The 115,343-nt window shown below is 47.5% G+C and carries 115 protein-coding genes and 1 tRNA gene (2 of these 116 cut by a window edge); 78 read left to right on the top strand and 38 right to left on the bottom strand.

What is annotated here, in order from left to right; translation table 11 throughout:
- Nucleotides 1–1,054, bottom strand: partial view of an ABC transporter substrate-binding protein gene (locus tag BM056_RS12780; RefSeq protein WP_092471817.1) — the 5' portion only. 20 nt of this gene lie to the left of the window's left edge; only the first 1,054 of its 1,074 coding nucleotides appear in the window; its start codon is at nt 1,052–1,054; its stop codon lies off the left edge, out of view.
- A 135-nt stretch (nt 1,055–1,189) separates the two neighbouring features.
- Between BM056_RS12780 and BM056_RS12785 the strand changes: the two genes are divergently transcribed.
- Both BM056_RS12785 and BM056_RS12790 read left to right on the top strand, forming a co-directional pair.
- Nucleotides 1,190–1,657 carry a TIGR04086 family membrane protein gene (locus tag BM056_RS12785; protein WP_092471818.1) on the top strand — a complete coding sequence of 156 codons (468 nt, stop codon included), beginning with the start codon at nt 1,190–1,192 and terminating at the stop codon, nt 1,655–1,657.
- A gap of 500 nt (nt 1,658–2,157) precedes the next feature.
- Complete coding sequence (locus BM056_RS12790) at nt 2,158–4,815, top strand: valine--tRNA ligase (protein WP_092471819.1); 2,658 nt, start codon at nt 2,158–2,160, stop codon at nt 4,813–4,815.
- Nucleotides 4,816–5,063: 248 nt separating this feature from the next.
- On the opposite strand, the gene BM056_RS12795 is transcribed toward BM056_RS12790, so the two are convergent.
- The gene (locus BM056_RS12795) at nt 5,064–5,267 is read right to left on the bottom strand and encodes a hypothetical protein (protein WP_092471820.1); all 204 of its coding nucleotides are present in this window, start codon (nt 5,265–5,267) and stop codon (nt 5,064–5,066) included.
- A gap of 184 nt (nt 5,268–5,451) precedes the next feature.
- A complete protein-coding gene (locus BM056_RS12800; protein ID WP_092471821.1) occupies nt 5,452–6,585 on the bottom strand; it encodes a methyl-accepting chemotaxis protein in 1,134 nt (377 codons plus the stop codon).
- Between the two features lie 268 nt (nt 6,586–6,853).
- On the opposite strand from BM056_RS12800, the gene BM056_RS12805 reads away from it, so the two are divergent.
- From BM056_RS12805 to BM056_RS12940, 28 genes are all read left to right on the top strand, one after another.
- The gene (locus BM056_RS12805) at nt 6,854–8,152 is read left to right on the top strand and encodes a bifunctional folylpolyglutamate synthase/dihydrofolate synthase (protein WP_092471822.1); all 1,299 of its coding nucleotides are present in this window, start codon (nt 6,854–6,856) and stop codon (nt 8,150–8,152) included.
- A gap of 80 nt (nt 8,153–8,232) precedes the next feature.
- Nucleotides 8,233–9,240, top strand: coding sequence for a sodium:calcium antiporter (locus BM056_RS12810; protein WP_092471823.1), 1,008 nt, complete (start codon nt 8,233–8,235; stop codon nt 9,238–9,240).
- Between the two features lie 25 nt (nt 9,241–9,265).
- Nucleotides 9,266–9,724, top strand: coding sequence for a RidA family protein (locus tag BM056_RS12815; RefSeq protein ID WP_092471824.1), 459 nt, complete (start codon nt 9,266–9,268; stop codon nt 9,722–9,724).
- 65 nt (nt 9,725–9,789) lie between these two features.
- On the top strand, nt 9,790–10,047 hold the full coding sequence (locus tag BM056_RS12820) for a DUF4321 domain-containing protein (RefSeq protein ID WP_092471825.1): 258 nt from the start codon (nt 9,790–9,792) through the stop codon (nt 10,045–10,047).
- A gap of 19 nt (nt 10,048–10,066) precedes the next feature.
- Entirely contained in the window at nt 10,067–10,654 is a 588-nt protein-coding gene (locus BM056_RS12825; protein WP_092471826.1) for a Maf family protein, read from the top strand.
- A gap of 44 nt (nt 10,655–10,698) precedes the next feature.
- Nucleotides 10,699–11,358 (top strand): RadC family protein, encoded by a 660-nt coding sequence (gene radC, locus BM056_RS12830; RefSeq protein ID WP_114319289.1) that lies wholly within the window; start codon nt 10,699–10,701, stop codon nt 11,356–11,358.
- A 26-nt stretch (nt 11,359–11,384) separates the two neighbouring features.
- Complete coding sequence (locus BM056_RS12835) at nt 11,385–12,416, top strand: rod shape-determining protein (protein ID WP_092471828.1); 1,032 nt, start codon at nt 11,385–11,387, stop codon at nt 12,414–12,416.
- 21 nt (nt 12,417–12,437) lie between these two features.
- Complete coding sequence (gene mreC / locus BM056_RS12840; RefSeq protein WP_165613510.1) at nt 12,438–13,277, top strand: rod shape-determining protein MreC; 840 nt, start codon at nt 12,438–12,440, stop codon at nt 13,275–13,277.
- 19 nt (nt 13,278–13,296) lie between these two features.
- The gene (gene mreD / locus BM056_RS12845) at nt 13,297–13,794 is read left to right on the top strand and encodes a rod shape-determining protein MreD (protein ID WP_092471830.1); all 498 of its coding nucleotides are present in this window, start codon (nt 13,297–13,299) and stop codon (nt 13,792–13,794) included.
- A gap of 32 nt (nt 13,795–13,826) precedes the next feature.
- Complete coding sequence (mrdA, locus tag BM056_RS12850; protein WP_092471831.1) at nt 13,827–16,634, top strand: penicillin-binding protein 2; 2,808 nt, start codon at nt 13,827–13,829, stop codon at nt 16,632–16,634.
- Between the two features lie 126 nt (nt 16,635–16,760).
- Nucleotides 16,761–17,186 (top strand): septum site-determining protein MinC, encoded by a 426-nt coding sequence (gene minC / locus BM056_RS12855; protein ID WP_092471832.1) that lies wholly within the window; start codon nt 16,761–16,763, stop codon nt 17,184–17,186.
- 48 nt (nt 17,187–17,234) lie between these two features.
- Nucleotides 17,235–18,026 (top strand): septum site-determining protein MinD, encoded by a 792-nt coding sequence (gene minD / locus BM056_RS12860; RefSeq protein WP_092471833.1) that lies wholly within the window; start codon nt 17,235–17,237, stop codon nt 18,024–18,026.
- Nucleotides 18,027–18,047: 21 nt separating this feature from the next.
- On the top strand, nt 18,048–18,329 hold the full coding sequence (gene minE / locus BM056_RS12865; protein WP_092471834.1) for a cell division topological specificity factor MinE: 282 nt from the start codon (nt 18,048–18,050) through the stop codon (nt 18,327–18,329).
- 226 nt (nt 18,330–18,555) lie between these two features.
- Nucleotides 18,556–19,749: a rod shape-determining protein RodA gene (gene rodA, locus BM056_RS12870; protein ID WP_092471835.1), complete on the top strand. Its 1,194-nt coding sequence runs from the start codon at nt 18,556–18,558 to the stop codon at nt 19,747–19,749.
- Between the two features lie 293 nt (nt 19,750–20,042).
- Nucleotides 20,043–20,693 (top strand): carboxypeptidase-like regulatory domain-containing protein, encoded by a 651-nt coding sequence (locus BM056_RS12875; protein WP_165613511.1) that lies wholly within the window; start codon nt 20,043–20,045, stop codon nt 20,691–20,693.
- A 72-nt stretch (nt 20,694–20,765) separates the two neighbouring features.
- On the top strand, nt 20,766–21,545 hold the full coding sequence (locus tag BM056_RS12880; protein ID WP_092471837.1) for a M23 family metallopeptidase: 780 nt from the start codon (nt 20,766–20,768) through the stop codon (nt 21,543–21,545).
- Nucleotides 21,546–21,559: 14 nt separating this feature from the next.
- On the top strand, nt 21,560–22,438 hold the full coding sequence (locus tag BM056_RS12885) for a M50 family metallopeptidase (protein ID WP_092471838.1): 879 nt from the start codon (nt 21,560–21,562) through the stop codon (nt 22,436–22,438).
- 117 nt (nt 22,439–22,555) lie between these two features.
- The gene (locus tag BM056_RS12890; protein ID WP_092471839.1) at nt 22,556–24,442 is read left to right on the top strand and encodes a TIGR03960 family B12-binding radical SAM protein; all 1,887 of its coding nucleotides are present in this window, start codon (nt 22,556–22,558) and stop codon (nt 24,440–24,442) included.
- Nucleotides 24,414–25,073, top strand: a complete 660-nt coding sequence (locus tag BM056_RS12895) for a TIGR03936 family radical SAM-associated protein (RefSeq protein ID WP_092471840.1) — start codon at nt 24,414–24,416, stop codon at nt 25,071–25,073. The genes BM056_RS12890 and BM056_RS12895 overlap by 29 nt, the downstream gene beginning before the upstream one ends.
- A gap of 60 nt (nt 25,074–25,133) precedes the next feature.
- The gene (locus tag BM056_RS12900; protein ID WP_092471841.1) at nt 25,134–26,828 is read left to right on the top strand and encodes an Rne/Rng family ribonuclease; all 1,695 of its coding nucleotides are present in this window, start codon (nt 25,134–25,136) and stop codon (nt 26,826–26,828) included.
- Between the two features lie 143 nt (nt 26,829–26,971).
- Nucleotides 26,972–27,283: a 50S ribosomal protein L21 gene (gene rplU, locus BM056_RS12905; protein WP_092471842.1), complete on the top strand. Its 312-nt coding sequence runs from the start codon at nt 26,972–26,974 to the stop codon at nt 27,281–27,283.
- Between the two features lie 20 nt (nt 27,284–27,303).
- Nucleotides 27,304–27,576, top strand: a complete 273-nt coding sequence (rpmA, locus tag BM056_RS12910) for a 50S ribosomal protein L27 (protein WP_092471843.1) — start codon at nt 27,304–27,306, stop codon at nt 27,574–27,576.
- A gap of 287 nt (nt 27,577–27,863) precedes the next feature.
- Complete coding sequence (locus BM056_RS12915; protein ID WP_092471844.1) at nt 27,864–28,043, top strand: hypothetical protein; 180 nt, start codon at nt 27,864–27,866, stop codon at nt 28,041–28,043.
- A 7-nt stretch (nt 28,044–28,050) separates the two neighbouring features.
- The gene (locus BM056_RS12920; protein ID WP_238456463.1) at nt 28,051–28,371 is read left to right on the top strand and encodes a CopD family protein; all 321 of its coding nucleotides are present in this window, start codon (nt 28,051–28,053) and stop codon (nt 28,369–28,371) included.
- A gap of 104 nt (nt 28,372–28,475) precedes the next feature.
- A complete protein-coding gene (locus tag BM056_RS12925) occupies nt 28,476–29,174 on the top strand; it encodes a YetF domain-containing protein (RefSeq protein WP_092471846.1) in 699 nt (232 codons plus the stop codon).
- A 90-nt stretch (nt 29,175–29,264) separates the two neighbouring features.
- On the top strand, nt 29,265–29,987 hold the full coding sequence (locus BM056_RS12930) for a DUF421 domain-containing protein (RefSeq protein ID WP_092471847.1): 723 nt from the start codon (nt 29,265–29,267) through the stop codon (nt 29,985–29,987).
- A gap of 12 nt (nt 29,988–29,999) precedes the next feature.
- Nucleotides 30,000–30,200, top strand: coding sequence for a hypothetical protein (locus tag BM056_RS12935; protein ID WP_092471848.1), 201 nt, complete (start codon nt 30,000–30,002; stop codon nt 30,198–30,200).
- 70 nt (nt 30,201–30,270) lie between these two features.
- Nucleotides 30,271–30,486, top strand: coding sequence for a spore coat protein (locus BM056_RS12940; protein ID WP_238456452.1), 216 nt, complete (start codon nt 30,271–30,273; stop codon nt 30,484–30,486).
- A 53-nt stretch (nt 30,487–30,539) separates the two neighbouring features.
- Here BM056_RS12940 and BM056_RS25610 read toward each other — a convergent pair whose 3' ends face one another.
- Entirely contained in the window at nt 30,540–30,827 is a 288-nt protein-coding gene (locus tag BM056_RS25610; RefSeq protein ID WP_114319288.1) for a putative toxin-antitoxin system toxin component, PIN family, read from the bottom strand.
- A gap of 28 nt (nt 30,828–30,855) precedes the next feature.
- Between BM056_RS25610 and BM056_RS12950 the strand changes: the two genes are divergently transcribed.
- Nucleotides 30,856–33,318 carry a heavy metal translocating P-type ATPase gene (locus tag BM056_RS12950; RefSeq protein ID WP_092471851.1) on the top strand — a complete coding sequence of 821 codons (2,463 nt, stop codon included), beginning with the start codon at nt 30,856–30,858 and terminating at the stop codon, nt 33,316–33,318.
- 56 nt (nt 33,319–33,374) lie between these two features.
- Nucleotides 33,375–33,542, top strand: a complete 168-nt coding sequence (locus tag BM056_RS26245; RefSeq protein ID WP_165613513.1) for a hypothetical protein — start codon at nt 33,375–33,377, stop codon at nt 33,540–33,542.
- Nucleotides 33,543–33,923: 381 nt separating this feature from the next.
- On the opposite strand, the gene BM056_RS12955 is transcribed toward BM056_RS26245, so the two are convergent.
- From BM056_RS12955 to BM056_RS12970, 4 genes are all read right to left on the bottom strand, one after another.
- Complete coding sequence (locus BM056_RS12955; protein WP_092471852.1) at nt 33,924–34,037, bottom strand: DUF1540 domain-containing protein; 114 nt, start codon at nt 34,035–34,037, stop codon at nt 33,924–33,926.
- 94 nt (nt 34,038–34,131) lie between these two features.
- Complete coding sequence (locus BM056_RS12960) at nt 34,132–34,323, bottom strand: hypothetical protein (protein ID WP_131820764.1); 192 nt, start codon at nt 34,321–34,323, stop codon at nt 34,132–34,134.
- 199 nt (nt 34,324–34,522) lie between these two features.
- Nucleotides 34,523–34,858 (bottom strand): hypothetical protein, encoded by a 336-nt coding sequence (locus tag BM056_RS12965; RefSeq protein ID WP_092471854.1) that lies wholly within the window; start codon nt 34,856–34,858, stop codon nt 34,523–34,525.
- 172 nt (nt 34,859–35,030) lie between these two features.
- Nucleotides 35,031–35,279 carry an SHOCT domain-containing protein gene (locus BM056_RS12970; RefSeq protein ID WP_092471855.1) on the bottom strand — a complete coding sequence of 83 codons (249 nt, stop codon included), beginning with the start codon at nt 35,277–35,279 and terminating at the stop codon, nt 35,031–35,033.
- A gap of 312 nt (nt 35,280–35,591) precedes the next feature.
- Between BM056_RS12970 and BM056_RS12975 the strand changes: the two genes are divergently transcribed.
- The 7 genes from BM056_RS12975 (at nt 35,592) to BM056_RS13010 (ending at nt 41,662) form a co-directional block, all read left to right on the top strand.
- Nucleotides 35,592–36,017, top strand: a complete 426-nt coding sequence (locus BM056_RS12975) for a hypothetical protein (protein WP_092471856.1) — start codon at nt 35,592–35,594, stop codon at nt 36,015–36,017.
- A 389-nt stretch (nt 36,018–36,406) separates the two neighbouring features.
- On the top strand, nt 36,407–37,126 hold the full coding sequence (gene sigI, locus BM056_RS12980; RefSeq protein WP_092471857.1) for an RNA polymerase sigma-I factor: 720 nt from the start codon (nt 36,407–36,409) through the stop codon (nt 37,124–37,126).
- Nucleotides 37,127–37,143: 17 nt separating this feature from the next.
- Nucleotides 37,144–38,274 (top strand): anti-sigma factor domain-containing protein, encoded by a 1,131-nt coding sequence (locus BM056_RS12985; RefSeq protein ID WP_092471858.1) that lies wholly within the window; start codon nt 37,144–37,146, stop codon nt 38,272–38,274.
- A 414-nt stretch (nt 38,275–38,688) separates the two neighbouring features.
- Complete coding sequence (locus BM056_RS12995; protein ID WP_092471860.1) at nt 38,689–39,048, top strand: hypothetical protein; 360 nt, start codon at nt 38,689–38,691, stop codon at nt 39,046–39,048.
- A 50-nt stretch (nt 39,049–39,098) separates the two neighbouring features.
- On the top strand, nt 39,099–39,248 hold the full coding sequence (locus BM056_RS13000) for a DUF2933 domain-containing protein (protein ID WP_092471861.1): 150 nt from the start codon (nt 39,099–39,101) through the stop codon (nt 39,246–39,248).
- 248 nt (nt 39,249–39,496) lie between these two features.
- Nucleotides 39,497–40,204 carry a response regulator transcription factor gene (locus BM056_RS13005; RefSeq protein ID WP_092471862.1) on the top strand — a complete coding sequence of 236 codons (708 nt, stop codon included), beginning with the start codon at nt 39,497–39,499 and terminating at the stop codon, nt 40,202–40,204.
- The gene (locus BM056_RS13010) at nt 40,205–41,662 is read left to right on the top strand and encodes a sensor histidine kinase (protein WP_092471863.1); all 1,458 of its coding nucleotides are present in this window, start codon (nt 40,205–40,207) and stop codon (nt 41,660–41,662) included.
- A 109-nt stretch (nt 41,663–41,771) separates the two neighbouring features.
- On the opposite strand, the gene BM056_RS13015 is transcribed toward BM056_RS13010, so the two are convergent.
- The 7 genes from BM056_RS13015 to trxB form a co-directional block, all read right to left on the bottom strand.
- The gene (locus BM056_RS13015) at nt 41,772–42,479 is read right to left on the bottom strand and encodes an NAD(P)/FAD-dependent oxidoreductase (protein ID WP_092471864.1); all 708 of its coding nucleotides are present in this window, start codon (nt 42,477–42,479) and stop codon (nt 41,772–41,774) included.
- Nucleotides 42,476–42,619 carry a hypothetical protein gene (locus tag BM056_RS26250; protein ID WP_165613514.1) on the bottom strand — a complete coding sequence of 48 codons (144 nt, stop codon included), beginning with the start codon at nt 42,617–42,619 and terminating at the stop codon, nt 42,476–42,478. The genes BM056_RS13015 and BM056_RS26250 overlap by 4 nt, the downstream gene beginning before the upstream one ends.
- A 193-nt stretch (nt 42,620–42,812) precedes the next feature.
- Nucleotides 42,813–43,862, bottom strand: a complete 1,050-nt coding sequence (gene selD, locus BM056_RS13020) for a selenide, water dikinase SelD (RefSeq protein ID WP_092471865.1) — start codon at nt 43,860–43,862, stop codon at nt 42,813–42,815.
- 211 nt (nt 43,863–44,073) lie between these two features.
- The gene (gene tsoX / locus BM056_RS13025) at nt 44,074–44,331 is read right to left on the bottom strand and encodes an HSGNPxU motif (seleno)protein TsoX (protein ID WP_337661183.1); all 258 of its coding nucleotides are present in this window, start codon (nt 44,329–44,331) and stop codon (nt 44,074–44,076) included.
- Nucleotides 44,332–44,387: 56 nt separating this feature from the next.
- Complete coding sequence (gene tsoY, locus BM056_RS13030; RefSeq protein WP_376797747.1) at nt 44,388–45,542, bottom strand: selenoprotein TsoY; 1,155 nt, start codon at nt 45,540–45,542, stop codon at nt 44,388–44,390.
- Between the two features lie 208 nt (nt 45,543–45,750).
- Nucleotides 45,751–46,062, bottom strand: a complete 312-nt coding sequence (locus BM056_RS13035; RefSeq protein WP_092471868.1) for a J domain-containing protein — start codon at nt 46,060–46,062, stop codon at nt 45,751–45,753.
- A 182-nt stretch (nt 46,063–46,244) separates the two neighbouring features.
- The gene (trxB, locus tag BM056_RS13040) at nt 46,245–47,159 is read right to left on the bottom strand and encodes a thioredoxin-disulfide reductase (protein WP_092471951.1); all 915 of its coding nucleotides are present in this window, start codon (nt 47,157–47,159) and stop codon (nt 46,245–46,247) included.
- A 309-nt stretch (nt 47,160–47,468) separates the two neighbouring features.
- On the opposite strand from trxB, the gene BM056_RS13045 reads away from it, so the two are divergent.
- A complete protein-coding gene (locus BM056_RS13045) occupies nt 47,469–48,389 on the top strand; it encodes a LysR family transcriptional regulator (protein ID WP_092471869.1) in 921 nt (306 codons plus the stop codon).
- Nucleotides 48,390–48,940: 551 nt separating this feature from the next.
- Nucleotides 48,941–50,125: a M24 family metallopeptidase gene (locus tag BM056_RS13050; protein ID WP_092471870.1), complete on the top strand. Its 1,185-nt coding sequence runs from the start codon at nt 48,941–48,943 to the stop codon at nt 50,123–50,125.
- A gap of 347 nt (nt 50,126–50,472) precedes the next feature.
- Here the strand turns inward: BM056_RS13050 and BM056_RS13055 are convergent, their stop codons facing one another.
- Complete coding sequence (locus BM056_RS13055; protein ID WP_092471871.1) at nt 50,473–51,762, bottom strand: glutamate-5-semialdehyde dehydrogenase; 1,290 nt, start codon at nt 51,760–51,762, stop codon at nt 50,473–50,475.
- Between the two features lie 347 nt (nt 51,763–52,109).
- Here BM056_RS13055 and BM056_RS13060 point away from each other — a divergent pair, with 347 nt between their 5' ends.
- From BM056_RS13060 to leuS, 11 genes are all read left to right on the top strand, one after another.
- The gene (locus BM056_RS13060) at nt 52,110–52,676 is read left to right on the top strand and encodes a Spo0B domain-containing protein (RefSeq protein ID WP_092471872.1); all 567 of its coding nucleotides are present in this window, start codon (nt 52,110–52,112) and stop codon (nt 52,674–52,676) included.
- Nucleotides 52,677–52,809: 133 nt separating this feature from the next.
- The gene (gene obgE / locus BM056_RS13065) at nt 52,810–54,078 is read left to right on the top strand and encodes a GTPase ObgE (RefSeq protein ID WP_092471873.1); all 1,269 of its coding nucleotides are present in this window, start codon (nt 52,810–52,812) and stop codon (nt 54,076–54,078) included.
- A gap of 12 nt (nt 54,079–54,090) precedes the next feature.
- Nucleotides 54,091–55,206: a glutamate 5-kinase gene (proB, locus tag BM056_RS13070; protein WP_092471874.1), complete on the top strand. Its 1,116-nt coding sequence runs from the start codon at nt 54,091–54,093 to the stop codon at nt 55,204–55,206.
- Between the two features lie 87 nt (nt 55,207–55,293).
- On the top strand, nt 55,294–55,923 hold the full coding sequence (gene nadD, locus BM056_RS13075; RefSeq protein ID WP_092471875.1) for a nicotinate-nucleotide adenylyltransferase: 630 nt from the start codon (nt 55,294–55,296) through the stop codon (nt 55,921–55,923).
- A gap of 106 nt (nt 55,924–56,029) precedes the next feature.
- Nucleotides 56,030–56,287: an RNA recognition motif domain-containing protein gene (locus BM056_RS13080; protein ID WP_092471876.1), complete on the top strand. Its 258-nt coding sequence runs from the start codon at nt 56,030–56,032 to the stop codon at nt 56,285–56,287.
- 47 nt (nt 56,288–56,334) lie between these two features.
- Nucleotides 56,335–56,910, top strand: a complete 576-nt coding sequence (yqeK, locus tag BM056_RS13085; RefSeq protein ID WP_092471877.1) for a bis(5'-nucleosyl)-tetraphosphatase (symmetrical) YqeK — start codon at nt 56,335–56,337, stop codon at nt 56,908–56,910.
- Nucleotides 56,911–57,018: 108 nt separating this feature from the next.
- Nucleotides 57,019–57,372: a ribosome silencing factor gene (gene rsfS / locus BM056_RS13090; RefSeq protein ID WP_165613515.1), complete on the top strand. Its 354-nt coding sequence runs from the start codon at nt 57,019–57,021 to the stop codon at nt 57,370–57,372.
- A gap of 190 nt (nt 57,373–57,562) precedes the next feature.
- Complete coding sequence (locus tag BM056_RS27275) at nt 57,563–57,691, top strand: hypothetical protein (RefSeq protein ID WP_274377546.1); 129 nt, start codon at nt 57,563–57,565, stop codon at nt 57,689–57,691.
- Between the two features lie 6 nt (nt 57,692–57,697).
- Nucleotides 57,698–57,773 (top strand) — tRNA-Ala (locus BM056_RS13095).
- Nucleotides 57,774–57,878: 105 nt separating this feature from the next.
- On the top strand, nt 57,879–59,540 hold the full coding sequence (locus BM056_RS13100) for an AMP-binding protein (protein WP_092471879.1): 1,662 nt from the start codon (nt 57,879–57,881) through the stop codon (nt 59,538–59,540).
- A gap of 158 nt (nt 59,541–59,698) precedes the next feature.
- Nucleotides 59,699–62,182, top strand: coding sequence for a leucine--tRNA ligase (gene leuS / locus BM056_RS13105; RefSeq protein ID WP_092471880.1), 2,484 nt, complete (start codon nt 59,699–59,701; stop codon nt 62,180–62,182).
- A 57-nt stretch (nt 62,183–62,239) separates the two neighbouring features.
- Here the strand turns inward: leuS and BM056_RS13110 are convergent, their stop codons facing one another.
- A complete protein-coding gene (locus tag BM056_RS13110; protein ID WP_092471881.1) occupies nt 62,240–62,959 on the bottom strand; it encodes an LCP family protein in 720 nt (239 codons plus the stop codon).
- Between the two features lie 512 nt (nt 62,960–63,471).
- Here BM056_RS13110 and hisG point away from each other — a divergent pair.
- Together hisG and BM056_RS13120 are read left to right on the top strand one after the other, a co-directional pair.
- Nucleotides 63,472–64,350, top strand: coding sequence for an ATP phosphoribosyltransferase (gene hisG, locus BM056_RS13115; protein ID WP_092471882.1), 879 nt, complete (start codon nt 63,472–63,474; stop codon nt 64,348–64,350).
- Between the two features lie 175 nt (nt 64,351–64,525).
- On the top strand, nt 64,526–65,212 hold the full coding sequence (locus BM056_RS13120; RefSeq protein WP_092471883.1) for a rhomboid family intramembrane serine protease: 687 nt from the start codon (nt 64,526–64,528) through the stop codon (nt 65,210–65,212).
- Nucleotides 65,213–65,218: 6 nt separating this feature from the next.
- Here BM056_RS13120 and BM056_RS13125 read toward each other — a convergent pair whose 3' ends face one another.
- From BM056_RS13125 to BM056_RS13150, 6 genes are all read right to left on the bottom strand, one after another.
- On the bottom strand, nt 65,219–66,664 hold the full coding sequence (locus BM056_RS13125) for an NAD-dependent epimerase/dehydratase family protein (protein WP_165613516.1): 1,446 nt from the start codon (nt 66,662–66,664) through the stop codon (nt 65,219–65,221).
- A gap of 30 nt (nt 66,665–66,694) precedes the next feature.
- Nucleotides 66,695–67,843 (bottom strand): SpoIIE family protein phosphatase, encoded by a 1,149-nt coding sequence (locus BM056_RS13130; RefSeq protein WP_092471885.1) that lies wholly within the window; start codon nt 67,841–67,843, stop codon nt 66,695–66,697.
- A 146-nt stretch (nt 67,844–67,989) separates the two neighbouring features.
- On the bottom strand, nt 67,990–69,720 hold the full coding sequence (locus BM056_RS13135) for a [Fe-Fe] hydrogenase large subunit C-terminal domain-containing protein (RefSeq protein WP_092471886.1): 1,731 nt from the start codon (nt 69,718–69,720) through the stop codon (nt 67,990–67,992).
- 12 nt (nt 69,721–69,732) lie between these two features.
- Nucleotides 69,733–71,751: a [FeFe] hydrogenase, group A gene (locus BM056_RS13140; protein ID WP_092471887.1), complete on the bottom strand. Its 2,019-nt coding sequence runs from the start codon at nt 71,749–71,751 to the stop codon at nt 69,733–69,735.
- A 42-nt stretch (nt 71,752–71,793) separates the two neighbouring features.
- Nucleotides 71,794–73,674, bottom strand: a complete 1,881-nt coding sequence (locus BM056_RS13145; RefSeq protein WP_092471888.1) for an NADH-quinone oxidoreductase subunit NuoF — start codon at nt 73,672–73,674, stop codon at nt 71,794–71,796.
- Between the two features lie 19 nt (nt 73,675–73,693).
- A complete protein-coding gene (locus BM056_RS13150; RefSeq protein WP_092471889.1) occupies nt 73,694–74,191 on the bottom strand; it encodes an NADH-quinone oxidoreductase subunit NuoE family protein in 498 nt (165 codons plus the stop codon).
- Nucleotides 74,192–74,638: 447 nt separating this feature from the next.
- Here BM056_RS13150 and BM056_RS13155 point away from each other — a divergent pair, with 447 nt between their 5' ends.
- From BM056_RS13155 to BM056_RS13170, 3 genes are all read left to right on the top strand, one after another.
- Nucleotides 74,639–74,839 (top strand): PspC domain-containing protein, encoded by a 201-nt coding sequence (locus tag BM056_RS13155; RefSeq protein WP_092471890.1) that lies wholly within the window; start codon nt 74,639–74,641, stop codon nt 74,837–74,839.
- Nucleotides 74,840–75,151: 312 nt separating this feature from the next.
- Nucleotides 75,152–77,251, top strand: coding sequence for an acetate--CoA ligase alpha subunit (gene acs / locus BM056_RS13165; protein ID WP_435050965.1), 2,100 nt, complete (start codon nt 75,152–75,154; stop codon nt 77,249–77,251).
- Nucleotide 77,252: 1 nt separating this feature from the next.
- Nucleotides 77,253–78,320, top strand: coding sequence for a phosphotransacetylase family protein (locus BM056_RS13170; RefSeq protein ID WP_337833508.1), 1,068 nt, complete (start codon nt 77,253–77,255; stop codon nt 78,318–78,320).
- Nucleotides 78,321–78,477: 157 nt separating this feature from the next.
- Here the strand turns inward: BM056_RS13170 and BM056_RS13175 are convergent, their stop codons facing one another.
- The gene (locus BM056_RS13175; RefSeq protein WP_092471893.1) at nt 78,478–78,717 is read right to left on the bottom strand and encodes a hypothetical protein; all 240 of its coding nucleotides are present in this window, start codon (nt 78,715–78,717) and stop codon (nt 78,478–78,480) included.
- Nucleotides 78,718–78,940: 223 nt separating this feature from the next.
- Between BM056_RS13175 and BM056_RS13180 the strand changes: the two genes are divergently transcribed.
- Nucleotides 78,941–79,684, top strand: a complete 744-nt coding sequence (locus BM056_RS13180) for an HAD family hydrolase (RefSeq protein ID WP_092471894.1) — start codon at nt 78,941–78,943, stop codon at nt 79,682–79,684.
- An 11-nt stretch (nt 79,685–79,695) separates the two neighbouring features.
- Here the strand turns inward: BM056_RS13180 and BM056_RS13185 are convergent, their stop codons facing one another.
- Nucleotides 79,696–81,030, bottom strand: coding sequence for an ATP-binding protein (locus BM056_RS13185; RefSeq protein WP_238456453.1), 1,335 nt, complete (start codon nt 81,028–81,030; stop codon nt 79,696–79,698).
- 57 nt (nt 81,031–81,087) lie between these two features.
- Nucleotides 81,088–81,480, bottom strand: coding sequence for a hypothetical protein (locus BM056_RS13190; RefSeq protein WP_092471895.1), 393 nt, complete (start codon nt 81,478–81,480; stop codon nt 81,088–81,090).
- Between the two features lie 303 nt (nt 81,481–81,783).
- On the opposite strand from BM056_RS13190, the gene BM056_RS13195 reads away from it, so the two are divergent.
- Complete coding sequence (locus BM056_RS13195) at nt 81,784–82,728, top strand: RluA family pseudouridine synthase (RefSeq protein WP_238456454.1); 945 nt, start codon at nt 81,784–81,786, stop codon at nt 82,726–82,728.
- Between the two features lie 14 nt (nt 82,729–82,742).
- Here BM056_RS13195 and BM056_RS13200 read toward each other — a convergent pair whose 3' ends face one another.
- From BM056_RS13200 to BM056_RS13220, 5 genes are read right to left on the bottom strand one after another with little or no spacing between them, the layout of a single operon-like run.
- Nucleotides 82,743–83,057 carry a hypothetical protein gene (locus BM056_RS13200; protein WP_092471896.1) on the bottom strand — a complete coding sequence of 105 codons (315 nt, stop codon included), beginning with the start codon at nt 83,055–83,057 and terminating at the stop codon, nt 82,743–82,745.
- Between the two features lie 3 nt (nt 83,058–83,060).
- Nucleotides 83,061–83,324: a hypothetical protein gene (locus BM056_RS13205; protein ID WP_092471897.1), complete on the bottom strand. Its 264-nt coding sequence runs from the start codon at nt 83,322–83,324 to the stop codon at nt 83,061–83,063.
- A 17-nt stretch (nt 83,325–83,341) separates the two neighbouring features.
- A complete protein-coding gene (locus BM056_RS13210) occupies nt 83,342–83,524 on the bottom strand; it encodes a hypothetical protein (RefSeq protein ID WP_092471898.1) in 183 nt (60 codons plus the stop codon).
- On the bottom strand, nt 83,499–84,188 hold the full coding sequence (locus BM056_RS13215; protein WP_092471899.1) for a hypothetical protein: 690 nt from the start codon (nt 84,186–84,188) through the stop codon (nt 83,499–83,501). Before BM056_RS13215 ends, BM056_RS13210 begins: the two co-directional genes overlap by 26 nt.
- Nucleotides 84,128–86,275 (bottom strand): dynamin family protein, encoded by a 2,148-nt coding sequence (locus tag BM056_RS13220; protein WP_092471900.1) that lies wholly within the window; start codon nt 86,273–86,275, stop codon nt 84,128–84,130. The genes BM056_RS13215 and BM056_RS13220 overlap by 61 nt, the downstream gene beginning before the upstream one ends.
- A 441-nt stretch (nt 86,276–86,716) precedes the next feature.
- Between BM056_RS13220 and BM056_RS13225 the strand changes: the two genes are divergently transcribed.
- From BM056_RS13225 to BM056_RS13245, 5 genes are all read left to right on the top strand, one after another.
- Nucleotides 86,717–87,526, top strand: a complete 810-nt coding sequence (locus BM056_RS13225) for a class I SAM-dependent methyltransferase (RefSeq protein WP_092471901.1) — start codon at nt 86,717–86,719, stop codon at nt 87,524–87,526.
- 386 nt (nt 87,527–87,912) lie between these two features.
- Nucleotides 87,913–88,140, top strand: a complete 228-nt coding sequence (locus BM056_RS13230) for an AbrB/MazE/SpoVT family DNA-binding domain-containing protein (protein ID WP_092471902.1) — start codon at nt 87,913–87,915, stop codon at nt 88,138–88,140.
- Nucleotides 88,140–88,547, top strand: coding sequence for a type II toxin-antitoxin system death-on-curing family toxin (locus tag BM056_RS13235; RefSeq protein ID WP_092471903.1), 408 nt, complete (start codon nt 88,140–88,142; stop codon nt 88,545–88,547). Before BM056_RS13230 ends, BM056_RS13235 begins: the two co-directional genes overlap by 1 nt.
- Before the next feature lie 7 nt (nt 88,548–88,554).
- The gene (locus BM056_RS13240; protein ID WP_092471904.1) at nt 88,555–89,211 is read left to right on the top strand and encodes a pentapeptide repeat-containing protein; all 657 of its coding nucleotides are present in this window, start codon (nt 88,555–88,557) and stop codon (nt 89,209–89,211) included.
- Between the two features lie 496 nt (nt 89,212–89,707).
- Complete coding sequence (locus BM056_RS13245; RefSeq protein ID WP_092471905.1) at nt 89,708–91,186, top strand: aminotransferase class I/II-fold pyridoxal phosphate-dependent enzyme; 1,479 nt, start codon at nt 89,708–89,710, stop codon at nt 91,184–91,186.
- Between the two features lie 219 nt (nt 91,187–91,405).
- On the opposite strand, the gene ald is transcribed toward BM056_RS13245, so the two are convergent.
- Complete coding sequence (gene ald / locus BM056_RS13250) at nt 91,406–92,536, bottom strand: alanine dehydrogenase (RefSeq protein ID WP_092471906.1); 1,131 nt, start codon at nt 92,534–92,536, stop codon at nt 91,406–91,408.
- A gap of 323 nt (nt 92,537–92,859) precedes the next feature.
- Here ald and BM056_RS13255 point away from each other — a divergent pair, with 323 nt between their 5' ends.
- Together BM056_RS13255 and BM056_RS13260 are read left to right on the top strand one after the other, a co-directional pair.
- Nucleotides 92,860–94,113, top strand: a complete 1,254-nt coding sequence (locus tag BM056_RS13255) for a PocR ligand-binding domain-containing protein (protein WP_092471907.1) — start codon at nt 92,860–92,862, stop codon at nt 94,111–94,113.
- 15 nt (nt 94,114–94,128) lie between these two features.
- A complete protein-coding gene (locus BM056_RS13260; RefSeq protein WP_092471908.1) occupies nt 94,129–95,202 on the top strand; it encodes a response regulator transcription factor in 1,074 nt (357 codons plus the stop codon).
- A 53-nt stretch (nt 95,203–95,255) separates the two neighbouring features.
- Here BM056_RS13260 and BM056_RS13265 read toward each other — a convergent pair whose 3' ends face one another.
- On the bottom strand, nt 95,256–96,209 hold the full coding sequence (locus tag BM056_RS13265) for a putative PEP-binding protein (RefSeq protein ID WP_092471909.1): 954 nt from the start codon (nt 96,207–96,209) through the stop codon (nt 95,256–95,258).
- 51 nt (nt 96,210–96,260) lie between these two features.
- Nucleotides 96,261–96,959, bottom strand: a complete 699-nt coding sequence (locus tag BM056_RS13270) for a hypothetical protein (protein WP_092471910.1) — start codon at nt 96,957–96,959, stop codon at nt 96,261–96,263.
- An 82-nt stretch (nt 96,960–97,041) separates the two neighbouring features.
- Between BM056_RS13270 and murJ the strand changes: the two genes are divergently transcribed.
- Together murJ and BM056_RS13280 are read left to right on the top strand one after the other, a co-directional pair.
- Nucleotides 97,042–98,568 (top strand): murein biosynthesis integral membrane protein MurJ, encoded by a 1,527-nt coding sequence (gene murJ, locus BM056_RS13275; RefSeq protein ID WP_092471911.1) that lies wholly within the window; start codon nt 97,042–97,044, stop codon nt 98,566–98,568.
- A gap of 74 nt (nt 98,569–98,642) precedes the next feature.
- Entirely contained in the window at nt 98,643–98,936 is a 294-nt protein-coding gene (locus BM056_RS13280) for an ArsR/SmtB family transcription factor (RefSeq protein WP_092471912.1), read from the top strand.
- Between the two features lie 50 nt (nt 98,937–98,986).
- Here the strand turns inward: BM056_RS13280 and mnmL are convergent, their stop codons facing one another.
- Nucleotides 98,987–99,955: a tRNA modification radical SAM protein MnmL/YtqA gene (gene mnmL / locus BM056_RS13285; RefSeq protein WP_092471913.1), complete on the bottom strand. Its 969-nt coding sequence runs from the start codon at nt 99,953–99,955 to the stop codon at nt 98,987–98,989.
- A gap of 168 nt (nt 99,956–100,123) precedes the next feature.
- On the opposite strand from mnmL, the gene BM056_RS13290 reads away from it, so the two are divergent.
- Nucleotides 100,124–101,656, top strand: coding sequence for a VanW family protein (locus BM056_RS13290; protein ID WP_092471914.1), 1,533 nt, complete (start codon nt 100,124–100,126; stop codon nt 101,654–101,656).
- A gap of 59 nt (nt 101,657–101,715) precedes the next feature.
- On the opposite strand, the gene gap is transcribed toward BM056_RS13290, so the two are convergent.
- The 3 genes from gap to BM056_RS13305 form a co-directional block, all read right to left on the bottom strand.
- Nucleotides 101,716–102,813: a type I glyceraldehyde-3-phosphate dehydrogenase gene (gene gap, locus BM056_RS13295; RefSeq protein WP_092471915.1), complete on the bottom strand. Its 1,098-nt coding sequence runs from the start codon at nt 102,811–102,813 to the stop codon at nt 101,716–101,718.
- A gap of 171 nt (nt 102,814–102,984) precedes the next feature.
- The gene (locus tag BM056_RS13300) at nt 102,985–103,347 is read right to left on the bottom strand and encodes a Lin0512 family protein (RefSeq protein ID WP_174549958.1); all 363 of its coding nucleotides are present in this window, start codon (nt 103,345–103,347) and stop codon (nt 102,985–102,987) included.
- A gap of 54 nt (nt 103,348–103,401) precedes the next feature.
- Nucleotides 103,402–103,701, bottom strand: a complete 300-nt coding sequence (locus BM056_RS13305; protein WP_092471916.1) for a DUF6506 family protein — start codon at nt 103,699–103,701, stop codon at nt 103,402–103,404.
- A 359-nt stretch (nt 103,702–104,060) separates the two neighbouring features.
- Between BM056_RS13305 and BM056_RS13310 the strand changes: the two genes are divergently transcribed.
- From BM056_RS13310 to BM056_RS13350, 9 genes are all read left to right on the top strand, one after another.
- Nucleotides 104,061–106,163, top strand: coding sequence for a sigma-54-dependent Fis family transcriptional regulator (locus tag BM056_RS13310; RefSeq protein WP_092471917.1), 2,103 nt, complete (start codon nt 104,061–104,063; stop codon nt 106,161–106,163).
- A 361-nt stretch (nt 106,164–106,524) separates the two neighbouring features.
- Nucleotides 106,525–107,577 (top strand): 2,3-butanediol dehydrogenase, encoded by a 1,053-nt coding sequence (locus tag BM056_RS13315; protein WP_174549959.1) that lies wholly within the window; start codon nt 106,525–106,527, stop codon nt 107,575–107,577.
- 183 nt (nt 107,578–107,760) lie between these two features.
- Entirely contained in the window at nt 107,761–108,528 is a 768-nt protein-coding gene (locus BM056_RS13320) for an acetoin reductase (protein ID WP_092471919.1), read from the top strand.
- Between the two features lie 198 nt (nt 108,529–108,726).
- On the top strand, nt 108,727–109,689 hold the full coding sequence (gene pdhA, locus BM056_RS13325; RefSeq protein ID WP_092471920.1) for a pyruvate dehydrogenase (acetyl-transferring) E1 component subunit alpha: 963 nt from the start codon (nt 108,727–108,729) through the stop codon (nt 109,687–109,689).
- 51 nt (nt 109,690–109,740) lie between these two features.
- Complete coding sequence (locus tag BM056_RS13330; protein ID WP_092471921.1) at nt 109,741–110,712, top strand: alpha-ketoacid dehydrogenase subunit beta; 972 nt, start codon at nt 109,741–109,743, stop codon at nt 110,710–110,712.
- A 27-nt stretch (nt 110,713–110,739) separates the two neighbouring features.
- Nucleotides 110,740–111,762, top strand: coding sequence for an NAD(+)/NADH kinase (locus BM056_RS13335; protein WP_092471922.1), 1,023 nt, complete (start codon nt 110,740–110,742; stop codon nt 111,760–111,762).
- 2 nt (nt 111,763–111,764) lie between these two features.
- A complete protein-coding gene (locus BM056_RS13340) occupies nt 111,765–113,357 on the top strand; it encodes a 2-oxo acid dehydrogenase subunit E2 (protein WP_092471923.1) in 1,593 nt (530 codons plus the stop codon).
- A gap of 20 nt (nt 113,358–113,377) precedes the next feature.
- The gene (gene lipA / locus BM056_RS13345) at nt 113,378–115,018 is read left to right on the top strand and encodes a lipoyl synthase (RefSeq protein WP_238456456.1); all 1,641 of its coding nucleotides are present in this window, start codon (nt 113,378–113,380) and stop codon (nt 115,016–115,018) included.
- Between the two features lie 174 nt (nt 115,019–115,192).
- Nucleotides 115,193–115,343, top strand: partial view of a class I SAM-dependent methyltransferase gene (locus tag BM056_RS13350; protein WP_092471924.1) — the 5' portion only. 542 nt of this gene lie beyond the right edge of the window; only the first 151 of its 693 coding nucleotides appear in the window; its start codon is at nt 115,193–115,195; its stop codon lies off the right edge, out of view.

Consider the following 115,343-nt stretch of genomic DNA (forward strand, 5'->3'; position numbering starts at 1 on the left):
TTCTTTTCAGCCAGTTTTGTTCTCGTTCCTCTTTGGGAATATATTTAACCTTTTCTTTGGCGCTGAGCGAGAAGCTGTTGTCCACCGCCTCGGTATATGTTACCGTTGCCGGTATCAAACCTACGGTGTCTAACATCGTTTGGATTTCTTCAAAAAGGTTCTTTTCCAATACAGGATCAGGCTGCCACATTTTGATTTGAATATATTTATCTAATACTTGGCCGCGCACTTTTTTATCAACATTTTTCAAATGACTGTCTGCAGAACCGGTGCATAATTCAGGCTCATGTTCCATCCAGAGCTGGGCTTTATAAATTGCGTTAACAAAGCCTTGAATTGCCTCGGGTTTCTGTTGAATAATTTGAGGCCACGCGGTGCATAACATGGAGGGGTATCTTCCGCCTTCCTCTCCGACAGACGCAGCTATGTACCCGATGCCTTCCGCTTCAGCTAGATATGCTTCAGAACCTTGTAATTGAATAAAGGAGCCGCTGCCGGCTTTGAAGGCTCCCAGCCGCAAATCCGGCGGGATCCGGTTGTACAGGCTGAGATCATGCATTGGCTGAAGTTCCTTTTGGCGCAGAATCTTATCTAACGCAAATCCCGGGCCGGTCTCGGGCGGAAAAGAGATCATGTTTAGATCTTTTAACATTTCCCAGGTAAAGGGCTCTTTTTTTCTGCCCAGGAGGAATGTGTCATCTCTGGCGGCAATAATTGCGACAATTTTAGGTGCTGCCGGGTTTACCGATTGCTGATAAATGTGTTCAACCGGATCAGTCAGGATCAAATCGGCGACGCTTTCAGCGTATGGGTCCGTAGCCGGTTGATCCGTCCGGGAGATTATTTCTAGCTTTATACCTGCTTCGGTAAAGAAACCCTGGTCCATAGCAACATATACAGGAAGATGCTGCAATGATTTTTCACTTTCCCAAACTTTAAGCACGGTAAGCTCTTTTTTATGCCAACTCATTATTTTGCTATAAGTAAAGACACCGCTGCCTAACAAAACCGCTGCTATGGTTAGTAAAACAACAAGTTTATTCCTTTTATACATCTAATCACTCCTCGATAAAACCAGGTTAAACTACTTAATAGCTATTCATTTGGATCAGATTAATGACATAAAAATGGTAATAAATCGGCATCAATTACCATATTATTGAATAAAAGTCTATTTGGAGGTACTTATATGTTAAGGGGTATTACTTTAGTTAAATGGTCCCGCAGCGGTGGACAGGCACATTTAATCAAAATAAGCGCTTTATGGGCGGGAGTTGTTTGGGCTGTGATGACAACTGTTTTTATTTGTGCTGCCCTGGCGCTCTGGGTTTTGATGACGAACGGGATGGTATACCATTTCAGCAGCATTATAACTGCCAGTATTCTGTTGGGGGCGATTATTGGCGGAATAGTTAGCGGTAACAATGCGGGCGGTCTGGGCTTGCTGCATGGTACCGTTGTTGGTTTGCTGTATTTTGTTGCTATTTTTTCCTTTCTAATAGCCTGGAATGGTGGCATGCCTCCGCTTTCAACGGCAATTGTACATCTCCTAATGGTTCTGATTCCTGCCGCTTTAGGCGGTGTTATTGGCATAAACCTGCCTATACGGGGGAAAAACCGGTCGCACACCCGGTTAAACTACACTGCCCACCGCTAAGCCGGTGGTTTTTTTCACTTTAAGAGAGTATATCTTGCCATATATATGGCAAGAGCTAAGGTGTAAAGTATTAAAACGCGCGCGCTAAGGGAACTGATTAAGCGCGCGTTTTTTATTTTTACAAGAGTTTCTGGAGTTAAATTAAAGTTAATAGCGCAAAATATTAAGAGCAAAATATTGACAGTGTTTGATAAAAAAATTAATATTATTGGTAGTTGCAATCAGCTATGAAGGGGAGTTTGACTGATAATCGCGGCCTTAGAGAGGAAATGCCCGTTGGCTGAAAGGCTTTCCGGTTGCGCCGGTCATTGTCGCCCCAAAGCTGCCGGGGTGAACGGTATCAATCGTTAAGCCCGTGCCGGGTAAGCCCGTTAAAGCTGTCAAGCGCCGTGCGAAATTTATTTTTCGCCGGAATTAAGGTGGTACCGCGGAACTCCTTCCGTCCTTAAATACGGAAGGGTTTTTTATTTTTATTGAGATGTTAGGAGGAGAACTAAATTATGGCCGAAAAATTTGACATGCCCACCACATATGATCCCCATGCAGTAGAGGGAAAATGGTATAAATACTGGGAGGACGAAAAATTTTTCCGGTCCACGGTGGACCCGGATAAAAAACCTTTCTGCATTGTGATCCCGCCACCCAATGTTACAGGGCAGCTGCATATGGGGCATGCCCTGGACAACACGTTGCAGGATATATTAATCCGCTGGCGCCGCATGCAGGGCTATAACGCACTCTGGCTGCCCGGCACAGACCATGCCGGAATTGCTACTCAGGCCAAAGTTGAAGAACAATTGCGCAACGAGGGCCTTAGCAAGTACGATGTGGGGCGGGAGAAATTTTTAGAACGGGTCTGGGAGTGGAAAGAACAGTACGGTGGCCGTATCACCACCCAGCTTCGCCGTCTGGGCGCTTCCTGTGACTGGGACAGGGAACGCTTTACCATGGACGAGGGCTGTTCCGAGGCGGTATTGGAGGTTTTTATCCGCCTTTACGAGCAGGGCTTGATTTATCGTGATTACTACATTACCAATTGGTGTCCCCATTGCCAGACCACCATTAGCGACATTGAAGTGGAGCACAAGGATAAGCCGGGCCAGCTGTATTACATCAAATATCCCGTTAAAGACAGTCCCGGTGAATTTATTACCGTGGCTACCACCAGGCCTGAAACTATGCTGGGTGATACGGCGGTGGCGGTGCATCCGGAGGACGACCGTTACCGGCACCTGGTAGGCAAAACTGTGGTTTTGCCGCTGGTGGAACGGGAGATTCCCATCATCCCGGATGAATATGTCGATCCGGAATTCGGCACCGGTGCGGTAAAGATCACCCCTGCCCACGACCCCAATGATTTTGAGGTTGGCCGTCGTCATGACCTGCCCTCGGTTCAGGTAATTGATAAAGAGGCTAAAATGACCCGGGAGGCCGGCCAGAAGTATCTGGGGTTGGACCGGTGGGAATGCCGCAAGCGCATTGTCAAGGACCTGCAGGCAAAGGGTTTGTTAATTAAAATTGATGACCTGTCTCACGCGGTAGGGCATTGCTATCGCTGTTCATCGGTCATTGAGCCCATGCTCTCCAAACAGTGGTTCGTACGCATGAAGCCGCTGGCGGAACCGGCTATTGCCGCGGCCAGGGAAGGCAGGGTACGTTTTGTGCCCGAACGCTTCACCAAAGTTTACCTGAACTGGATGGAGAATATCAGGGACTGGTGTATCAGCCGCCAGCTTTGGTGGGGGCACCGTATTCCCGTTTATTACTGCCGGGATTGCGCTGAGGCAATCGCCAGCAAAACACAGCCGGAAAAATGCGGTAAATGCGGCTCCACCCATTTTGAACAGGACCCCGATGTACTGGACACCTGGTTCAGTTCCGGATTGTGGCCCTTTTCAACCCTGGGCTGGCCCCGCAAAACGTTGGACCTGGCCTATTATTATCCCACATCGGTGCTGGTTACCGGCAGAGACATTATTTTCTTCTGGGTTGCCCGGATGATTTTCGACGGGCTGGCCTTTATGGACGAAGTGCCCTTTAAAGATGTGTTTATCCATGGGTTGGTGCTGGACGCCCTGGGCCGCAAGATGAGCAAGTCCCTGGGCAACGGCGTGGACCCCATCGATGTAATTGAAAGCCACGGGGCGGACAGCCTGAGATTTATGCTGGTTACCGGCAATACCCCGGGTAATGACCTGCGCTTCCATTTTGAGCGGCTGGACGGGGCTAGAAACTTTGCCAACAAGATTTGGAACGCATCCCGCTTTGCTTTGATGAACTTACAGGATTACAGGCCGGAAGCTGTTCCTGCTCCGGAACAATTTACTCTGGCTGACCGCTGGATTATGAGCAGATTCCAGAGGGCGGTTAAGGAAAGCACAGGTTATCTTGAAAAGTATGAATTGGGGGAAGCTGCCAGGATACTGTACGAATTTACGTGGAATGAGCTGTGCGATTGGTATATCGAACTGGTGAAGCCAAGGTTATACGGTAAAACCAGCCCCGCGGACAGGGAAGTTGCCCAGCACGTACTGGCGGCCGTACTACGTGGCGCACTGGAATTGCTGCATCCGGTTATGCCTTTTATTACAGAAGATATCTGGCAGCGCTTGCCGCACCGGGGACGTACGATCATGCGGGCTCCCTGGCCGGTATATAAGGAAAATCAGGTGGATAAAGCAGCTGAGGAGCAGATGGAAATAATAATGGAGGTCATTAGGGGTATCAGGCAGATTCGCAGCGAAATGAACGTGCCCCCGGGCAAGAAGGCGGAAGCACTGATTGTTTCAGGGGTCGAAAAAATACGAAAGATATTAACGGATAATATTTCATACGTGGAAAGCCTGGCTAATTGCAAGGCGGAAGTGCTATCAGTATTGGGGGAAAAGCCCGAACAGGCAGCCACTGCGGTGGCTCAGGATATTCAGGTGTTTGTGCCACTGCGCGGCCTGATTGACGTTGACCGCGAAATAGCCCGTTTAAATAAGGAGCTGCAGACCCTGGAAAAAGATCTGGGACGCGTTCAAGGCAAATTAAAAAACAGCGGCTTTTTAGCTAAAGCCCCTGCCGAAGTGGTGGAGAAGGAGCGGGGCAAGGAAGCCGAGCTTACCTCCAAGATAAACGCCATTAAAGAGCGGTTGGTTATGTTTGGGGTTTAGCAGATTTCAGTTCCAAACTATAAGTGTACTAATGTATATAGCCACACTTTTTAACCAAGAGGTGTGGCTTTAACATTAATGATTAAAGAAAACTGACTTTCCGGCATTGGGGTTACCAGCCAGCACAATTTTTTTTGCTTTGCTCTGGTCGCTAACGCGCCACTGGCAGATAATGAAAAAGTATGGTGGAGAGTTAAAAAATAAAGGGAACCGCAATTCTAATCGGTTCCCTTTAAGCTGCAGCACTTTTATTTTTTGTCCTTTACCCCATAGTACCCACCATACCAGGGGCCAAATTTACCAAAAAACGGGAAAATGAATAGTAAGAGAAAGATCCATGGAAAGAAACCGGGGAAAAATGGAAAAAACGGAAATCCCATAGTTTGAGTATCTTGCTCTACTTTTGGCTTGGCGGGGCTATCCGGTACCCTTCCATTATTGCCATATCCCACAAAACATACCTCCTATCCGTTAGGTTAAATATATAATATATTGGATAACTGCAAAATGTTACAAAATATGTTAATGAAATTGCTAATAAAAAAAGCGTGCTAAGTCAGTTCCTTTAGCGCGCTTTTTAATACTTTAGAAAGTATACCGTGTCAACTTTAATTTCTTGATTAAAAAAGCATCAATTTATTCGTTTCCAAATTTCCAAATGTCAGCTACTTTTTTCAGACTGTCTGCGGTAATAGTTAATTCCTGGGCCACTGCTGCCGTTTCCTCACTGCTGGCCGCCGCTTGTTGGGCTACTGCGGATATTGACTGGGTGCTTGATAACATACCTGATGTTTGAAAGGCTTGGTCCTTGGCAATTTTGGCAATATTGCCAACCAGGAGTTTGGTTTGGTCAAGGGTTTGGCTGATATGTGTAAAAAGTTGTTCAGCTTCCCGGGAATGAGATAATCCTGATTTTACAGCTTGAACCGTATCTGATACTGCGGCTTGAATTTCATTAACAATTTGAGCAACTTCTTTGGTCGCTTTTTCCGAATCCTCGGCCAAGCTCCTTACTTCTTCCGCCACAACAGCAAACCCTCTACCGTGCTCACCGGCCCGGGCAGCTTCAATGGCGGCGTTTAGGGCTAATAGGTTTGTTTGAGCCGCTATATTTTGAATAACATCAAGGAACTGTACAATGCGGTTTGAACTTTGGTTTAAATGATCAAATTTTATTTCTAATGTGTTCATTTCATCAAGCGCTTTTTGAATTGTTGAGCTGCCACGGAAAGTGGTATCTGCGGCGTTCCGGGCTACTTCGTCAGCCTGTCCGGCCTGTCGGGCGCAATCTTCAGACTGCTTGGACAGGTTTTCTATTGCTTCCAATAAACTGCCGACCTGTTCTGCCTGATCCTGGCTTCCCGTACTAACGTGCTCCGTGCTGGCAGTGATCTGACCTGCTGCCCGGTCGAGGGTTACACTGGTATCCTTGACCAGGGAAAACCACTTATGTACTCCTTTTAATATTTTTCGAATATTACCTATTAATAGATTAATCTCACCCCAGCCATAATTTTTGCTTTCAATATAGCCGGTAAGGTCTCCCTTGATAGCCTTTTCGGTATTTTCCAGAACGTGTATTAAATCACGCCGCAATGGTGTTAAAAAGCTATAAATAGCTACCGCTATAATTAATATGCCAGCCAGACCTCCGCCGGCTGCGCCCAAAAATGTTTTTCCGGCCAACCACCAGCCGGCGCAGGCAAACAAAAGGGATACAGTGCTAAAAACTATTGATAATAAAGTCAACTGCGCACGGAAAGTGTTCATATTTGCTCCCCCCGTTGTTTTTTTGGTAATATTCCGCAGAAAATTCAGAAATTCCTGCTTGACAATTAGATTTTTAATACATTAGCTGTACACCCTACTATTTATAGGCAAGGGCTGAGGCTATTTAAGTTATATATGTGGAACAGAGCCGGACGTGAGTTTTAAAATACCGGGTTTATATATAGGAAAAATAATTTTGATGTCGAATTGTTTGATGTCGAATTAATTGAAATGACTTGTAATTTTTTATGCCCCGGAGGTGTTTTATTTGTTGTACCAGGAAGCTATGGACTATTTACAGAACCTAACTAAATTTGGCATGAATTTTGGCCTGGGGAGAATAACCGAATTGCTGCGCAGGTTGAATAATCCTCACCGGCGCATCAGGGTGATCCATGTGGGAGGCACTAACGGCAAAGGCTCCACCACTGCCATGATCGCGCGCGTATTGCAAAGCGCCGGCTATCGGGTGGGAACATTTACATCGCCGCACCTGCATTCTTTTACCGAAAGGTACCTGATTAATAATCAAGAAATTAAACCCGAGCGGGTGGCACAGCTGATCAGTGTTCTACGCCCTCACCTGGAGTCCATGGTTGCAGAGGGGTTTGAGCACCCGACGGAATTTGAAGTCAGCACGGCCATGGCTTTTTGTTACTTCGAAGAAGAAAAAGTTGACTTCCTGGTACTTGAAGTAGGCCTGGGGGGAGCAATAGATTCCACTAATGTGGTTACCCCAATTTTGTCCGTAATTACCAATGTTGCCATGGATCATATGGATTATCTTGGCTATACTATTGCTGAAATTGCCAGCGTAAAAGCAGGGATAATAAAACCGGGAGCACCGGTGGTCACAGCCTCGGACAAACCGGAAGCGCTGGAAATAATAGAGAGTGTCTGTAAGGAGCAAGGCTGCCGCCTGGTGCGGGTTGGGCGTGATGTATCCTGGGCTCGCGGCGGCCATTCACTACAGGGACAGTTCTTTGATTACAATGGCGCGGCATGGAAGATGAAAGACTTATGGATTTCCTTCCTGGGCAGCCATCAGGTTATCAATGCTGCTACTGCTGTTGCTTCATTGGAGGTATTGCAACAGCAGGGGGTAAATATCGAAGAAGACGCTCTGCGGGAAGGCCTTGCGGCAACAATATGGCCGGCCCGTTTGGAGCTTATAGGTACTAATCCGCCGGTGTTGGTGGATGCTGCCCACAATTACGACGGTGCGAGGTGTTTAAGGCAAGCTCTGGATGAATACTTTCCTGAAAAACGGATCATCATGGTGCTTGGTATGCTGGGCGATAAGGAACGCTCCAAGGTGGTGGCGGAATTGGCCCCCAGGGCCGGTCATGTGATTATCACCAAGCCCAACAGTCCCCGGGCGGGGGACTGGATGCAGATGGCCGACGAAGCACGGCGTTACCTGAGCCGGGTCGACACAATTGAAAATATTGCGCAAGCCGTAGCTTTAGCCATAAACCTGGCAGGCGAAGGAGATTTAATTTGTGTAACCGGGTCTTTTTACATGGTGGCTGAAGCACGGGAAGCAGTACTTAAGTTTTATTATTGACGTAGTTTGTTTTTTAAGGTAGACTTTAACGGAAATATGTTCCAGACTTTACTAATATGGCAAACGAAGGATGAATTTCATTGCGGGATATTGCTGTTTTAATTATTAGCCTGGGTATCATTCTTATTAGTGCGGGATTTTTTACTAATGGGGTAGAATGGCTGGGTAAAAAGCTAAATTTGTCTGAAGGAGCGGTGGGCAGCGTGCTGGCCGCTGTGGGAACGGCTTTACCGGAAACAATAATACCTCTAATTGCCATTCTTTTTGGGGGTGGAGCAGCATCCCACGACATAGGCATCGGGGCTATACTTGGAGCGCCGTTTATGCTGGGAACATTGGCCTTGTTTCTCAGCGGGGGAGCTGTTTTAATGTTTCGCAATCGCAGGACGGGCAATTACCCTCGAATTGAGCCCGATCCGGTCGTATTGCAAAGGGATCTTTCTTTTTTCATGGTGGTTTACAGCGTTGCTATTGCCGCATCCTTTTTATACCATACTTTGAAGCTGATAGTGGCAGCAGGATTGGTAGGGGCTTACATTTATTATGTCTATAAGACCTTTACCTGCGATAAGAGTGCAACAAAAGAAGAGTGCCATATTGACCGCCTATATCTGGCCCGCAAGTATGAGGACCCGCCAAGCGGCAGGGTAGTTTTACAGGTTGTATTGGCCTTTGCTGGAATTATTATAGGAGCCAAGTTTTTTGTTGACGGGATTGAGCATCTCTCAGCAAGCCTGGGTGCATCACCATTGGTCATAGCGCTGTTAATTGCACCTATAGCCACTGAGCTTCCCGAAAAGTTAAATAGCGTCATCTGGTTGTCCGGTAATAAGGATACACTTGCTCTGGGCAATATAACCGGCGCCATGGTTTTTCAGAGTTCGGTCATACCTGCGATCGGTATAGCTCTGACCCCCTGGCAATTGACTCCGGTAGCTTTACTTAGTGCAGCCCTGGCGATTATCTCGGCGCTGGTTACCTTTTTGTTGATACGATATCGTGGTTATTTGGATAGCAGGGTTATTGTGTGCACAGGGGGAGCTTTTTACGGAGGATATGTTTTCGCCATATTGATTGGCATAGTATGATTGCCCAAAACGGAGGTGAAGTCAGGTGAAACCAAGTGAAAAACTTGAATCCCTACAGATTAAGCTGCCGCCTGCTCCACGACCGGTAGCCGCTTATGTGCCCGGTGTGCTGGTTGACGGATGGGTTTATATTTCCGGCCAGCTCCCCATGGTAGAAGGAGAGCTGCAGTACCAGGGAAAAGTGGGCTTAGATATCACGGCGGAACAGGGTTTTGCTGCCGCCCGAATATGTGCGCTGAACTGCCTGGCAGTTGCGGCGGATCTGACCGGAAGTATTGATCGCGTTGAACGAGTAGTTAAAGTGACCGGCTTTGTTAACAGCGCCCGGGGTTTTACAGGGCAACCGTCGGTAATCAACGGCGCCTCGGAATTTTTAGGGCATGTTTTTGGGCCGGCAGGTGCCCATGCCAGAGCGGCGGTTGGCGTTAATGAATTACCGCTTAATGCAGCGGTGGAAATTGAAATGGTTCTTAAAATAAGATAATGGAAATGTTATCCCGGTAGCAGAACTGGAACCTCGATTGTGGTACAATATATTGGGGTGTTAGTATGTCCAAAGTATATCGTAGCTCAAAAAGCCCGTGGATATTGTTGTTGCTTTTATTGGCCGGTGGCATGGCAGGAAGTTCCCTGTCCGGTACCCTGGCTGAATGGTTACCATTTTTAGCGGCTACCAGCAACATCGGGTTAAAACCTGCGACACTGGATTTGCATTTTTTATCCATTACATTTGGTTTTAACTTGGCCCTGGGACCGGTTACCGCTTTGGGTTTGGTTTTGGGATACCTGGTTTATCGCAAGGTTTGATCTAACGGAGGTAGTCGAATTGCCCGAAATTTACCTGGCATCATCATCACCGCGACGCAGGGAACTGCTGGGCCAAATAAAACTGCCGCATCAAATATTAACTATGGAGGTAGATGAAACACTGCCACCCGGTATTCCTCCGGCGGAGCAGGTTTTGACTCTTTCACGGCGCAAAGCTCTGGCTGCGGCTGAAAAATTGGACGCGGGTATCGTTATTGCGGCAGATACTGTGGTGGCGCTGGACGAGATAGTATTGGGCAAGCCCCGAAACGCCGCAGAGGCTCTGGATATGCTGGAAAGGCTGCAGGGAAAGGCCCATGAAGTGTTTTCAGGCATTACATTGTTGAAAATACCGGGGAACAGGGTGCTTTCGGATTACGAGCGGACAGAAGTAATCATGCGCCGTGCCGGACGGGCTGAATTGGCAAGGTATATCGCCACAGGCGAGCCGATGGATAAAGCCGGCGCTTATGGGATTCAGGGTCTGGCAGCTGTATTTGTGACTGGAATCAAAGGTTGTTATTATAACGTGGTTGGCTTGCCGGTTGCCAAACTGGTGACGATGCTGAGGGAGTTTGGCATTAATGTAACCGCGTGCTGGGGGTAGGACCGGGTTTGATTACGCAGGATTACCGGGTTACAATTAAGGAAATGCCCGTGGAATTGCGGCCCAGGGAAAGGCTCCTCAAGGAAGGACCGCAATTATTATCAGATATAGAACTTTTGGCAATTATGCTGCGCACGGGCAGTACCGGCCTCAGTGCGGTGGAACTGGCCACAGTATTACTGGGCCGCTTTGGCGGTTTAAAACAGTTGCTTGATGTTTCTACGGAAGAACTCAGCGAATTTAAGGGCATGGGGCCGGCCAAGGTGGCCCAAATCAGGGCTGCTTTGGAATTGGGTCGGCGGGTGGCGATGGCCACAGCCTGGGACAGGCCTACCATTAAATCACCGGAAAATGCTGCCGCCTTGGTGATGGAAGAAATGCGGCATCTTGATCGAGAGCACTTTTGGGCATTGCTGCTTAATACCAAAAATCAAGTTCTTTCCAGAGAAATAGTTTCCATAGGAACGCTTAACTCTTCAGCTATACATCCCAGAGAACTTTATAAAGCTGCCATAAGGCGCAGTGCCGCCGGGGTGATTCTTGTCCATAACCATCCCAGCGGGGACCCGACACCCAGCCAGCAAGATATAGATGTAACCAAACGTTTAATCGAGGCGGGTAATATAATTGGCATCAATGTCTTAGACCACTTGGTTATTGGAGATAATAAGTTCGTTAGCTTCAAAGCCAGGGGCTTAATGTGAATATTGCTTAGAGAGGAGTCCGGCAAATGGCATTGGGAGTTTTTTCAAAAGATATGGGAATTGACCTGGGAACAGCCAATTCCCTGGTTTACGTTAAAAGCAAGGGAATAGTGCTTAGAGAGCCATCTGTTGTAGCAATTCAGCGTGATAATGGCCAGGTGCTGGCGGTGGGTGAGGAAGCTAAACAGATGATTGGCCGAACCCCGGGCAATATCGTAGCCATTAGACCTATGAAGGATGGCGTTATCGCCGATTTCGACGTTACTCAGAGTATGATTAAATACTTTATCAGCAAAGCGCTGCGCAAGCGCACTTTTTTGATCAGGCCCAGGGTTGTCGTTTCGGTACCTTCCGGCGTAACTGCTGTGGAGGAACGGGCTGTCAGGGAAGCCGCCTTACAGGCCGGAGCCCGGGAGGCCTATTTAATTGAGGAACCAATGGCTGCGTCAATTGGCGCCGGTTTGCCGGTGCACGAACCTACCGGCAATATGATCGTGGATATCGGCGGGGGTACAACCGAAGTGGCGGTTATCTCCCTGGGGGGTATTGTGACCAGTCGTTCCATCCGTATAGCCGGGGATGAAATGGATGACGCTATTATCCAGCATGTGAAAAAAACCTATAATTTAATGATCGGGGAGCGTACGTCTGAGGAAATAAAAATCGAGATTGGCACCGCTTACCTGTCCAAAACCGTTGAGAAATATGAGGTGCGGGGCCGTGATCTGGTTAGCGGGCTGCCGAAGACGATAGAAATTACCTCCGAGGAAATTTATAAGGCGCTTTCCGAGCCGGTCTCCAATATTTTAGAGGCGATTAAAAATACTCTGGAACTAACCCCGCCTGAACTGGCTGCCGATATAATGGACCGGGGCATTGTTATGGCCGGAGGAGGCTCTCTGCTGCGGGGACTGGACCGTTTGGTCAGTGAGCAGACAGGGATGCCCGTGCATCTGGCTGACGACCCGCTGTTAGCCGTTGCTTACGGAACAGGCCGGGTTCTCGAAAATATTGATATTTTGCGCAAAGTACTGATTCAACCAAAAAAATTAGCTTAAGATTAAGGTGTGAATGTTGGCGTGTCCCGTATATCAGGCGGAAAAAAACTCATCTTTTTAGGTGTTTTAGTCATAATATTGCTGGCCGGCCTCCATTTTACTGCTGGAAACATGTCCAAGCTAACCCCGCTGGCGTCCGCCACCCGTGATTTCCTGGCGCCGGTCCAGAGGGTGGTTACAATTGCCGGACGCGAAGTAAGCGGTTTTATATCTTTTCCAGTGAAATTAATTAATGTAGCTAAACGAAATCAAGTGCTTGAAGCTAGGGTCAGTGAACTAGAGGGGAAACTTTCCCAGTATCAAGAGGCTCAGCAAGAAAATACACGCCTAAAACAGCTGCTGAATTTTAATGACAGTGCCGCGGCCAATCTGTCAACATTAACGGCTGCAGTAGTCGCCAGGGACAGCGGTAACTGGTTTGGCAGCATAATTGTCAATGCCGGCTCCAAGGAAGGCATAAAAAAGGATATGGCGGTAATTACACCCGCAGGACTGGTGGGCAGAGTAATTAATGTTTCGGCTGATACCGCCGAGGTTCTGCTGGTTACAGATCCCCGGAGTGGGGTGGGCTGCCTGGTTCAGGATAACAGGGCGCCGGGAGTTGTTGAAGGCGTGGCCGGTTCGCGTGGCGAATTGAATATGGTGCACATACCTGCTGATATGGCACCACGCAAAGGTGATAAAATTATAACGTCGGGATTCGGCAGTATTTACCCCAAGGGGATACCTGTTGGAACCGTATTGGAAACTCAAAAGGAAAAATCAGGCCTTTTTAAAATGGCATCGTTAAAACCAGTTGTGGATTTCAACCGCTTGGAGGAGGTATTAATTATTACATCGGCCCATCCGGACGGGGAATAAATCCCGGAGGTGTTACTACTTGCGCTCCCTTATTTTCTTGTTACTGGTGCTTGGAGCATTGATTATTCAATCAACAGCCCTAAATTTTATCTCAATTTTCGGGGTTATACCGGACCTTGTCCTTGTACTGGCTATTTTGAATGGCTTCCTCCGGGGTACCAAGGAGGGGGCTTTTTTGGGTTTTGTAGCAGGTATTTTACAAGATCTGGTAGGTGGGGGGTATTTTGGCGTTAATGCAATTACCAAAATGGCAGCAGGTTATTTAGCCGGTTTGGGCGAAGGAAGGCTATACCGGGAAAACCGGCTAATTGCCGCTGGTTTAACCTGGTTTTGCACATTTTTGTCGGAATTGGTTTACTACCTGCTCTTGTATATGGTTAACGTTCATGTCTCCGTTGTGCCCGCGATATTCCAAATTATCCTGCCCGTAAGTTTGTACAATGCGGTGGCAGTGCTTATTATTTATGGTCTCTACTATCGTTCCGACCGGAGCGGCATGCTCAGTAAAGGAGAATAGATTTTTCCCGGATAGAAGGGATAGTAGTTATAATGAAAAAAAAGATAATTGAATCTAAAATAAAATTTGTTTTGGGCGGCGTATTCCTGGTAGTGCTAATTTTAATTGGCAGGATCTCCTTTTTGCAACTGGTGCAAACCGAAGAATTTCGCACTCTGGCCCGCAATAATTATATCCGTATTGTGCCCATATTTGCTCCAAGGGGAGAAATTTTTGACCGCAACGGTGAGAAAATCGTTACTAACCGCCCTATTTATACTGTTTCTGTCAATGATCTTAATTTCGAGGGGACAACCTACCGGTTATATTTAAACCGTGTTGGCGCCGACACCGTGCAAATGGCGGACACGCTGTCCTGGATTTTAGCCGGTGATGATGAAACAGTAGCTTACTTTGAACAGGTTAGCGGTAATAAATTAGCAACTTACGCTAAAGAAAACGGTCTTGATATAGCCAAAGAAAAAGATCAGGAAAAAATCTACACCATTAAAAAGCAATTTATTGAAGAAGCAATCAAGGGGCGGGCCAAGGAACAGAAAAGCTTGCTGGAACAGGGTGAAAAACTGGAAATGGCGGTTGTCTACAACCCCTCCACAGCCGAGGAATTACAACGGCAGAATCTTACCCGGTTCGGCGTTACCCTGGAGAAAAAGACTGATACGCTGAGCAAGCTTGTTGCTATGTTGGCCCAGGCCAATGTTTTGCAAGGGCAGTCTGCTTATGAAATGGAGGCCAACGTTCGCAGCCAGATCAGAGAAAATAAAGTGGCCCGTCCTTACGAGCCGGTTATGGTAGCCGAGGATGTTCCTTTAAATATTGTCGTGGCGCTCAGGGAAGAACAGATGGAGTTGCCGGGAGTTGTGGTTGATGTACAGCCTGTGCGGGAATATCCGCACGGGGAACTGCTCACCCATGTGCTGGGTTATGTACAAAATATTAAGAAAGAGCAATATGAACAGCACAAGGATGAAGACTATTTAATGAACGATCTTTTTGGCCAGAACGGCCTTGAATACGTTTATGAAGAACAACTGCGGGGTGAGCACGGCGCCAGGCAAATGGAAGTAGACGCGCGCAGCCGTCCGGTTCGTGATCTGGGGCTAAAACCTGCTGTGCCCGGTGATGACCTTGTTCTGACAGTTGACCTGGATTTACAAAAGGCTACCGAACAAGCACTGGCGGAAGGAGTTGCGCGCGCACAGCATGCAGGATATAGTTTATCCCGTGCCGGAGCGGCAATCGTTATGGATGTGCATACCGGGGCTATTTTGGCCATGGCCAGTTACCCTTCTTATAACCCGGGAATATTCACCGGGGGGCTTTCCGCAACCCAGTGGAATGATTTACAAGAGTCCGGGGCGCTTTTAAACCGGGCTATTTCGGCAACTTACGCACCGGGGTCGACATTTAAAATGGTTACTGCGACTGCGATACTGCAAAACAATATTGTAGATCCGACATATAAAATATCCGACCCCGGTTATTACAAGCTGGGTCAGGGGATATTCAGGGATTGGCAGTTGAGTGGCCACGGTCTGGTGGATATGCGTAAGGCATTTGAAGTGTCTTGTGATACGTATTTTTATCAATTTGGCCTGGCGGCTGGAGTTAATAACATTGCACGCGCCGCCAAGGATTTTGGACTTGGTCAAAAGACCGGGATTAACCTGCCGGGTGAGATGAGCGGTGTTGTGCCAACTCCGGAATGGAAATACGAAATGGTAAAAAGTATGCTCATTAACTATAACGATGATTTTGCCCGGGTTAGAGAGCTGAACCAAATGATTGATGAAGCCAACGATGAAAGCCGTAAGCAGCAATTAACCCGGGAGAGGGATAAAGAACTGGAAGAGCAGTTGAAAAATTATGAATGGGAATTAAACTGGCAGAAGTTTGAAACAGTTAACATGTCCATTGGGCAGGGCGATAATACGTATACCCCGCTGCAGTTGGTGTCGTATGTTTCTGCCATTGCCAACGGCGGAACTCTATATACCCCCTATGTGGTAGAGAGGCTTGTCTCGCCTCAGGGTAAGGTTATACAAGAGGTTTCTCCTGAAGTAAGGCATAAAGTTGATATTGATCCCAAAAACCTGGAAGTAATTCGCGAAGGTATGCACATGGTGACGCTTCCGCCAAATGGGACTGCTTCAGGGGCATTTAACGGGTTTAAGCAATCTGCCGCCGCCAAAACGGGTACAGCTGAGGTGCTGGATGCAAAAGGTAATAAAAAAGGCAATCACGCGCTGTTTGTTGCGTATAGCCCATATGAAAAGCCCGAAATTGCCGTGGTTGTCGTTCTGGAATACGGTAATTCCGGCAGCGGCTATGCCGGACCCATTGCCAGGCAAATCATGGATGCTTATTATGCGGAAAAGGACGGGAAAAAAGACGGTGACCAACAATCGACTACTAACCAGGTGTACGGACAGGAAACATTGACTGACCCGGTTATTCCCGATTACCCCTCTATCTGGCCGGAAGTCAAGCAGGAGAAAAAAACGACCACACTGGATGACGAGAAATTGCGTTATTATAACAACCGGAACAGTTCTATACCGCAGCAGCCTAACCAGCCAACTGCCCAGGTGAACAGTGATCACCTGAATTCGCCAGCCGGGCAAGGTGAGCAGCAGGCGCCTGTTGAACAGCCACCTGCTCAACAGCCACCTGCTCAACAGCAACAGCAACAACCAACTGAACAGCAGCAACCGGCTGAACAGGAGCCACCCGCGAATCAGCAACCACCTCCGCAGGAAAATGGGCAAAATCAGCCCCAGATTCCAGAACAGCCTGGCACTACTGAACCGCAGGGCGGTGTTGGGGACGAACAACAGTAGTAGTGGAACGTGAAATAAACGGGGTAAAAAACCCCGTTTATTTTTTATCTTTTAGCAGGATTTGGTTATTAACCGTAGAAATGTATATCAAATAATACCGGTTAATTAAGGGGAGGGGTAAAAGCGGTGGATCCTTATTGGGCTGGTGGGAATTTGGTGCATTTCCCCGGTAAAGGGGGAGGAGATCCAGAAGATTTGGCCGATGAAAATACCATTTTAGTGCAGCGCACCTTGCGTTCCGGCCAGTCGATAAGTTATGACGGCAATATCGTAATTGTCGGTGATGTTAACCCCGGCGCTGAGGTTGTTGCATCCGGCAACATCGTTGTAATGGGCTATCTGCGCGGAGTAGTACATGCCGGGGCCGGGGGCGACAAAAATGCTGCGGTGTATGCTTATCGCCTGCAACCTACTCAACTGCGTATTGCCAACCACATTACCCGGGCCCCGGACGGAGAGGAATCTGAATCTAAAGATCCCGAGGTAGCCAGGATAAAAGGCGGAATTGTCGTGATCGAGGCCTTTCAATTTGGATCTGAAAGACAAAGATAAATATTGCTGCTTGCGTCTTGTAATGCATAAAAGGAGGAAGTTAGATTAATGGGTGAAGTAATAGTAGTTACTTCTGGTAAAGGGGGAGTGGGTAAAACCACTACCACTGCAAATTTAGGCGCTGGTTTGGCTTCTGCCAATAACCGGGTATGTCTGATAGATGCTGATATTGGGCTGCGTAACCTGGACGTGGTCATGGGCCTGGAAAATCGAATTGTTTACGATCTGGTTGACGTTACCAGCGGTAATTGTACTTATAAAAAGGCATTGATTAAAGACAAGCGTTTTGAAAATCTATACCTGCTTCCAGCCGCGCAAACCAAAGACAAAACGGCGGTAAGTCCCGATCAAATGAGGACTCTATGCAATGAGATGAGAAATGAGTACGATTACATTATAGTTGACTGTCCTGCCGGAATTGAGCAAGGGTTTCGCAACGCCATTGCGGGGGCAAACCAGGCTGTTGTTGTAACCACTCCGGAGGTATCAGCCGTGCGGGATGCCGATAGGATTATCGGACTCCTGGAGAAGGAAGATTTGCGTGAGCCCAAGCTTATTATCAACCGTATGCGCTACCAGATGGTCAAGCACGGGGATATGATGAGTATTGATGACATCATTGAGATACTTGCCGTAGACCTGCTTGGAGTTGTTCCGGAAGATGAATTGGTAGTTGTTAGCACCAACCGGGGCGAAATGGTTGTACTTAACAATAACTCCAAATCCGGTCAGGCTTATCGAAATATTGTGCGGAGGATTAAAGGTGAAAACGTACCTATGATGGAACTGGAAGAAGGCGGCTTTATGCAAAAATTGCGCCGGATGATGGGCTTTAAATAAAAGAGGAAAGGGGGAGGCGTGATGCTCGATTTCCTTAACAAGATTTTTGGTCGGGATAACTCTTCAAGTCGCAACGTAGCCAAAGAGAGACTGCGTCTTGTATTAGTGCATGATCGTGTGGGAGTTTCGCCGCAGCTGCTGCAATCGCTAAAAAACGATTTAATTCAAGTTATTAACAATTATATGGAAATTGACGAAGAGGCTTTGGAAGTTTCGTTGGACAGCAGCGAAAACCAGGTGGCCCTGGTTGCCAATATACCTGTCAGAAAAATGAAGAGGAAATTCCAAACGGAAACCGCTTAAAAAAGCTTATAATAGCCGGTAGTTTATTTTGCCGGCTTTTTTTGTTGCGCTTCCTGATATATAATTAGGAGTCAGGAGTCAGAAGTCGGAAATCAGTAGTCAGACGCCCGTGCCGTTGGTGCAGCGCCATCGTAAAATGAAAAAAGGCCGGATTCCGTGGGGGTGGACGACCTGAATTCTGAATCCTTTACTTTTAGACACGCCGTAGAAAGCGCGGTGAAGATAGATGAACAATAAGCGGTTGATTAAAAACCTGGACTTTACCTTGATCGGGGTAACAGCCATTATTATTATTTGGAGCCTGATAGTGATTGGCAGTGCCAGTACTGATTATGGCTGGTGGATGCGTCTTGGCTTTGACATGAACAAGCTTCAGGAAGCCAGTGTTTTCCAAAGGCTCCTCTGGATGAAAAAAGAGTTTGTTTATAAACAGTTTATTTCGGTATTAATTGGTACTTGCGCAGCTATGGCCGTGGTTTATATTCCTTATGAAGACTGGCGTAAATACACCAAACACCTCTATGTTATCAATTTATTAATGCTGGGGTCGGTTTTGGTTCTGGGACAAACTGCTATGGGAGCACAGCGCTGGATTGACATCGGGTTCTTTCGTTTTCAGCCTTCGGAGTCTGCCAAGCTCATAATTATTATTGTTCTGGCTGATTTTTTAGCTAACAAAGAGGGTAAACTGAGAAATTTTAAAGAGCTGCTGCCTTGTTTTGTATATGTGGGGTTACCTATGGGGCTAATCCTGTTGCAGCCGGACCTGGGGACCTCACTTGTTTTTACCGCAATTTTGTTTGGCATGTTGTTTATCGCCAGCAGCAAGCCGCTGCTGATAACTGGTATATTTAGCGGCGGCCTGGCGGCTGTTATTGGATTGGTTTGGTCTCATCTCAAATTTGGAACCTGGATTCCCCTGCATGATTATCAGCTGAACAGGTTAATTATTTTTTTGGACCCCTGGTCTGATATCCAGGGGGCAGGTTACCACGTAATTCAATCCCAGATTGCCATTGGTTCCAGCGGTCTGTGGGGTAAGGGGCTGCTGCGGGGTACGCAGAGTTTTTTGGAGTTTCTCCCCATTCGGCATACGGATTTTATTTTCTCTGTGTTGGCAGAAGAATTTGGCTTCCTGGGGGCTTTTCTACTGCTGTGCCTGTTTGCGGTATTTCTCTACCGGGGGGTGCGCATAGCTGCGGAGTCCAAGGACTTATACGGTACGTTGATTGCCGTTGGGATCGTCAGTATGTTTACTTTCCAGATACTGGTTAATATTGGGATGACTATTGCCATAATGCCTGTTACCGGGTTGCCGCTGCCATTGTTTAGTTATGGAGGCAGCAGTATGGTTACTAATCTTTTGGCTATCGGGGCTTTGATCAATATTTATTTGCGCAGGCAGAAAAATATTTTTTAGTTATGGGGACATGCATAAGTTGGGGACATTCCTCCGGGGAGGTGTGTCCCCTTACCTATTTAAAAAACTATTCGACCTTTTAACGTTTTTTTTGTCCATGACGTATCTTAGACAGAACTTTTACACACCATAAAAATATCTTCGCACAGCCTGTAAGACCCCGCCCTTTTAGGTCGGGGATTAACAGGCTGTAAGCTCGAAATAAGTGCGACTAAGGTTCAGATGGGGTCAAAACCCCACCTGAACCAAGTCTTCTTTATTAAATTGTGCGTAAAATGCCGGAGGTAAAAAGAATGGATAATGAGAGCGTCGTGCGCCAGGTGGCGGGCAAGGATATAAATTGGTACGGTTCAATTGGGCTTCCACCCGGAGCGGAGCGCGTAAATGTGCTGGCCAGAGTGGAAAATGTCATTCCCCTTTTGTTGGATAATTCAGTGCTAAGAATTGACGCTTTAGTCAAAATGTTTGCCGTTATTCCAGAACACAATGTCGCGACCGCGGCAGCCTCGATCAACAAGAAACTGGTTAAGGATATTGAAACCAGCAGTTTTATTCAATTACGCAATGTTACCGGCTTTGACAAGATAGTATCCATTCACCATGATATTACGGTGGACAGGATCAGTGTTAGAATGGAACGAGTTTCAGCGGTGGGTACTTTGGCAATAAAAGTTACTTATTTAGGCTATGTAATGTTGGAAGGTATGGTTGGCGAGTTTCCTAAAAATGAACCGATACGGGGTGCGTTGATTAACGTTAAGGATATCAATGACAACCGTATCTTGCAAACCGCAACTACAGGCAGTGATGGCAAATATTACGTCAAAGATCTTGAACCGGGCACTTACCGGGTTGCAGTTGAGGCCGAAGGATTTGAAGGGGGCGAAAAGGTAGCTCTGGTTATGCTGCGCGACCAGGTAAATTTTGTATTACACCGTTTGTAAAGCTTGTCATATTTGTCCATCCCCCTAAATATAAATATCTTACAGCACCAATTTGTTTGAGGGGGGAAAAAATTGAAATGGGGCAAAATACCCCGAGTTGGGGTACGAAACAAATTTGGCAAAGATGAATGGGCTGATTATTATCAATCTGTTAATGGGTACCGGCCCAAAGCGCCGGCAAAGCGCAAGCGGGGCAGCAGTGGTTGGTTCCGGATTGTATCGGTGCTGGTGGTTCTGGCTGTGCTGGTGATCGCCCGCCAGTTTCCCCACCCTGCAGGCGAACAGGTGCGGGAAAATATGCGTAGTCTATTAACTGCTGAATGGAATTTCCAGCCGGTACTGGACAAGTCTATGCAGCTTGCTGCCCAACTAGTTAACTGGGACAACCCTGTAGTCAACAGCCCGCCCGGTCTGGACGGTGTTTCTCAGCCTGTAACGGGAAATAAACTTGATGATGTGGGAATTGCTGTTCCGGTTTCAGGAAAGGTGATCAAAGGATATGGCTGGTCACAATCTTCAATTGATGACCTGGAAAGATTCCACTCCGGTATTGATATCAGCGCACCGGCGGGCTCCAGTGTAACTGCCGCCCTGGACGGGAGGGTTACCAGGGTAGGCAGGGATGCTTCGTTGGGACAATACATTGCTATAGATCATGGCAATGGAACACACACCCTTTACGGAGGGGTAACCGATGTAATGGTCGTTGAAGGAGAAGATGTTAAAGCCGGCCAGGAAATTGCCGTGGTGGGCGAGGGGGATGTAACCGGCGGAGGGCTGCATTTCGAGCTGAGAGAAAACGGGAAACTTATTGATCCCCTGACCAGACTGCAATCCAATAATAAAAATTAGCGGGGTCCTTGATTATGCGAATAGGACGCTTGTTTGGAATTGAACTCTATGTGAACCCTTTTTTTCTGGCTTTGCTGGCTCTGTTTTTCGTAGCCGGGGTGCTCGGCAGGGGGCTGGTCGCCTTCGGGGTGGTGCTCATCCATGAAATGGCCCATGCGCTGACTGCCAGGCGACTGGGCGTTGAATTGAACGAAGTGGAGCTTTTGCCTTTCGGGGGAGTTGCCCGGGCAGGGTCCGAGCTGGCGGTTGATCCGGTTCGGGAAGCTTATGTTGCTGCTGCAGGGCCTGCCAGCAATTTCGCTATGTTTGCCCTGGGTGTGGCGTTGAAAAATTACGGGCTTTGGCATACCGACCTGGGCCCGTTTTTTTTGCAGTGCAACCTGATGGTGGCTCTGGTTAACTTATTGCCGGCCCTGCCTCTGGACGGAGGGCGGATATACCGGTCATTTTTGGCGGGTAAAATAGGCATCCGGGAAGCAACTTACCGTGCCGCGGGGGCGGGACAATTCATCGGCCTGGCTATAACCGTGGCCGGGATAATTGGCATGTGGCGCGGTTATTGTGGGGTAGATATTCCCGTAACCGCTCTGTTTATTCTGTACGCTTCCACCCGTGAGCGAAGGGCTGCGCCATTTTTATTCATGCAGCTAATCAGACATAAGCAGGAGGAGCTTGCCAGGGAAGGTTTTTTGCCGGCTGCCCACCTGGTTGCAGTAGAGAGCATGCCTTTGGGCAAGTTGATGGGTCCATTTGTTCCTAGGAGCTTTTATCTGATCACGGTACTGGACAACCATTACCGCTACCGGGGTATGGTAACGGAAACAGCGATAATAAGCGCACTACTGGACAAGGGCGCCGATACCCCGGTAGGTGCCCTGGTGGAAGGTAAGTAATTAAAACAACAGGCTGTGTGTTGTACTCCAAAATCGGACAAAATAATATAAAGGGTTGATTTTTAATGAAATAAATGGTATTTAAACATCAGGGTAAAATTTTGGAGGATTTTCGACATGAATATTGATAAAAAAGTAGAAAAGGTTTTACGGCGTGTACAAAAGCCCGGCCGGTATGCCGGCGGCGAATGGAACGCTGTGCGTAAAGATTGGGTTAGCACTGACCTTAAAATGGCTTTTGCCTTTCCGGATGTATATGAAGTTGGTATGAGCCACCTGGGCCTGCAGATATTGTATGGTTCGGTAAACAGGCGGGACGATGCACTTATGGAAAGGGTGTTTGCACCCTGGCCGGACATGGAGGAACAGCTGCGCAAGGCGGGCCTGCCTTTATTTAGCCTTGAATCCCGCAGACCGTTGCGGGATTTTGATATTGTAGGTTTTACGCTGCAATATGAATTAAGTTTTACCAATATCCTTAATATGCTGGATCTGGGCGAAATACCTATGCGGTCAACTGAACGCCTGACAGGTGCATACCCGCTGGTTGTTGCAGGCGGGCCATGCGCTTTTAACCCCGAGCCAATTGCCGCCTTTATTGATGCCTTTGTCATCGGTGAGGGCGAGGAAGCAATTAACGACCTGCTGGACACTTATCACCAGTGGCGTATGCAGGGCGAAAATAGAAAACAATTGCTGTTAAGACTGGCGGAAATCGACGGAATTTACGTGCCATCCCTCTATCAGGTGCAGTATAATGAAAAGGGAGAAGTTAAATCAGTTACGACGGCAGCTGAAGGAGTACCCGCCGTGGTCAAGAAGAGGGCAGTGGACAACCTGGATGCTGTATTTTATCCCACCCGGCAGATCGTACCGGCAATTGAAGCGGTGCACGACCGGGCTATGCTTGAAGTGCAGCGCGGCTGCACCAGAGGCTGCCGCTTTTGCCAGGCCGGGGTCATTTACCGTCCGGTTCGTGAAAAGGACCCGGAAACATTGTTGAGGCAAGCTCGTGAAACGCTTGCCAGCACCGGCTGGGGTGAGATATCACTTACTTCTCTAAGCACCTCTGACTACTCTCAGGTGCGGCCTTTGATAGAGGAACTTACCAAAAGGCACAGTGCTGAAAGGATCAATGTATCTCTGCCGTCTTTGAGGGTTGACGCTTTTTCAGTGGACCTGGCCAAGGAAGTGCAAAAAGTGCGCCGGTCCAGTCTTACCTTTGCTCCCGAGGCCGGCACGCAGCGGTTAAGGGATGTCATCAACAAAGGCGTAACTGAAAACGATTTAATGGCAGCGGTAACGTCAGCCTTCCAGGGAGGCTGGCAGGCTATCAAACTATATTTTATGATTGGTCTCCCTACTGAGACAGATGAAGATTTGGAAGGTATTGCCAAATTGGCGCGCCGGGTTCTGGAGCGGGGCCGGGAAACTGTCAGAGCCAGGGGCAGGCTAAAAGTAACGGTCAGTGTTTCTTCTTTGGTGCCCAAGTCTCATACTGTGTTCCAGTGGGAACCTCAGCATAGCATGGAAGAACTCAGGCGCAAACAGGAGTTTTTACGTCGTGAATTACGTGGACGCGGGTTGGTTTTCAACTGGCATGACCCCGAGGGCAGCTTCCTGGAGGCTGTGTTATCCCGGGGCGACAGGAAACTCGGTGACGCCATAGAAGCTGCCTGGCGTAAGGGGTGCCGTTTTGACGGCTGGTCGGAATTTTTTAACCTGGACAGGTGGCTGGCGGCCTTTGACGAAGTTGGAATTGATCCTAACAATTACGCCTACCGCCGCTATGATTATGATGATACTTTGCCCTGGGATCATATAGGGGCCGGGGTTAATAAAAAATTTTTAGCGCGGGATCACCGCCGGGCGATAGCCGGGGAAAAAACCCCCGACTGCCGCGGCGGGAAGTGCCCGGGGTGCGGGTTGTGCCCCAGCCTTGAGATCAAACCGCGCCTGGCAGGGGGTGAAACCATTGCCCCGTTACAGGATGTTATACAGTAAAAATGGGCCGGCCAGGTTCAACTCACACCTTGACATGGTGCGAACCCTGGAACGGTCAATGCGCAGGGCGGGGTTACCCATGGCTTATTCCGAAGGGTTTAATCCCCATCCCCGCTTTAGTTTTGCCGCGCCTCTGCCGGTTGGCTTGGAAGGCTTGGCCGAGCCTTTTGATGTTGAAATGATTGAGCCTGTTGAAAACAACGTTATTGAAGAGAAATTAAATGCGGTACTTCCGGAAGGAATCAGGGTGCACGGGGTAACCGTTGTGCCCGACAAAGCGCCTTCGCTAATGAGCGAACTAAGCAGGGCAAACTATATAGTGCATATAGATGCGGAAGATCTGCCTGCTGAATTGCCGGACAGCGCAGTGGAGGATTTTTTGAGCCTCGAACAGGTGGAAGTGTTGCGCAAGACCAAAGACGGGCGTGAGCAAATGCGTGATATCAGACCGGGAATAATAAAAATTGAAAAAGCACACGGGGATAGCGGGCTGACTTTAAACCTGGAACTAAAAGCAGGAAGCGTAATTAATATCAGGCCGGAGGATGCGCTTGGCGCCCTTTTTAAAAACGCCGGTATGGAAATTGACAAAGCAGATTTTCAAATTACAAGGACGGAACTATTAACGTGAATATATTATTCTTGATTTAATTAACATTCCAGTTGTCCTGAATGATTGAGGGGAAAGAGCATGTTTAAGGAAATTCTGATCAATGTTGGAGAAGAAGAAACCAGGGTGGCCGTTCTGGAAAACAAGGTGCTGATGGAGATGTTTATTGAGCGATCGCCAAATCAACGCCTTGTTGGAAATATTTTTAAGGGTAGGGTGGAAAATGTGCTGCCCGGTATGCAGGCTGCCTTTGTGGATATAGGCCTGGAAAAAAATGCATTTCTTTATGTTGAAGACGCCATTCCCTCCCGTAATGTAGATTCCGGGCAGAGCCAGAGTGATTCAACTCTGGGCACCAACATTTGCGATATTTTAAAGCAAGGCCAAGAGTTAATTGTACAGATCGTGAAAGAACCCATCGGCACCAAAGGGGCCCGTGTCACCACCCACATTACCCTGCCGGGACGCTATCTGGTGCTGATGCCGACCGTGGATTACATTGGTATTTCCAGGCGTATCGAGGACGAAAAGGAGAGGGATCGTTTACGGGAACTGGCCGCACGGGTTAAGCCGGACGGCATGGGTGTGATTGTTCGCACTGTGGCCGAGGGTGTGGATGAAGATGAACTGATATTTGATGCCACCATGCTGACCGGACTATGGCGTAAAATCATCAACCGTTCCAATCACGGCCCTGTTCCCAACTTACTGCACCGGGACCTGGAACTTATCCAACGTATTCTGAGAGATATTTTTACCGAGGATGTAGACCGGTTAAGTGTAGATTCCCGCTATGAGTATGAGAAAATAATTGATCTGTTGGATATTTTGGGACCACGCCTTAAAGTAAAGGTTTTTATGGAAGAAAGAACCAACCTGTATATCGAAAATAATATTGATGCCGAGTTGGAAAAGGCACTGAAGCGGAAAGTGTGGCTAAAGTGTGGCGGCTATATCGTGATTGACCAGGCCGAAGCACTGACTGCCATTGATGTTAACACCGGTAAATACGTTGGCAGCACCAACCTGGAGGACACGGTATTAAAAACCAATCTTGAGGCTGCGATTGAAATATCACGCCAGCTGCGGCTGCGCAACCTTGGCGGAATAATTATTGTTGATTTTATCGACATGACCAAGGAAGAACACAGGCGGCAGGTACTTGATGTGCTGGAAGAGGAAATACACAAAGATAAGACCAAAACCAACATTTTAGGCATTACTCAACTGGGCTTGGTTGAAATGACCAGGAAGAAAGTGCGGCCCAGCCTGGCCGAGGTGCTGCAAAAAGCCTGCCCTTATTGCGACGGGCGGGGCAAGGTTTTATCGGAGGAAACAGTTGGCATCAGCATCAAACAGCAAATACAACAAATGGCCAAGCAAACCGCCGCGGAGACGATCCTGGTTGAAGCTAATCCGTTGGTGGCTGCAAGGTTGATTGGCAGTGGCGGCGCCAACCTGCGTGATTTAGAGGCGCGGATCGGCAAGAATTTGTATATCAGGGGGTCGGCCGAACAGCATATCGAGTCGGTTTCCATGCGCCCCCTTTATGACCAGGACGACATTCAGGCCCAAACGCTGCCTGTTAAACCGGGGCAGGTACTGGAGATTAGAGTGGAGGAACCCCACGCCAACAATTACAACGACGGAATTGCCAGGGTCAACGGTTTCATCCTGGACATTGAGGGGGCCGGTTCACTGGTCGGAGAGACAATACCCGTTGAGGTGAGCAAAGTTTTTAGAACTTATGCCAAGGCCAGACTGATCCAGGCATGATTGGAGGATGTTACTTGACAAAAACCTCCGTTATGATAAAATATTTTATTGTAGACTACAAAAGTACCGCTCGAGACGGGTCATAAAAATGGTTTATCCTACCCGAGTCCCGGCGAGTCCTAGGTAAAAGGGGGAAACTTATATTGTACGCCATAATTGAAACTGGCGGCAAGCAGTATCGTGTGTCGGAGGGTGACACCATTTTTATTGAAAAACTGCCTGCAGACGCTGGTGAAACTTACCAGGTTAACAAGGTCCTGGCTGTGGAAAAAGATGGAGCGCTTAAAATCGGCAATCCCGTTATTGACGGGGCAAGTGTAACGCTGAAGGTCGAAAAACACGGCAGAGACAAAAAGATTATTGTTTTCAAATACAAACCCAAAAAGAATTATCGGCGTAAAAAAGGCCACCGTCAATCCTTTACCAGGGTTGTGGTGGAAAAAATACAGGCCTGATTGACGGAGGTGAGATTTAGATGGCACATAAGAAAGGTGTAGGTAGTTCTCGCAACGGTCGCGATTCCAAACCTAAGATGTTGGGGGTTAAGCGTGGCGACGGTCAGTTTGTTACCGCAGGCAGCATTCTGGTACGTCAGAGGGGCACCCACATTCATCCCGGCCGCAATGTTGGCCGCGGAGGAGACGATACATTGTTTGCCATGGTAGATGGCATTGTGTCATTCCAAACCAGGGGCAAGGATAAAAAAATGGTCACTATTAAAGAAGTTGAAAAGACCGCTGCCGTATAAATAATAGTATATGAAATTACTGCAAACCCAGGGTTAAACACCCTGGGTTTTTTGATGGCTACGGCTCGGAGGTCAAAGTATTTGACACCTTTTTTCACTATAAAGGGAAGAATTAGGAGCGGCTAAATTTCGCTGGATAGCTAACATTTACCACCGGACTTGCCGGGCAAGGTATCTGTGCATATACGGGATCTATCGATTATTAACCCAAACATAAGGAATAATATCAAATAATTTAGAGAAGCTAAAGATCAATGGTTACCAAAAACAGATAGGAGCAAAACTGCGTGGAAAAAATCCTGCACAGCATTTTCGGCTCGTTGCATATCCTGGCCGTGGAAACCTGGATCGGCAGCATGATTTACAGCATGTTTGCCGTGGCTCCGGCCTTAAAACACCTGGCACCCCCCGGCGCACGCCATCAACATGATCGCCGCCGGGCGTTTTTCATCCCTCACCTGGGGTAGTTTGGCGGTGTTAATCGTTACCGGCGTCTACGCTGTTTCCGGTAACGTGGATAAGCTGTCTCCGTTATTTGGTCAACCCGCGGGTATCGTACTGTTTGTTAAATTGCTGTTGGTGGCGGCCCTGATTGTGATCCTGCTGTATCAGATATATACCTTAAATCCAAAAATGAAAAAAATAATCAACCCGGCCACGCCCAAAGGCCAGGAAAACGCGCTGGAAATGGCCCGGGCGGGCAACACGGCAAAATTCTGGTCCTGGACCCACCTGATCGTGGGAATAACAGTAATTATACTGGCGGTTATTCTTGCCGAGCTTTTAGAGCAATAAGGATGGGGACACACTGCCTCTTTTTGATCCATATTTTGGGAATCGAAGAAATGTCCTCGATTGAATGGGGTCAAGGAATGTCCCCAATTGATGGGGGTTAAAACATGGAATGGCAGGCGGTTTTTAACGGGGCGAAGGAAATACCCCTCTGGGGTTTTGCGGTGCGGGCCGCCCTGCTTTATTTTGCCCTGATCATCGGCGTCCGGTGGATGGGCCATCGTGAGGTGGGTATCCTGGCGGGTTATAACTACCTGACGGCGGCGGGGATTATGAGCGTGGCCGCCGTACGCATGGTCAGTCCCGAGGCGTCCCTCACCTCGGCCCTGGTGATCGTATTTGCTTATGCCCTGGTGAATGTATTTTTTTCCTACCTGGATATCAAGTGGCCCAAGCTGATTGACCGGGCGCCGGTAATTCTGATTGAGAACGGCTTAATACATAAAAAGAATATGTTGGACTCCCATGTTACCATCGATAACCTTTTAGGCCAGTTAAGGCTTAAAGGGGCGCACAACCTCTCCGAGGTGGCTTTCGCCATCCTGGAACCCACGGGTAAAATTAGTGTGTTTAAAAAATCCAATACTTTGCCCGTAACCAGAAAACAAATGAACCTGCCGGCCAAATTTGCAGCATTGCCGGCCCTTTTAGTGCACGACGGCCAGGTGGACGGTGAAAACTTAACTTCGCTGGGGCTGAACCTGAACTGGCTAAAGGACCGGCTGGCGGAACAAGGTTTTGGCCGGGTCGAAGACGTATTCCTGGTGGCCTTGCAGCCGGACGGGACGCTTTACGTCAGTTCATAGGATTGGGGACATGCCAGTTAAAGCTTGGATATTCTTTTGGGGATAGGAATGTTCCCGATGAAACGTTCCAAATTAAGGGTGGTAAGGACAATGGAACAGCTTGCCTCAATTTTCGGGGCCGTGGAAAAATTGAGCCCGTTCGGTTTTTTTGTGCGGGTACTGGGAGTAGCGGTGCTGCTTTACCTGGGCAGCCGTTTTTTGCCCCGGCGTTCGGGCGGCCAGTTCTCCGCCTACGATTTTGCTTTTTTTTGGATGATGGGTGGTTTGATCGCCGCTCCCCTGTTTGACTCCAAAAACAGTTTTGCCTTTGTCATTATTTCAGTAACTACCATTTATATCTTGCATTACGCTATTTCTTACCTCATGGTTAAAAGCCGCACAGTGGCCCGCATTTTTGGAGGAACGGCCATCCCCCTGATACAAGGTGGGGTAGTTTTAAAACAAAACATGAAAAAAGCTCTGTTTCCGATAGAGCTTTTATTATCAGGACTGCGCCAGGCTGATGCTCCCAACCTGGCCGAGGTTGAGACAGCAGTATTGGAAACCAGCGGGCATGTTAGCGTGCTCAAAAAAACCGATTTCCAGCCTGTGACACCCAAAGACCTGAAAATGTCCGCCCAGGAAGCAGGATTACCGGTCTTGCTGGTCAATGACGGCCGCATAGTAAAAGAAAACCTGCGGAAAATCAATAGGGATGAATCATGGCTGCGCGGCCAGCTGGAGAAATACGGCGCATTGAACCTGAAAGATGTTTACCTGGCTGGAATTGATGGCTCAGGTCGGCTGTTTTATTCTATGGCAACTACCACGTAAGGAGGGAAGACAGTGCTGACTGATCAGGAAAAAATGAACAACGCTATGAAAATGATGCTGTTTCACGAAGAAAGCATGGCCAAAAAATATGCCGACTTGGCCCAGCAGATCACCGACCCCAAACTGCAGCAAATGTTACAGGGGATGGAGATGAGCGCCCGCAACCATTACGGCACGCTGTCCCGGAAAATGACGAGCCTGGGCATAGTATAATTAAACTGGGTATCCATGTTGCTGACGGGTGCCAGCTAAAATGATGAAAAATAGTCCTATCAGATGAGACTTGAAAGGAGCATCAAATATGAACACTCTGGACAAATTACAGGACGCCCTGCAGGATGAAATGATGCTGCAGTCTCTGTATAACAAGCATATGGTGGATATTACAAACCCGGAAGTGCGCCAGTTGTTTACGCAAATGCGGGACACCAAAATGCAAAATATTACCAGGCTGCAGCAGGAAATTCAACAGATGATGCAAGCCGGCAAAATAGGTTAGCTACCTATTCTATCCTTAAAATCTACTGGTCGTATTATTTGTATCCCTTGAAATTATTTTAAACCCAACAAGTGGTCATCTCCAGAAATGATTATTTCTGCTTTAGCTTCTATTGCACATTCTAAGAACATATTATCATCAGGGTCTTCATAAATAGCGCTAAGCCGAAAATCCGGAATTATGTCCCCAACGTATGGGTCAAAACCCAACCTGAGCCAAGTCTTCTTTATAATTTTGTTATACTTTTGTGACAGGTTTGATACATTTATCCTCCATAATAAATAGTATAAGTTATGAATTGCCCCGGCTTTCCGGGGTATCTTATTTAAAAATAACGCCAAATCTGATTAGTTCGGAGTGGTCTTATATATGGCAGACATTCAAACAGTAACCACCCGGCCTGAACCGCCAGGATTAAAGAAACTAACAGTTAAAATATCCGGCATGTCCTGCGCGGCCTGTGCCGCCCGCATTGAAAACGCGCTTGCCAAAATTCCCGGCGTCGAGAGTGCCGGAGTAAACTTCGCGGCTGAAACCGCCACGGTGGATTACCTTTCTGAATCGGTAAGCTCTGAGCAAATTTTAGACAAGATCAAGGAAACCGGTTACCGGCCGGTGACGGGACGCACAGAATTGAGACTTTCCGGCATGAGCTGCGCGGCCTGCGCCGCTCGCATCGAAAAAGTCCTCAACAAACTTCCCGGTGTCACCCGGGCGGCGGTGAACTTCGCCACGGAAAAGGCGGTGGTGGAATTCAACCCGGCGGAGATCGATGTGCCGCAGATTAAAAAAGCTGTGGCCGATATCGGTTACAAGGCTGCCGAGGTGGACGACAAGACCACGGCTGACCTGGAGCGGGAAGAAAGGGAAAGGGAAATCCGACGGCAAAAGTCCCTGGTGATTTTTTCCGCTATTTTTTCCGCACCCTTGGTGGTTTATATGCTGGCAATGGTTTTGAACTTGCGCGGCGTGGTTCCGGCCTTTTTCTTCAACCCCTACTTCCAATTTGCCCTGGCTACCCCGGTTCAGTTTATAGCGGGGGCTAACTTTTATAAGGAAGCTTACGTGGCCCTGCGCGGGCGGAGTGCCAACATGTCGGTGCTGGTGGCCCTGGGAACCACCGCCGCCTACCTGTACAGCGTCGCTGCAACCTTTTTTACCGGGCGCATAGGGAATGTGGAAGTTTACTATGAAACCGGGGCTATAATCATTACCCTGGTCCTGCTGGGCAAAACCCTGGAGACCATCGCCAAGGGGAGGACCTCGGAAGCGATCAAAAAACTGATCGGCCTTCAGGCCAAAAACGCTCGTGTCATCAGGGGCGGCCGGGAGATGGAGCTACCCGTGGAGGAAGTGGAAGTGGGGGATCTGGTGGTGGTTCGGCCCGGCGAAAAAATTCCAGTGGACGGAATGCTGAAAGAAGGCTATTCCACAGTGGACGAATCCATGCTCACGGGAGAAAGCGTACCAGTGGACAAAAAGGCCGGGGACGAGGTAATCGGAGCTGCCATTAACAAGCTGGGCACGTTCAAGTTCGAGGCCACCAAGGTGGGTAAGGACACTGCCCTGGCCCAGATCATCAAAATCGTGGAGGAGGCCCAGGGTTCCAAAGCGCCGATTCAGCGCATGGCCGATGTGATCTCCGCCTATTTCGTACCGGCTGTGGTTGCTCTAGCCCTGGTTACATTTCTCGCCTGGTTCTATTATGGCGCGCCCGGCGATTTAACCAGGTCTTTGTTGAACTTCACCGCCGTCCTGGTGATTGCCTGCCCCTGCGCCCTGGGGCTGGCCACGCCCACATCAATCATGGTGGGCACCGGCAAGGGTGCTGAAAACGGTATCCTGATTAAAAGCGGCGAATATCTGGAAAAGGCCCATAAACTGACGGCCATCATTCTGGACAAAACTGGAACCATCACCAAAGGAGAGCCCGCTTTAACGGACCTGATCCCGGCGCCGCAATACAGCGGGCATGAACAAGGCTTGCTGCAGCTGGCCGGCAGGGCGGAAAAAAATTCCGAGCATCCACTGGCCCAGGCCATTGTGAACTATGTCAGAGAAAAAGGAGCCGTTTTAAATGACCCGCGGCAGTTCAAGGCGATTCCCGGCCACGGGGTGGTGGCGGAAATCGAAGACAGCACAGTTCTGCTGGGCACCAGAAAATTAATGCAGGAGCATAATATTGACATCTCCGGTCTGATCGCAGAGGTCGAAAACCTTGAAGAACAGGGCAAGACCGCCATGCTGATGGCGGTGGACGGTAGGCCGGCGGCTGTTATCGGTGTCGCGGACACCATTAAAGAAAATTCAAAGGAAGCTATCAGCCGCTTAAAGGAAATGGGTCTGGAGGTTTGGATGCTTACCGGGGATAACCGGCGTACCGCCGAAGCCATTGCCCGGCAGGTTGGCATTGAGAACGTGCTGGCGGAGGTGCTCCCGGAGGACAAAGCGCAGCAGGTTGAAAAGCTGCGCGGGCAGGGTAAGGTAGTGGGCATGGTGGGGGACGGCATCAACGACGCCCCGGCCCTGGTCACCGCCGATGTCGGATTCGCCATCGGCACCGGCACCGACGTGGCCATTGAAGCGGCGGATATTACCCTGATGAGGGGTGATTTGAGGGGCATTGTGGCCGCCATCAGGCTCAGCCGGGCCACCATTAAGAATATCAAGCAAAACCTTTTCTGGGCGCTGGCATACAACACAGTGGGCATCCCGGTGGCGGCGCTGGGCTTTCTTAACCCGGTGATCGCCGGGGCGGCAATGGCCTTCAGCTCAGTGTCTGTGGTAACCAATGCCCTCAGGCTGCGGCGCTTCAAGCCGGGGTTGTCATAGAATTGTTATAGAAATAGATATTAAATTTCTTCAATAATTCAAAGGAGATGATTCATTTGGAGGAGATTCTTAGAACCTACAGTCCCTGGCTGCTCTTCGGTGTTTTAATGCGCCGCGGCGGCTGCTGCGGCAGTCATACCGGGCATAACAACAACGGTGACCATGACCACACGGATGTCCATCAAAAGGATTCTTCCACTACTAAGAAAAGAAGCTGCCACTAAATTGGATAGGCTGATACAAACGCTATCAGCCAAACCACAATAGCAACCCGGGGTTCCCCGGGCGAACTCACTGTAAAGGAAATGCGAGCTATTATTATCTTTATCATAATATTTATTTGGTTAAGGGTTAACATCATGCCTATGCCCGGTGGGTTTTATAATGAATACTCTTGATGATTTTTTAAGACCATACCTTGGACCTGACTAAAGCCATGAAGGCGGAAGTGATGCAAATGAAATATGGGGATTACTCAGTAATGCGGGGTAACATCTTTGATAAAATAACCCCCGCTGCCCGCGAGGGTTATTTGTCAGTATACCTTACCCGCAACAACCACCTTTATGCCGCTTGGGTCTGAAGGTATTGCAGCAGGTTCCATCTTACGTTTGAATCTTATTATCACCGCTGGATCGAACCTCAATACCATCCGCATGGCACTCATGAGCATCATTATAGTGGCATTCCTCACACATGCATTTCATTACTCTGGACATGCTTGCACCTCCTATTACGAATTTGATCATAATAACCCTTAATATATTATCTCTTGTCTAGTAATAATCTATTTTTTTCACCTTTGCTGCTTATCTATGTATAGACAACAACCTTACCCGTAATATTTTCGCCAAAGATCCGCTTGCCATCGTAACTGTCAAAGGAATAGGGGCGGGCGGTTTTTGCGGTCATGATAGGCGGGGTCGTTGTACTTTTACGTGAAGACCACGGATTCATCCTATTATTGAACATGAACACCGCCACTCCTATAATGACGGTCATCATACACACCAGCATGCTGAAAGTGAATTACCACCTGTTGGTTTTTATACACATCCACATAAACATGATGCTGTGCAGCAATCGCACCCGCATATGCCGGATATTCACCATCGACACAAGCATTAGAAAAATGATATACCCATACCAGGATTAAAAAGCCCGGGTGCAGCCACCCGGGCTTTTTAACTACAGAAGCTATTTTTTATTTGGCTTGGGCTCCATCGTCATACCCTGAACCCATCATGCCGCCGTAACCGCCGTTATAGCCACCCATCATACCCATGCCATACTGGTTATGAAAGTCCCGCATGTAGTTGAAATGCTCCTGCCAGGCTTTGGCCTGGTCCGGTGTAATTTGGCCGTTCTTTTGGGCATCATCCAGCCACTTTAGATGCCAGTCAAACATTTGATTAAACCACTGCTGATTCTGTGTGTCCTGCCCCTGCGGTGTTTGTACTGTTACGGCCGCAAAAGCGGGAATTGCCAGAGCTAAAACCAAAATACCTGCAACGGCTAAAAGCCAAAACTTTTTGTTCACAAAAAATTCCTCCTTTAAAATATTGGCATTATTGCAGGCAGTTTAACGTCGTACCCGGGACTGTCTACGGCACCCGCCTTTACAGTGGGCCACTTGCCTTAGCATCCATTGTTTTCTAAGCATTTGCTTCCCTCCTTTATGAAGTTATGGCATAAAAGCCACGGGTTATTGATTATTGATTGAGTTCCTCTTTAACGCGTTGGTATTCTTCTTTAGTAATTTCACCTTTGGCGTAGCGGCGCTGCAGCAATGCCACCGGTTCAGGCCCGCCGGCCATTGCATTTCTCCGGCCGCGGTCCCAGACAGTAAGCACCAGGTAAATAATCCCTACCAGTACCACCACCGGCAGCAGCATGCTTAACAACATGGAGAGTCCCCAGCCCAGGCCGCTTAACCCGCCACCGAATCCAAATCCCATCATGGTCAAAACCTCCCAGCTAAATGTTTTATTCGTTTGTTGTTCTCTTGCTTGACTTCACTATAAACTAAACATTTTACGAAAGTATGGCATAAATATCACGATTTTGTAACAATGAAGAACGTTATGTATAACGTAAGCCACCAATTGAAAATTAAACAACATTGTGCCACATTCAACAAAAGCCAGTCAGCAATCATAACAGGAAATATTTTATTGCCAAAATATGTACCCATAGAAAAAGCCTCTTATTAGCGAAGAATTATACAAAAGGAGATGCAGGCCTACTCCCCAATAAAAACCAGGAGGTATAACATGAAACTATTAAAGAACACAAAACATATGGTCGCTGTTGCAGTACTGGCTGTATCCATCCCTGTGGCAGGCGTTGCTTACGCTTTTCCCGCCCAACAAATGCCGGTTGATGACCAAACCAAAGGCAAAACGGCAGTAGTGGACCAAATGACCCCGGGAGCCGGGCAAATGGCTAACCAGGCTCAGTTCTCTAATATGAATGCAAGTACACATAATCCGGCGAAGGTGGCCATTAACCAAACTAATAATGATGTTACAAAAAAAATGAACGTTAATTACCAAACCCATATGACCCAAAAACAGCAAAAGAATACACAGCCTGGCTCTAATAATTTCCCTCAGGTTAATCATATGCAGCATGGCATTGACCATTCGGGCAGCCACCACCAGGGACTAGGGCATGGTGAAATGAATCATAACAATTAAAACAACGTAAAAAAGGAGCCCGTGCGGCTCCTTTTTAATCAAATATGTAATACTTTTAGGTACTAAAATAAGGCATTCAAAATATGGTGGTGTTATACACAAGCCTGGCAAATGAGTGTTATTGCTAACAGGTAAGACCCAACAATAACCATCAGTGGTGTAACAGATTTGTGATATTTATTATGTATAATATCCGGGGGCCGATTTATCATCATACTCATTCGATACAATCCCAACCGCCACTCTGAAAAATGCAAATTGTATTTGGGCCATTTCAAGCTCCGCGTAGCGAGAACGGGAATTTGCAAATGGCTCCTTTTATTTCTCATCTAATTAACAGAGGGCGAGCGAAGATTTTTAAAGCGGACATAAAAGCGGAGTGATAGACATTGTATACACGGGATCTCGAACAAAAACTCGTCGCAGCCCAAAGGGGTGACTCTTTGACCCGGGAAGAATTAATCAAGTCACATAGAGATTCTATTGCCAGGGTCAGTTCTCAAGTATGCAGAAAGTTTCTTGCCTGGGATCATGATGATGAACTCAGCATCGCTCAGGTTGCTTTTAATGAAGCCATTGACAAATTCAAGCCCGGGCAGGGAGCATCTTTTTATAGTTTTGCCCGGATGATCATCCACAACCGGTTGGTAGACTTCATTCGCAAAGAATCCAGGCATAATCACGAATCTTTAACACCATTAAACCCCGGGGAAGAAGAACCTAGCCAGTATGATATAGCATACTCCACCAAGCAGTTTCACGAGGAGCAAAATCAGGCCGCCCTGGCCGGGGTGGTGGAAGAATTCATTGAGGTGCTGGGTCAATATCGGGTTACCCTGGACGATCTGGTAAAGGTTTCACCCAAGCACCGGGACAGCAGGGAAACGCTGTCCCGGGTCGCCCTTTGCCTGGCGAGTGAACCTGAACTTTTAGATTACATGAAGAAAAATAAGCTTTTACCTGTGAAAAAGCTGGCATCCCTGACCCGAGTTAAACGCAAGGTATTGGAAAGAGGGCGTAAATATTTGATTGCCCTGGCATTAATATTCTCGGATGAAAGATTTCGTCCTTTGAAGGAGTTTACCCGGCTGCCCGGCGACTGTTCATGAAAGAAGGTGCATAAGCGTTGAAAAAGGGAAAAGGCGTGGTTTTCAACATTACCGGCCTTAAAACTATTATTTATACTGAAGAGGGGACCTTTTTAAAAATACCTACCCCTGAACCAAAGCCCCTGGTTGGCCAGACCATAGAGTATACAGCAATGTCTCGGCCCTTCTTTTTTAGCCCCAAAATTATTAGATACGCAACTGTTGCCGCAGCGTTAATACTTGTACTGGCATTGGGACTTTTTACTCCGCTGTTCGGAATTGGCGGCGCCGTAGCCGCTGTTGAGCTGGATATTAACCACGGGGTAAGTCTGCAGGTTAATAAATACGGGAAAATAACATCCGCATACGCTACCGGCCGGGGGCCTGGCGGTGTACTTGATGATTTGAAACTTAAAGGGAGGGACATATATCAGGCAACCAGGATGATTATACAAAATGCTGAGGCAAAGGGCATTTTGGGAAAAGAAGAAAACGTCATCATGGTTAGCGTAGTGCCAATGGGAAGTGGTGAAGGGGACGCGGTAAACCCGGAAAAGCTCAGGGGCATTGTCAAAGAAGAGATGGTCAGACAAAACGCTTCAGGTGTAATTCTGGTTAACCGGGTAAACGATGAAACCATTCAACATGCGCAAAATCTGGGCATGACAGTAAACAATTACCTGATTTATGAACGCTGCCTGCAAAACGGCTTGGATGCCCGCGCCGATGTTTTCCGCAAGGGGGATGTGCGTGGTGTGATAACTAAAACCAATGTATCATTACCCGAGTTGTTCCCTAAAGAATGCATGGAGGTTAATGCGCAGGAACAACAAAATGCCGGGCGCACTACAAACGGTGAAATTGAGCATAACTCTGCGGTTGAACCGGAACACCGCCAGAATGGCAGCGGCCGGATGATGCCCGCTGGCGAAGCCGGTCATATGAACCAGGAGAATACACACGGTGAGATTGAATCTGGTGGAGAAATCCATAACATGAATTCACCCGGCATGACCTCCTCACCGGTGGAACCAACCGGTGTAATGAGTGATGAGCACCGGAACGGCAGCTCAAAAGTTACGCCAATGCAAGATAATAGCAGCATTGGGTCCGGTAGCTTGATGCAGTCGTATAGTAATACCGGGGAAAGGTCCGGACACCGTGAATAAAATAATTTTATCCCCACCCCAAGCGCCGTTCCCTGAAAACCATAACCTTTAAAGATGGGGAAGTTACTTAAAACGGGTTAGGAGTGAACCTGATGCAAGCCGGTGGTATTCTCTCTACTCAGTATATTGTGATGATTGTCACGGCTATTGTGGTGGGCACCCAAAACGGCCTCAGGACTTTAACAAATTTGTCACAATCTTCCTGGCGGTCCAATTACATGCCTCCCTCTAATAATAATTACGTTTTCACTCAATTTAAGTATAACCTATTATCTGGTAACTTTAAAGAAAATCGGGTGGATTATCACCGGCAATTGTGATAAAACCTTTAACCTTTTGTAACAGAAGCGTGACATTATTTTTATATCATAAAGCCAGGCGGACCGAATCAAACAAAAAGGAGGTTATATAACTATGAGGAAAAAAAGGATTTGGTTGCTAGCAGTAGCAGGTATACTGGTTTTAGCCCTGGCGGCTCCGGCTGCTTTCGGGGCGATTGACGGGAATGACCAGAATGTGCAGAATCAACAGAATCAAAAGTTTATTGATCAGATGCTTAATTGGCATCAGAGCTGGCTTGACCAGGCCCAGAAGGACGGTCAAATAACGCCGGAACAGGCTAAAGCTTGGCAGGACCACTTCAATTACATGCGTGATTTCCATGCCCAAAACGGTTTTGGCCTGATGGGCTCCATGATGGGCGGCGGGATGATGGGCGATTTCGGCGGAAATAATGGCTTTGGCGGGATGATGGGTGAGTCCCAGACTAATTAACCCGGCGGGGCGGGACACTCCGCTCCTGCCAAAACAGGAGATATAGAAAGGTGATAACTGTGGAGAAATGGTACCTGTTGCTATTTCTATTATGCCCGGTAATGCACTTGCTGATAATGCGCGGCCACGGGCACGGTAGCCATGCCGCTTGTAAAAAAACTGGGGCTGAAGAGCAAATCAGCTCAACCAGCGAAAGCTAAAGATTAATCTATATTTGATATACTCCCCACATGACCCCCTAAAAAAAAAAACAACTCACTACCCCTGCGCAACGCAGGGGTTATTTATCTGGTTTTCTTAAACCGGCCCATGCGCACCGGGCTGAGCCTGCGCGTGCTGGTATTTGCTTAGAAAAAATATAAAATAAATGGGTAACAATAGAGAGAAATGTCGTTAATTAAGACAGCTGGCTGAGGTTTAATATGTTATCGTAACCGGAGGTTAATTGATGGAAAATACTAAAAAAATATTGGTTGTGGACGATGAGCGAAAAATCCGCGAGTTAGTCCGGCTTTATTTGGAAAAAGAAGGTTTTAAGGTCGGGGAAGCCGCCGACGGGCAGAAGGCCTTGGACTTATATAAGGATGCACAGTGGGATTTAATCGTTCTGGACCTGATGATGCCGGGCATTGACGGTTGGGCGGTTTGCAAAGAAGTAAGGAAAAACTCCAGTGTGCCCATTATTATGCTCACCGCCCGGGACGATGAATTGGACCGCATACTTGGCCTGGAACTGGGTGCCGACGATTACGTGTCCAAGCCGTTCAGCCCGCGGGAACTGGTGGCCAGGGTGAAAGCGGTGCTGCGCCGCACCCAGGCAGCCATACCAACGGAACTGCCTGTCGGAGCTGACATTATTCAGTTTCCCGGGCTATCCATTAACCCGGAGCTGCGCCTGGTATTGGTTGATGACCGGGCTGTAAGCCTGACCCCCAAGGAGTATGAGCTGCTTTACCAGCTGGCCAGGTCGCCGCAGCGCACATTCACCCGCGAAGAGTTATTGGAAACCATATGGGGTTATGACTATATGGGGGATACTCGTACGGTAGACACTCATGTAAACCGTTTAAGGGATAAACTGCTTAAAGCATCGGGGAATAAAACGTCTTACATCTCGACGGTATGGGGAGTTGGCTATAAATTTGAGGTGAAATAAATGAAGATCCTGCGTAAAAGCGTGGTATTAAAACTATGGCTGTTTATGGTCGCGCTGGTTTTAATTATTATCTATTTTACCGGCGTTCTCCAAACCGCCAAGTTAAGACAATTATACTATAACCAGCAGTTGGAACTGTTGACCAGCGAGGCCAAACATATATCGACTATTAAAGACATTAATGAACAAAGCATGAACGCTAATCTTTTATCTACCCTGGCCGAAGCTTTTAAGGGCAACATTATGATTATTGACAGGCAGGGCTATATTATTCATTGTATCGGCATGGGTATGAGCATGAAAAACGTTGCCGACGAAAAAATCAGTGTGGTAGGTCATCATGATTTACCCTGGAAGCAATCCGATTTGCAGTCAATAATGCAGGGAAAGACCATCTCTTACCAGGGAGCCTATCATTTTTTGAATTCAGATGTATTAACCGTGGCGGTGCCCTTAAATAATGAAGGGCAAGTAACCGGTTCGGTTATGTTGAGTTCACCCTTGGCACCCATAGAGGAGCGTATCGGCGCCCTGCAGAGAATTACCATCTATGCCGGTATGATTGGCATTGCGCTGGCAACTGTTTTGAGCCTTTTGTTATCCCGCACCATATCCCGGCCTTTGTTGAAAATGCACCGGGCAGCCCGGTCAATGGCCAGGGGCGATTACTCCCGCCGGGTCGAAGTCAAATCACAGGATGAGATCGGTTTACTGGCCAATTCTTTAAATATCCTGGCAACTGAACTGCAAGAAAAAATCACCACTTTAGAACGGTTAGACAGAACCAGGCGTGAGTTTGTGGCCAACGTTTCGCATGAACTGCGCACGCCCCTATCCATTATCCAGGGGTACACTGAAGCGCTGATGGACGGCTTGGCCGAATCGGAAGCTGAGCGCCAAAAATACCTGGAGGATATCCACGAAGAAATCCTCCGGCTGCGCAGGCTGGTGGCAGAGATTTTAGATTTGCGCAAAATTGAGGCGGGCCAGATAGAGATGAAAATGCAGGAGATCTCTCTAGCCTATCTGGCCGGCCAGGTGTTTGAGCAATTTCAAACTTTGGCTGAAGATAAGCAAATCACCGCGTCCCTGGATATCGCACCTGGCTCATATACCTTAAAGGCTGACCCGGATCGCATTAAGCAGGTTTTGATCAATCTTATTGACAATGCTCTGCGGGTGACTCCGCCGGGAGGCCAGATTAAAGTAACCTTAACAGAATTAAAGGATGCGGTGCAAGTGTCCGTTGCCGATACAGGGCCGGGTATACTTCCGGAAGAGCAGCCGTTAATTTGGGAGAGGTTTTACAAAGTGGATAAATCCCGCGCCAGAACAGGTGGCGGCACCGGCTTGGGATTGGCTATTGCCAAGAATATAATCGAAACCCACGGCGGTACAGTAGATGTCAGCAGCAAGCCGGGGCAGGGCAGCACTTTTTATTTTATCATCCCCAAGTAAAAGATCCCCGTCTTCTTATGCTAGAATGAGTACTGCCCATTTTTGTTTACCAGAGCCCAAACTCAAAATTTCGTTGCCCTTCCCGTCAAATCATCACAACTGAAATCTCTTAACCGGGCAGATACGTAGCCCCCAATTTCATCTTGGTCATAAAATAACGTTCAAAGCCCAGTTTGGCCCAGCGGACCCAGCGTTTCTTTTTCAGTATCGTCTGCTGCCTGGGCGGAAGGGCGGGTTTGGCCACCATCAAAGAGGCGCTATCGCCCATGTCCGCAAGGCACACCACACCGATTTCCGTTACCGGGTAAGCGATCTTAGAACCACCCTGGATATCGGCGGCAATGTTGTGAGCGGCCAGCTTGGCCATGTTGGTGGTCATATTCCCGGTCTTGGGCACACCGGTGGGCACCGGTGTCGGTTCCACCGGCATAATCCCCACGGATACCCCCACCCCATAAATGTTTTGGTGCTTGGGCAGGCGGTAGTATTCATCCACCATCAGCCACCCTTTGGGGTTGCCGAGGCCGGAGTTTATAATAGCATCTACCCCACGGAAGGGAGGCGCAAACATGGAATAGTTGAAAGGTAGTTCGGTGCCGTCATTAAGCTTAACGCGCCCGGGAATTATCTCATCCACCGTCGCGCTGCAAAGGGCCTTGATGTCCTTTTCCGCAAACTCATCTTCCATGAGCCGGCGCGATTTGCCCACCCCACCCAGTCCGAAGTGACCAAGATAAGGTTCAGCGGTGACGAAGCAAAGAGGTGTTTTACTCCGCCGTCCCATTTTTCTTAACAAATGGTCAATTTCAAAGATCATCTCATAAGCTGGGCCAATACAGCTGACCCCCTGGGTAGCACCAATAAGGTAATATGGTGTTGTTTCTTTAATTTTTGTTTCAGCTGTAGGGCGGTGGTAAGTCCACCGAATGAGCCTCCTACGATGACGATCCTGGCCATACGTTTGGGTATCCTCCTTTGGTGCTTTTAATTTGATCAGTCATTTGTTATGTTTGCAACAAGCTAACACAGCTTAAACTAAAATCCGATGAATATTTTTCATTGTTGCTATGCGTGGTGTAATACAAATAGGGCAGGCACCAACAAAAAAATTGTTACCTGCCTTATTGAAGTAATTCTTTTTTAACTATGATTAGGCAATGACTTTGAGCAACCCGGGCTCGCTGACTATCTCCCCTATTTCCTCCGCCAGCACTACATCCAGGTCTTTGCGCAAAGCGGCCAGCAGGCGGTCAACATTTTCCCAGGACACTACCATTAATAACCCGCCGGATGTTTGCGGGTCGCAAAGAATCAGCCTCATCTCGTCCGACAGCCCTGGGTCCCACTGCACCGTGTCACGGAGGTAGCGGTAGTTGTTGTGGGTACCCCCGGGCACCGCGCCGGCCCGGACCAACTTTTCCGTTTCCGGAAGCACGGGCACCGCGGATACATTAACCCGGGCTCCCACCCCGCTGGCGACGGCTATTTCCCGCAGGTGCCCCAGCAGTCCGAACCCCGTTACGTCGGTACAGGCATTGACCCCGACCTCCAACATAATCTCTGAAGCCCGCCGGTTCAGTGTCAGCATAATATCTGTAACTTTTGCCACTTGGTCTTCATGCACCAGCTTATGGTCTATACCGGTGGTGATTACCCCAACACCCAGCGGCTTGGTAAGAATCAACCGGTCTCCAGGTTTGGCCCCGTTTTTGCCCACCATTCGGTCCGGGTCCATAAAACCGGTAACCGCCAGGCCGTACTTTGGGGCGCTGTCGGTAATGGAATGCCCGCCGACAATGGTTACACCGGCATCAGCGGCTTTATCAGCCCCACCCCTGATGATATCCTCCATAATGGACAGGGGCAGGCTCTGGTTGGGAAACCCGATGATATTCAGGGCGGTCACCGGTCTGCCGCCCATAGCGTATATGTCGCTGAGAGCGTTGGCCGCGGCAATCATCCCGAACTGGTAGGGGTCGTCAACCACCGGGGTGATATAGTCAATGGTTTGGATCATGGCCAATTCATCACTAATCTTGTAAACCGCGGCGTTATCATCCCGACCGGCCAGGACTTTGGGATCTCTCACCGAGGGCAGGCAGCGCAGAACCTGCGCCAGGTCCGCAGGACCTATTTTGCATGCTCACCCCGAACCCGGAGAATAAGATGTAAGCTTTACGTTTAACGATTGGTTATTCATTATTCACACCCCAGATCTTTAGAGCCTGTTTATAGATTGGCCCAGTTAACCCTAATATAAATGTAATATAAAGTAGAAATTTAAATTATTTCCTCTTGCATTGGCGCATTTAGGTCTAAAAACTAAACTTGGCACGAAAATGAGTTAATAAAAAATATGGGCCACATATTAATAGTGGCCTTGATATATTATATTTATTGTCTTGTGGCATCTAGTTTGTGATTTCATTAAGGAAGTCGTACATATTTTCTTTGTCTAAAGCTATTTCTCTAGAAACTAATTGATCATTAACAAACACATTGGTAGATGATAACAGAGTGTAACTTTTTGCTTCCTCTGAATCATTTAGATAAATGTTCAGTTCAATTTTGTCACCGAATTTTTCCTTCATTTTCTTGGCTACACCTATAGCCTTTTGACAACTCATTCAACTTGGATTTCCGCTGTGAAAAACAATCAGCTTAACCATTAAACCAAACCTCCTTTGTTTATATTGGGACTTTTAAGGTTAAATGAGTAAGATTATTATGCTAATCTCACCTTTTCCATAGCTATTTTATTTTTCTTTTCCGCCTGATTAAATTTTAATGTAATAAAGACAAAAATAATTGTTGCAAGTATTATACTTACATAATTCAAAGCTAACAATATTACACTAGGATAATATTTTCCCCAAACATAATCCCCCAAAACTTGGGAGCCGACCAGAGCTCAGACCATACTCCATTGGGTTGGTGAAAAATCACTTTTGTAAAAATAATTTTTAAAGTAGTCGTTTAACAGATATAGACTAAAAATAATCCAGCCGATAGTAATAACATAAGAAAAATTAATAAAGAAGAATGACAGAACCTCTACATTAAACTTAAAATGTGTCTGTAAATAAAGTGTAATTCTGTAAAAACTGAATCCGAACAGACAGGATATGGGGACTATAAGGAAGTAACTTGGTTGAACTGGTTTTGGAGCTAAATCGTTTGCTTTTATTTGCAGGTAAATCAAATATGACAGTTTGGTAATTAACAGGAAACCCCCAATAGTTAAAGCTAAAAAAGAAGCAAAGGCTGCTGTTGATGAAATTACCTTATCGCTTGCCATAGCGGCAATTCCCGTACCCGTTAAATTAACTAAACCAAATGCGAAGACGTCGAGCAACCATACAAAATTAAGCTTAGCTACATCAAGCGGCTGGCTAAACCAGATTTTGAGAAGCTTAAGTTCGAGGGCCAATAACATAAACAAAAGAAATCCGTAAAAAAGTAGACCCGGCAACATCAGTGATTGGTTATTATATGATAATTCAGGAATAAAGAAAGTCAATGGACCGAAAATCACACAAGCGGTCATAGACAGAGAGGCAATTGGTACAAAAGCACCTATACTCTGTGTTGGAGGGCCGCTCATAAATGTTGTATACTCTTCTTTATTGAAAAGCCATTGAATAAGTTGTTTAACAAAAACAGTAATAACAAGCAGGTTTATGATAGTTAATGCTAGCATAAGTAAGATTAAAGGGTAATACAGAACGGTTTGACCCAAAGACAATTTACCCCATGCAATATTCGATATCGTAAATGCTCCTTCTTCATAAGGTAGTGCAAGTAGTAATAAATTGTAAGCCATTAATGCAACACCACCTGCAGCTAAAGGTAACTGAAACTTAAATGGTGAAAATTTCATGTGAATCCTCCCTTATGACATACTTAATTTTAGATTTTTAGGTGATTCGATCGGTTTAATTAGGTAACCTTCTATGAGTTTCACCTCCGATAAGTAAAATTTTATTAAGGTTTGTTTTATTCTTGCCTGTTTAAAATAGCATGATTGGCAAGTATAACACAAATGATTTCTTTGCATAGGTAGTATGCATCAAGGTAATATGTTCCGCTCATATAAGGTCACCGTACATTTTCTTCCACCATTTCCAGTACGCTTTATCGTCCATAAAAGACCGGTGGTCCGGGTTCCAATCTTTATTTTTACCCATATTGTAATTGTGGACGTTTTTATCCTGTGTCAATATTTCATAGGCCTCAGAGATTTGCTTAAATCTATCGGTTAAACTCTGGTCACCGCCATTGAGGTCGGGGTGATACTTTTTTGCCAGCTTCCAGTAGGCATGTTTTATTTCTTCGATACCTGCTTTGTCGGATACACACAGTATAAGTCTTGCTTTTCTTCTTAATTCCGCCCTTTTCATTGCTAGATTACCTCACGCTAATATTAAAATTTCACTCAACGCATTAGTCGCCTACCATCCTAAAATAACGGTAATAGTTGTCCGTGAAAGGGACATACGACAAACTGTTCTGCGTTTGTAATAGTAGCCCAATTTAAGCGAAGAAAGAGCAGCTTAAGTTAATTAATTAAATTATAGTACGACTACCCTTCCAGGTATTTTTCCGCAGCCACTGCGGCGATAGCCCCGTCAGCGACGGCGGTGACCACCTGGCGAAGCAGTTTTTGACGAACGTCCCCTGCGGCGAATATACCAGGGAATGAAGTTAGCATATTTTCGTCGGTAATAATATAACCCTTTTCATCAAGCTTGACCAGATTTTTAACCAGACCTGAACTGGGTCGGTAACCCACGTAAATAAATGTACCGTCCACATTTAGCTGAGTTTTAGCGCCAGTTCGTACATCTTTGATTAGCACAGCTTCTACGGTATCCGCCCCGTGGATTTCATCAACGACACTATGCCAGATAAATTCTATTTTTTCGTTCTCAAAAGCCCTTTGCTGTACAACCTTGGTGGCCCTCAATTCGCCACGGCGGTGAATGATATAAACCTTTTGCGCAAACCTAGTAAGGAAGATAGCCTCTTCAACAGCCGCGTCACCTCCCCCAACGACGGCTACTCTTTTGCCGCGGAAAAAGGCACCGTCACAGGTAGCACAATAAGAAACACCACGGCCGGTATATTCTGATTCACCACATACGCCCAATAGCCGAGGCTGGGCTCCGGTGGCTATTATCACCGCGCCAGCTGCTATTTCACCGTCATCGCTTTTAACGACAAATTCTTTTTCACCGGGCACAATCTTTTCTACATTGGTAGATGCGATTTCAAGACCAAAGCGTCGAGCCTGGCTTTCCATCTGTCCCATTAATTCAGGACCGCTGATGCTTTCGGCGAAACCAGGATAGTTTTCAATGGAATCCGTACTAACCACAAGGCCACCTGATATCCCCTGCTCTAGGAGAACGGTGTTCATGGCAGCCCTGGAAGCATAAATTCCGGCGGAAAGACCGGCGGGACCACCACCGATGATAACTAGATCTTTTTTTTCCATGCCTATATTCATTCCTTTCGCTTCGCTCAAGGCACAAAACATAATTAAATGTATTGGCCCCAAGCTGTTTTTTTATAAAGAGTCATTTTCTCATTCACCAAAATGTTTCTATTTTAAGGAAATTGCATGCCCAGCTTATTATTTTCGGGATGTGGTACGATGTGCATACAAAATCTTCTGCTGTTGGTTACAAAACCAGTTATTAAATTTACTGTTTACAGGTTAGCACAGTATATACTATAATTCAAATGCAACATATATATAAGTGGTATGCATTTAAATTATGGATAACCTGAGGCCGGGTAGACAATGGGCGAATTAAATTTATATCACCTAAAAACTTTTTACACCGTAGCCAGACATCTTAATTACTCCCGGGCCGGGGAAGAACTGGCCATCAGCCAGCCCGCCGTATCACGACAGGTGGCGGCTTTGGAAAAAAGCCTGTGCATGGACTTGTTTGTGCAGCGGGGCCGTCAGGTGGAACTTACTGATGCCGGCAGGAGCTTGTTCGATTACGCCGACCGCATATTTCATTTGGTGAACCGGGCTGAAAGAACACTGGCAGAATATAAAGACCTGGAACGAGGCCAGGTCTTTTTTGGGGCGGGTATTACCATAGGATGCTGGTTAATCCCACAAATAATGAAAAGCTTTCAGCAAATGCACCCCCACATTGAGGTATCGTTATTATTAGCCAACAGTTCCACTATAGAGCGCATGGTCACCTGCGGAGACTTGGACCTGGGATTTACAGCAGGAAGCATAATGAACCCTGCGCTGCATATGGAATCTATTTTTCGAGAAGAGTTGGTACTGGTTATTTCTTCGCAGCACCCTCTGGTCCGACCGAATATTACGGCGGCCGAGCTAAAGGGTGAGACGCTTCTCTGGAGAGAAAAGGGTTCCGCGGCCCGAGATTTGGTAGAACAATACTTGGAGGAAGAAGGGCTAACTTTTAAAAACCGGGCGGAGGTAAGCGATTCCGGGGCTATCAAGCAGCTTGTTATAGATCAGATGGGCGCTGCCTTCCTGCCGCACCATGCAGTGGAGCAGGAACTTAAATCGGGAGTCCTGTACCGGGTTGAATATGGCAATTCTATAATTGAGTTAAATTGCCATATTGTTTCGGTTAAAGATATGCATTCATATCCCGCCGTTCTAGCTTTTTTGAATTATGTGCGAAAGTGGGCAAGTGAACATAAGATTACATGCCGCAAAGGTAAATAGAGGCCCCGGAACCACTTGGGCGGCTCCATAACCTGCGAGAAATTGAGCATCCGTTTGGAAAATGTATAGGGTAATTGAGAACCCAATAATCAAGGTCATAGATTACCTGATAGGCATACAATAATCCCTTAATATCGTGATTATCAACTGCATATTTAATCAGCTTTTGAACAGCAGTAATATCGAAAGACCAGCATTATTATCCAACAGTGCTGGCCTTCTTAAATTTTATTCGCAAATTATCACCCATCACATCATCGTTCCCAGACTCCAGCCCAGGCCATAGATAGATTCCTTCTTTTCGTTTTGGAATGAATTAATTGCATAATCTGCATTTACGCTAATTAATGTTACTTTAATGTATTACTGTGTTCACTGTTAACTACATGTAAATATTTTCTTTATGGGTTTAATTGGTTTTACAAAACTGTTGAACACTATATATGGCCTGTGACCTGCTAAAACAGTCGTTTTAGTTTTGAAAGTTCAAATTGAGTAAGCTTTTTGCTTGGTATTGTGATATTAAATTAATATTTTGGAGGTGTTTTTTCGTGCGCTACACACCAAGATCGGAACTATACCAGCGGGTGCAAAGGCTACAGGTTTTACTACAGAACCAAAGCATAGACGGTGCTTTGATTGTCCAAAACGCTGATCTTTTTTATTTTGCAGGAACTGTTCAGCAAGCACATCTTTATATTCCTGCCGGCGGCGAACCGGTACTTGCGGTAAAGAAGAATTACGAACGGGCGGCGCGTGAGTCTGCCCTGGAGAACATTATCCCTTTGGATAACCCCAAAAACCTGACTAAAATTATACCGGCCCGGGAACAGGGGGGAAACAACCGCATTGGCCTTGAGCTGGATGTTCTGCCGGCAAACCTCTTTTTGCGCTATCAAAAAATGTTTCAACCAGCGGAACTTGTTGATATCAGTTTGCTAATTCGTACAGTCCGGGCGGTTAAATCGAGCTATGAATTAAACTTAATCCGGGAAGCGGCCAAGTTAAACCATAAGCTTTTTACAACTGTCTCTGAATTTCTCAAGGAAGGCATTAGCGAGGTGGAACTGGCCGGTAAACTGGAAGCGGTATACCGGCGGGAGGGTCACCAGTGCCTTGTAAGAACCCGCGCTTTTAATATGGAACTGGCCTATGGGCACCTGATGTCGGGTTGGAGTCTTGGCGTACCCAGCGCCGCCCCCGGCCCCACCGGTGGTTTTGGATTGAACCCATCCTTTTCTCAGAGCGCCGGCAGAAAGCTAATTGGTAGGGATGAACCTGTAATTGTAGATTACGTGGGGGTAATAGACGGTTATATGGTGGATCAGGCCAGGGTTTTTTGCATTGGGGACTTGCCGCCAAAGTTTAAGGAAGCTCATAACACAGCGCTGGAAATACAGCAAATAATTGTGGAACGGGCTAAGCCGGGAGCCGTCTGTGGTGAACTTTACGATCTGGCGGTGCAAAGGGCCAACGCCAGTGGTTGGGGGGAGTATTTTATGGGCTATCCCGACCCGGTGCCTTTTGTCGGGCACGGCGTGGGAATAGAACTTGACGAACTGCCTGTAATCGCCCGTGGTGTCACTGCTAAATTGGAAGCAGGCATGGTTTTCGCCCTGGAACCCAAATTTGTTTTCCCGGACGGTGCGGCAGGAATTGAAAACACTTTCGTGGTAACGGAACAGGGACTGGAGAATCTAACCGCCGGGTGTGATGACGTTATAATCTATCTTTAAAATGTATAATTAGACCACCATGCCGCTGACGCGGCACGATCAGAGGATGAAAAATAGATACTGTAGGCAAGGCGATCCGGTGGCTTCCCGGAGTAAGCGTAGTACTGGATGCGGTCAGTAGCCCGCCAAATCCTCAAAGCTTGACCCCGTAAGGGTGTAAAGTTCCGCCAAGCTGTCTGGTGTAAGCGTTAGCTATAGTAACTATCAAAGATACAAGGAAAACTGCGCAGCGCGCGGAGGGAACCACCGGATTGCCAGATACAAGTAACTTAAATAAGAAGTCAAAGAAAAACCGGGTAAGTTCGGCCCTCGAACCGTCCCGGCAGCTTTATTTTCTTTGTTATTCCCTATAGTGAAAATTCCTTGTTAATCTTATTGTGCTTGAAGCTCCTTGAACGATTGGCGTAATCCGTAACAATATGGCCGTTTCCTATAAGTTTAAATTTATAAATTACCAGTCCATCAAGGCCTACCGGCCCCCTGGAATGGATCTTGCCGGTGCTTATTCCCACCTCGGCCCCGAATCCATATCGGAAGCCGTCACTGAAGCGTGTGGAACAATTCCAGAAAACATTCCCCGAATCAACATAGTTCATGAACTTTTCCGCTTTTTCCTTATCTCTGGTGATTATGCTGTCGGTGTGGCCGGAACCGTAAGTATTGATGTGGCTGATAGCTTCGTCAAGTCCCGAAATCACTTTTATGGAAAGCTTATAGTCAAGGTATTCAGTTTTCCAGTCATCTTCTGAAGCTAAAATTGCCGGAATAACTGCACACGTTTGGGAACATCCTATTAGATCCATCTGCTGCTGATCCATTGCCTTCTTCAACTCAGGCAAAAAATCCCGGGCTATCTTTTCATGTACCAAAAGAGTCTCCGCAGCGTTACACACAGCTACGTACTGTGTTTTTGAGTCCACGGCAATTCTTACCGCCATATCAACGTCTGCATCTTCGTCCACATAACAGTGGCATATGCCGTCAGCGTGACCCATAACCGGAATCCTTGAGTTGTCCATAATATATCGGACAAAATCATTGGACCCCCTTGGGATAATTAGGTCGATATATTGGTCCATTTTGAGCATCTCATTAACGTCTGAACGTGTTTCCAGCAACGCAAGCCAATTTGAGGGAATGCCGGCCTGTTCTGTTGCTTTGACAATAACTTTGGCCAGGATTCGGTTGGTTTCACGTGCTTCGGATCCGCCCTTTAGCAGTACGCTGTTTCCGCTTTTCAGACAGAGGGTTGAAATCTGCACCAGAGCATCGGGTCTGGACTCAAAAATCACGCCAATTACTCCTATCGGACAGGTTACTTTGTACAACTCCAGACCGCTGTCCAACTCGGTGGAAAGCAATGTTTTGCCAACAGGATCCTCCAGATTAATTAGGCTGTATATTCCATCAACTACATCTTCTATCTTGGCCTCGTCAAATTTTAATCGTTTTAAAAGGGGTGCGGAAAGATTTTCTTTTTCACTTCTCAGTAAGTCCTCCCTATTGGCCCGTATGATTTCTTCCTTACTGTTTTTTAATGACTCGGCGATTAGAGTCAAAGCTTTATTTTTTAATTCCGTTCCGGCCCCGGCCAGTTTTATGGAAGCTTCCTTCACACTGCGCGCCAATTCATTCATACTCCTTGTATTGTCTCCTCTCTGATACTAATAAAGCATCTAATTTACAAGCGATTACTTACAATATAAGTTATTATGAACCGGAGATCAACCCAGTTATAAAGAAGACTTGGTTCAGGGGTGGTTTTTCAGGCTGTGCGAAGATCAAATCAGTACCACCTGTAAGTGAATGTTTTAGATCATAGATAAGGAGGGAGATAAAGCTGCTGCCTATATTCTTCATAATAAGGTTCTTTTAGTCGTGATAAGAAGCTTCTTCCAGAATAAAGTTAATTATTTTTGATCAGGGCAGGAAATTATTCCTAACTGTCGAAAGTTTGTCAAGGTTGATTTACCAGGAGGGAATTATGGATACCGATAAAATGCTGGAATTGATTTCGGTCCAGCGTCACGACTTTTTAAACCATCTGCAAGTAATATCCGGCCTGTTGCAATTAAAAAAGGAAGAACGGGCCAGGGAATATATTGTCGAGGTCGGGCAGGATATTAAACGATTAAGTAAGATTTCCCACTTGAAAGATCCCGAGGCAGCAGCGGCCTTTTTAGTAAGTCATAACCAGGCGGCTAACGCTCAGATCATAGTTAATTATGACGTACAAGCGGACCTTGCGGAATGTGGTGTGCCCGGGACAGTCACCGGTGCAGTTTTCGTTCGATTGCTGGAATATGTTTTAAATCGCCTTGCCCCGCCTGAACTAGCCGAACGGGAATTAAACATCGGTCTCAAGGCGGTAGAAGGCGGATACTTGTGTGTTATTTGTTTTGCCGGTCCTGTGGCGGTAAATGAGTTAACCTGGAATGAATTGGCTCAGGCTTTAAGCACAAAACTTACGCCCTATGGCGGCAAGCTGGAAAGAACGGCCAATGGGGCCAAACAGGATATTAAGTTATTTTTACCTGCTGCAGACGCCTGAACCGACGTATTTGTGTAAATAATAAATATAAGGAGTCAGGAGACAGAAGTCAGGAGTCAGAATAAGAGAACATCTCTTGATAGTTATTCTGAATTCTGACTACTGAATACTAAATAAAAACAGGTGAGTGGATATGTTTTACGATAGGGTAAAGATTTACGTTAAGGGGGGCGACGGCGGAAATGGCTGCGTTGCTTTCCGGCGCGAGAAATATGTGCCCGAGGGCGGTCCCTGGGGCGGGGATGGCGGCAAAGGAGCCGATGTGATTTTCAAGGGCGACAGCGGGCTGCGTACTCTGGTGGATTTTCGTTACCAGCGGCATTATAAAGGCATGCGGGGGCAGCACGGCCGGGGTAAAAACATGCACGGCCGCTCGGCCGACGACCTAGTGATGCGGGTACCGCTGGGCACGGTGGTAAAAGATGAGAAAACGGGCCTGGTATTTGGCGATATAGTCACAGAGGGACAGGAACTGGTAGTGGCCAAGGGGGGCCGTGGCGGCAGGGGAAATTCCCGTTTTGCCGGCCCCAATAACAAAGCTCCCGGCATGGCCGAAAAAGGTGAGCCCGGCGAGGAGCGTTGGTTGCTCTTGGAACTAAAATTACTGGCGGATGTAGGTCTGGTCGGTTATCCCAATGCCGGCAAGTCCACATTAATATCAAAAGTATCAGCTGCCCGGCCCAAAATTGCCGATTATCCGTTCACCACTCTGACCCCTAATCTGGGCATGGTTAGCATGGGCGAAGGCAGGTCTTTTATCATGGCGGATATTCCCGGCTTAATTGAAGGTGCTCATGGCGGAGCCGGGCTGGGCCATGAGTTTTTACGCCATGTAGAGCGTACCAGGCTGATAGTACATGTTCTGGATACAGCAGGCACCGAGGGAAGGGACCCGCTGGAGGATTTTAAGGTCATTAGCCGGGAATTAGAGCTTTATAATCAGGATCTGGCCGCCAGGCCGCTGGTTATTGCGGCCAATAAGACGGATCTGCCCGACAGCGGGGAAAACCTGGAGCGTTTAAAAGCTGCGCTGGGAGATACTCATGAAATTTTCCCCATATCTGCAGTAACAGGTGCCGGAGTACCTAATTTAATTAATCGTGTTTATCAACTGTTGGAAGAAATTCCGGTTCAGCCCCTGCATGATATACAGGAACAAGAATTCGTGCATACGACCGAGCCGCGTTTTACGATTACCAGAGAGGACGGAGAGCTGATTGTAGCCGGGCGTGAGATTGAGAAACACGTTGCCATGACCGATCTGGAGAACGAAGAAGCGTTGGACCGGCTGCAGCGGATCATTAGTTTAATGGGCTTGGAAAAGGCTTTAAAGGACTACGGGGCGAAAAACGGCGACACGGTGCGAATTGGGGATTTTTCTTTTGATTATGTGGATTTTTAACGGAGAAATAACATGGAAAACAGGGTTTTTAACCGGATACAAAGGCTTGTAGTAAAAATAGGGTCAAGCTCGCTTACCTATCCTACCGGTAAGCTGAATATTGAACAAATTGAGCAGCTTGTCCGGCAGCTGGCCGATCTTCATAACAGAGGAACGGATGTGCTGCTGGTAACCTCCGGGGCCGTGGGGGCCGGTGTGGGAAAATTGGGTCTGCCCAGGCGCCCCCGTACCATACCCGAGAAACAGGCAGCGGCTTCGGTGGGGCAGGGTATGCTTTTGCACATGTACGAAAAGATCTTTGCCGAGTATGGCGTTGTGGTGGGGCAAGTGCTGTTAACCCGTGAAGATTTTGCGGACCGGCGGCGGTTTTTAAATGCCCGCAATACCCTGCAGACTATGTTGGGCTATAACATTATACCGGTAATTAACGAGAATGATACCGTTGCCGTGGACGAAATCAAACTGGGCGATAATGACACCCTTTCGGCTATGGTTGGCGGTCTGGTGGACGCTGATCTTTTAGTGCTGCTTTCCGACATAGACGGCTTGTATGATGGCAATCCCGGAACACCGGGGGCGAAAATAATTTCTGAAGTTAGAGAAATTAATGATCAAATTGAGCGTCTGGCCGGGGGGGCAGGCACAGCAGTGGGGACCGGCGGCATGATTACCAAAATACATGCTGCCCGCGTGGCGATGCATTCCGGGCTGGTTACCATTATTGCTAGGGCTTCGGAAAAAGACATTATTCGCAGGCTTGTTGCCGGGGAGCCGGTGGGTACGATATTTTGGCCTTCAGTAAAACTGGTGAACAAAAAAAGATGGATCGCCTTTGGGGCAACAGTTTGCGGCCGTATCTATATCGACGGGGGGGCCGCCAGAGCCATTCAGAGCAATGGCAGGAGTTTATTGCCATCGGGAATTACCGGGGTTGACGGTGATTTTGACGTTGGTAACACTGTCAGCATTTTTTCAACCGACGGCAAAGAAATAGCACGGGGTATTGTTAATTATGCCGCTGCTGAGGTAGAGCGAATTAAGGGCAAAAAGACCACTGATATAGAACATATACTTGGGTACAAGGATTTCGACGAAGTCATTCACCGTGATAATATGGCTTTGGAGTAAAGAAAGAACCAAGTCTTCTTTATGAGTAACAAAAATTATGTTGATTAATAACGTAAAAACAATTAAAATGGGATACGGGGTCAGTTGATGGATAAAACTACCAACAAAAGACATGCCAAAAGGATTGGGTTGATGGGTGGGACGTTTGATCCTATTCATCACGGGCACCTCGTGGCAGCGGAAGTGGCCAGGTTTGAATTCGGACTGGAAAAAGTTATTTTTATACCCGCCGGCATACCACCGCATAAAACCAGGAAAGATATTTCCCTTCCCGGGCACAGGCTGGAAATGGCCAGCAGGGCAGTGGCATCCAATCCGTTTTTTACTGTTTCCAACCTGGAAATAAAAAGAGCAGGCGTTTCATATGCAATAGATACAGTGCAGGAAATGTGCCGTTTATTCCCGGACAACGATTTATATTTTATCACCGGCGCCGATGCGGTACTGGAAATTCTGACCTGGAGAAATGTCATCGGGCTGCTTGAACTTTGCAGCTTTATTGCCGCCACCCGCCCCGGGTTTAAACTTGAAAGCCTAAATAAAAGTTTAAGCTATTACAGCCACCACCAGCTTTCAAAAATCAAAACGCTGGAGGTTCCAGCACTGGCCATTTCCTCCACCGACATCAGAGCACGGGTGCAGGAAGGCCGGCCAATTAAATATTTATTGCCAGAAAAGGTGGAAGAATACATATATTTAAACCGTTTGTATAAATGATAGCATGTGTGGCAAAAGTTGCCCGCAGATATTTGCATTTTGCATATTTCTTTTGCAAATAATACAAACACACCAAGAAACGCATCAAGTGAAAAGAGGTGATCTGATGGCTAGAACTTTATATGTAGGAAATCTGCCGTGGGCAACTAAAGCTGAAGACTTGGCCGATGCTTTTTCAAGATACGGGGAAGTTCTTGATAGCCGTATTATTACTGACAAGCAGACGGGGCGCTCACGCGGCTTTGGTTTCGTGGAGGTTAAGGACGAAGATGCTGATGAGATGATTGAAGCGTTGAATGGCTCTGATTTTGGTGGTAGAGTAATCACCGTCAACGAAGCCAGGGCCAGAGAATCGCAAATGTAAATCCAACCTCCCTTTGAGGAGGTTTTCTTTTGTAGGGAGATTAGAAATTGGATGTCAAGTTTTATTTGGAACGCTTACAGGCTATTCTTAGTAATAAAAGGTTTGAACACTGTTTAAACACCAGCAACACAGCGGTTAAACTGGCTGAAAGGCACGGTGGAGACCTGGAAAAAGCCGGGGTTGCCGGGCTGCTGCATGATTGCGCCAGGGATTTGGGTGCTAATGAATTATTGGCAATGGCGGAAATTTATGGCCTGGCCATTGATGCTATTGAGCGGGAGATGCCGGTATTACTGCACGCCAGGCTTGGTGCAACCCTGGCGCAACAGCAATTTGGCGTGGATGATGATCAAGTCCTGAAAGCTATCGCACTGCATACGCTGGGTGAGCCGGAAATGGGTGTGCTGGACAAAATTGTGTATTTAGCAGATAAAATTGAGCCGGGACGACGGTTCCCCGGGGTTGAATTATTGCGTAAAACAGCATTCGAGAATCTGGACAGGGCTGTGCTGGAATCTTTGAATATGACGATAAAGCTTTCAATCCAATCGGGAGGGCCCATTCATCCCGGGGCTGTCGCCACACGCAACTGGTTATTGCAGGAGCTCGGTGGTGCCAGTTGAAACCAATAATGGTTGAAAATGTATAATTAATTGTTTCCCGTCAAAAAGCAGGAACTTTTTGGATCGCGGGCGAATAATAATATAACTAAAGAAAAGGGGGATTGCTTGTTGATAACTGATCCGCAAGAATTGGTACGGCTTGCCGTTGAATCGGCGGAGGAGAAAAAAGCTTTTAATATTACTGTGCTTAACATAGGTAAAGTTTCCGTAATCGCGGATTATTTTATCATTTGCAGCAGTAGGTCGCCTATACACGCCCGGGCAATTGCCGAAGAAATCGGGGATCGGTTGAAGCAGCATGGAATGATGAAACAGCGCATTGAAGGATACCAAACAGGGCGCTGGATTTTACTTGATTACGGCTCAGTTGTTGTGCATATTTTCCACGAAGAAGATCGCAGCTTTTACAATTTAGAACACCTGTGGGGCGACGCTCCTGTAATTCAAGCACCAGGTTTATAAAAGACGCGAGTTAAAACCAATTTCTATTGGTGCGTGCGTTTTTAAATATCCAAGTCCTTGCCATATATGGCAGGGTATATTTTTTTAATTCTAAATATACAATATTTTTCGTTGACTTTACAAACTGATTATTTTATAATAATCTCCAGTTGAATTGTGATAGCTACAGTGAAGGGGAGCAGTAACCCGTATGAACTTACAGAGAGCCGCCGGTTGGTGCGAGGCGGTGGGGGATTTGGGAGAACTCGCCCCGGAGTTGACCGGAAGAAAATTTTGTATTCCGGTCCGGTGTATGCCGTTATCTGCATTGAGTGGTTAAAGTCATGGGGATGTAGCTCAGTTGGGAGAGCGCTTGAATGGCATTCAAGAGGTCAGGGGTTCGATTCCCCTCATCTCCACCAGTTTGACTTTATCAATTAGGGTGGTACCACGGGTAAACCTCTCGTCCCTAGACTGGGATGAGGGTTTTTTGTTTTTATAAATCTTTTGGGGGAGGAGTTGCGGGCTTGAAACAAAACGGTCGGATCACAATAGGAGATTTGCTTGACCGCTCGGCGGGCAGGTACCCGCAAAATGAAGCGGTGGTGTATCCGGAAAAGAACATCAGGTATACTTACCGCCAGTTCCAGCATGAATGCAATAAAGTGGCTAAGGGTTTAATGGCCCTGGGCATCAAAAGGGGAGAACATATAGCAATTCTTGCCCCTAACGTTCAGGAGTGGGTAATAACCCAGTTTGCCAGCGCCAAAATGGGTGCGGTTCTGGTGACTGTTAATACTAATTATAAACTTTTTGAACTGGATTACCTGCTGCGGCACTCTGATGCCACGACTTTAATTTTTTCCAGTGGCATCAAGGATTCTAATTACTTGGATATGGTTTATGAACTTTGCCCTGAACTTAAAAACAATATGCCTGGCAGGCTTAACAGTAAAAAACTCCCTATGCTGCGAAATTTAGTTTATATTGGCGACGACCCGAGGCCCGGCGTATTCTCCTGGGATGAAATGATTACTCTTGGCGAGGGAATCTCCGACCAGGAACTGACCGCCCGGCAGGCTTCACTTGATCCTGATGATGTTGTCAATATGCAATATACCTCAGGTACTACCGGCTTTCCCAAAGGTGTTATGCTTACTCACAACAACCTGGTGGGGAATGCAGTCAGTATCGGCCAGTGCATGAGCTTTTCGCCCGATGACCGGCTGTGCATACCGGTGCCGCTGTTTCATTGCTTTGGCTGCGTGCTGGGAACCCTGACCTGCGTTACGGCAACCGCCACCATGGTGATGATGGAGGGGTTCAATCCCTTAAAGGTATTGGAGGCGGTTGAGCAGGAAAGATGTACTGCGCTGCACGGCGTGCCGACCATGTTTATAACTGAGCTTGATGTTCTGGCAAATCAACCTTTTGACACCTCATCCCTGCGTACCGGCATTATGGCCGGGGCACCGTGTCCGATTGAGATTATGAGAGCTGTAGTAGAAAAAATGAACATGCGTGAGATTGTTATTACTTATGGTCAGACTGAAGCCGCACCGGGTATTACCATGACCAGGGTTGACGACCCGCTGGAAATTAGAGTTTCAACTGTTGGCAAGGCTTTAGAGGGTGTTGAGGTTAAAGTGGTTGATCCCGTGGATGGCGGTGAATTGCTCCCGGGCAGCCAGGGAGAGGTGTGCGCAAGGGGTTACAACGTGATGAAGGGTTATTACAAGATGCCGGAAGCGACCGCGGCCGCCATTGACCGGGATGGATGGCTTCATACGGGCGATCTGGGTATTATGGATGAGAACGGCTACCTGCGTATTACCGGTCGAATTAAGGACATGATTATCAGAGGAGGGGAAAACATTTACCCCCGCGAAGTTGAGGAATTCCTGTATACTCATCCGCAGGTTAAAGATGTGCAGGTTGTGGGTGTGCCCAGCAAGAAATATGGTGAGGAAGTCATGGCCTTCATTCAACTGAGAGAGGGAGCGCAAGTAACCGCAGAAGATATTAAAAAATACTGTGTCGGGAAGATTGCCAGATATAAAATACCTTCCCATATCAACTTTGTATCAGCTTATCCTACTACGACCAACGGTAAGGTGCAAAAATATAAGCTGCGGGAAATGGCGATAAAAAACCTGATTATTGATGATGACATGTTAGGTACGGCTTAAAAAACAGGAGTCAGAAATCAGGAGTCAGGAGTCAGAATGAGAGAACCCGGTTCATGGCATTCTAACCATTGAACTCTGAATAATAACGATATTTTGCCGGCGAGCCTGTTTTTACTTATGTTAAGCGGGTTGCCGGTTTCATTATTAAGGAGGAAGTCATGAAGGATCGCTACGATTTTAAAGAAATTGAAGCAAAATGCCAAAAAGCGTGGTCTGAGCAGGATTTATATTCCGTTCCCGATTTTAGCGATCGGCCCAAATATTATTGTCTGGAGATGTTTCCCTATCCGTCCGGGAAATTGCACATGGGTCACGTGCGCAACTACTCCATAGGAGATGTGGTGGCCAGGTTTAAAACGATGCAGGGCTTTAACGTATTGCATCCCATGGGCTGGGATGCTTTCGGCCTGCCTGCTGAAAACGCTGCCATCAAACACGGTGCTTTGCACCCTGCCCGGTGGACTTATGAAAATATCGACACCATGCGCACCCAGCTTAAACAATTGGGTATCAGTTATGATTGGAACCGGGAGGTGGCAACCTGCCATCCTGGTTATTATAAATGGACTGAGTGGTTGTTCCTGCAGTTATACAAGCAGGGACTGGCTTACAAGAAAAAAGCTGCTGTAAACTGGTGTCCTTCCTGCGCCACAGTGCTGGCCAATGAGCAAGTTAAAGAGGGCGCCTGCGAACGCTGTAAAAGCGATGTTGAAAAAAGGGAACTGGAACAGTGGTTCTTTAAAATCACTGATTACGCGGACAGGTTGCTGGAAGATCTTGATAAACTTGCGGGCTGGCCCGATAAAGTTAAAATTATGCAGGAAAACTGGATCGGCCGGAGCGAAGGCGCTGAGATCACCTTCTCCGTGGATGGTTTGGATGAAAGCATGACCGTGTTTACCACCAGGCCGGACACTGTTTTCGGGGTGACCTATATGGTTTTGGCCCCGGAGCATCCCCTGGTAGAAAAGCTGATTGAGGGCCAGGAGCAGGCTGAGAAAATCAGGGATTTTGCAGAGTCCGTGCGCAACCAAAGCGAAATCACCAGGACGTCAACCGAGTCCGAAAAGATCGGCCATTTTACAGGGGCTTATTGTATTAACCCGGTGAATGATGAAAAAATACCAATTCTGGTAGCCAACTATGTTTTAATGGAATATGGCACCGGCGCCGTTATGGGAGTGCCTGCTCATGACCAGCGGGACTTTGAATTTGCCCGCAAATATAATCTTCCCATCAGGGTGGTGATTCAGCCGGAAGGAGTAGAATTAAACCCTGACACAATGACCGAAGCTTATGACGGCGAAGGTCTGATGATAAACTCCGGTAAGTTTAACGGTACTCCAAAACGCGACGGCATAGCGGCGGTCACCCGTTTCCTGGAGCAAAAGGGATTAGGACAGGGAAGAGTGAATTACAGGCTGCGGGATTGGCTGATTTCCAGACAGAGGTATTGGGGTGCTCCCATTCCTATTGTCTACTGTGAAAAATGCGGTGCGGTGCCGGTACCTGAAGAGGATTTACCTGTAATGCTGCCAATGGATGTGGCCTTTAAGCCGACCGGCCGCTCGCCGTTGGAAGACCACCCCGGATTTGTCAACACAACCTGTCCGACCTGTGGCGGTAAAGCACGGCGGGAAACCGATACCATGGATACTTTTATGTGTTCCTCCTGGTATTACTATCGTTATACCAGTCCCCGGGACGAAGACAACGCCTGGGGTCCTGACAAGGTTAGGAACTGGTTGCCGGTGGACCAGTATATTGGCGGTGTTGAGCACGCGATACTGCACCTGCTGTACAGCAGATTTTTCACCAAGGTGCTTAAAGATATTAATTTAATTGACAACGATGAACCGTTTACCAATTTATTAACCCAGGGTATGGTGCTCAAGGACGGCGCCAAAATGAGTAAATCCAAGGGTAATGTGGTAAGTCCTGAAGATATTGTTGCCACTTATGGGGCTGATACCGCCCGCCTGTTCATTTTGTTTGCCTCGCCTCCGGAACGTGATTTGGAATGGAGTGACCAGGGGGTCGAGGGCTGTTATCGCTTCCTGAACCGGGTCTGGCGCCTGGTGGAACCGCTGGGCACCACGCTTTCAGGCAGCAATATTAACCGTCCGGCTAAATTCGTCGGCGTCAACAGGGATATGCGCCGGGTTACCCATCACTCCATCAAAAAAGTTACCGAGGACATAGACAAACGCTTCAATTTCAATACAGCTGTAAGTGCGATTATGGAACTGGTTAACGCCATGTACCAATTCCGTGAAGTCCCCGAAACCGACCGCGAGCCGTGGATAATGAAGGAGGCTGTAGACTCGCTGCTGCTGCTGTTGGCGCCGTTTGCCCCCCATATAGCCGAAGAACTGTGGGCGAAAACAGGACATCAGGGCAGTATTCACTCCCAGTCCTGGCCCGGATTTGACCCCGAGGCTATCGTTGAAGATGAAATCACTATCGTGGTTCAGATCAACGGAAAGGTGCGGGACCGGATGCTGGTGCCGGCTGAAATTGACGCGGAGGCCATGAAGGAGCTCGTAATGGATCAGGATCGGGTAAAAGAGCTGATAGGAGACAAAAAAGTAGTTAAAGTGATTCCTGTACCAGGCAAGCTGGTTAATATTGTGGTTAAGTAGAAAAGGCAGCAAAAGGCACTGAAAAAATCAGTGCCTTTTATGATTTCACTTTTAGCATTACGAGGTTACATCTTTTAAAGTTTTGGACCATGTGTCCGGTTGGACCTGCCGGAGCTTTCTATTGCCAACCACCAGGTCATTGCCGGGTACATCGCTTTTTTGCAGTACGCCGGGGCCGTTGGAACGAATCATTTTATAGTAAGCCATAATATGGCTGCTTCCGATGTTGCTTTCCACCTCGGTGCAAAAAATCCAAAGTATTTGAGGTGATTTAATAATTACCGCAGGTGTAATCATGGCGCCGGCCAGCTGCCGTATCTCCTCCTGGAGGTTGACCGGCTTATTGGTGTATTTGCCTTCAAAAACATCCAACAGGGTGGTTTGTTGGCCGTTCATCGGTATTTGTCCCATGACATTACTAACATTCACCAATGCCTGCTGGTCTATTTTGATAAATGCTCCGATTGATGTGCCGAATAATTCTTCCAGACGGTCGATTAATTTTTGCCGCCCATATTTTTGATAGTAGTCTTCAACGGTTAGCGACTGTTGACCGCTGGCTAACCAGGTATACCGGGGCACTGAGATAATGCCGATGGGCCCTTGTGGGTCAGGAAGGAAAGTCAGGTTTACCGCTTTTAGTTTGGAGCCGTCAGTCCAGATGATAATAATGCTGTCGGGTGTTCTGTTGTTGGGGGCGGCTGTTGCTGTGGAAATATGCAAAAAACAGGCGGCGAGCAGTGCCAGGAGAATTAACAGGGTTGTCCTATTGCGCATAAATGGATTCCTTTCCACTGGTATGAAAAATGTTAGTTTTCGGTTCAGGACTTTTGTGTCGCTGCACTAAATGTCATTTTTTCCAAATTCCTCTGGTATAATACAAGTAGTTTTGAGATTAAAAGTAAAACTCTGTGGGAGGATTGGTACTGAAACTTTTTACGCAGTGTCCTCTGGAAGAACGGAAGAGGTCGCGGTATAACTGCTCGAAGTCTTCCTTGGACAAACAGATATATCCGTCTGTATTGGCGAGATAGTCGTTGACTATCAGGCTGAAGAACACGTGACCTTTGGTGATCTTAACTATAGAAAGCTCATATTGATTCAAAGACAGTTTCATCACGTCCTAAATATTAATGGGTGATCCGGGGGTGCACCGGGTTGCCGTATGGGGACTTATATAACATATATTAACACATTCTCTTGACAGTGGGTAATAGTCGGTATATACTTGTAAAAGGCTTTAATACGCTAAATAGATAACGAGATAAAGTAACGGGAGGAAGCCTAATATGTCAGAACAAGTGCTCAGGTTGGGACTACCGAAAGGTAGCTTACAGGAATCAACTTTTCAGCTGTTTAAGCGGGCCGGGTTCAATATTTCGGTGCGCAGCCGGTCATACTTTCCGTCCATCGACGACCCCGAGATTGAAGTTATACTCATGCGGGCCCAGGAAATACCCCGCTATGTTAATGAAGGGGTTTTGGATGCCGGGCTCAGCGGACTGGACTGGATTTTGGAGAACGAAGCCGATGTAGTGGAAGTTGCAGATTTAACCTATTCCAAACAGACAACAAATCCCATCCGGGTTATCATTGCGGTGGCTGAAAACAGCAATATTCATTCTGTGCAGGATTTGCAAGGGAAACGCATTGCCACCGAACTGGTTCGGCTTACTCGCAATTACCTGGCCAAGAATAACGTTACAGCCAATGTTGAATTTAGTTATGGGGCTACCGAGGTTAAAGTGCCTCATCTGGTGGACGCTATTGTAGATATTACAGAGACCGGAAGTTCATTAAGAGCCAATAAATTAAAGATAATTGATACAATTCTGGTATCCACCACCAGGCTGCACGCCAACAAACAGGCCTGGGAGAACCCTTTTATCAGAGAAAAACTTAAAAACCTGGCGGTTTTACTGGAAGGGGCGCTGCGCGCAGATTCCAAAGTCGGCTTGAAAATGAATTTACCGAAAGGCAAGCTGGAAGATGTGCTGGCGATATTGCCCGCCATGAAGCATCCAACGGTTGCCCAGCTGATCAACAGTGACTGGCTGGCAGTTGAAGTGGTGCTGCCGGAAAAACAGGTTCGCGATTTAATTCCGGCCTTGCGCAACGCCGGGGCTCAGGATATCATTGAATATCCTTTAAATAAAGTCATACCGTAAAATTGTGTTCTCTCGTTGAGGCATATAAAAAAGACTATCTAAAAGCGTGCGCTAAGGGAACTGATTGAGCGCGCTTTTTTTAATTTTATACTCATTTATTGCACAAAATAGATAAAAAGCAATAGTATTGTGTAAGGGCTGTTTACCAATCTAAATAATACATGAGGAGAAAAAAATGATACCACTCAGGGACAGTATCCGGTCAAGAACCTTTCCCATTGTAAACCTGAGCATTATTATCTTAAACCTGGTTATCTATGCATGGGAGGTAATGATTGGCCCCCAGCAGCTAAACCAAGTCTTTTATATATTTGGTCTAGTGCCTGCCAGAGTTCTTGATATATTTACTTCAGGTGCGTCAATTACCCCGGTTATAATTAACCTGTTTACGTCCATGTTTATCCACGGCGGATGGGTACACGTTATCGGTAATATGCTGTTTCTTTGGGTTTTTGGGGATAACATTGAAGACCGTCTGGGGCATTTAAAATATCTTTTGTTTTACCTGGCAGCAGGGGTTGCCGGCGGTGTGGCCCACTTTTTATCAAATCCGGCATCCACCATTCCGGTAGTTGGCGCCAGCGGCGCTATAGCCGGTGTGTTAGGCGCTTATGTGGTGGCGTTCCCGCGTTCCCGCGTACTTGCACTAATACCCATTTTTATTATTTTTACCCTGGTGGAGATTCCTGCCTTAATATTCATAGCCCTCTGGTTTGTTATTCAGATTTTTAATGGTGTGGCTACTCTTGGTGGTTCAGTCAACCCGGTGGCCTGGTGGGCCCATGTTGGAGGGTTCATTATTGGGGCGTTGTTAATAAAAACCATGGCCCCCAGAAGGGTTAGGGGGTATTACCGACCGTAACAAAAGCTACTCCCGGGCCAGGAGTAGCTTTTTAGATAAATAACGCCTAAAATTATGCATGACCCAAAGGTGCAGCGGGGCCTGGGTTAAATTATATATGAACCAGGGTAGGGTGGGGACATAATCATGTATGGCCACCAGTATATATTTATTTTGCAAGACCCGGCGGAATTCCAATCGACCGGGATGCGGAAGAAGATTAAGATGCGCCATTAAGCCGCCGGTTATATAATAAATAGGCCGGTCATTAAAGCTGCGGTCTTCTGAAAAGGATAAGTCCAGCAAGGATTTATTTTTCATAAAGAAAAAATAAAAATAGCAATTACCAGCCTGGTCGACTTTAACTTTTACCAGGCTCCGAAAAAACATTGGCAGCCATTGTGAGTATTGCCTGGCGACCCAATGTGCATCTTTACCTGCCGGCAAAGGCAATCTTTGAACCGAGCGAACATTCAATACTTCTTTTTCCGGTGATTTATTCCCGGTTACTTTTGGGGGTTTAATAAATTCTGTTTGACCGTCATCTTTTTTGATGGCTATTTTAACCGCCTCTTTAAAGGGCAGACCTGTTAAATTCATTTGCTCCTGCAGAACAAGATCTTTGGCTACCATAACATGCTTCAAGCTTTCTACCAGGGGGGCTACCAGGGCTTTTGGTGATTTGGTGAAAAAACTCAATAACCAGCTTGTGAGGGCCGGCAGGATGGTAGGTACTGTAACTATTCGTGGTTTATACCCCATTACTGCTGATGTTTGTTTGATCATTTCAAGATAAGTCATCACGTCCGGGCCACCTACATCAAAACAGCGGTTATAGGTTTCTTTTCTTCCCAGGCAGTAAACTAAAATTTGAACAATATCTGATAGTGCGATGGGATGAGTTAGTGAAAGCATTACCCTGGGTACAGCTATGACTTTGAATTGTTTTACCAGGCGGGTAACAATGCGAAAAGAACTGCCGTTGGAGCCAACTATCAAACCGGCTTGAATTGACGTTACCGGAACGCCGTAAGCACCAAGTGTTTCTTTAACCTCGCGCCGGCTGTATAAATGACGGGATAATCTTTTCTGGTTGGGGGGGAAAAGTCCCCCCAGGTAAATTATTTGCCTTACACCGGCCAGGGCGGCGGCGCGGGCGAAATTGTCGGCTAGAATTAAATCCATGTCCTGAAAATTACCTTGCGTTAACCGCGCAGTAGGCATCATTGAATGGACTAGATAAAAAGCATAATCAGCGCCGCAAAGAGCCTGTTCTATGTCGTTGAGCGAAAAAATATCGCACTGTCGCCAGCTGACATCCAAACCACAAGCGGATTCTTCTTCATGAACAGTATGTCTGGTAAGACATATTAGCCGGTACCGGGATTTTAACGCCGGCAATAAAGCCTGCCCCACAAAACCGGTAGCCCCCGCCACCGCTACCACCGGCCTGTAATTCGGATTAGTAGGCAATTTATACACCTCCAACAATGAGTGCATTAATTAGTGATATTCTTCGGTAACGGTTTTTCCCGCCTCCTGCAGCACCCGGATTAAATCGCGGATAATATACCGTTTGTAAATATAAATGGTCGGCACTCCGGTGCCCTGTTGGCCGGGGTTGGTCGCCTGACCGATAATAAAGTGCACGCTGTCTGCTGCCGCTAACAAGGCAGCCAGCCGGCTGGCTCCGTCCCGGCCGCTGAAATCCTTGATCCCGGGCCTGCTTTTTAATAAATCCAGAGCATCTACCAGCGTTATGGCACCTTCGGTTACCAGATCAATACCCGGTATAATACCCACAGGAGGAACCCGTTCAGTACGCGAAGACAGGTCAACGCGCACATTTCTTCCCAAAACGCGTCCTACTATGTTGCCCGTGGTGCCGCCACATACCACTTTAACGCCTTCGCTGCGCATAAACCTGTCAACTACCATAATGTCTTCTTCCTTATTTTGGGGAGGCCCTATTAATACGGTAACCCGTTTGGGCCTACGTACCTTGATTACTGCTATACTGGCGTCATCACCGGGTTTTCCGGCATAGATATTATTGCATAAGCAGGCAATCTCGCCGGCCCATTCCGCGGCTCCCTTTTGCATCGAAAACGTATCTGTTAAATAAGCTGTCATTCGTTCCCGGCCCAGCCCCATGTCCCATGTTTTACCGGCGCCGGCATACAGCACCCCGTCGCTGACAATAACCAACCAATTATCTGCATGGACATTAAAAAAGCTTTCCCGGATGACTTTTCCACCAATATTTCTTTTATTTGTCTCAAGCCCAATTATAGTATTATGCCGCCCGAAAAAGACAGCCGGATTTTCGTATTCTATTAAATAGGCACAGCCGTCCTGCTTTAATTGCAGAACGGTAAAGGTGCTGTAAGCCAGCTTGCGTACCCTGCAGATAGGCAGCGTTTGCCCCAGCGTTTCCATAACATCTTCTATGCGCCCGCCCATTTTAAGCATGGTGCTGGCTGTTTTAGCCGTAAGGCGGGAAAGAATGTTGGCTTTAACACCACTGCCAAGGCCGTCGGCAACCACTATAATGTGGTCGGTACCGGTATGGACAACCTCTATGCTGTCGCCACACAATTCTTCACCATATTTAACCAGGCGGGCAGTTCCAATATCTACGCAGATTTTCACGGGCGGGAATGCTCCTTTCGAACTTTATCTCGTTAACCGCCGCTAAGACTCCCGCCTCTACAGGAGGGAGTTAAGCGGCGATAAACTCGAAATAAGTGCGACTAAGGTTCAGGTGGGGTCAAAACCCCACCTGAACCAAGTCTTCTTTATAAAGGCTCCTGCCTCATTAATTCAATTAACTTGGTTAAAAGCACTTTTGTCTCAGCGGTGGTCTCGCCCAATAAACCGGCAATTTCCTGGGCTACCTGCATTTGTTTGGTTATTACTTCCTGGGCCCGGGCAATAGTTTGCGCTTTAACCAGTTCAAATTGCTCGCGGTGTTTTTTCTCTGCAGTAATGTCAACCAAAATGCCTACTATAATTTTTTCATTTTTTAACGGAAAGATTACTTGACGAATAACCATATCCATTTGAGAATAAACTGTCACGTTATTGATCATTTTGCCTGTTTGCAGCACCTGTAAAAAGCTGTCGGGCTCTATAAATTTATTTAGTTTTTGACCCACTATTTCTGCAGCTGTGCCGGTAAACATATGTTCACCGGCCGGGTTTACCTCCTTAATGACCAGGTCGTGATTGACTAAGATAATGGCATTGGGCATGGCATTCATTACCAGGGCAGACATGGATTCCGCCCGTCGGCGCATGTAGGGGATGCACATCTGCACTTCAGCATTGCCCTGATATACCGCCACGGCCTTATCCCGGCAGGAATCATAACCGCAAGCGCCGCAGTTGAGTTCATCTTCGGGGTGATATTTACCGGTCCGGGCTAATATCTGCCTGATAGCTTGCTCATCCGGTAAGGGCAGGATTACTTTCCGGTTGATAAAATTTCTGACCATCAGTTCCGCAGGCAAATCTGCTTCGGTGGCGCCGTTATCCTTGTTCCCCTGAACGGCTGTCGCCCTGTAATAATTAATTACCTTTTGACGGCGGACAAAGATATCTTCATTCCGACCCAGCATCAGAGGACCGTCAATGCAGCCACCGCGGCAGGCCAGCAGTTCCATTAGCCCCGGGAGGACGGTTTTGTTGCGGGACAGATAGCTTAAAAATTCAATACAGTTTTGCAGACCGGTAATGGCGGTAAATTGCGCTTCGGTTTTTATGTTCCCGGCAATGGTTCGGGCCATCCCTCCCTCAATGGGAAACAAACGAGCCAGATCGGGCTGCGGACCGTCAAATACTTCCGGTTTCAGCCCGTCCGGGTATAAACCTTCTTCCCGCACCCATTCCCAGAATTCATCGAAGCCCAGCGCAAAATCAATGGCGTCACGTATCCCGGGTGTTTGCGCCTCCTCCTTCTTGGCGGCGCAGGGGCCGATAAACACCGTAAGGTGATCCGGATATAATTGTTTCATATAGCGCCCGTGGGCAATCATTGGTGAAACCACCGGTGCCAGTAAAGGTATCAGCTCAGGGTAATGTTTCTCAATTAAATTCACCACCACCGGGCAGGCGCTGCTGATAAGCGGTTTATCCAAACCCAATCTGTGATGCTGAGCCGCTACCAGTTCCGCCCCCAGGGAAGTTTCCTGCACGTGTCTGAAGCCCATGCGGCGGAGTAAAGCCGGCATCTGCCCCGGTTCCGGCAGGGGCAGCCCCGCCACAAAGGAGGGAGCCACCCCTACAGCCATAGGAACCCCATGTTGTAAATGTAATTTAACTTGTTCCAGCTCAGAAACGACTTTTTTAGCCTTCTGCGGGCATACCAGAACACACCGGGCATCCTGTACACAAAGCTCTGTAATCACCTGGGCATGCAGTGTGTCTGCATCGTCACCGGTGCGGATGCGGATAGCCTTGACCGGACAGGCCCTGAGACAACGGTAACAATCCCGGCACCTGGCTTCATTGGTAATGATTAAATCCATATATAAAGCCCCTTAAATCGGCACATTGGCATGAACGGCTATTCTGGTTTTAAAAACCTTGGCGGCGTTTTGCGGTGTTACACCGGTAATAATCTCATCGCCCACCTTGACCGAGACTCCCTGGTCACAGTGCTCCAGGCAAAATGTGCCGTTAAGTTTGATATACTTCTCCAGGCCGCACTGCCTTACCAGATCAGTAAATTGGTTTAAAACGTCATAAGAACCCCGCAGGTAGCACCCGGTACCTATGCAAACTGCAACTTCCACCATATCTTCCCCTGATAAATCCGTTATTTGCATCGGCTTGCCGCTTATCCTGCGCCGGTGGACATAACTGGTGTGCAGATCATGGTGGGCGGTGCGAGTATCAAACCCTTTGAGCCATTCGTTAATTATTTTATTGACGTACACGTTATCCTGAGCCTTGTGCACCTGTTCAATAGCATCCAGCTGATAAATCGAATTCAACCTCTGTATTCTGGTTGAGGTGTTATTGATATCCGGCTGCCCGCCGCCGCCGATACAGCCACCCGGACAGGCCATAACTTCTACGATATGATACATTATTTCTCCCGTTTTTAGGCGCTGGATCAGTCTTTCAGCATTATTGATCCCGTTAACTACCGCTACCTTTAACTTCCGGTCATTCACGGCAACTTCCGCCTCTTTAAGTCCTTGGATACCGCGAGCCGGATAGAAATCAATTCGGCCCACTTCGTGGCCGCCGGTATAACCGGCTATATACCGGACCACTGATTCCATTACCCCGCCTGAGGCGCCAAAGATTAAAGCCCCTCCTGAGCCCATACCAAGCGGGTTGTCAAAGCCGGCCGGCTCCAGTTCGTTAAATACAATACCGAATTCTTTAATCATTTGGGCCATTTCCACCGTGGTTAAAACAATATCCACATCATAGACGCCCTCAGTGGTAAATTCAGGTCTTTTAGCCTCAAATTTTTTGGCCGTGCAGGGCATTACAGAGATACATACTACTTCAGCAGGGGTTTTGCCAATTTTTTTCGCATAGTGTTTTTTAATCAGTGAGCCAAACATCTGCTGCGGCGACCGGCAGCTGGAAAGATGATCAATCATATCGGCGTGCGTCTGCTCACAGTATTTTACCCAACCGGGACAGCAGGAAGTGAATAGCGGAAGCCTGCCTTCGTTTTCCAGGCGGCTCAGAAATTCCATTGATTCTTCAATGGTAGTCAGGTCAGCAGTAAAAAGCGTGTCAAATACTTTATCAACGCCCATTTTCTTTAATGCGGCCACAATTTTACCGGTAACTGCCGAACCGGCCGCCAAGCCAAACTCTTCACCCAAAGCCACCCGTACTGCCGGAGCAATTTGCACCACCACTGTTTTCCCGGGATCATGAATGGCCGCCCAGGCTTGCTCTACTTCTGACTTTACCGTCAGGGCGCCGGTGGGGCAAACAGCCACACACTGGCCGCAGTTGATGCAGGCCACATCGGCCAAATCTTTACCGAAAGCGGTGGTTACCAGAGTCTTACTGCCCCGGTGGGCAAAATCCCAGATACCCAGCCCCTGTACTTCCTTGCATACGCGTACACAGTCACCGCACAGGATGCACTTATTGGGATCTTTAACAATACTGCAGCTTGAATGATCAATTGGCAGTTTGATATCCCGCTTACCAAAACGTATCTCGTCAACCCCATATTGTTTAGCCAATTTTTGCAGTTTACAGGTAGTGTTTTTAGAGCAGGTTGGGCACTCCCGGTCGTGATTGGCCAGCAGCAGCTCGAGAATCATCCGGCGCAGGCGCCGGGTGCGCTCAGTATTGGTGCGTATCACCATTCCGTCCGTGGGCGGGGTGGAGCAGGAAGCCACCAGACCTACGTTCTCAACTTCTACCAGGCACAGGCGGCACGCTCCGTACACGCTCAGTTCTGAATGGTAGCAAAATGTTGGCAGTTCAATGCCTATACGTCTGACAAGCTCCAAGATATTTTTGGCGTTGCCAATTGCTACTGACTGACCATCTATTATAACCCGACTGGTTTGCATATTTTCAACACCCCTTACTTGTTTAGTAATAAAATTCACAATTTATGCCGTATAAATTGCGCTAAACTTGCATTTTTCCATACATGTGCCGCATTTTACACATTTGGAAGTGTCAATGACATGCGGCTCTTTTTTAGTCCCGGTTATAGCCTCGGCGGGACAGAGTTTGGCGCATAGCCCGCAGCCCGTGCATTTTTCCTGATCGATGAAGTAATTCTGCAGGGCCTTGCAGACCCCCGCGGGACATTTTTTATCCCGCACATGAGCCTCATACTCGTGCCTGAAATACTTCAGCGTGGTTAACACCGGGTTGGGTGCGGTTTTGCCCAGGCCGCACAGCGAGCCGTCCTGAACCGTCAGCGCCAGTTCCTCCAGCAATGCCAGATCTGTCTCATCGGCCAACCCCCGGGTAATTTTGGTTAAAAGCTCCAGCATGCGCTTGGTGCCTTCCCGGCAGGGGACGCACTTGCCGCAGGATTCATTTTGTACAAAATTCATAAAGAACTTGGCAACTTCGACCATACAGGTGTCCTGCCCCATGACCACCAGTCCACCGGAGCCAATCATAGCCCCTGCTTTTTTCAGCGCGTCGTAATCCAGAGGTAAATCAAGGTGCTCTTCGGTAAGACAGCCGCCCGACGGGCCGCCAATTTGGACAGCCTTGAATTGCTTTCCGTCCCTAAGCCCGCCGCCAATATCAAAAACCAATTCCCGCAGGCTCATGCCCATTGGTATTTCCACCAGACCTGTATGCGATACCTGGCCGGCCAGGGCAAATGTTTTAGTGCCCGGACTTGTTGCGGTGCCGTACCGGCGGAACAACTTCCCACCCTTGAGTAAAATAAACGGCAGGTTGGCCAGTGTTTCAACGTTATTGATAATTGTAGGGCAGCCCCATAAACCTTTGTTGGCCGGAAACGGCGGCCGTGGTTTGGGCATACCCCGTTCACCTTCAATAGAGGCTATCAGTGCCGTCTCCTCGCCGCATACGAAGGCGCCGGCACCCTCTTTGATATTGATTTTAAAGCAAAAATCCGTACCTAAAATGCTTTGACCTAAAAGGCCCAGCAGTTGAGCCTCTGCAACAGCGCGTTTTAAACGTTGGACTGCCAGCGGATATTCCGCCCGTACATAAACATAACCTTCGTCGGCACCGATGGCGTAACCGGCAATCATCATTCCTTCCAACACCCGGTGCGGGTCACCTTCCATTACGCTGCGGTCCATAAAAGCACCGGGGTCACCTTCATCCCCGTTGCAAATGATATATTTTTTGTCTCCTTGCGCAGCCCGGGCAAACTGCCACTTCTTCCCGGTGGGGAACCCCCCGCCGCCGCGGCCGCGTAATCCTGATTCCTGGACCTCGGTAATTACTTCTTCGGGTGTCATTTCAAATATTGCCCTGGCTAGAGCTTGATAACCGTCATGCGCCAGGCAATCATTAATATCATCGGGGTTAATGCGCCCGCAGTGCTCCAGGGCTATACGCGTTTGTTTCTGGTAAAAGGGAATTTCGTCCTGGGTTTTAACCGCCATGCCACTTGCCGGATGATGATATAACAACCTTTCAACCAGTTGATTGCCAACAATATGTTTTTCAACTATTTCAGCAACATCATTGATTTTGACATGATGGTAAAAAACTCCCTCAGGCTCAATCCGCACCAGCGGGCCCATTTCACAAAAGCCATGACAACCGCTGATGTTAAGCGCGTAAGGCTCAGGCCACAGTTCTTCTGCAAGTTCGATTTTTACCGGTAATCCCTGTTCCTTGAGTTTTTGCCGCAGTGCCTCATAAACTTGTAAGGAGCCGTTAGCCACGCATCCGGTGCCGGCACAAACCAAAATACGCATTTTTTCTTGGCGCAGCTTACCTTTTAATTCAGTCTGGCAATCTATTAAATCAACTCTTGATTTGAGCATACAAAAACCTCCTTACTGCTTAATTTTGAGAACCTTTGTCATCATCAGTTACCTGCAGCTTTTTAAGTACCTCTATGACGCCTTGCGGAGTCATTTGGCCAAACACTTCTTTGTTGTTAACGGTTACCACGGGAGCCAGGCCGCAGGCGCCCAAGCAGGATACCGTTTCTACTGTAAACTGCAGGTCATCGGTGGTTTGTTTGTTATCCGGCAATTTTAGTTCGCGGCGCAGTGAAAAATTTATCGGTTCCGAACCGCGCACATGGCAGGCGGTGCCATCACATACCCGGATAACATATTTACCTTTGGCAACCAGGGAAAACTGGGCATAAAATGTCGCCACACCATATACTGTAGCCGGCGATAAGCCCATGGCTGTAGCCACGTATGTCAGAACTTCTTCCGGCAGGTAACGGTATTCTTCCTGAACCTCCTGTAGGATGGCAATTAGATGTGATACCTTACTTTCATGCCTGTCAATAATTTCTTGAAGTTTTTGAAACTTCCGCCGCTGCATACTACCAAACCCCCTTTTTTGGATTTGTGATTTAAAGAACTTGTCAAGATGTGGTGCTTTTTTCCGCTTCTCCTATTGCAATATAAATTTGTGTTCTTTTTCACAATATATTTGATAGTAACATTTGTCAATAACTATTTGAAGATTTAACAATTATACTTTATCATCTGATAAAGGAATTTTATTAATATGACGGGATAAAAATAGACCAACCTTATTAAAGGCTGATCTGGCACCAAAGGATATTTTTTAAAGGGATTTTGGTTTGAAAACAGAAGTATTTTTATTTATAATTTTAATGTCTAATAAAGAAGACTTGGTTCAGGTGGGGGGGGGACCCCACCTGAACCTTAGTCGCACTTATTTCGAGTTTATCGCGGCTTAACTCCCGCCTGTAGAGGCGGGAGTCTTAGCGGCGGTTAACGAGATCAAGAAAGGAATTACTATATGGCCAAACAAATTAAGCGGTTACACCGCTCATCAACGAACAGCATGATCGCTGGTGTATGTGGCGGCTTAGCCGAATACCTTGGGATCGATCCCGTGATTGTGCGCTTGGGCTATGTCATACTATCCATTGCATCAGTTGCCTTTCCGGGTATTCTGGTATATCTGGTGGCCTGGTTGGTGATACCGCGCGATTTTTAAACCGGCTCCAGGTGGCGGTGATTGTGCATAACCGCACAATTTAATTTTCTTTTAAAGGTAAATTATCATTTGACCAGTCCAAATTTAAAATCTAATGAAAAAAAACTTAATAATTTAAAAATTTTAACCATTAATATATTAACTTATTTGAATAATTTTAAAAGATTTTTTTTTATCTTTTTGGTTTACTATCATTCATTAAGCACGTATAATCATATTAAGCCAAGTATATCAAGTAAAAACAAGTAAGCTTAGGTAAAATTTTTGTCATCAATTGTTTATTAAAAAGGTGGCGTTAGTGAGGTGATGATAGTGAATAAACTCACAAACATGGTCAGGCCGGGAACAGTTGCTGTGGTTGGAGCTTCATCAAAGCAGGGTAAAATAGGGCACACAGTTTTAAATAATATTATTAGCTGCGGATACAAAGGTAAAATATATCCCATCAATCCTAAGGAAACCGAAATTGAAGGGATACAAGCTTATCAATCAGTTGCTGATCTGCCTGAACCGATTGACCTGGCGGTAATAGCGGTGCCGGCGTCATTGGTACCGGGAGTGGTGGAAGATTGCGGCCGTATTGGGGTAAAATATCTGGTAATAATAACTGCCGGATTTAAGGAGATAGGGGCAGAAGGGCTTGAAATGGAGAAAAAAATCATTGAAACCTGCCGGGAACACGGTATGCGCCTTTTGGGTCCCAATGTGGTTGGTTTTATTGATACCCATACTCCAATTAATGCTTCATTTGCAGCTACCTTCCCCCAGAAAGGAGAAATAGCTTTTCTTTCGCAAAGTGGTGCCATGCTTGTAGCCATTTTGGATTGGAGTTTATCAAGTGGACTTGGCTTCAGTAAAGTGGTCAGTCTTGGCAATAAGGCTGATTTGTCGGAAATAGATTTTATTGAAGATGCTGCGGACGATCCTAACACCAAGGTAATATTATGTTACATTGAAGATATCGTGGACGGACCAAGGTTCTTGGATGTTGCATCCCGGGCAGCCTGCAAGAAACCGGTTATTGTTATTAAATCCGGCACCAGCCAGGCCGGGGCCCAGGCGGCCTCTTCCCATACAGGGGCGCTGGCGGGCAGCGATTTGGCGTATGATGTAGCTTTTAGACAATGCGGTGTGATCAGGGCCCGTTCCATGACGGAGTTATTCAACCTGGCTGTGGCCTTTGCCAGGTCACCCGTACCAGCCGGCAAAAAAGTGGCGATAATTACTAATTCTGGTGGCCCCGGGATTATTGCTACCGATAACGTTGAAAATTATGGGCTGCAAATGGCCCGGTTTACCAAGGACACTATTGACGCGTTGAGGGGCACTCTTCCGGTAGAAGCCAATGTATATAACCCGGTGGATGTGTTGGGTGACGCGAAGGCAGATCGCTACAGGTTTGCACTGCAAAAAGTATGCGCAGACCCTAATGTGGATAGTGTAGTGGTATTAATGTGTCCTACAGGTGTTACCCAGCCTGTTGAAACTAGCCAAGCTATTTTGGAAGCAAAAAAAGCATACCCGGAAAAACCAATTTTGGCTGCCTACATGGGTGGTGAAACTCTTGCCCGGGGCTCGGCAATGCTGGCAGAGGGAGGTGTGCCGTGCTTCACTTTTCCGGAACCTGCTATTTCCTGTATTAGCGGGCTGGTAAGATATAATGAGATGCTGCAAAAGCAAGAGGAAGCAGCTGCTCAAATGAGCCGTATTGATCAAAAAGGAGCCAAAGCAGTATTCTATGATGTGATAAAAGATAACCGATTGGTGCTGCTGGGCAGCGAGGCGGCGGAAGTGGCCAACTGTTACGGTATTCCGGTAGCCCCGACGGTGCTGGCAACTACACCGGAAGAGGCGGCCCTGGAAGCTGATAAGATGGGCTATCCTGTGGTGATGAAAGTGGCCTCTCCAAAAATTTTACACAAAACAGATGTGGGTGGTGTTATCGTCGGGTTGAAAAATTCCGATGAAGTACGCCGGGCATATTTGGAGATAATGGATAATGTGTATGGGTATATGCCGCAGGCCGTTGTTTATGGTGTAGAAGTGCAAAAGATGATGCCAAAGGGTACCGAGTTAATTATCGGCATGACTAAAGACATTCAATTTGGCCCGCTGGTCGGTTTTGGTCTTGGTGGAATTTATGTTAATCTATTAAAAGATGTTAGTTTCAGGCTTGCCCGGGGGCTTACTTCCGGCGAGGTAGAAAAAATGCTGCAGGAAACCAAGGCATACACATTGTTACGGGGGTATCGCGGTGAAAAGCCGCGTGATATAGCTGCCCTGACGGATGTTATATTACGGGTGGCCGCGCTGGTCAATGATTTCCCGGAAATAACCGAGATGGACATCAACCCGGTGTTTGCGTATGAAGAAGGGCTTTCTGCCCTGGATATTAAAATCACAATATCGTGAGGTGATTAGTTTGAAAAACCTCTTTATAATGGGTAACCCTGATTGCGGTAAAACGGCGGTGATTATCGGTCTGGCGCTGAAGTTAAAAGAAGCTGGTTATAAGGTGGGATATTTCAAACCTGTTGACAATGGCAGAAAAACTGCTACCGGTAAGGTTCCGGGCGGCGATGCCGTGCTGATGAAGGATGTTCTGGGCATTGAAGCTCTGCTGGGGTTGATTAATCCTACGAGAACCGGGCCTTCCTACCTGGGTGTTTATGAGCAGGATTACAGCCTGCAGCAAATTAAATCAGCCTTTAATGAAATTTCCGGTGATTATGATGTAATGCTTGTTGAGGGTGCTATCTTTCCCTATGCACTATCCTCGGTTGGGATGGATTCGGTTTCCCTGGCCAGGGAATTTGATTCCAGGGTAATGAATGTAGTAAAAGTGGAAAATGATTTTAGCCTGGACCTGGCAATTATGTATAACAATTATGTGGGATGCCGGCAGGCCCAAACCGCAGGCACTATTTTCGCCAACGTGCCAAGAGCGCTGCTGGCCAAGGTGGAGGGCTTATTCCGGCCGGCTCTTGCCGATGCCGGCTATAAGACGCTGGGTGTTATACCGAACCGCTCTGAATTATCATCACCTACGGTAATGGAATATCAGGAGACGCTTGGCGGGGAACTGCTGGTGGGGCACGAAAACATGGACCGGCTGGTTGAAGATGTGGTCGTTGGCGCCATGACTATGGATAGTGCCTTGACCTATCTGCGCAGGGCTGCCAACAAAGCGGTAATTTTGGGTGGTGACAGGGCGGATCTGGCTTTGGCTGCCCTGGAGACCCATACATCCGTACTGGTTCTTACCGGCGGACTGTACCCGGACGTAAAAGTTCTGGCAAGGGCGGGAGAAAAAGGTGTGCCGGTGATCCTGACTTATCAGGATACTTATACCGTTATTGAAATGTTGAGTCAGGTGCACAGGCATATAAAACCAAACGACAAGAGCGGGATAGCCATTGCCCGGGAAAACTTTGAACAATATTGTGATTTTAACACAATTCTTGAAATCTTAGGCTTGTAAAGCTTTTAGCCCCGTAAAGGGGCTTTTTATTTTACTTTAGGAAATTATACTGGCCATATTTATGGCCAGAACTAAGGATTAAAGTACTGAAAAGCGCGCGCTTTTCTTGTGAATCAGCGCGTTTTTCCGGCACTTGTGGTAAAATGTTTTTAGCAGCTTAAAAGATTTGATTGATATAATCGTTCACGCTTTGGGCTATCTTATTTTTCACCTGCTCCCTGGTTCCCTGGGGAATGTTTTCATTAATCGGGAGGTCATTGTGTTCGGCCAGGCGGTGATACTGAACTATTCCGTCACCGATCAATCTGCCTTCATCTGTTACTCGGTAATGCACAATATAACTCGGGTCAATTGAATTATCCTTGTCAACCCTGACGGCTATGTGATATGCACTCATGCTTGTCCTCCGTTTTTGGTACTATTATTACCTTTAGGGGGGCGGCCTAAACTAACTATAATAACGGTTGCAGCATGGGGTCGGACCCCGGTTGCCACCTTGGCGGAAAGGGGACGGCGCCCCTTTCGGGGAATGTCCCCAGCTTATGCGGGCGGACAGGGTCGTCCGCCCCTCGGCCTTATGCTAAATAGTTAGGTGATTATGTGATAAAGAGGGTGTTAATTTGCCTTTGCTCCAGGCTGGTAAAAGAGAATTTGACTGTGGTGCCGTCTTACTTGATAAAGACGGCACATTGCTTGATTTTAAGGTAATGTGGCTGGAATGGTCCAGGTATGTTATTAATGAGCTGTTGGCTGGGATAGGACAGGTAAATATCATCTCAAATACGTTGGAAATGGCTATGGGGGTAGATTTAACCGGTTGGCAGGTAGATGCGGAAGGCCCTCTGGCGGGAGGGACCCTGACCGGTTTGCGGGCCGCTCTGGAGGAAACACTGGTGGGTGCGGGTATGAAGTCCGAAGCGGCAGCGGCCCTTGTTGCCGAAGCTATGCGGCGTTCTGAAACTGAAATGGACTGGGGAAATTTGGCCAGGCCGGTTCCGGGGTTGGAGGAAAAATTGTTCAGCTTGAAGCAAAAGAACTTCAAGCTGGCGGTTGTTACCGCTGATTTGGCCGAGAGATCTAAAATTACGCTGCAAACACTGAAGCTTGACCATTATTTTGATGCCGTTATCGGAGCCGACCTGGTGAAAAACACCAAGCCTTCTCCCGATATGGCTCTTTTGGCTTGCGGCAGGCTGGGGGTGGCACCGGGAAATGCTGTGGTTATCGGTGATTCCCCCAGAGATATATTAATGGCCCAAAATGCCGGCTCCGGCAGTATCGGAGTGCTTTCCGGCGTTTCTACCAGGGGCCAGCTGGCCGGTGCCGACGCAGTAATACCATCTGTGGCCGATTTACAAACTTGATGTGCCGGTCCTTATGATAATGTTTGTTCACCTGTGAGATGATCTATAAACTGGCGTGCCGACCTTGGTGAGCGCCCGTTATGCCAATTGGCCCAATGAAGTGCACGACGGCGGAGGTCCTGAGGGTCCAGCCCCAGGTTTCTTTGCCGTGCCAGCCCCTGGACGATTTCCAAAAAGAGTTCCTGGTCCGGGCTGGGGAAAATAATAGTAATGCCAAAACGGTCGGCCAGCGACAGTTTTTCCTGTACGGAATCCATGGCGTGAATTTCCTGGCTGGACGAGTTTGCCTCCCGGTCTGCAAAGGTCTCGCGGATCAGATGCCGCCGGTTTGAGGTGGCGTAAATCAGTACATTTTCCGGTTTTTTCTCCAGCCCTCCTTCCAACAGCGCCTTGAGGTCCTTGTAGCCGGTTTCGTTTTCCTCAAAGGACAGGTCGTCCACAAACAAAATGAACCGGTGCTTGCGGCCGGTTAATTCCCTGATGATGGCCGAAAAATCCGCCAGTTGTTTTTTGCCCACCTCAATAAGCCGCAGGCTACGCTGCCAATACTCGTTAAGCAGGGCCTTGATGGTAGATGATTTACCGGTTCCACGGTCACCGTACAACAGCATATTGTTAGCCGGGGCGCCGTTCAAGAATTTTAAAGTGTTGTCGATTATTTCAGCGCGGGTGTCGGCGTAACCAATCAAATCAGCAAAAGTTATCGGGTCCGGGCGGTCGACACCCCGTAATGAGTGGTTTTCCCATTTAAAGGCTATTTGTCTGCCGAAAACGCCGCAGCCGAAATTGGCATAGTGCTCCGCCAAACTTTCTGCGTATTTGTCCCAGCCTGGGGCGGACGCCAGAGCATGCTTAACCGCCAGCCGTTCTTTTAGGACAGGTGTGGTGTTATGCGCAGTGGGCGTTAATGCTGCCCACTTGGGTAAAACCGCTAGGCTGCGGGGAAATTCCGGCAAGTTCTGTAAATAGTTCTCGGTTGCTTTAAGGACGGTGGCTAATCCGGTTTCAAAGGCCAGATGTAATAGCTCAAGATCCCGTCGCACCGCTTCCAGGTAAACTTTGTAATCCAGTTCCCGGTTATAAGCTGCTTCACTGAAGGGGTTGACATCATCCAACAGCAGGTCAAGCAGATGGTTTTGCCAGGGATCGGCCGCCTCCATAGGGTTTACTGTCTGCGCCAGCAGATAGTAAAGCTTGCTGTAAGTAACAGCCGGGTTAAGCGATTCGGATGGTTCTACCAGTGCTTTCAGGTGATCCAGGTAGCTATCCAGGATGGGGTCTGAGAGTACGGAACGGTAGATAGCCAGACTGTCAATGGCGTTAATTATTGTTTTAAAGTTATCCATCAATTAAGACCTCTTTTATGACGTTTTTTACTCCGCACCGCGGATTAAATAAGTAGTTCAGAGTGTTCCTCTTTTATCCCTCCAGTATTTGATATATTTTTCGTAAAGAATTCCCCCCGGGCTCCATTCCATTTTGGTTTGTTTTTCGGTTTTATACACTTCTGTCCAGAGACCAAGTTTTTCTTGTATTGCCAGCCGGGGTTGCTCTTCCTGGGGAATAAGGGTATAAACGCATAACACAGAATTTTTGATATAAGGGCATGGATCGCACTTGTTATATTTGTTGGCAAATTTAGCCATATTTAAAATTCCCTGATTGGCCAACTCATCAAGCTGCGGTGCAATCTCCCTGAAGAAATCTGCGCTCCCTTCATAAATCCATTTGCCTGTTACTTTGTTATTAATTTCCGGTGCAAAAATATAAGTCCAAACATTACCAACCTGAATCATTGTTATCCCCCTAATAAAGAAGACTTGGTTCAGGTGGGGTTTTTGACCCCATCTGAACCTTAGTCGCACTTATTTCGAGCTTACAGCCTGTTAATCCCCGACCTAAGAGGGCGGGGTTTTACAGGCTGTGCGAAGATAACCTCGCCCAGCATATTAAGTATTCAGAATTCAGGAGTCAGAATATTTTTGGGTACAATTCAAGGGTTTAAAAACCCATAAAGGAATGCAAAAAATTCCTACTGAATTCTGACTACTGACTTCTAATTATATTATACTAGACAAGAGGAGTTGAGTGAATAAGCAGTGGGTAACCTGGATTTAATTATACACGTGGATGAAAAGGACAGCGGTTGTACGATAGGAAATTTGCTGCGCAGAAAAAAAGGGTTTTCCCGCGCCCTGGTGCGTAAGTTAAAGCGGTCAGGGGGAATCCGGTGTAATGGTACGCCGGTTTTTATGGGAGAAAAAGTTACAGCAGGGGATGTACTTGTAGTGACAATGCCCGGTGAAGAACCAACTTTGCTGGAACCGGAAGAGATACCTTTGGATATTGTTTTTGAGGATCAGGATATACTGGCGGTTAACAAACCCGCCGGTATGCTGGTGCATCCGGTTAAGTGGGAGCAGAGCGGAACGCTTGCCAACGCTGTTTTATATTACTGGCGGGAAGCAGGGATAACAGGCCGTTTTCGTCCGGTCTACCGTTTGGACAGAGATACATCGGGAATTGTTTTAGTGGCTTTGAGCCAGTATGCTGCCCAGCAATTGGCGGCTCAGCTTGAAAAAAAATTACTTCGCCGCCGCTATCTTGCGGTAGTGGTGGGAACACCGCCCAATGCCGGCAGGATTGATTTGCCTTTAGGCCTAAAACCCGGTCACAGTGCTGAATGGATGGTAACCCCCGGGGGGAGGCCGGCAATAACTCACTACCGGTTGCTTGGAAAGCTGGGGAACGGGCGGACAGGGTCGTCCGTCCCTGCGTTTTCATTGCTCTGCCTTGAGCTGGAAACGGGACGGACGCACCAAATCAGGGTGCATATGAGTCATATCGGCCACCCGTTGTTGGGGGACGCCCGGTACGGGGGGGATGAAAAACTGTTTCACCGGCAGGCCTTGCACGCCGCCGCCATAGATTTCTATCACCCTCGCACCGGTGTCCCGGTAAAACTGCGTACTCCTGTTCCGGCCGACATGCGTGAACTTGTCCGTTTATTAAGAAGTCGGGAGTCAGAATTCAGAAATCAGTAGTTCTGGTTCACTAATCAGTACCAGGTGAAAAGCACAATCAAGGTGGTGACTATCCCCAGAACGGTAACCAGGGATAGTGCCGAACAAATTCGAAAGAACTTTTTAACGATTACCAGTTCTGCTTCCAGTTTGGCAAACTTTTCATTGGCTTCAGTCATGACTTTTTCTACATCGGAATTCATAGCATTTTGAAGCAGGGCGATATTCGATTCCAAAGTTTTAAACTTTGTTTCCACCGGTATCAGCAGACCGTTTCTCAGCGAATGGGCCAGTGATTTGGTTAGTTCAGGCTGATTCGGTTCTTGTGCCAGTTCATAAAGTTTGGCCAACTTCTACACCTCCCCGGAGGCCTGATTTACGGCATCTCTGATAGCTGACAGCACCAAAAGGGGGATTTCCTCTACTTTTTTTTCCAATTGATTAACCCTTTCCTTTAGCTCTTCAATGCCGGCGCGGTCCTGTACTTTAATGTCTTCAAGCAGCGCCAGCAAACGAGAGTTTTCATTAAGCACCGGCTGGATGAACTTTAGTTTTAGATTTACTAAAATATCTGATAAAATATCCTGCAGTTCATCATTATTTTTGGCAGAAACCATATTAATACCTCCCGTGTTTATATTTTTTTTAAGGCCCTGTTCAGGGTCATAAGAAACTGTTTTAATTCATTGGAGTTATTTTCTTCCACTTTTTGCACCACGTTTTCCACAAGGTGCTGCTTCATTTCCCTGCCCGTGCTGTCACTAACTTCCCTGATTATTTTGCGCAGCCGATCATCCAGCGCTCTGGCGTTTTCCATTACTGTTCCCTCCCGGGGTTAGAATTTTATTCTCAAATATTTTCAATTCATTAAGGTATTGGTTAATGGTTGCAATTAACCTGGGGTCGGTTTCCCCGAAGCCTGCCGGTTGTCCTGTCGGGCCTGGATTTTGATGCTGCTTGTTTTTAAGCTGGTTAGTAGCCTGGTTTATTGCGTCACAAATTCGGACTTCATGCTCATTTATTAAATTGATAATGGATTGACGAGTCTTCTCTATACCGGTTTTCTTATTTGCGGTTAAAAGGTCCAGGCTTTTTTTAATGCCTTGCACGTCCAGCTCAGGCAGCGGTGCTAAACCAGCATCAAAAGATTGCAAAGCCGAGTTGATGCTGCTCGCCAGGTCAAGGTAAGAAGGGACGGCTTTAACCTTGCGCGAAAGACCCAGAAAGCCTTTTTTGACAGTTTTTTGGCCGTCTCTAAAACCAATCAAGTCTTCCATAGTTGCAAAACTGTTTATTTTTTCCCGCCACAGTGAAAATTTATCCCGAGTCGTATTTAAAAGTGCAATGTTATCCGGTTTTTCCGCCGGAGTAAAATTTCCGACCCCGTCCGGGTCAGGTTCGTTTATCCGTATCAAAGAACTTAATGTTGTTTCGATTTCTTTAGGCGATGGATAAAGTTTTCCTGGCAGCGTGATTGCCATAACTGCTGCTTCAGTTGGTTTACCAGGTGCCCAAAACTTGCTTTGTCCCGCCCTTTTAGTGCTTCAAGCGCTGAAATAAAGTGAATCCTGTCAGACAGCGCCGGGTCCAGGTTGGTTTTTAAGTAATTGAGCACCTTCTCCTTTTCGCGTGCGTTTAGCGTATCGGCAAAATTAACGATTATAAAAACTTTGCGGCTTAGCTCAGTTTTATCAAACAGTCTGGTAACGCGCTCTATCACCCCCATGTCAGGCTTGGTCAAAACACCTTTACCATTTAGGAAAATTAAAAAACAGTCTGATGAGGGGAGATAATGACCGGTAATCTCCCTGTGCCGGTGATAAACTGAATCGAGTCCCGGTGAATCGATAAAGTCGGCGGTTTTTAAAACAATGGCAGGATGCGTAATCTCAATCAAGCTAACCCGCAACGCCAGGTGTGAGCCCGCGAGTTTAGCCAGAACCATGCGGTCGGACTCTTGGTTAAGATCGAGTTCTATGTTGTCCTCGCGGTTAAAGTAGACTTCAAAATAATCCGTTGAGTTGGTGCCGTTAAATTTCCGCAGCGGTATTTTTTTAAAAAGAGTTTTCCAGGGGCGTCTGGCTCCCTTAAACTCTCTTCTCACCCGGGCAAAAGTCTGTTTGAGCTGTTCAATTTCCTGCAGCAATTCCGGCGCTGATATTTCGGTTGCCATCCCTTGCCGGCTTTTTTTGAGCAGTTTAATGTTTGTAAGTAAATCGGGTTCCGTTAGCCATCGTTCAAGAATGGCAAGCTCATGCCTGCAGATTAAAGCTTGATTATCTTCTTTAAAATGAGTGGGTATAACCACTTGCCGGGCATATTTCACTACCGCCTTCTTTTGGCTGCCATGCGCAATTCTGGTTATTGCAAAGGTGGTTGGCCGGTTTTCCGCCGGCAGCACTGCTTCGCCCATCAAAGCGTTGAAAAAGGTTGTCTTGCCGCTGGAAAATCCTCCGGTGGCAGTGACCAGGTATGTCTCCCGTTCTAGTTTACCTGCTATCAAGTCCAGTTCTTTTACGACCCGGGTGTAGGGCTGCAATACAGGTTCCGAGCTAATGCGGTTAATTAAGTTAATGATGCTATTCCTTATTTCAGCCGGGTCCGGCGCCTCGTTGGTTCCGTATATCACCGGGGTATGATTAAAAATGCCGGGATCTGTCACTGGCTTGACCACCAGATTTTGTACTTGCTGCGAAACAGGTGGAATGGATTTAATGATATTTTGACCCTGGATAACCTGCCTGGAATATTCCCTGGCTTCCCATAATTTAGATAAAAATAACGAGTCGCAGCTTTCATGCAGGGCTGCTTCAGTTATATCCGGAATTTGCTTGTCCAGCTCTTTGAATACTTCCGTCAATTTTGCTATCAACCAGGTGCCTGTTTTTTCTTCCAGATAAAGGCGAAATTTTTCCACGTCCTCCGGTGTGGCTGTATCAATAAGGTTTACCTGTATTTCGCCGCTGCATATTTCTCGCAGCACCTGCCGTGCTTCTTCCAATGAACTGCCGTCGCACTGGCCGAGATTGCAATTGATCCAAAAGGATAATTCCCCGGGTCTCTTTTTTCCCAGCAAAGCCTGGATCGCTTTGCGGTCTGTTTCGCCCGGTCCCCGTTGGTGAAACAAGTAAACGATATGGTCAATTTGCTCCAGATCTTCGGGAAAATCCACGGGGCCTGTAATAGCGTCTATTCCTGGCGTGTCCATAAGCTGCATCTTCTTTAATACTTCATTATTGAGCTGGACTTCTACCCGTGCTATTTTCCCTTCTCTAAAATCCTTATTTAAAAGGAGCCTTGAGAGTTCCCGTTCTGTTAAAACAGTAACCTCCCGGCCGCCAAGGTACACCCGGGCCAGAAACCGCTGGCCATAACTGAATAAAATCCGGGTGGACGTAGCGGGGATTACATCCACCGGAGATATTTCCTGTCCCAGTAAGTTGTTGATCAGCGTAGATTTACCGGTATTGTAAGGTCCCATAAAAGCAATTACCGGCGCTTCCCAGGGCGAGGCGTAATCTCGCCGCAGCTTTTCTATCCTGGTCAGGTATTTTTCGATGTTTTGCATAATCAAAAACCCCCGTAATGGAATAAAAGATGTCCAAGTTCCCCTGTTGAAGTATATTAACAGCCTTGTGTTGATATGACCGGTTCTAAATTTTAAGCGCCGTAATTTTGGGCATAAAAAAAGCCGCTATGGGATTGGTAGGTAGTTGCAACCAATTTAAGCAGCTTGGCATTTAACAACGGAATTGAGTACGCCGGGATTGATTAAGAATTAATATATTGTCCTTAATGTTTTGGGGTTCACTGATAGAGATTATTTTAATATTAATTGGAAAATTTTATGGACAAAAAGGAAAAAAGCAATTTCTGTGGAAATTATTACATAATTCGTGAATACGTCTGGTTTAATTTCACTTTGGTTTGGAAAGTTCTTAGTAATACGGCTAATGTCATAATACGAATAAACCAATAGCGTGTTTAACGTATTGGGGGTGAGGAATAAATGTCTAATGCCGAAAAATACCTTAAAAGGCTGGAGTCATCTAATATTTTGCGGGAATCCGTTATAAGAACTATAGTAGGCACACTGCAGCTTCCTCCTGAGAGCAAGGGGCTGGATGCAGGATGCGGAACTGGTTTTTATACTTTGATGCTAGCAGAAGCGGCAGGGGTTCGTGGTTATGTTACCGGGCTTGATATTGAAGAAAAATTTTTAGCAAAAGGACCCTCTTTGGCATCAAAGTCAGGTCTGACGGAAAGAGTTTCTTTCATAAAGGGTGATATAAGCAATCTTCCATTTGAGGAAAATTTATTTGACTGGGCTTTTAGTATGGATCTCGTTGGCTATCTGAAAATAGATCCTGTTTTACTACTGAAAGAGCTTGCCAGAACTGTAAAGCCAGGGGGTATCATATACATCCTTAACTGGTCCTCGCAAATGCTACTTCCCGGATACCCGGTTTTAGAGGCCCGGTTGAATGCAACTTCTTTAGGGATAGCTCCCTTTGATGCGAAAATGAAACCGGAGTTACATAGTATGCGTGCACTGGAATGGTTTAAACAGGCAGGTTTGAGTGAAACAAGGGCACAGACTTTTGTCAATAATATTAACCCTCCTTTAAGTCAGGAAATGCGAAAAGCCCTGGTAGATCTTTTTGAAATGCGTTGGGGGGAAGATAATCCGGAATTGTTGGAGGAAGATCAATTAGAATATCAGCGTCTTTGCAGGGATGATTCGCCGGACTTCATACTGAATATGCCCGGGTACTATGGATTCTTTACATATTCGCTGTTTGGGGGCAGAGTGTTGTAAAAAATGTTCATAATTAGAAGTGCGAAGATCATAATCATTCGTTCCTGTTAGAACTCTAGGTTAAAGAATAGCAGGGCAATTTAAAGTAAGTATTTTGTCAATGGTTCGGAACCTTAGATTTTGGTGGTTGCCACCCGCAGCAAAATGGTTGGGGAAGTACAATAGATTCAGCTATCTCAGAATCGTATATCCTGCACGCCTATGACAAAACAGATACCGATTTGTTCAAAACAAGAACATCCAGGTAGGGGGATAGCAAGCAATGGAAAAGATTGAGCATTACATTTTAACACGATAAATTATACCAAAAATTGGTTATTTAAGCTTGAAATTACTTTAATTTAATACTACAATGTAATTACAATGTTATACCTGGAGGAGTAATTATGATTAAAACATTGACTACACACGGTAACAGTGCAGCCTTGGTAATTGATAAGGCTATACTTGAGTTGCTGGGAATCTCAATGTCCACACCATTAAAAATCACAACTGACGGGAAAAGCCTTATTGTTTCACCACTTCCCAATGACCAGCGCGAAAAAAAGTTTAAAACAGCCTTAGGCAAGGTGAATGCGCTTCACGGTGATACCTTTAGGAAGCTGAGTAAATAATGGGAAAGGAAGAATTAAATTTTTTAACCCTGGCTGAGGTGATTGAAATACATAAAGACCAAATTGAACGCTATGGTGGCCATCCAGGATTAAGGGATTATGATCTCCTTTGTTCTGCTATAGCGATGCCGGAGGCCTCGTTTGGAGGGAAATACCTACATTTGGACATTTTTGAGATGGCAGCCGCATACGTTTTTTATATTTGCCAGGATCATCCTTTCATTGATGGTAACAAAAGGACTGGCCTTGCCTGCGGCCTTGTGTTTCTTGAGATAAACGGAATCACAATAATAGATGATGTAGGTATACTTTATGAAACTGTAATGTCAGTTGCTTCCGGAAAGCTGAAAAAGGTAGATTTAGCAAAGACCTTTCGCAAACTATATCAAATAACGGGGTTTGTGTAGAGCAAACATGAATATTAAACGTCCACAAATATCAAAAGAACTAATTCAGATTGATGATTTTACTTCCTATGCTCAGGACTTCTTATCGGAAGAATTGCCAATTTCTGAAATTAAAAGTTGTGAAGAACGAATTGAAGGCGCGGGATTTTTTAAAATTGAAATTCGAAAGAGCATTTTCGAGAATTGCACTTTTCATAATTGCGACTTTGAAAAAGCAAGTTTTGTTGATGTTGTATTTCAATCTTGCGACTTGTCAAATAGTAAATTTTCAGGAGTGTATTTCGAACGATGCCGGTTTGTATCCTGTAAATGTATTGGCATAGATATGAGCGATACGGTTGTAAAGCAAACAACTTTTGAACAATCAAATTTTCAGTATTCATATTTCAATAAAACGAAAATGACTGATGTCTTATTTGATTACATTGATTTTAGTGAATCGTCTATGGTTGAATCAAAACTGAAAAGATTTGTCGCAATGGATTCAAAATTTGTGAAGAATAACTTTTTCAAAACGATGTTGGCAACAGTAGACTTTACCAATAATGAGTTTGTTGCACCAATGGTATCCACTCCTCCCATTGAGTTAAAAGGAGCTATTATTAATATGTTTCAAGCAGCAAATTTGATTGGCCTTTGGGGTGTTATTGTTAAGCAGGAATGAATTTTGGATATTCAGATTGTTGAGTGGCAAGTGCATTGCCGAAACAAGAACCATACATGCATTTGGTTCCAAAAGGCAGAACGAGAAGGAGTTTAAATCAACCATGTCTATTGAAAAAATCGTGTGCTGTGGCGCATATTGTCTAAAAGGGACAAGATTTATATAATCGGCAGGATAATAAAGATGCTATTAACGAAGATGGAGAAGCTTTTTTCCTAAAAACCCGCAATTAGCGGGTTTTTACTTGTAAATGATTGGTTTAAAGAGCAGAATCAACTACTGAGTAAATACCAGGCTGACTGGATGAAGAAATTCCAGAACATGGTTTGAAATCAGGACTTTTTTTGTTCGCCATGCTCTGTTACAATAATACGGATGTTTTTTTTTACCACTAAATAAGTTTAAGCGGTATCAGGTATTTTAATATTTAAAGATTAGTAATTACTATTTTGTTTTGGGTTTACTTCATAACCAAAATACGCGAGGTGAATCATATTTGTATGAGCAGAAAAGAGCACCGATTGTTGAAGCCTTAAAAAACTATGTACAGGACGGGGTAATCAGATTTCATATGCCCGGTCATAAAGGTGGACTCCATCTACAGGAAAACTTATTATTTGATTGGTTGGGAGGCGGTATCTTTTCAGCCGATGTAACCAATGTTCCGGGTATGGATGACCTGCACCAAACCGATGGTGTAATCAAGGAGGCTCAGGATTTAGCTGCCCGGGCTTTTGGAGCTGACAGCACCTATTTTTTAATTAACGGCAGCTCCTGCGGTTTACAAGCATTAATAGTTACTATCTGCCAAAACGGAGATAAAATACTGGTGCCCAGAAATATGCACCGTTCTATGCTTAGTGGCCTGATCCAAAGCGGCGCTATCCCTGTTTTTTATTCACCGGAGTATGACGGCAACTTTGGTATCCCGTTGGGTACAGCGCCGGAAACAATTGAAGAATGTCTGAACAACCATCCCGATATTAAAGCCGTGCTATTAGTCAATCCAACTTATCATGGTGTAACTTCTGATATTCCGAGCATCGCCAATATTGTGCATGCCCGCAACATTCCCCTGTTGGTGGATGAGGCGCACGGCCCGCATCTGTTTTTTCACGAAGATCTCCCTCCGACCTCTCTGGAAGGCGGGGCTGATGCGGTGGTGCAAGGCACGCATAAAATATTAACCGCTTTTACCCAGGCATCAATGCTGCACGTTAAAGGGAACATGATTGACCGGCAAAGGCTGGAAGCAACCTTGCGGCTTTTGCAAAGCACCAGCACCTCCTACCTGCTGCTGGCATCCCTTGATGCTGCCAGGGCACAAATGGCTATGCACGGCAAGGAATTATTAAATGATGCGCTGAAACTGGCTGGTTATCTAAGGGAGGAAATTAAAAGCATTTCCGGATTTACTGTTCTGGAAAAGGATACGTTTGGGAATAGAGGTTTGTTCGATCTGGATCCCACCAAGGTGACTGTCTCCATAAAAGGTTTGGGTATTACCGGTTTTGGGGCGGAAAACTGGCTAAGGGAAAATCACCAGATACAAGTGGAAATGTCAGACATATATAACTTGCTTTTTATTGTTTCTTTTGGAAACCGGCGCACTGAACTTGACTGCTTAATTAAAGCATTAAGAGAAATGGCAGTTTATGCAGAGACCAACCAGTTAAAAGATGATATGTTTGCAATACAAAATGAAAATGATAGTTTTGTGCCCGGCATACCTCAAATGGTTATGTCCCCGCGGAAAGCGTTTAACGCTACGCCAGTCACCCTTCCTTTACGAGCGGCTGTTGGCCGGGTAAGCAGTGAGGTAATTGCTTGTTACCCGCCGGGTATACCGGTAATTTTCCCGGGTGAAATTGTAACTGCGAAAATTGTAGACTATCTGGAATATATGATCAGTATTGGTGCACACTTTCAAGGCTGCAGCGACTTAACCTTAAAAACAATGCGTGTTGTTAAATGAACAAACAGCAAGCCCGCGTTTACGCGGACATCTTTTGCAATAGCCTGAACATAAATATAACAAGGTTTTCTCACTATTGATAGTGAGAAAACCTTGTTTCTTTGAGGGTGGATCACGATTTTAGCTTAGCAGTGAACCGTTTAGTCCAGGTATTTCGTTGGAAACAGGGCCTTCCGTTTGGAGAGGCCCTGTTTCATCTAGATTAAAGCATTGCGTTTTTTAATGTACGGGTAGGTCCATTATTTTATTTAGCGGCATATATTCCAGATTTAATGCTTGCGCCACTGCTTGGTAGGTAATTTTGCCGTCAATGGTATTAACTCCCCGGGCCAGAGCGATATCTTCTTTAATCGCTTTTTCGTAACCTTTGTTGGCCAGGGCTGCGGCATAGGGCAGTGTTGCATTGGTTAAGGCAAAGGTGGAAGTTCTGGCTACAGCACCCGGCATATTGGCCACGCTGTAGTGTACCACACCGTACTTGACAAAGGTAGGCTCAGTGTGGGTGGTCACCCGGTCCACAGTGGCCACGCAGCCCCCTTGGTCAATGGCCACGTCCACAATTACCGAGCCGGGCTGCATTGCCTGCACCATTTCCTCGGTCACGATTTTAGGCGCCCGGGCACCGGGAATCAGCACGGCGCCGATCACCGCATCGGCTTCCGCCACCGCTGCCTGGATATTATAGCTATTGGACATTAATGTTTTCAACCGGGCGCCGAAGATATCGTTCAGATAACGCAGCCGGTTGGGGTTTTTATCTAAGATGGTCACATCCGCTCCCATGCCCACGGCAATCTTGGCAGCATTGGTACCCACCACGCCACCTCCTACAATGGTCACCTTGGCGGGAGAAACGCCGGGCACGCCGCCCATTAAAATCCCCTTGCCGCCGTGGGGCTTTTCTAAAATTTGCGCGGCAATTTGTACAGACATCCGACCGGCCACTTCGCTCATCGGGGTTAACAGCGGCAGCGACCCGTCTTCCGGTTGAATGGTTTCATAAGCAATACCTACTACTTTTTTCTTGAGCAGCGCCCGGGTTAGTTCCGGTTCCGGAGCCAGGTGCAGGTAAGTAAACAGTACTTGACCTTCTTTGAACAAATCATATTCCGCAGGCAGGGGTTCTTTTACTTTTATAATCATATCCGCAGTCTGATATACCTCTGCAGGCTCGCTCAGCATCCGGGCGCCGGCTGCAATGTATTGTTCATCGCCAATACCGCTGCCTGCACCGGCGTTATTTTCAATAACCACCTGGTGACCAGCGCCAACCAGTGTTTCTACGCCTGCGGGTGTAATGGCCACCCGGTTTTCATTATTTTTTATTTCTTTGGGAATGCCGATCATCATATTTGCTCACCCCTTAGCGAATTTTTATTAATCAAATTATATGCCTGCCATTATTAATGCGTCAGCAACTTTTTTGCACACGATGTTATTATTTTGACCATTTGGGCCAGAACATTGTAAAATTTTTATGACATTAATTTGTTCTGGAGGCCGGTATTAACAGTGTTATTGTGCAGATACTTTATATTTTGCGTCATTAAATAGTTTATAATTTATATAGTAGTCAGGAGACGGAAGGCAGGAGTCAGAATAAAAGAACAGTTTATCGTCTCGAAGTATTTTAGAATTGTGACTATCTGAATAGTAATAATTAATTTAAGGAGATGGAGCAATTGCATACTGCAACCGACGGGCTGCTGTCCCTGATTGAAAAGGATAAATTATTACAGATTATAGAGATATTTACCCGGGCTACGGACATCACTATTGATGTTAACGATGCCGAGGGTTTCCCCGTTGTTTACCACCCGTTTTTTTACGGGTTTTGTCAAATGATTAGATCTACCGATACAGGTTTGGCCAGGTGTATCAAATCCAACGCCGATGTGGGCTTCAAAACTGCTGCCACCGGCAAAGTTTGTTTCTCCACCTGCCATGCCGGTATTGTGTTAATGGCTGTTCCCATAGTGGTTGACGGCGGTTTCTGCGGTTCCATCACCTGCGGTCAAATGCACTTGTCTCCGCCTATAGGCGATGCTATTGATCAAATGCAAAGCGCAACCCGCGACCTTGGCCTGGATAAGCACAAGTTAACGCAAACATTTAAGGAAATCCAGGTTATTTCCCGGGAAAAGTGTCTGGCCGCCTCGGAAATGATTCAGTTTATCATTAACTATATGATTGAATTAATCTACCGGGGCAAGGTAAAGGAGGCTGCTGCGCTGGAGCAATTACGCAGCCTGCACCAGGCTAAAACCAGGGCGGATCTGGAGAATTCATTGCGCATGGCGGAGCTGAAAAATTTACAGGCCCAAATAAAGCCCCACTTCCTGTTTAACACTTTGAATACCATCAGGGGGCTGATCACCCTGGGCAATAATGACCAGGCCCTGCAAACTATTTACGCGCTCTCAGGCCTTTTGCGCTATACCGTTGACCAGCATGACGAGTTGGTTTCCTTGCGTGAAGAATTGCAATACATTAAAAGTTACTTGATGATTCAAAAATTGCGTTTTGGGGAAAGACTGTCCTTTAATATTGATGTGCACGAAAGCCTGTTGAATATACAAATACCTATGCTCAGCCTGCAGCCGGTGGTGGAAAATGCCTGTATTCACGGCCTGGAGCCCAAGGAAAACGGCGGTTGTTTAAATATCCGGGGGGAAAGTGACGGTCAAAATGTTGCCATAATCGTAGAGGATAACGGCGCCGGTATAGCTGCAGGGGTATTGGATCAATTGAGGGCTAAATTGGGTACGGTGGCGGCTGATGAAAGGGAGGCCCTGCCGGCCAGTACGGGGTTGAGAAACGTACACCGTCGCATTCAGCTTTATTTCGGCCGGCATTACGGTATTCAATTAGACTCGGTTTCGGGCGGCACTAAGGTTGCATTAAAACTGCCGGTACTGTCGGCATAGTAATGGGGTGTGAATATGTATAAGGTTTTGATATGTGAAGATGAGGCCCTGGAGCGCCAGGTTTTACGTTACCTGCTGGCCAACAGCGAGCTGCCGCTGGAAGTGGCGGGCGAGGCCGCCAACGGCCAGGATGCGGTAAAACTGAGCTTTTCACTGCTGCCCGATATAGTTTTAATGGATATAAAGATGCCCAGTATGGACGGTTTGTCTGCCGCCAAAGCCATCAAGGACCGGAATCCTGTTGTGGAAATTGTGATCATCACTGCTTACGGCAAATTTTCCTATTCTCAGCAGGCAATCAAATACCAGGTTGCCGATTACCTTTTAAAGCCTGTCCAACCTGAGGAATTATTTAATACTCTGAAAAAAATTATTACCCGGTTGGAGCAAAGGCAGGCCGGTCCTGCGGGTGCTCTGGAAAGCACCAGTATTAAACCCGGACTGCTGAAGGAAATGATTAACCACCTGCTTTTATACAACCCCGAACAGGGCAAATTGGCGTGCAGAAAAATTATTTCCGAGTTTCTGTCGCAAAACCGGCAGTTTTCTCGCAACCTGCTTGCTTCACTGGCTGTAAAACTGCTGGTTTTGACCACCCAGATACTGGTCAACGGGGGGATTGCAGAGGAGGAACTGGCCGGCGTCAATAACGAACTGGCCGCAGCCATCAATTCTATCGGCAGGCCGCAGGAATTAATGCTCTGGGGGGACCAGCTGGTGGACAAGTTTATTATGATTATTAAACAAATTCCCCACAACGACCGGGAAATAATTGAGCTGGTCAAAGATTTAATCCACCATAATTATAGCAGGGAGTACACCCTGGCCCAGGCGGCATCCGAAGTTCACCTGAGTCCGGCTTACCTGAGCCGCATTTTTAAACAAAAAGTCAGGCAGAGTTTTACGGGCTACCTCACCCAACACCGCCTTCAGCAAGCCCGGCAGCTGTTACTCCATACGGAAAGGACTATCGATGAAATCGCCTATTCGGTAGGTTACAGCAATAACAGCTATTTCACTGCCGTTTTTAAGAAAAATACCGGACTTACCCCTTCGGAGTACAGGCTCAAGGGAAAAAATGCTCAGTAATGCAGTAATGCGGCAGTCTACCAGGAATGGGTTCCAGACGTTAAAGGTTAATTTTACTTTAACAACCGGGGCAGGCTTTCTTCGGCATACTGCTTGATTTCTTCCGGAAACCGGAAGGACATGGCTTTTGAGGCTATCAGCTTGGTTTTCGTAACGTTTAGGCGGGAAATAACCTGCCTGGCCCGCTCAATTTGCCCCGGGAGCATGGTTAATTCATTGACGTCCATGGAGATCAAAATCGGTATTGCCGCAGGTTCGCCGGCCAGTGGCGCTTCAACACTGACTGATTTTTTTCTTTTGCGCACTTCTCCCGCCAGATTGGCAATTTGAAACAGAAAAGAAGGTGCGTATTCATGCAGCAGGTTACTCCCGTAACCATTACCGGTTATAGCCAACGTGTGGTTTTTTAGATTTTTACAGATATTAAAAAAAGATACCTCAAAGGACATAACCTGGGCCAAAACCGCAGCGGCGGGTGTTTCCACCTCAATTCCGATTTCCATATATGAATCATAGTTAATATTTTTTTCATTTAAATCGCTGTGAACACGGTCAATTAATGCTTTAACTTTAAGTATTTCTGATACATCGGAAACCATAGGGAGGAGCAAACGAAAATTTCTTGTCACGCTGGCCCTGGCCAGGGCTCTGATTTGGGTTGTTAGAATTTCAGGCAGTTCCAGTCCAAGCCGTACCCCGCGGCACTGTTCCGACAGCCCGTGATTGTGTAAGATCGGTATTTGAGATGGTTTTAAATTCAGGGACCTGACTGTTACCGGCCGGTTATCCATAATCCGGCTTACCTTCTTGAAAATTTCGTATTGTTCATCTTCAGAAGGCAAATCAGTTTGATTAAGATACATAAAATCAGTGCTGAACAGGCCTAACCCATCCGCGCCTGAATTCGCGGCTGCTTCAACTTCTTCCAGTGAATAGGCAGCCGTGTTTACTTTAATGATATGTCCGTCGGCGGTATGGGTTGGGGATTGATTTTCTGGTACACTCAATTTATTTCACCCTTTGTGTTAACGTCGGTATTTTTAAAAAGACAGTTCAGTTTAATCTAAACTCTTTATTTCATTATATACTTGTTTTCTGACCACCCGAAAGAAATCATCGATATCGTTATCTATGTAACCTGCAGCAAGCTCAATTAAACGCGCTACCTTGGGAATATCAATATTAATTTTATGCCGGATAAACATTTGAAAGTTGTATTTTTGAGCCAGGGACATTGGTGTGGCCTTGGAGGTATCGATATAACCGGTAAAGCCTGATAGCCTTGATTTTATGTGGTGATCGCTGCTTCCGGTTAAGCCGGGCAGAATTTCGCCCAGCCGGGTGATTAAAGCAACGTTGCTGAAGGCCCGATGTATCGTATTGCCGTAGTTGCCCAGGGCACTGATCCGTAATTCGATGCCCATTTCAACAATATTATGAGCTTTCCACCATCCCATTTGCGGGGGGATGTTGCATGCTGCAACGGTTTCCTCAACCAGCAGCCTGCCTTTTTCAAAGCAATAACCGCGCTCAAAACCGGAATATTGTTCGTCGCCAAAGTAATCCAGCCCCTTTGGTGTGATGCCATGTGAAATTGCCCCCAGGGCTAAGTCATTCATTTCACTGTCTTTGCCAATTACCTGCCATAGCTCATGGCCAATGCTGTGTGCCTGGATATGGTTAAAATTTTTGCTGATGATCATATCCGGCAGCAGGCTGCCCAGGGTAATGGCGTCGGATGCGCGATTTAGTAGCATTTCTGCAAAATAAACATGGGTCTGTGGAAATATGACGATCTCCCCCCTTGCAAACCATTTGGATAAACATTATTCTTAGAATATGTCAGCCAAGACTTTTTTTAAAGCATCATCTGTTTTGTTAATATTGTTTGTGGCCAGCCGGGTTCTGGGCTTTGTTCGGGAACAGGTTATAGCCGCGCTTTTAGGGACGTCGGCTCAGTCCGACGCTTTTGTTGTAGCTGCCACCATACCTTTTACATTTTCCACTATCATCGGCGTTTCTGCCGGTAATGCCTTTCTCCCTGCCTACACAGCGCGTATTCAAGGACGGAACGGCACTTATCTGGCGTCTACGGTGTTTTATTTGATCGGCGCCTTTGTAGCGGTGTTAACTGTTCTCGGCTATATTTTTACTCCGCAGGTTGTGGACTTGTTGGCCCCGGGTTTTGTCGGTGAGGCCAGACACCTGGCGCTGTTATGCACCAGAATCATGCTGCCGTCGACTTTCTTCCTAACCATGGGTTTTTTGGCCAAGTCGGCCCTTAATGCCCACAGGGAATTTTCCGTTCCGGCCGCGGCTCCGGTCGGGCAAAACCTTATCTTCCTGGCCTTAATTCTCCCATTCGGAACTATGCAGGGTCCCGGCCTGGCCTGGTGTACGTTGGCCGGTGCGGTCTTGTTTTACCTGTATAACCTGCCGGCGTTAAGAAGGTTCGGTATTCCCCTGCTGCCGAAATTGGATTTAAAGGACCCGGATGTTATCGCGGTAATGCGTCTTACCGTACCCGTTATAATTTCCACCCTGGCTGCCCGGGGCTTTGTGTTTGTAGATCGCTGGTTTGGCTCCCATTTACCCGAGGGAAGCATAGCGGCGCTAAATTTTGCCAACCGGGTGCGCGAGCTGCCTTACGGTCTTTTTGTTGCTGTGGTTTCCTCTGTGCTTTTTCCTGCGCTTGCTGCCGCCGCAAGCCGCCGTGATATGAAGCAGCTTCGCGATAGGACCGCTATGGGTTTGCGGTTGGTTGCGCTGGTTGCTTACCCCAGCGCAGCCATAATGTTAATACTGCCGGAACCATTAACCAGACTGCTTTTTGAACGGGGGGCTTTTGACGCTTCCGCCACTGCGGCGACCGCTACAGCTCTTGGCTTTTACTCTCTTTCTGTTGTTGCCATGTGCGCTGTATCCGTGCTTACATGTACATTTTTAAGCCTTGGCGACGCTGTTTTGCCTCTGCTGTTTGGTTTGGCCGGGCTGGGTATAAATATTGCGGCAGATTACCTGCTGGTTGGCGCAATGAGGCATGCCGGCCTTGCATTGGGCAATACGGTTGGTTTCTTTGTTACAGCCATCCTTTTCCTGGTGTTTCTCTCACTGCGCTTACCTGGTTTTGACTGGAAAAAACAATCTAAGGATCAGCTGAAAATTTTGGCTGCAACCGTGGTTTCCACACTTGGTATGCGCCTGATTGGAGGATATGCAGGTTTATACACCGGTGCAGTGACCCTTCCAGGATTAATACTGGGCATATCACTGGCGGTTGGCGCAGCCGGCATAATATTTATATTCATGCTGGTATTATTCAACATAGAAGAAACAGCATTTATTAGGCGCAGAATAATAAAATGATATTGAATAAAACATAATATTATAATATATTATTAAAAAAAGATAACAACAGGTGCTGGGGAGTGTTGAACAACATGAAAGAAACAATGAATTATGATGAGCCCGCCAGATTATTAAAGGCTCTGGCCCATCCAACCCGCCTTTGTATTGTGGCAGGCTTGCTTAACGATACTTGTAACGTCAATAAAATGAAGGACTGTTTGGCCTTGCCGCAGTCAACGGTATCACAGCAGCTGGCCATATTACGGGCCCAGGGTATAGTTGACGGCGTGCGTTGTGGCACTGAGGTTCATTATAAAGTCACCAATGAAAAGGTTAAGGAATTGATAAAAGTGTTGCTGGGTGATAAACAGGATATTTTTAAGTAGAGAACTTAACCCATAATCCAACCACAAGATAGTGGTAGTCCAAACTTTTATTAATCAGAGGGCTGACTCCACCTGTTTAGAGCTTTTCCGTTAAGGTAATTAAATCTTTTGCCCTGCCAGGTGTCTTCCTCAACCAGTTTTCTTTCCAGCTCAGTTTTAATTTTCCACCAGCTGGCATCCCAGTTACAAAATAATACCTCGTTTTGGGGGCCCTTTCCCACCAGGCGTTGAATGACAATGCCGGGGTCCAGGTATTCCAAGAAGGTTATAACCCTGCGGACATAGTCCTCCAAAGTAATCAGATTTATCTCTCCGCGTTGGTACATATTCCCGAGTTCTGTATCACGAACAATATAAAGAGAGTGTAGTTTAACGTATTTTACACCTAGTGCTGAGACAATTTTGGCGTTTTCAATCACATCGTCAATGTTGTCCCAGGGCAGGTTTAATATTAAATGAACACATATTTCAAACTGCCTGCGATGGATGCGGCTTACGGCATCAAGAAATTCCGCCAGGGTGTGGCCCCTGTTTATTTTTTTCAGGGTATGATAATTTACTGATTGAAGACCCAGTTCCACGTTGATGTCCAGGTTTTTTTCCTCTTTGGCTGCTGCGAGAATATCCAGGTAAGTTTCATTAATACAGTCCGGTCTTGTTGATACTGAAATGCCCACTACATCTTCTTCTGCTGCGGCTGTTCGGATATTTTGAGCAAAACGGCCCGGAGGTAAATAGGTATTTGTAAATGCCTGGAAGTAAACAATAAATTTTTGGGCGCCAAATTTCTTTTTAAAATATTTCTTGTTTTCTCTGATTTGTTCCTGCACCGACAGCGAGTTGGGCAGGGCATCAAAGCCGGCCCCCTGCTCATCACAAAATATACAGCCGCCTGTACTCAGGGTGCCATCCCGGTTGGGGCAGGTTCCCGGCAAATTAACCGGTAGTTTATATACCTTTTGGCCAAATTTTTTAATCAGGTGTTCTGAGTAAATATTATATCTGTTTTTGTTTTCCATGTTAGCTCCTGCGTGTTTTATGCAAATTCTATCATATTTGACAGCCAACCTCCAATGACCTTACCTGTAACGGTAATTTTTTATTTATTTAATAGCCCCGGTAGTGAAACTTTTTGTCGAATAATAGCGTCATAGAGATAACAACAAAAACAGCCGGGGGAATGATCGTTGGCAGCAAAAAGAAGAAGAAAAAAAAATCAATCGTTTATTAAGAAAGCAGCACTGATGACAGTGCCAGTTTGCTTTGCATTAATGATTATAGGCCATTATGCAAGTGATAAAGCTTTAAAGGCTGAGGCGACCGAAATCTTGCCCGGCGTTTCAGTAAACGGGGTGAGCCTGTCGAATCTGGAAAGGCAGGATGGGATTAAGCGATTGGCCCAGCTTGCGGATGAAATTTCCTCGCAAGCAGTAGAGATTGTCTACAACGGCGTAGGGCATAGTGTTACTCTGGGTCAGCTTGGTTTAACCATGGATAACGAAGAAACAATAGATCAGGCGCTGGAATTGGGTAAGCAATTGGGTCTAATAAGACGCTGGCAGGCCCAATTACACCCGGTGGAAAGAAATCTTCAACCGGTAATCTATTTAGACAGCGAAAAAGTCCACCAGGTGCTGCAGGGGATCTGCGGAACTATGGAACAGAAAGCTGTCAACGCCCGGCTGGCAATAACCGCCGGTGATCAGGTAGTTGTCGAGCCGTCGCAAGATGGTTATTTTATTGATGAAAATTTGTTTTCCAGCCAACTAATTGAGCGGATTCAAAACAATCAAAGCTTAAAACTCGATCTGCCGGTAAAAGTTGAACAGCCCGAGATTACTGCGGGCGACATCCGCTCTTGGGGTGTCATAGGTCTGGTCGGGACATTTACAACAAGTTTCAATGCTCAGCAAACTAACCGCACCCATAATATCGCTACTGCAGCAGAGGCTTTGGATGGGCTGTTAGTTAAGCCGGGGGAAACTGTATCGTTTAATACCGTTGTTGGCCCGCGGGGTGCGGAGGAAGGCTATAAGCCCGCGAACGTGATTGTGGGGAACAAGCTTGAAGAAGATTGGGGCGGCGGGGTGTGTCAGGTTTCCACAACATTATATAACGCCATTTTGCTGGCCGACCTTGATGTCAAGGAGCGGAGCAGCCATTCCCTGCCGGTAAGTTATGTCCCTGTTGGACGGGACGCCGCAGTGGCCTATGGCGTACTTGATTTTAAATTCCTAAATAATTCCGGCAGCTACTTGCTAATTAAAACAGCTGTTCAGGGGAACGGGGTAACTGTTAAAGTGTTTGGAAATGACAGCGTAAAAAGATCAGTGCAAATTAACAGCTGGATAACGGAAACCGTAGAGCCTAAAAAAATATATAAAATTGACCCGGCAGTGGCGCCGGGGCAACCGAAGCTGGTTCAGCAAGGCGCCGAAGGGTATAAGGTGGCAGCTGAAAGGGTTGTGCTGGAAGGGGACAAAGAGATTGCGCGGGAACCGTTGCCTGCCAGCTATTACCAACCTGTTGAAGAAATAGTGGCTGTAAACAATGAAACAGAGATTCCCAGGCCGGAAGCAGCTAAACCTCATCAGCCTTCGGACCAAAGCTCAACCCGGGCGGGTGAATCTACCGGCGAGGAGACGCCGGCCCGTGGCTCAAATCAACAGGGTGAATCCACCGGACAGCAGCCGCCGGCCGTTAATACTGATCTGAATTAAGCTGATAAAAAACGAAGCTGTTGGCTAAAAATTGCCAACAGCTTCGTTATATTATAGTGTCAGCTTTTTATCGGCGGGACGTAAGCCGCAGTAACGCTGCGGTACATATCAGTCCTGGTGATTCCCGTCCAGGTGATTTTGGGAACATTGCCGGATTCGCGCTTGGCCATGTACAGCAACAAATCTAACACCCGGCATGAATAGCCCCACTCGTTATCGTACCAGGCCAGCACTTTAACCAGCTTGCCGTCCATTACCATGGTGGAGGGAGCGTCGACTATGGATGAATGTGAATCGCCATAGTAATCTTTGGAAACCAGTGGGGCATCACTGTAAGCCATGATCCCCTTTAGTTCTCCCTCGGCACTGCTGCGCAAAGCCTCATTAACTTCCTCTGCGGAAGTGGCCCGTTCTACCACAGCCACAAAATCAACCACTGACACATTGGGGGTGGGTACGCGCATGGACAGGCCGTTTAGCTTGCCCTGGAGTTCAGGAATCACCAGTCCCACGGCTTTAGCGGCGCCCGTTGTGGTGGGAATTATCGATACCCCCGCTGCCCGTGCCCTGCGCAGATCCTTATGGGGGAGGTCAAGGATTTGCTGGTCGTTGGTGTATGAATGCACCGTTGTCATCATGCCGTTGTTTATTTTAAAACGCTGGTGCAGTACTTTGACCACCGGTGCCAGGCAGTTGGTGGTGCAGGAGGCATTGGATACCACATTATCCTTTTCGGGATTATAATCATTGTGGTTTACCCCCATAACAATTGTTGCGTCAACATTCTTGCCCGGCGCGCTAATGATTACCTTGCGGGCGCCGGCCCGCAGGTGTGCGGCAGCCTCTTCCCCCTTGGTGAAACGGCCGGTGGATTCAACCACCATGCTAACCCCGAGGTTGCCCCATGGCAGTTCAGCCGGGTCTCTTTCAGCCAGAACGCGGACTTTTTTCTCATTAACCATAAAACTTCCTTCTTCAGCTCTAACCTCAGCGTTTAAAACGCCGTGCACCGAATCATACTTTAATAAATGGGCCAGCGTTCTGGCATCGGTCAGGTCGTTTACCGCTATTACTTCCACTTCGGGATTATTCAAGGCCGCACGAAATACATTACGTCCGATACGGCCGAAGCCGTTGATTCCGATTTTTATCGTCATTAATAGACAGCCCCTTTCCAGTCTGAACCATTCTTTTTGCATATAGTAGTTGTTAGCTATAGTTTGACCGGCGGCTGGAAAGGTATGAATGCCAAATGTACGGTTATTTAAGCACGCAGTTCCATTATATCCTGATCCTGCAAAATGTTTTGCCCGGTAAATTTTTATTTTTTAGTCCAGGTCCAACTTGACTTCCACACAGGCGATGGCAACGATGATGGAATCATCTCCATCCCCTAATTCAGGCAGTAAAAGGCCCGGCGCTTGCATGCCGCCGGCTATTGTTCTGCAGGACTTGCTGCCAAAGGGTATTGTTTCCAAAACCTGTTGGCTGTCAAGTTTTTCCGGACAAGGCACGGCCACCGTTACATCAACTACCATTTGATTCAGGTCTGTAATGCCGAGAATTTCCGGTATGCCGCACAGGCAAGCATGCGATATGGCGTCTTTAACAGCTTTGCAAGCCGCGCCCGTTACATCCTGGCCATGAAAATCAATACCGGTGCCGAATTCTATGATATATCGCTTGATCATACGGAATAAAACCTCCACTATCGTTTTGGCTATGAGTTGTTGGAAAAGCTGTAATTAAAAGATGGCATCGCCGCTGTTTCCATTCAGCCCCGGGTGTACGTCAAAGCGTACCGCTCCTACAGCCACATCCCTGCCCGCAGCCCGGGCGGCTCTGGCTACACCTTCGTGACCGAAGCCTCCGCACAGCTCAATGGCTTTGACCCCTTCGGCAACCAACTGTTGGATGACTTCTTCGGCCGCTTGATAGTTCCGTACCCCTATCACTTTTAATTCCACTTCCGGAGTGCGCACCTCGGAATTGTGCTGGGCGGGCTCGGCGCCGGGCGCTAAAAAAATAAACGCTGCTTTAAGCATTATAAAAAAACCTCCTTTTAACATTTAACGGGATTATGATGCAAAACATATGCCAAAACCTGCAGGTCGAAATTTTAGCAGGAACTGCTCGGGTCTGTCCGGTTTTCGTACACTGTTTTGTCGGGAAGCAAATAATTCTAGCTGATGTGAATTGTGCTAAAATATTCTTGAAATTAGTGCCGGAGCTATATAAACTATTATTAATAAAAAAATTGTGGTTATTTTATCAACTGAAACAATATTTTAGTTATCAACACGGACATGCATAACCAGACACTCATAACGCTTGGTGAGCACTTTGGTGCCGATTTTTAGGGGAATAGTGTACAAGTATTATTGATTAGGGGGTCTGGGAAAACATGATGGCAGGTCATGCAGGATTAAATAAAAGGAGAAATCTGGAAAAAAATTGGGAGGATTTTATATACTCCGATAAACTTGATTTGAATAAACTAAACAGTGACATCGTCTCATCCTGGCAAAGATGCAAAAAGGCGGAGGTAAATCCCCTGGGCGGTAAGTGTGATCACATATACGGGCGGGACCGGCTGGAACAAATATGCGAGTCCAATAAAATGCTTTTGGAAGTGGCTACGCCTGTAATAGAGTCGGTGTATCATACCGTTCAGGGGTCTGGCTTCATGGTGGTACTGGTAAACAACGAAGGTATTATACTTAAAACGATGGGTGATTATCAAACTCTGAACAGCGCGGAGCGGCTGAACTTCGGCCAGGGGGCTGTTTGGACGGAAGAGTCGGTGGGCACCAATGCCATAGGCACTTCACTGACATCCGGCATTCCCATCCAGATTACCGGCGCTGAGCATTTTTGCTCCCACCATCATGTCTGGACTTGCTCGGCGGCACCCATATGCGGTCCGGAGGGGCATGTGCTGGGCTGTTTGGATATGTCGGGACCCTATGATAAAATGCACCCGCATACGCTGGGCATGATTGTAGCGGCGGCTCAAGCCATTGAAAGCCAGCTGCGCAGGGAATTGTCCAAAAGTGAATTGGAATTGGCGCTTAAAAAGTTGACAACAGCGGTGGATACGGTTACCGATGGAATAATGTATATTAATGGAGATGGAATAATTACCGATGCCAATATTCCCGCCTGCAACTTGCTGGGCCTGTCATATGGCAGATTAAAGGGGATGCGCTTCAATCATGTGCTGGGCGGCGATATCGTTTCCGGCTGCTTTACGGCTGGAGCTTCAGCAAATGGGGAGGATTTTATTATCTCTGCTCCCCTGGGCAGGTTGGTTTGCTCTGTCAAAACCATTACCCATAGTAACGGCACAATAGGCGGCGCTGTGGCGGTTATCCGTATCCAAAAGAATGGCGTTAGAGGGCCGGGAGGCCATTGCACCGGCGGGGAAATGAAAGCCGCTGGCCCAAGCACTGATACTGGTTCCGGTAACGGCCCGGTCCGGCCTTCCGGTGGGGTATCCAGCGGTACCGCCAGCCGGCAGGCCGCTCCTTTCAATGGTATTATAGGCTGCAGCCAGCCTGTTCGCGCTGCGATTAATCTGGCCCGGCGGGCGGCGGCCTGTTCCTCCACCGTGCTGCTGCTGGGGGAAAGCGGCAGCGGCAAAGAAGTATTTGCCATGTCTATTCATATGGCGAGTGACCGCCGCCAGGGCCCCTTTATTCCAGTTAACTGTGCCTCGCTGCCCAGCGGGTTGATCCAGAGCGAGCTATTCGGCTATAGCGGAGGGTCGTTTACAGGTGCAAAGCGGGACGGCCAGCGGGGCAAATTTGAGCTGGCCCACGGTGGTACACTGTTTTTAGATGAAATCGGCGATATGCCGTTGGAGATGCAGGCCAATTTACTGCGTGTGCTTCAGGAAAAAGCGGTGATGCGGGTTGGTGGCAGCAAAATTATTCCTGTGGATGTGCGTGTGATAGCCGCCACCAATAAGGACTTGCTGCGGGAGATGCAACAGGGCCGCTTTCGGGAAGATCTTTTTTACCGGATTAATGTGCTGTGTATTGAAATACCTCCCGTGCGGGACAGGGGCGCAGGCGACCTGCAGCTGCTCACTCAGCATTTGCTGGTTTCCATTGCCGCCAGGCTGGGAAGGCCGGTATGCAAAATTGACTCCGCAGCAATGAAGATGCTGGCGGAGTACCACTGGCCGGGTAATGTGCGGGAACTGGCCAATGTGCTGGAGCAGGTGCTGATTATTACCGATGACGATGTTATCCGGGTGGAACATTTACCGCGTTACCTGCAAAAGCCGGCCCGGGATTCGCAAGGATTGGCCGGGCAGGTTCCCTGTGAACCGGAGGAATCAGGAAGGGGTAATCCTGTAAGCACACTGGAACAAATAGAAAAACAAGCTATTCGCGAGGCGCTGCAGCGTTTTGACGGCAATATCAGCCGGACGGCGCGGGCGCTGGGTATAGGCCGGAACACACTGTATGATAAACTGAAAAAATATGATCTTAAAGATTGAGTAAAGATAAGGTTGGGCAAAAAAAATACTGGCTGCCAGTAATGAAAGGCAGCCGGTATTTTTTTGCCCAGTAACAAGAGCTGAGAAAGTTACACATTGTTCGAGTTATGACCATTGTACGGTTTCCGAACAGTAATGTTCTTTATAGTAATCTTTGTTGTTGCTTGGGACATTTTGTTTGGCCAAGCCGAACTGCAATTGTTGCAACGAAGTTCCGGTGATGGGTATTGTAAAGTTGACGCCGGTTTGGCTTGGCCAAGGGATTTAAGTTAATTATTAAGATATGAAAAAATGGTATAGTAGGCATATTTATTGCAAAGTGCCATTTTACGTAAATAAAATCATTAAGGAGGTTGTTGCTGTGAAAGCTGCATTATGGTATGGAAAGAAGGACATTAGGATCATGAATGTACCGGAACCGCCGAGTCCGGGGATGGGACAGGTAAAAGTGAAGGTAATGTGGTGCGGAATTTGTGGTTCCGATCTGCACGAATACTTGGCCGGTCCTATTTTTATTCCAACGGAAAAGGAGCATCCTTTAACCGGAAAAAAAGCCCCCGTTATTCTTGGTCACGAATTTTCCGGTGAAGTAGTGGAAGTCGGCCCGGGAGTAACCAATATTAAGGTCGGAGATCGGGTGGCCCCGGATGCCTGTCAGGTTTGCTGGGAGTGTGATCGTTGTAAAGAAAACCGGTATAGTCTTTGTGACAAGCTTGCTTTTACCGGTTTAATGATCGATGGTGCCTTTGCAGAATATGTAAATGTGCCGGCTTATACGATATATAAAATACCGGACAATATGTCTTATGAAACCGCGGCTTTGATCGAACCCCTGGCGGTAGGTATGCATGCTGTACGCCGCGCGCCGCTTATTCAGGGTGATACTGCAGTTGTGCTTGGCGCGGGTACAATCGGGTTGGTTACTCTCATGTGCGCGCGTGCCGCCGGTGCCAGAGAGGTATATACTATTGAAATGGCTAAGGCCAGAAAGGAGTACGCACTGAAGGCAGGTGCGACTGTAGTCTTAGACCCCTCGGAAGTAGATGTTGTTGCGAAAATTCATGAGCTTACCGGTGGCGGAGCTGATGTGGTATTTGAATGCATCGGAAATGATAAAACAGGTCCACTGGCAGTAGAATTGGCCAGAACAGCTGGTAAAGTAGTTATTGTTGGGATCTTCGAAAAAGCGAGCAGTTTTCATTTTAACAGTTTATCTTTCACAGAGAAGACGGTAACGGGTTCTCTGGCTTATTATGGTGAGTTTGGTCCTGCTATCGATTTGGTTGCCGGCGGCCGCATTGATGTTGAACAACTGATTACCGGTAAAATAACAATTGATGATATTGTAGAAAAAGGTTTTGAAGAACTGATAAACCGTACAGAAGAAAATATTAAAATCCTTGTTCGGCCATGATAGTTAGTTGATGCACTTTACTTTTAATAAATCAGAAAGCTGCTGCGATCCGCATTCTGAATGCACTGTCCACTTCAAGTGGTGATGTTTTGTCGTAATGATATTGTTTGATAAATATGCTAAATAGTCTGAATAAACTATAAACAATCAATCAAAAAGTTAGTGTTAAAGGAGGAAATTATAATGGGTAAAGTTGCGATTGTAACCGGAGCAGGACGGGGGATTGGTAAGGGAATCGCTCTTAGATTGGCTAAGGACGGCTTAGATGTTGTGGTTAATGACATTAATGCTGAAAATGTCAATCAGGTGGCAAAAGAAATAGAAGCCCTGGGTAGTAATACTATGGCCATAGCTGCTGATGTATCCAACGAAAAAGAAGTTTACGCCATGGTCGATGAGGTAGTCGGCAAATTCGGGCAATTAGATGTGATGGTTGCTAATGCGGGGGTGGCTAATGTTAAGTTGGCTATAGAGATGACCGCGAGTGAATGGGATCAAATTTTCGCAGTGAACTGCAGGGGAATGTTTCTTTGTGACCAGGCGGCAGCCAAACAGATGATTAAACAAAATAGCGGTAAAATTATCAATTGCGCCAGTATAGCGGCACATGCCGGCTTTTATTTGTTGGCTGCTTACAGCGCAACTAAATTTGCTGTAAGGGGTTTTACTCAGGCACTGGCCAAAGAATTGGGGTCGTACGGAATCACAGTTAATGCCTATTGCCCCGGCATTGTGGGAACAGATATGTGGGAGCTCATCGATGAAAAAATGGGACCTTACCTGGGGCTGCCCAAAGGAGAGGTTTTAAAAGAGTATTCCAAGCTGATAACGATGGGCCGGGTGCAAACTCCGGATGACGTGGCCTGCTTTGTATCTTATCTGGCTTCAGCGGATTCAAACTATATGACAGGCCAGTCCGTAATGATCGACGGTGGGATAGTCATGAGTTAATTTAAACTGATAAACTTTGCTCATTCATGTTAGCCAATTACTGTACATTAATCGAACAGTTTTACGTACCGGCTTTCTTCAAAGGTAAGCTTATTCATTTACTGTTTGGGGCGTTTTGTTTTATGGCATTGTCCTTGCTAAGGCAAAGGGATGTTTAAAATCTTCCAACAAGATTTAATTAAGTTAGGAGGGATAGTTATGTCGTTAACTAAAGAAGAAATGATGGAAATGTACCAAAGAATGCTGTTGATCCGAGAGTTTGAAGACACAGTGGCCAATATGTTTTCCCAGGGGCAGATCCCGGGTTTCGTGCACCTGTACGTGGGAGAAGAAGCAGTGGCGGTAGGTGTCTGCAGCAATCTCAGCGACCAGGACTACATTGCCAGTACCCACCGTGGCCACGGGCACGGTATTGCCCGGGGCGCTTCAGTGGACAAAATGATGGCGGAAATCTTCGGTAAAATTGACGGTTACTGCAAAGGTAAAGGTGGCTCCATGCACATTGCCGATGTGGAACTGGGCTTTTTGGGTGCCAACGGTATTGTTGGGGCCGGTCTGCCATTGGCGGCGGGAGCAGCCTTTGCCAACAAATACTTAAACAACAATGGGGTGGCGGTCTGTTTCTTTGGTGACGGCGCTTCCAACAGGGCTACCTTTCATGAAGCGCTGAACCTGTCCAGCATTTGGAAGCTGCCGGTGATTTTTGTCTGCGAAAATAATATGTACGGCATTTCTATGAGCCAGGAGCGGCACCAGAATATCACCGATGTGGCGGACCGGGCCACAGCTTATGGTATTCCCGGGCTTACTGTGGATGGTAACGACTTGATGGCAGTTTACGAGGCTTCGTCCGAAGCCGTCAAACGGGCGCGGGCAGGAGAGGGCCCCACCCTCATTGAGTGCAAAACTTACCGGCACCGGGGCCACTTTGAAGGCGATGCCTGTGTGTACAGGAGCGAAGATGAACTTAACCAATGGAAAAAGAAATGCCCCATTGAGCGGTTCTCTGCCAGGCTTTTGGAAATGGGTTTGGCCGGCCGGGATGAACTGGACAGGATCAAAACTCAGGTAAAAGAACAGATCAAAAGTGCCCTGGAATTCGCCCGGCAAAGCCCTTTGCCCGATATAACAGAGCTGACCAGGGATGTTTATTGTGATTAAAAAAACATATTAACCAATTGATCTACAATTTATCTCGAAGGGGTGATTGATATGTTGGAAATGACTTATGCGCAGGCCATTAATGCTGCCCTGAGGGAAGAAATGAGGCGGGACGGCACGGTGTATATTTTTGGAGAAGACGTAGGTGTCTTTGGCGGCTGTTTTGGTGTTACCACCGGTTTAATTGATGAGTTCGGTGCCCGGCGGGTAATGGATACGCCCATATCGGAAACCGCTATTGTAGGCAGTGCCGTAGGCGCGGCCGCAGCCGGACTGAGGCCCGTGCCGGAAATTATGTTTGTGGATTTTATGGCGGTGTGTTTGGACGAATTTTTTAACCAGGCAGCCAAGATGAGGTATATGTTCGGCGGCAAAGCCAGGGTACCTGTAACCCTGCGCACTGTATGCGGGGCGGGGGTGGGGGCTGCGGCCCAGCACTCCCAGAGCCTGGAGGCCTGGTTTACCCACATGCCCGGGGTGAAAGTGGTGATGCCTTCCACACCGGCTGATGCCAAAGGACTGCTGGTGGCTTCGATTCGGGATGATAATCCGGTAATTTTTATTGAGCACAAAGTGCTGTACGGCCTATCCGGACCGGTACCGGAAGGTGAATATACCATTCCTCTGGGCAAAGCCGACATCAAGCGGCCGGGTGGGGACGTTACCGTGGTGGCCACCTCCCTGATGGTGCATAAAGCGCTGGCTGCGGCCCAAACTCTGGCCGGTGAGGGGATCGAAGCGGAGGTTATCGACCCCCGCACACTGTCACCATTGGACAAGGATACCATACTGGAGTCTGTAGCCAAAACCGGCCGTCTGGTAATTGTGCATGAAGCAGTAAAAACCGGCGGCTTCGGCGGAGAAATAGCCGCCATGGTGGCGGAGGAAGGATTTGACTATCTGGATGCACCCATTAAGCGGGTGGGAGCCCCCTTTACTCCCGTGCCTTTCAGCCCGCCCCTGGAAACGGCCTTCATCCCGAATGAAAATAAGATCATGGCGGCTATCAAAGAGCTGTTGTAAACAGAGGGATAAGAGAGGAAGAGATATGTGTCATCTGTGGGAATAATAGCCAACCCGGCCTCCGGCAAGGATATCCGGAGGCTGGTGGCCTACGCCACGGTATTTGATAACAACGAAAAAGTAAATCTGATTAAAAGAGTACTGCTGGGTTTGGATGCGGTAGGGGTACAGAGGGTTTATTTTATGCCCGAATACTTCGGCTTTTATCACCGGGCCATGGATGGCCTTACTGGGCAGCACCGGCCCGCGCTGGAAGTTCGTTTGCTGGATATGCCTGTAGAAGCCAACCAGTTGGATTCCCGGCGGGCGGCTGCCTTGATGGCCGACGCCGGGGCGCGGTGTATCATTACGTTGGGCGGGGATGGAACCAACCGGGTGGTGGCCCAGGGCTCCGGTGAAGTACCGCTGCTGCCCATTTCCACCGGCACCAACAACGTATTTCCCGTCATGGTGGAGGGAACTGTCGCCGGCCTGGCCGCGGGGCTTCTGGTCACCGGGGCGGTCCGGCCGGAACAGGCGCTGGTGCGGACCAAAAAATTGATGATCTACATTAATGGCCGGCCGGCGGACAGCGCACTGATTGATGCCGTGGTGCTGACGGACCGGTTTATCGGCTCCCGGGCGGTTTGGGAAGCGGATAAAATCAAGCAGGTAGTGGTTACCAGGGGAGCTACCACCAATATTGGCATTGCTTCCGTGGCCGGCGGTATTCGGCATATCGGCGTGGAGGAACCGCTGGGCATGCACATAGTGGTGGGTGATGACAACACGCCGCTGCAGGTTAAGGCCGCCATCGGGCCCGGCCTGATCGGGAGAGTGCCGGTAGCCCGGCATGAATTGCTGAGTCCCGGACAGCGGGTTGCGGTACTGGAAAATCCCTGCCTCATAGCGTTGGATGGGGAGCGGGAAATTCAGGTTAACCGGGGCGACCGGGCTGAAGTGGAGCTTTCCCCGGCCGGCCCCCTGGTGGTGGATATAAACCGTACCATGGCCACGGCTGCCGCCGGGGGAGCGTTTAAGATAAATACTATCGACGGAGTGAGTGATTAACAATGGCAAAAATCGTTTTAATGCCTAAATTGGGATTAACCATGCAAAAGGGCAGAATAACTAGCTGGCTGAAAAATGAAGGAGAGCAAGTGGCGCAAGGCGAGCCTTTGCTGGAAGTAATGACCGAAAAGGTTAACATTAAAGTGGAAGCTCCTTTTAGTGGAGTGCTGTATAAAATTATCGGTGAAAAAGGCAAAACACTGCCTATATCTGTGCCAATTGCAGTGCTGGCCGAAGAAGGCGATGCGGCGGATATTTTAGAAGCTACCGTAGACCAAGCCCGGGAAGAGCTGCGACAGGCTCTGTCCGCACAGGATCAGGCAACAGATACTAAAAAAGCTGAATCCAAGCCCGTCAAGCCCTTCGTGGTGCTCAGCGGCAGCCGCAAAATATCACCCCGGGCGGCCAGGCTGGCCCGTGAAGCCGGTGTGGACGTCAGCTTGATCAACGGTACGGGCACAGGCGGGCGAGTGGTGGAAGAGGATGTCCGTGCCTACCTGGAGCAGGTGCAGGGAGATGGCAAAGCACAGCTGATGCCTATTGACGGTATGCGGGGGGTTATTGCCGAAAGAATGTCCGCCAGCAGAAAACAAGCGGCTCATGTTACAATCATGGAAGAAATAGACGTTACGCCCCTGGGGGATGTGCGCAGCCAGCTTAATGGGCTGGATGAAACAGGTAAATTAAAGTTTTCTTACACTGACCTGCTGGTTAAATTTGTGGCTCAGGCGCTGACGGAATATCCCATGGTTAATACCCGCAGTTCGGACAGCGAAATCGAGCTGTCAGAACATGTTAATATCGGGGTGGCCGTAGCCCTGGAAAACGGTCTGGTGGTACCCAACATTAAAGATGCCCAGCGGCTGTCTCTGGAACAAATTTCCGCCAAAATTAAAGACCTGGCAGCCCGCGCCCGCAACAATGAGCTGGAGCCCCGGGAGGTGGAGGGCGGCACCTTTACCGTAAGCAACCTGGGAATGTTCGGTGCGGAAGGATTTACCCCCATTATCAACCGGCCGGAAACAGCTATTCTGGGAGTGGGGGCCATGCGCGCCAAACCGGTGCTTAAAGGCGGCCGGTTGGAAAAGCGCAGCTTAATGACTTTAAGTCTTTCCTTTGACCATAGAATTATCGACGGTTCTCTGGCAGCCGAGTTTTTAAGCAGGTTGAAAGAAATGCTGGAAAGCCCGCATCCCTGGTTCGAGTTGGAGCCCCGCAGCAGCGGGGAAAACGTGCTGGCCGGCGGCAGCAGCACCCCGGTGCAGTATCGCAAAGCCTACCAGGATGGCATTAGTAAATTGATGGAAACAGCACCCGATGCGGTGCTGGGTTTTTCCGCCCTTACAGAAGGTGTTATGTTTGATGACGGTGAGATCTCCCGGTTGAATAAAGAACTGATACTGGTGGCCCTGGCAGTGTATATTAAATGCGAATATTGCATCGCTGCGCATGTCTACAACGCGCTGGAACAAGGGGCTAGTCCCGAGCAGGTTCTGGAGGCGGCCAATGTATCCGTATTTTTCGGGGGTGGTGCGGCGCTGGCTCATAGTGCCGTTATGGTGCAGGATTGCCTGGAAGCTTTTTCCAATCGTTAATCGGGGGATGTGTTAAGCAATTGAAAGGGACGGAAGAGAAGCTTGCAATCCGACAGGCCGTGGTGCTGGACCTGGCCACGGAGGATTACGCCCGGACTCTGAAACTGCAGCGGGAACTGCAAAAGCTGCGTATAGACGGGGCCATACCGGACTGCCTGCTGGTGCTGGAGCACCCACCCACTTTTACCCTGGGTCGGGCCGGGGGGGCTGACAATATACTGGTAAGTGGGGACCGACTGTACCGGGAGGGTATCGGTGTATACAACGTGGAGCGGGGCGGCGATGTTACTTACCACGGGCCCGGTCAACTGGTGGGTTATCCCATCCTGGACCTGAAAAATTATGAACAGGATGTGCACCGGCTGGTGGAACGCCTTGAGGAAGTGCTGATCCGCACCCTGGTTGCCTATGGCATTACAGCAGGCCGCCGGTCCGGGCTGCCTGGGGTATGGGTGGAGGAGGCTAAAATAGCCAGCATCGGACTGGCCGTAACCAGGTGGGTGACCATGCACGGCTTTGCCCTGAATGTACACCCGGATTTACGCCATTTTGGGCTGATTAATCCTTGCGGCTTACAGGGGGTTTCGATGGCCTCTATGTCCGGTTTGCTGGGGCATCAGGTCAGCTTGGAGGAGGTAAAAAGCCGGGTGGTGGAGGAAATGGCCGGAATGTTTGGCTGGGAAGTGCTCCAGGGTGACCACCGGGTGGAGGCGCTGCTGCGCCGGCTGGGCCTGGCGGCCCGAAATTTCCGGCCGGGCTGGCTCACGGTGACGCCCCCGGGGCCGGGGGTGCTGGAGAGCATGGCCGGTCTTTTGGAACGGTGCGGGCTGCACACTGTATGCGAGGGGGCCTGCTGTCCCAATGCAGCGGAGTGCTTTGCCCTGGGTACCGCCACTTTCATGATCCTGGGGGACACCTGCACCCGCAATTGCCGGTTTTGCTCGGTGAGCAAGGGAATACCCGGGACGCCGGACCCCGGGGAACCCCTTGCGGTGGCTGAAGCGGTGCGGGAATTGGGTTTGCGTCACGCAGTCATCACCTCCGTCACCAGAGACGACTTGCCCGATGGTGGAGCGGGCCATTTTGCGGCCATGATTCGCGCAGTGCACCGGCTGAATCCCCATACCACGGTGGAAGTGCTGGTTCCTGATTTTCAAGGCTCGGAAGAAGCTCTGGCCGAAGTGCTGGCAGCCCGGCCCGAGGTGCTGGGCCACAATCTGGAGACGGTGCCCCGGCTTTATAAGCGGGTACGTCCCGGGGCGAACTACCGGCGCTCGCTTGAACTTTTGGCCCGGGCCCGGGAACTGGCCCCCGGGGTGGTTACCAAAAGCGGGCTGATGGTCGGATTGGGCGAGGGGTTCGGCGAAGTGCTGACTGTTTTGGATGACCTGCGGGCGGCCGGGTGCGCTTACATTACCATCGGCCAGTACCTGCAGCCGTCAACGGACCAACTGCCGGTACATGGATTTATACCACCGGAATTATTTGCCCGTTACCGTAAAGAGTGCCTGCGCCGCGGGTTTAAACGAGCCGACTGCGGTCCCCTGGTGCGCAGTTCTTATCATGCCGCCTCCCCTGATGCTCCGGGAGTAGGCTTCCATGCCGCCAACGCGGCATCACCAGTAGAACATGAAAAAGAGGTTTCCAGGGAATCAATGTAGGGGCGGACGACCAATGTTTACCCATCCCGGTATTAAATGTTAATTGTTTGGGTATTCTGTTAAAGTTTTTTCTAGTTAGACACACCAACAAACTGCTAAGAGCATAAGCACAAATGACAACTAAAAAGGCCCTTGAGCCAAGCTGTTTAATTTCCTTAGAAGAGGGGTAGTGGCATGGGACAATTGTTTGATGCTCTGGCTGCCGATTACGATGGTTGGTATTTGGCTCCGGCGGGCCGGTTTGCCGACCGGGTGGAAAAGGGCGCTGTATTGGGCTATCTGGAAGTTAAAGACGGAATGAGCGTATTGGACATTGGCTGCGGTA

Source organism: Desulfotruncus arcticus DSM 17038 (assembly GCF_900113335.1).
In the GTDB taxonomy this organism is placed as follows: Bacteria; Bacillota; Desulfotomaculia; order Desulfotomaculales; family Desulfallaceae; genus Desulfotruncus; species Desulfotruncus arcticus.

Excerpts from the sequence above, each read along its gene's own strand:
- BM056_RS12785 (WP_092471818.1), top strand. The coding sequence starts at position 1,190 with ATGTTAAGGGGTATTACTTTAGTTAAATGGTCCCGCAGCGGTGGACAG.
- BM056_RS12790 (WP_092471819.1), top strand. The coding sequence starts at position 2,158 with ATGGCCGAAAAATTTGACATGCCCACCACATATGATCCCCATGCAGTA.
- BM056_RS12800 (WP_092471821.1), bottom strand. The coding sequence starts at position 6,585 with ATGAACACTTTCCGTGCGCAGTTGACTTTATTATCAATAGTTTTTAGC.
- BM056_RS12820 (WP_092471825.1), top strand. The coding sequence starts at position 9,790 with ATGTCCAAAGTATATCGTAGCTCAAAAAGCCCGTGGATATTGTTGTTG.
- radC (WP_114319289.1), top strand. The coding sequence starts at position 10,699 with ATGCCCGTGGAATTGCGGCCCAGGGAAAGGCTCCTCAAGGAAGGACCG.
- BM056_RS12835 (WP_092471828.1), top strand. The coding sequence starts at position 11,385 with ATGGCATTGGGAGTTTTTTCAAAAGATATGGGAATTGACCTGGGAACA.
- mrdA (WP_092471831.1), top strand. The coding sequence starts at position 13,827 with ATGAAAAAAAAGATAATTGAATCTAAAATAAAATTTGTTTTGGGCGGC.
- minD (WP_092471833.1), top strand. The coding sequence starts at position 17,235 with ATGGGTGAAGTAATAGTAGTTACTTCTGGTAAAGGGGGAGTGGGTAAA.
- minE (WP_092471834.1), top strand. The coding sequence starts at position 18,048 with ATGCTCGATTTCCTTAACAAGATTTTTGGTCGGGATAACTCTTCAAGT.
- rodA (WP_092471835.1), top strand. The coding sequence starts at position 18,556 with ATGAACAATAAGCGGTTGATTAAAAACCTGGACTTTACCTTGATCGGG.
- BM056_RS12875 (WP_165613511.1), top strand. The coding sequence starts at position 20,043 with ATGGATAATGAGAGCGTCGTGCGCCAGGTGGCGGGCAAGGATATAAAT.
- BM056_RS12885 (WP_092471838.1), top strand. The coding sequence starts at position 21,560 with ATGCGAATAGGACGCTTGTTTGGAATTGAACTCTATGTGAACCCTTTT.
- BM056_RS12890 (WP_092471839.1), top strand. The coding sequence starts at position 22,556 with ATGAATATTGATAAAAAAGTAGAAAAGGTTTTACGGCGTGTACAAAAG.
- BM056_RS12900 (WP_092471841.1), top strand. The coding sequence starts at position 25,134 with ATGTTTAAGGAAATTCTGATCAATGTTGGAGAAGAAGAAACCAGGGTG.
- rpmA (WP_092471843.1), top strand. The coding sequence starts at position 27,304 with ATGGCACATAAGAAAGGTGTAGGTAGTTCTCGCAACGGTCGCGATTCC.
- BM056_RS12925 (WP_092471846.1), top strand. The coding sequence starts at position 28,476 with ATGGAATGGCAGGCGGTTTTTAACGGGGCGAAGGAAATACCCCTCTGG.
- BM056_RS12930 (WP_092471847.1), top strand. The coding sequence starts at position 29,265 with ATGGAACAGCTTGCCTCAATTTTCGGGGCCGTGGAAAAATTGAGCCCG.
- BM056_RS12950 (WP_092471851.1), top strand. The coding sequence starts at position 30,856 with ATGGCAGACATTCAAACAGTAACCACCCGGCCTGAACCGCCAGGATTA.
- BM056_RS12955 (WP_092471852.1), bottom strand. The coding sequence starts at position 34,037 with ATGTCCAGAGTAATGAAATGCATGTGTGAGGAATGCCACTATAATGAT.
- BM056_RS12960 (WP_131820764.1), bottom strand. The coding sequence starts at position 34,323 with ATGATGACCGTCATTATAGGAGTGGCGGTGTTCATGTTCAATAATAGG.
- BM056_RS12970 (WP_092471855.1), bottom strand. The coding sequence starts at position 35,279 with ATGATGGGATTTGGATTCGGTGGCGGGTTAAGCGGCCTGGGCTGGGGA.
- BM056_RS12975 (WP_092471856.1), top strand. The coding sequence starts at position 35,592 with ATGAAACTATTAAAGAACACAAAACATATGGTCGCTGTTGCAGTACTG.
- BM056_RS12995 (WP_092471860.1), top strand. The coding sequence starts at position 38,689 with ATGAGGAAAAAAAGGATTTGGTTGCTAGCAGTAGCAGGTATACTGGTT.
- BM056_RS13005 (WP_092471862.1), top strand. The coding sequence starts at position 39,497 with ATGGAAAATACTAAAAAAATATTGGTTGTGGACGATGAGCGAAAAATC.
- BM056_RS13010 (WP_092471863.1), top strand. The coding sequence starts at position 40,205 with ATGAAGATCCTGCGTAAAAGCGTGGTATTAAAACTATGGCTGTTTATG.
- BM056_RS13015 (WP_092471864.1), bottom strand. The coding sequence starts at position 42,479 with ATGATCTTTGAAATTGACCATTTGTTAAGAAAAATGGGACGGCGGAGT.
- BM056_RS26250 (WP_165613514.1), bottom strand. The coding sequence starts at position 42,619 with ATGGCCAGGATCGTCATCGTAGGAGGCTCATTCGGTGGACTTACCACC.
- BM056_RS13035 (WP_092471868.1), bottom strand. The coding sequence starts at position 46,062 with ATGAAAAGGGCGGAATTAAGAAGAAAAGCAAGACTTATACTGTGTGTA.
- trxB (WP_092471951.1), bottom strand. The coding sequence starts at position 47,159 with ATGGAAAAAAAAGATCTAGTTATCATCGGTGGTGGTCCCGCCGGTCTT.
- BM056_RS13045 (WP_092471869.1), top strand. The coding sequence starts at position 47,469 with ATGGGCGAATTAAATTTATATCACCTAAAAACTTTTTACACCGTAGCC.
- BM056_RS13055 (WP_092471871.1), bottom strand. The coding sequence starts at position 51,762 with ATGAATGAATTGGCGCGCAGTGTGAAGGAAGCTTCCATAAAACTGGCC.
- BM056_RS13060 (WP_092471872.1), top strand. The coding sequence starts at position 52,110 with ATGGATACCGATAAAATGCTGGAATTGATTTCGGTCCAGCGTCACGAC.
- obgE (WP_092471873.1), top strand. The coding sequence starts at position 52,810 with ATGTTTTACGATAGGGTAAAGATTTACGTTAAGGGGGGCGACGGCGGA.
- proB (WP_092471874.1), top strand. The coding sequence starts at position 54,091 with ATGGAAAACAGGGTTTTTAACCGGATACAAAGGCTTGTAGTAAAAATA.
- nadD (WP_092471875.1), top strand. The coding sequence starts at position 55,294 with ATGGATAAAACTACCAACAAAAGACATGCCAAAAGGATTGGGTTGATG.
- BM056_RS13080 (WP_092471876.1), top strand. The coding sequence starts at position 56,030 with ATGGCTAGAACTTTATATGTAGGAAATCTGCCGTGGGCAACTAAAGCT.
- BM056_RS27275 (WP_274377546.1), top strand. The coding sequence starts at position 57,563 with ATGAACTTACAGAGAGCCGCCGGTTGGTGCGAGGCGGTGGGGGATTTG.
- leuS (WP_092471880.1), top strand. The coding sequence starts at position 59,699 with ATGAAGGATCGCTACGATTTTAAAGAAATTGAAGCAAAATGCCAAAAA.
- BM056_RS13110 (WP_092471881.1), bottom strand. The coding sequence starts at position 62,959 with ATGCGCAATAGGACAACCCTGTTAATTCTCCTGGCACTGCTCGCCGCC.
- hisG (WP_092471882.1), top strand. The coding sequence starts at position 63,472 with ATGTCAGAACAAGTGCTCAGGTTGGGACTACCGAAAGGTAGCTTACAG.
- BM056_RS13120 (WP_092471883.1), top strand. The coding sequence starts at position 64,526 with ATGATACCACTCAGGGACAGTATCCGGTCAAGAACCTTTCCCATTGTA.
- BM056_RS13135 (WP_092471886.1), bottom strand. The coding sequence starts at position 69,720 with ATGGATTTAATCATTACCAATGAAGCCAGGTGCCGGGATTGTTACCGT.
- BM056_RS13140 (WP_092471887.1), bottom strand. The coding sequence starts at position 71,751 with ATGCAAACCAGTCGGGTTATAATAGATGGTCAGTCAGTAGCAATTGGC.
- BM056_RS13145 (WP_092471888.1), bottom strand. The coding sequence starts at position 73,674 with ATGCTCAAATCAAGAGTTGATTTAATAGATTGCCAGACTGAATTAAAA.
- BM056_RS13150 (WP_092471889.1), bottom strand. The coding sequence starts at position 74,191 with ATGCAGCGGCGGAAGTTTCAAAAACTTCAAGAAATTATTGACAGGCAT.
- BM056_RS13155 (WP_092471890.1), top strand. The coding sequence starts at position 74,639 with ATGGCCAAACAAATTAAGCGGTTACACCGCTCATCAACGAACAGCATG.
- BM056_RS13175 (WP_092471893.1), bottom strand. The coding sequence starts at position 78,717 with ATGAGTGCATATCACATAGCCGTCAGGGTTGACAAGGATAATTCAATT.
- BM056_RS13185 (WP_238456453.1), bottom strand. The coding sequence starts at position 81,030 with ATGGATAACTTTAAAACAATAATTAACGCCATTGACAGTCTGGCTATC.
- BM056_RS13190 (WP_092471895.1), bottom strand. The coding sequence starts at position 81,480 with ATGATTCAGGTTGGTAATGTTTGGACTTATATTTTTGCACCGGAAATT.
- BM056_RS13205 (WP_092471897.1), bottom strand. The coding sequence starts at position 83,324 with ATGGTTTCTGCCAAAAATAATGATGAACTGCAGGATATTTTATCAGAT.
- BM056_RS13210 (WP_092471898.1), bottom strand. The coding sequence starts at position 83,524 with ATGGAAAACGCCAGAGCGCTGGATGATCGGCTGCGCAAAATAATCAGG.
- BM056_RS13215 (WP_092471899.1), bottom strand. The coding sequence starts at position 84,188 with ATGGCAATCACGCTGCCAGGAAAACTTTATCCATCGCCTAAAGAAATC.
- BM056_RS13220 (WP_092471900.1), bottom strand. The coding sequence starts at position 86,275 with ATGCAAAACATCGAAAAATACCTGACCAGGATAGAAAAGCTGCGGCGA.
- BM056_RS13225 (WP_092471901.1), top strand. The coding sequence starts at position 86,717 with ATGTCTAATGCCGAAAAATACCTTAAAAGGCTGGAGTCATCTAATATT.
- BM056_RS13230 (WP_092471902.1), top strand. The coding sequence starts at position 87,913 with ATGATTAAAACATTGACTACACACGGTAACAGTGCAGCCTTGGTAATT.
- BM056_RS13235 (WP_092471903.1), top strand. The coding sequence starts at position 88,140 with ATGGGAAAGGAAGAATTAAATTTTTTAACCCTGGCTGAGGTGATTGAA.
- BM056_RS13240 (WP_092471904.1), top strand. The coding sequence starts at position 88,555 with ATGAATATTAAACGTCCACAAATATCAAAAGAACTAATTCAGATTGAT.
- ald (WP_092471906.1), bottom strand. The coding sequence starts at position 92,536 with ATGATGATCGGCATTCCCAAAGAAATAAAAAATAATGAAAACCGGGTG.
- BM056_RS13255 (WP_092471907.1), top strand. The coding sequence starts at position 92,860 with ATGGAGCAATTGCATACTGCAACCGACGGGCTGCTGTCCCTGATTGAA.
- BM056_RS13260 (WP_092471908.1), top strand. The coding sequence starts at position 94,129 with ATGTATAAGGTTTTGATATGTGAAGATGAGGCCCTGGAGCGCCAGGTT.
- BM056_RS13270 (WP_092471910.1), bottom strand. The coding sequence starts at position 96,959 with ATGCTACTAAATCGCGCATCCGACGCCATTACCCTGGGCAGCCTGCTG.
- murJ (WP_092471911.1), top strand. The coding sequence starts at position 97,042 with ATGTCAGCCAAGACTTTTTTTAAAGCATCATCTGTTTTGTTAATATTG.
- BM056_RS13280 (WP_092471912.1), top strand. The coding sequence starts at position 98,643 with ATGAAAGAAACAATGAATTATGATGAGCCCGCCAGATTATTAAAGGCT.
- mnmL (WP_092471913.1), bottom strand. The coding sequence starts at position 99,955 with ATGGAAAACAAAAACAGATATAATATTTACTCAGAACACCTGATTAAA.
- gap (WP_092471915.1), bottom strand. The coding sequence starts at position 102,813 with ATGACGATAAAAATCGGAATCAACGGCTTCGGCCGTATCGGACGTAAT.
- BM056_RS13300 (WP_174549958.1), bottom strand. The coding sequence starts at position 103,347 with ATGATCAAGCGATATATCATAGAATTCGGCACCGGTATTGATTTTCAT.
- BM056_RS13305 (WP_092471916.1), bottom strand. The coding sequence starts at position 103,701 with ATGCTTAAAGCAGCGTTTATTTTTTTAGCGCCCGGCGCCGAGCCCGCC.
- BM056_RS13310 (WP_092471917.1), top strand. The coding sequence starts at position 104,061 with ATGATGGCAGGTCATGCAGGATTAAATAAAAGGAGAAATCTGGAAAAA.
- BM056_RS13320 (WP_092471919.1), top strand. The coding sequence starts at position 107,761 with ATGGGTAAAGTTGCGATTGTAACCGGAGCAGGACGGGGGATTGGTAAG.
- pdhA (WP_092471920.1), top strand. The coding sequence starts at position 108,727 with ATGTCGTTAACTAAAGAAGAAATGATGGAAATGTACCAAAGAATGCTG.
- BM056_RS13330 (WP_092471921.1), top strand. The coding sequence starts at position 109,741 with ATGTTGGAAATGACTTATGCGCAGGCCATTAATGCTGCCCTGAGGGAA.
- BM056_RS13340 (WP_092471923.1), top strand. The coding sequence starts at position 111,765 with ATGGCAAAAATCGTTTTAATGCCTAAATTGGGATTAACCATGCAAAAG.